Source organism: Pseudoxanthomonas composti, assembly GCF_004122095.1.
GTDB classification, from domain to species: domain Bacteria; phylum Pseudomonadota; class Gammaproteobacteria; order Xanthomonadales; family Xanthomonadaceae; genus Pseudoxanthomonas_A; species Pseudoxanthomonas_A composti.
Genome location: NZ_SAWZ01000001.1, coordinates 1 through 115,343 on the forward strand (window position 1 = coordinate 1; position 115,343 = coordinate 115,343).

Annotated in this window: 81 protein-coding genes, 3 tRNA genes and 1 riboswitch (1 of these 85 running past the window's edge); of the genes, 31 read left to right on the forward strand and 53 right to left on the reverse strand. The window is 68.9% G+C overall.

The genetic code is table 11. The features are described from left to right. Nucleotides 1-232: 232 nt before the first annotated feature. Together sdhD and sdhC are read right to left on the reverse strand one after the other, a co-directional pair. The gene (gene sdhD / locus EPA99_RS00005) at nucleotides 233-619 is read right to left on the reverse strand and encodes a succinate dehydrogenase, hydrophobic membrane anchor protein (RefSeq protein ID WP_129469150.1); all 387 of its coding nucleotides are present in this window, start codon (nucleotides 617-619) and stop codon (nucleotides 233-235) included. Then, nucleotides 616-1,002, reverse strand: a complete 387-nt coding sequence (gene sdhC / locus EPA99_RS00010; protein ID WP_129469151.1) for a succinate dehydrogenase, cytochrome b556 subunit — start codon at nucleotides 1,000-1,002, stop codon at nucleotides 616-618. Before sdhC ends, sdhD begins: the two co-directional genes overlap by 4 nt. 257 nt (nucleotides 1,003-1,259) lie before the next feature. Here sdhC and EPA99_RS00015 point away from each other — a divergent pair, with 257 nt between their 5' ends. After that, nucleotides 1,260-1,862, forward strand: a complete 603-nt coding sequence (locus tag EPA99_RS00015; RefSeq protein ID WP_129469152.1) for a DUF4142 domain-containing protein — start codon at nucleotides 1,260-1,262, stop codon at nucleotides 1,860-1,862. Nucleotides 1,863-2,016: 154 nt separating this feature from the next. Here the strand turns inward: EPA99_RS00015 and EPA99_RS00020 are convergent, their stop codons facing one another. The 4 genes from EPA99_RS00020 to EPA99_RS00035 form a co-directional block, all read right to left on the reverse strand. Beyond that, complete coding sequence (locus tag EPA99_RS00020) at nucleotides 2,017-4,395, reverse strand: S9 family peptidase (protein ID WP_164978509.1); 2,379 nt, start codon at nucleotides 4,393-4,395, stop codon at nucleotides 2,017-2,019. Nucleotides 4,396-5,022: 627 nt separating this feature from the next. Further along, nucleotides 5,023-5,946 (reverse strand): alpha/beta hydrolase, encoded by a 924-nt coding sequence (locus EPA99_RS00025; RefSeq protein WP_129469154.1) that lies wholly within the window; start codon nucleotides 5,944-5,946, stop codon nucleotides 5,023-5,025. A gap of 76 nt (nucleotides 5,947-6,022) precedes the next feature. After that, nucleotides 6,023-7,420: an ATP-binding protein gene (locus EPA99_RS00030; RefSeq protein ID WP_129469155.1), complete on the reverse strand. Its 1,398-nt coding sequence runs from the start codon at nucleotides 7,418-7,420 to the stop codon at nucleotides 6,023-6,025. Beyond that, nucleotides 7,420-8,085, reverse strand: coding sequence for a response regulator transcription factor (locus EPA99_RS00035; protein ID WP_129469156.1), 666 nt, complete (start codon nucleotides 8,083-8,085; stop codon nucleotides 7,420-7,422). The genes EPA99_RS00030 and EPA99_RS00035 overlap by 1 nt, the downstream gene beginning before the upstream one ends. A gap of 222 nt (nucleotides 8,086-8,307) precedes the next feature. On the opposite strand from EPA99_RS00035, the gene EPA99_RS00040 reads away from it, so the two are divergent. The 6 genes from EPA99_RS00040 to EPA99_RS00065 all read left to right on the forward strand — a co-directional run bounded on the left by EPA99_RS00040 (nucleotide 8,308) and on the right by EPA99_RS00065 (nucleotide 15,415). Continuing rightward, nucleotides 8,308-9,429, forward strand: a complete 1,122-nt coding sequence (locus EPA99_RS00040; protein ID WP_241688205.1) for an oxidoreductase — start codon at nucleotides 8,308-8,310, stop codon at nucleotides 9,427-9,429. Between the two features lie 80 nt (nucleotides 9,430-9,509). Next, on the forward strand, nucleotides 9,510-10,925 hold the full coding sequence (locus EPA99_RS00045; RefSeq protein ID WP_129469157.1) for an NTP/NDP exchange transporter: 1,416 nt from the start codon (nucleotides 9,510-9,512) through the stop codon (nucleotides 10,923-10,925). Continuing rightward, nucleotides 10,922-11,713, forward strand: a complete 792-nt coding sequence (locus EPA99_RS00050) for a MipA/OmpV family protein (RefSeq protein WP_129469158.1) — start codon at nucleotides 10,922-10,924, stop codon at nucleotides 11,711-11,713. The genes EPA99_RS00045 and EPA99_RS00050 overlap by 4 nt, the downstream gene beginning before the upstream one ends. Nucleotides 11,714-11,868: 155 nt before the next feature. Continuing rightward, on the forward strand, nucleotides 11,869-12,903 hold the full coding sequence (locus tag EPA99_RS00055; protein WP_206733652.1) for an SDR family oxidoreductase: 1,035 nt from the start codon (nucleotides 11,869-11,871) through the stop codon (nucleotides 12,901-12,903). A 36-nt stretch (nucleotides 12,904-12,939) separates the two neighbouring features. Further along, a complete protein-coding gene (locus EPA99_RS00060) occupies nucleotides 12,940-14,520 on the forward strand; it encodes an NTP/NDP exchange transporter (RefSeq protein WP_129469160.1) in 1,581 nt (526 codons plus the stop codon). Further along, nucleotides 14,438-15,415: an SDR family oxidoreductase gene (locus tag EPA99_RS00065; protein WP_129469161.1), complete on the forward strand. Its 978-nt coding sequence runs from the start codon at nucleotides 14,438-14,440 to the stop codon at nucleotides 15,413-15,415. Before EPA99_RS00060 ends, EPA99_RS00065 begins: the two co-directional genes overlap by 83 nt. A gap of 24 nt (nucleotides 15,416-15,439) precedes the next feature. Here EPA99_RS00065 and EPA99_RS00070 read toward each other — a convergent pair whose 3' ends face one another. Further along, complete coding sequence (locus EPA99_RS00070) at nucleotides 15,440-17,416, reverse strand: M61 family metallopeptidase (RefSeq protein ID WP_129469162.1); 1,977 nt, start codon at nucleotides 17,414-17,416, stop codon at nucleotides 15,440-15,442. Between the two features lie 109 nt (nucleotides 17,417-17,525). Between EPA99_RS00070 and EPA99_RS00075 the strand changes: the two genes are divergently transcribed. Both EPA99_RS00075 and EPA99_RS00080 read left to right on the forward strand, forming a co-directional pair. Then, the gene (locus EPA99_RS00075; RefSeq protein ID WP_129469163.1) at nucleotides 17,526-18,152 is read left to right on the forward strand and encodes a helix-turn-helix transcriptional regulator; all 627 of its coding nucleotides are present in this window, start codon (nucleotides 17,526-17,528) and stop codon (nucleotides 18,150-18,152) included. Between the two features lie 570 nt (nucleotides 18,153-18,722). Then, nucleotides 18,723-19,220, forward strand: coding sequence for a lipocalin-like domain-containing protein (locus EPA99_RS00080; protein WP_277751637.1), 498 nt, complete (start codon nucleotides 18,723-18,725; stop codon nucleotides 19,218-19,220). A gap of 169 nt (nucleotides 19,221-19,389) precedes the next feature. Here EPA99_RS00080 and EPA99_RS00085 read toward each other — a convergent pair whose 3' ends face one another. Genes EPA99_RS00085 through EPA99_RS00095 form a run of 3 tightly spaced genes read right to left on the reverse strand, consistent with a single transcriptional unit; the run spans nucleotide 19,390 to nucleotide 25,611 of the window. Then, complete coding sequence (locus EPA99_RS00085) at nucleotides 19,390-20,160, reverse strand: YdcF family protein (protein WP_129469165.1); 771 nt, start codon at nucleotides 20,158-20,160, stop codon at nucleotides 19,390-19,392. Between the two features lie 16 nt (nucleotides 20,161-20,176). Continuing rightward, complete coding sequence (locus tag EPA99_RS00090; protein WP_129469166.1) at nucleotides 20,177-21,658, reverse strand: lipopolysaccharide biosynthesis protein; 1,482 nt, start codon at nucleotides 21,656-21,658, stop codon at nucleotides 20,177-20,179. Beyond that, nucleotides 21,655-25,611, reverse strand: a complete 3,957-nt coding sequence (locus tag EPA99_RS00095; RefSeq protein ID WP_129469167.1) for a non-ribosomal peptide synthetase — start codon at nucleotides 25,609-25,611, stop codon at nucleotides 21,655-21,657. The genes EPA99_RS00090 and EPA99_RS00095 overlap by 4 nt, the downstream gene beginning before the upstream one ends. A 167-nt stretch (nucleotides 25,612-25,778) precedes the next feature. Here EPA99_RS00095 and EPA99_RS00100 point away from each other — a divergent pair, with 167 nt between their 5' ends. Next, nucleotides 25,779-27,251: a hypothetical protein gene (locus tag EPA99_RS00100; RefSeq protein WP_129469168.1), complete on the forward strand. Its 1,473-nt coding sequence runs from the start codon at nucleotides 25,779-25,781 to the stop codon at nucleotides 27,249-27,251. 1,079 nt (nucleotides 27,252-28,330) lie between these two features. Further along, on the forward strand, nucleotides 28,331-29,728 hold the full coding sequence (locus EPA99_RS00105; protein WP_129469169.1) for a hypothetical protein: 1,398 nt from the start codon (nucleotides 28,331-28,333) through the stop codon (nucleotides 29,726-29,728). 88 nt (nucleotides 29,729-29,816) lie between these two features. On the opposite strand, the gene EPA99_RS00110 is transcribed toward EPA99_RS00105, so the two are convergent. Continuing rightward, complete coding sequence (locus EPA99_RS00110) at nucleotides 29,817-37,022, reverse strand: amino acid adenylation domain-containing protein (RefSeq protein WP_164978510.1); 7,206 nt, start codon at nucleotides 37,020-37,022, stop codon at nucleotides 29,817-29,819. Nucleotides 37,023-37,044: 22 nt separating this feature from the next. Next, on the reverse strand, nucleotides 37,045-44,190 hold the full coding sequence (locus EPA99_RS00115) for a polyketide synthase (RefSeq protein WP_164978511.1): 7,146 nt from the start codon (nucleotides 44,188-44,190) through the stop codon (nucleotides 37,045-37,047). 251 nt (nucleotides 44,191-44,441) lie between these two features. Between EPA99_RS00115 and EPA99_RS00120 the strand changes: the two genes are divergently transcribed. Further along, nucleotides 44,442-44,876, forward strand: a complete 435-nt coding sequence (locus tag EPA99_RS00120) for a J domain-containing protein (protein ID WP_129469172.1) — start codon at nucleotides 44,442-44,444, stop codon at nucleotides 44,874-44,876. Nucleotides 44,877-44,908: 32 nt separating this feature from the next. On the opposite strand, the gene EPA99_RS00125 is transcribed toward EPA99_RS00120, so the two are convergent. Continuing rightward, nucleotides 44,909-46,303: a TIGR03013 family XrtA/PEP-CTERM system glycosyltransferase gene (locus EPA99_RS00125; RefSeq protein WP_277751633.1), complete on the reverse strand. Its 1,395-nt coding sequence runs from the start codon at nucleotides 46,301-46,303 to the stop codon at nucleotides 44,909-44,911. A gap of 120 nt (nucleotides 46,304-46,423) precedes the next feature. Then, complete coding sequence (locus EPA99_RS00130; protein ID WP_164978512.1) at nucleotides 46,424-47,182, reverse strand: 4'-phosphopantetheinyl transferase family protein; 759 nt, start codon at nucleotides 47,180-47,182, stop codon at nucleotides 46,424-46,426. A 142-nt stretch (nucleotides 47,183-47,324) separates the two neighbouring features. Between EPA99_RS00130 and EPA99_RS00135 the strand changes: the two genes are divergently transcribed. Further along, nucleotides 47,325-47,401: transfer RNA gene (locus EPA99_RS00135), tRNA-Arg, on the forward strand. Between the two features lie 1,115 nt (nucleotides 47,402-48,516). On the opposite strand, the gene EPA99_RS00140 is transcribed toward EPA99_RS00135, so the two are convergent. From EPA99_RS00140 to EPA99_RS00200, 13 genes are all read right to left on the reverse strand, one after another. After that, nucleotides 48,517-48,609, reverse strand: a tRNA-Ser gene (locus EPA99_RS00140). A gap of 70 nt (nucleotides 48,610-48,679) precedes the next feature. After that, a complete protein-coding gene (gene csrA, locus EPA99_RS00145; RefSeq protein WP_129469174.1) occupies nucleotides 48,680-48,877 on the reverse strand; it encodes a carbon storage regulator CsrA in 198 nt (65 codons plus the stop codon). Nucleotides 48,878-49,020: 143 nt separating this feature from the next. Beyond that, nucleotides 49,021-51,675, reverse strand: coding sequence for an alanine--tRNA ligase (alaS, locus tag EPA99_RS00150; RefSeq protein WP_129469175.1), 2,655 nt, complete (start codon nucleotides 51,673-51,675; stop codon nucleotides 49,021-49,023). 174 nt (nucleotides 51,676-51,849) lie between these two features. Further along, on the reverse strand, nucleotides 51,850-52,377 hold the full coding sequence (locus EPA99_RS00155) for a regulatory protein RecX (protein WP_129469176.1): 528 nt from the start codon (nucleotides 52,375-52,377) through the stop codon (nucleotides 51,850-51,852). A gap of 73 nt (nucleotides 52,378-52,450) precedes the next feature. Further along, nucleotides 52,451-53,482, reverse strand: coding sequence for a recombinase RecA (recA, locus tag EPA99_RS00160; RefSeq protein ID WP_129469177.1), 1,032 nt, complete (start codon nucleotides 53,480-53,482; stop codon nucleotides 52,451-52,453). A gap of 171 nt (nucleotides 53,483-53,653) precedes the next feature. Next, nucleotides 53,654-54,301: a transcriptional repressor LexA gene (lexA, locus tag EPA99_RS00165; protein ID WP_129469178.1), complete on the reverse strand. Its 648-nt coding sequence runs from the start codon at nucleotides 54,299-54,301 to the stop codon at nucleotides 53,654-53,656. Nucleotides 54,302-54,382: 81 nt separating this feature from the next. Next, complete coding sequence (locus EPA99_RS00170; protein WP_129469179.1) at nucleotides 54,383-54,871, reverse strand: CinA family protein; 489 nt, start codon at nucleotides 54,869-54,871, stop codon at nucleotides 54,383-54,385. 140 nt (nucleotides 54,872-55,011) lie between these two features. Further along, nucleotides 55,012-55,848, reverse strand: a complete 837-nt coding sequence (locus EPA99_RS00175) for an aldo/keto reductase (protein ID WP_338325372.1) — start codon at nucleotides 55,846-55,848, stop codon at nucleotides 55,012-55,014. 197 nt (nucleotides 55,849-56,045) lie between these two features. Continuing rightward, nucleotides 56,046-56,843 (reverse strand): hypothetical protein, encoded by a 798-nt coding sequence (locus EPA99_RS00180; protein ID WP_129469181.1) that lies wholly within the window; start codon nucleotides 56,841-56,843, stop codon nucleotides 56,046-56,048. Nucleotides 56,844-56,893: 50 nt separating this feature from the next. After that, nucleotides 56,894-57,865, reverse strand: a complete 972-nt coding sequence (locus EPA99_RS00185; RefSeq protein WP_129469182.1) for a hypothetical protein — start codon at nucleotides 57,863-57,865, stop codon at nucleotides 56,894-56,896. Between the two features lie 84 nt (nucleotides 57,866-57,949). Next, on the reverse strand, nucleotides 57,950-58,528 hold the full coding sequence (locus EPA99_RS00190; protein ID WP_129469183.1) for a hypothetical protein: 579 nt from the start codon (nucleotides 58,526-58,528) through the stop codon (nucleotides 57,950-57,952). Between the two features lie 10 nt (nucleotides 58,529-58,538). After that, nucleotides 58,539-59,000 carry a hypothetical protein gene (locus EPA99_RS00195; protein WP_129469184.1) on the reverse strand — a complete coding sequence of 154 codons (462 nt, stop codon included), beginning with the start codon at nucleotides 58,998-59,000 and terminating at the stop codon, nucleotides 58,539-58,541. Continuing rightward, on the reverse strand, nucleotides 58,997-60,652 hold the full coding sequence (locus tag EPA99_RS00200) for a type II and III secretion system protein (protein WP_241688238.1): 1,656 nt from the start codon (nucleotides 60,650-60,652) through the stop codon (nucleotides 58,997-58,999). The genes EPA99_RS00195 and EPA99_RS00200 overlap by 4 nt, the downstream gene beginning before the upstream one ends. 193 nt (nucleotides 60,653-60,845) lie before the next feature. Between EPA99_RS00200 and EPA99_RS00205 the strand changes: the two genes are divergently transcribed. After that, nucleotides 60,846-63,620, forward strand: a complete 2,775-nt coding sequence (locus EPA99_RS00205; protein WP_129469186.1) for a tetratricopeptide repeat protein — start codon at nucleotides 60,846-60,848, stop codon at nucleotides 63,618-63,620. A gap of 500 nt (nucleotides 63,621-64,120) precedes the next feature. Here EPA99_RS00205 and EPA99_RS00210 read toward each other — a convergent pair whose 3' ends face one another. Together EPA99_RS00210 and EPA99_RS00215 are read right to left on the reverse strand one after the other, a co-directional pair. Next, a complete protein-coding gene (locus tag EPA99_RS00210; RefSeq protein WP_129469187.1) occupies nucleotides 64,121-64,942 on the reverse strand; it encodes a CDP-diacylglycerol diphosphatase in 822 nt (273 codons plus the stop codon). Further along, entirely contained in the window at nucleotides 64,899-67,055 is a 2,157-nt protein-coding gene (locus EPA99_RS00215) for a S46 family peptidase (RefSeq protein WP_129469188.1), read from the reverse strand. Before EPA99_RS00215 ends, EPA99_RS00210 begins: the two co-directional genes overlap by 44 nt. A gap of 379 nt (nucleotides 67,056-67,434) precedes the next feature. Between EPA99_RS00215 and EPA99_RS00220 the strand changes: the two genes are divergently transcribed. The 3 genes from EPA99_RS00220 (at nucleotide 67,435) to mutS (ending at nucleotide 73,425) form a co-directional block, all read left to right on the forward strand. Continuing rightward, nucleotides 67,435-69,822 (forward strand): M1 family metallopeptidase, encoded by a 2,388-nt coding sequence (locus tag EPA99_RS00220; protein WP_206733655.1) that lies wholly within the window; start codon nucleotides 67,435-67,437, stop codon nucleotides 69,820-69,822. Nucleotides 69,823-69,827: 5 nt separating this feature from the next. Beyond that, complete coding sequence (locus EPA99_RS00225) at nucleotides 69,828-70,373, forward strand: DUF6702 family protein (RefSeq protein WP_206733656.1); 546 nt, start codon at nucleotides 69,828-69,830, stop codon at nucleotides 70,371-70,373. Nucleotides 70,374-70,797: 424 nt separating this feature from the next. Beyond that, nucleotides 70,798-73,425, forward strand: coding sequence for a DNA mismatch repair protein MutS (gene mutS / locus EPA99_RS00230; protein WP_129469190.1), 2,628 nt, complete (start codon nucleotides 70,798-70,800; stop codon nucleotides 73,423-73,425). Nucleotides 73,426-73,708: 283 nt separating this feature from the next. Here the strand turns inward: mutS and EPA99_RS00235 are convergent, their stop codons facing one another. Then, the gene (locus EPA99_RS00235; protein ID WP_129469191.1) at nucleotides 73,709-74,356 is read right to left on the reverse strand and encodes a glutathione S-transferase family protein; all 648 of its coding nucleotides are present in this window, start codon (nucleotides 74,354-74,356) and stop codon (nucleotides 73,709-73,711) included. Nucleotides 74,357-74,414: 58 nt separating this feature from the next. Then, nucleotides 74,415-75,110 carry a helix-turn-helix transcriptional regulator gene (locus EPA99_RS00240; RefSeq protein ID WP_129469192.1) on the reverse strand — a complete coding sequence of 232 codons (696 nt, stop codon included), beginning with the start codon at nucleotides 75,108-75,110 and terminating at the stop codon, nucleotides 74,415-74,417. 97 nt (nucleotides 75,111-75,207) lie between these two features. On the opposite strand from EPA99_RS00240, the gene EPA99_RS00245 reads away from it, so the two are divergent. The 6 genes from EPA99_RS00245 (at nucleotide 75,208) to EPA99_RS00270 (ending at nucleotide 84,817) form a co-directional block, all read left to right on the forward strand. Further along, entirely contained in the window at nucleotides 75,208-75,843 is a 636-nt protein-coding gene (locus EPA99_RS00245; protein WP_129469193.1) for a DUF937 domain-containing protein, read from the forward strand. A 597-nt stretch (nucleotides 75,844-76,440) separates the two neighbouring features. Beyond that, a complete protein-coding gene (gene katG, locus EPA99_RS00250) occupies nucleotides 76,441-78,666 on the forward strand; it encodes a catalase/peroxidase HPI (RefSeq protein WP_129469194.1) in 2,226 nt (741 codons plus the stop codon). An 88-nt stretch (nucleotides 78,667-78,754) separates the two neighbouring features. Next, entirely contained in the window at nucleotides 78,755-79,894 is a 1,140-nt protein-coding gene (locus EPA99_RS00255; protein WP_129469195.1) for a phosphotransferase enzyme family protein, read from the forward strand. Between the two features lie 43 nt (nucleotides 79,895-79,937). Beyond that, nucleotides 79,938-80,033, forward strand: a riboswitch (TPP riboswitch). A gap of 72 nt (nucleotides 80,034-80,105) precedes the next feature. Continuing rightward, complete coding sequence (locus EPA99_RS00260; RefSeq protein ID WP_129469196.1) at nucleotides 80,106-82,280, forward strand: TonB-dependent siderophore receptor; 2,175 nt, start codon at nucleotides 80,106-80,108, stop codon at nucleotides 82,278-82,280. Next, nucleotides 82,277-82,855, forward strand: a complete 579-nt coding sequence (gene pnuC, locus EPA99_RS00265) for a nicotinamide riboside transporter PnuC (RefSeq protein WP_129469197.1) — start codon at nucleotides 82,277-82,279, stop codon at nucleotides 82,853-82,855. Before EPA99_RS00260 ends, pnuC begins: the two co-directional genes overlap by 4 nt. 486 nt (nucleotides 82,856-83,341) lie before the next feature. Then, the gene (locus EPA99_RS00270; protein ID WP_129469198.1) at nucleotides 83,342-84,817 is read left to right on the forward strand and encodes an MATE family efflux transporter; all 1,476 of its coding nucleotides are present in this window, start codon (nucleotides 83,342-83,344) and stop codon (nucleotides 84,815-84,817) included. Between the two features lie 16 nt (nucleotides 84,818-84,833). Here EPA99_RS00270 and EPA99_RS00275 read toward each other — a convergent pair whose 3' ends face one another. From EPA99_RS00275 to ffh, 9 genes are all read right to left on the reverse strand, one after another. Continuing rightward, nucleotides 84,834-85,256: an RNA-binding S4 domain-containing protein gene (locus EPA99_RS00275; RefSeq protein ID WP_129469199.1), complete on the reverse strand. Its 423-nt coding sequence runs from the start codon at nucleotides 85,254-85,256 to the stop codon at nucleotides 84,834-84,836. Beyond that, the gene (locus tag EPA99_RS00280; protein WP_129469200.1) at nucleotides 85,228-85,506 is read right to left on the reverse strand and encodes a hypothetical protein; all 279 of its coding nucleotides are present in this window, start codon (nucleotides 85,504-85,506) and stop codon (nucleotides 85,228-85,230) included. The genes EPA99_RS00275 and EPA99_RS00280 overlap by 29 nt, the downstream gene beginning before the upstream one ends. A 133-nt stretch (nucleotides 85,507-85,639) precedes the next feature. Continuing rightward, nucleotides 85,640-86,041: a 50S ribosomal protein L19 gene (rplS, locus tag EPA99_RS00285; RefSeq protein ID WP_129469201.1), complete on the reverse strand. Its 402-nt coding sequence runs from the start codon at nucleotides 86,039-86,041 to the stop codon at nucleotides 85,640-85,642. Nucleotides 86,042-86,177: 136 nt separating this feature from the next. Further along, nucleotides 86,178-86,969, reverse strand: coding sequence for a tRNA (guanosine(37)-N1)-methyltransferase TrmD (gene trmD / locus EPA99_RS00290; RefSeq protein ID WP_129469202.1), 792 nt, complete (start codon nucleotides 86,967-86,969; stop codon nucleotides 86,178-86,180). 116 nt (nucleotides 86,970-87,085) lie between these two features. Continuing rightward, a complete protein-coding gene (gene rimM, locus EPA99_RS00295; protein ID WP_129469203.1) occupies nucleotides 87,086-87,598 on the reverse strand; it encodes a ribosome maturation factor RimM in 513 nt (170 codons plus the stop codon). A 47-nt stretch (nucleotides 87,599-87,645) separates the two neighbouring features. Further along, nucleotides 87,646-87,909, reverse strand: a complete 264-nt coding sequence (rpsP, locus tag EPA99_RS00300; RefSeq protein ID WP_129469204.1) for a 30S ribosomal protein S16 — start codon at nucleotides 87,907-87,909, stop codon at nucleotides 87,646-87,648. 84 nt (nucleotides 87,910-87,993) lie between these two features. Further along, nucleotides 87,994-88,791 carry an aminotransferase class IV gene (locus EPA99_RS00305; RefSeq protein ID WP_129469205.1) on the reverse strand — a complete coding sequence of 266 codons (798 nt, stop codon included), beginning with the start codon at nucleotides 88,789-88,791 and terminating at the stop codon, nucleotides 87,994-87,996. 24 nt (nucleotides 88,792-88,815) lie between these two features. After that, complete coding sequence (locus EPA99_RS00310) at nucleotides 88,816-89,886, reverse strand: NAD(P)H-dependent flavin oxidoreductase (protein WP_129469206.1); 1,071 nt, start codon at nucleotides 89,884-89,886, stop codon at nucleotides 88,816-88,818. A 4-nt stretch (nucleotides 89,887-89,890) separates the two neighbouring features. After that, entirely contained in the window at nucleotides 89,891-91,270 is a 1,380-nt protein-coding gene (ffh, locus tag EPA99_RS00315; protein ID WP_129469207.1) for a signal recognition particle protein, read from the reverse strand. 116 nt (nucleotides 91,271-91,386) lie between these two features. Between ffh and EPA99_RS00320 the strand changes: the two genes are divergently transcribed. The 6 genes from EPA99_RS00320 (at nucleotide 91,387) to EPA99_RS00345 (ending at nucleotide 98,210) form a co-directional block, all read left to right on the forward strand. Beyond that, nucleotides 91,387-92,181: a cytochrome C assembly family protein gene (locus tag EPA99_RS00320; protein WP_129469208.1), complete on the forward strand. Its 795-nt coding sequence runs from the start codon at nucleotides 91,387-91,389 to the stop codon at nucleotides 92,179-92,181. Nucleotides 92,182-92,324: 143 nt separating this feature from the next. Beyond that, a complete protein-coding gene (locus EPA99_RS00325) occupies nucleotides 92,325-92,783 on the forward strand; it encodes a MarR family winged helix-turn-helix transcriptional regulator (protein ID WP_129469209.1) in 459 nt (152 codons plus the stop codon). Between the two features lie 4 nt (nucleotides 92,784-92,787). Continuing rightward, nucleotides 92,788-94,281 carry an efflux transporter outer membrane subunit gene (locus EPA99_RS00330; RefSeq protein WP_129469210.1) on the forward strand — a complete coding sequence of 498 codons (1,494 nt, stop codon included), beginning with the start codon at nucleotides 92,788-92,790 and terminating at the stop codon, nucleotides 94,279-94,281. Then, on the forward strand, nucleotides 94,278-95,465 hold the full coding sequence (locus EPA99_RS00335; protein ID WP_129469211.1) for an HlyD/EmrA/EmrK family protein: 1,188 nt from the start codon (nucleotides 94,278-94,280) through the stop codon (nucleotides 95,463-95,465). Before EPA99_RS00330 ends, EPA99_RS00335 begins: the two co-directional genes overlap by 4 nt. Nucleotides 95,466-95,471: 6 nt before the next feature. After that, nucleotides 95,472-97,058: a DHA2 family efflux MFS transporter permease subunit gene (locus tag EPA99_RS00340; RefSeq protein ID WP_129469212.1), complete on the forward strand. Its 1,587-nt coding sequence runs from the start codon at nucleotides 95,472-95,474 to the stop codon at nucleotides 97,056-97,058. 234 nt (nucleotides 97,059-97,292) lie between these two features. Then, nucleotides 97,293-98,210 carry a carbohydrate kinase family protein gene (locus EPA99_RS00345; protein WP_129469213.1) on the forward strand — a complete coding sequence of 306 codons (918 nt, stop codon included), beginning with the start codon at nucleotides 97,293-97,295 and terminating at the stop codon, nucleotides 98,208-98,210. Nucleotides 98,211-98,862: 652 nt separating this feature from the next. On the opposite strand, the gene radA is transcribed toward EPA99_RS00345, so the two are convergent. The 6 genes from radA to cyoA form a co-directional block, all read right to left on the reverse strand. After that, nucleotides 98,863-100,236 (reverse strand): DNA repair protein RadA, encoded by a 1,374-nt coding sequence (radA, locus tag EPA99_RS00350; RefSeq protein WP_129469214.1) that lies wholly within the window; start codon nucleotides 100,234-100,236, stop codon nucleotides 98,863-98,865. 137 nt (nucleotides 100,237-100,373) lie between these two features. Next, nucleotides 100,374-102,263 (reverse strand): M61 family metallopeptidase, encoded by a 1,890-nt coding sequence (locus tag EPA99_RS00355; protein ID WP_129469734.1) that lies wholly within the window; start codon nucleotides 102,261-102,263, stop codon nucleotides 100,374-100,376. Nucleotides 102,264-102,417: 154 nt separating this feature from the next. Next, entirely contained in the window at nucleotides 102,418-102,753 is a 336-nt protein-coding gene (locus EPA99_RS00360) for a cytochrome o ubiquinol oxidase subunit IV (RefSeq protein WP_129469215.1), read from the reverse strand. Next, on the reverse strand, nucleotides 102,753-103,379 hold the full coding sequence (gene cyoC / locus EPA99_RS00365; RefSeq protein WP_164978515.1) for a cytochrome o ubiquinol oxidase subunit III: 627 nt from the start codon (nucleotides 103,377-103,379) through the stop codon (nucleotides 102,753-102,755). Before cyoC ends, EPA99_RS00360 begins: the two co-directional genes overlap by 1 nt. Then, the gene (cyoB, locus tag EPA99_RS00370; protein ID WP_129469217.1) at nucleotides 103,376-105,385 is read right to left on the reverse strand and encodes a cytochrome o ubiquinol oxidase subunit I; all 2,010 of its coding nucleotides are present in this window, start codon (nucleotides 105,383-105,385) and stop codon (nucleotides 103,376-103,378) included. The genes cyoC and cyoB overlap by 4 nt, the downstream gene beginning before the upstream one ends. Further along, nucleotides 105,385-106,371 carry a ubiquinol oxidase subunit II gene (gene cyoA / locus EPA99_RS00375; protein WP_129469218.1) on the reverse strand — a complete coding sequence of 329 codons (987 nt, stop codon included), beginning with the start codon at nucleotides 106,369-106,371 and terminating at the stop codon, nucleotides 105,385-105,387. Before cyoA ends, cyoB begins: the two co-directional genes overlap by 1 nt. Here cyoA and EPA99_RS00380 point away from each other — a divergent pair. Further along, on the forward strand, nucleotides 106,370-106,564 hold the full coding sequence (locus EPA99_RS00380) for a hypothetical protein (protein ID WP_129469219.1): 195 nt from the start codon (nucleotides 106,370-106,372) through the stop codon (nucleotides 106,562-106,564). The genes cyoA and EPA99_RS00380 overlap by 2 nt on opposite strands. A 131-nt stretch (nucleotides 106,565-106,695) precedes the next feature. Here EPA99_RS00380 and EPA99_RS00385 read toward each other — a convergent pair. Together EPA99_RS00385 and ispH are read right to left on the reverse strand one after the other, a co-directional pair. Next, nucleotides 106,696-106,771 (reverse strand) — tRNA-Thr (locus EPA99_RS00385). 34 nt (nucleotides 106,772-106,805) lie between these two features. Next, complete coding sequence (gene ispH / locus EPA99_RS00390) at nucleotides 106,806-107,756, reverse strand: 4-hydroxy-3-methylbut-2-enyl diphosphate reductase (protein WP_129469220.1); 951 nt, start codon at nucleotides 107,754-107,756, stop codon at nucleotides 106,806-106,808. Between the two features lie 191 nt (nucleotides 107,757-107,947). On the opposite strand from ispH, the gene EPA99_RS00395 reads away from it, so the two are divergent. Next, nucleotides 107,948-108,535 carry a flavin reductase family protein gene (locus tag EPA99_RS00395; protein WP_129469221.1) on the forward strand — a complete coding sequence of 196 codons (588 nt, stop codon included), beginning with the start codon at nucleotides 107,948-107,950 and terminating at the stop codon, nucleotides 108,533-108,535. Here EPA99_RS00395 and EPA99_RS00400 read toward each other — a convergent pair. From EPA99_RS00400 to murJ, 5 genes are all read right to left on the reverse strand, one after another. Continuing rightward, nucleotides 108,532-109,497 carry a bile acid:sodium symporter family protein gene (locus EPA99_RS00400; RefSeq protein ID WP_129469735.1) on the reverse strand — a complete coding sequence of 322 codons (966 nt, stop codon included), beginning with the start codon at nucleotides 109,495-109,497 and terminating at the stop codon, nucleotides 108,532-108,534. The genes EPA99_RS00395 and EPA99_RS00400 overlap by 4 nt on opposite strands. A gap of 46 nt (nucleotides 109,498-109,543) precedes the next feature. Continuing rightward, entirely contained in the window at nucleotides 109,544-110,068 is a 525-nt protein-coding gene (gene lspA / locus EPA99_RS00405) for a signal peptidase II (RefSeq protein ID WP_129469222.1), read from the reverse strand. Then, nucleotides 110,059-112,890: an isoleucine--tRNA ligase gene (gene ileS / locus EPA99_RS00410; protein WP_129469223.1), complete on the reverse strand. Its 2,832-nt coding sequence runs from the start codon at nucleotides 112,888-112,890 to the stop codon at nucleotides 110,059-110,061. The genes lspA and ileS overlap by 10 nt, the downstream gene beginning before the upstream one ends. Before the next feature lie 75 nt (nucleotides 112,891-112,965). Then, a complete protein-coding gene (locus EPA99_RS00415; RefSeq protein ID WP_129469224.1) occupies nucleotides 112,966-113,916 on the reverse strand; it encodes a bifunctional riboflavin kinase/FAD synthetase in 951 nt (316 codons plus the stop codon). Nucleotides 113,917-114,040: 124 nt separating this feature from the next. After that, on the reverse strand, nucleotides 114,041-115,343 hold the 3' portion of the coding sequence (murJ, locus tag EPA99_RS00420; RefSeq protein WP_129469736.1) for a murein biosynthesis integral membrane protein MurJ. Its footprint extends 290 nt past the window's final position; only the last 1,303 of its 1,593 coding nucleotides appear in the window; the start codon falls outside the window, past its right edge — the gene reads right to left on this strand; the stop codon is at nucleotides 114,041-114,043.

Sequence of the window (115,343 nt, forward strand, 5' to 3'; positions counted from 1 at the left end):
GCTCTTCCATCCACCCTACGTAGGGTGGATGGCGCTCTTCCATCCACCATCGCGGCGCATCGAACGAAGCGCGCGCGCCCTCACCTCAGCCGTCGCCAAAGCCCCGGTGGGCAAGCTTCGCGTTGCCCACCCTACGTAGGGTGGATGGCGCTCTTCCATCCACCATCACCACAATCGACCGCCGGAGCACCGATATGCATGGCCCACGTGTCAACCCCACCCAACCGAGCCGCTAAGACGTGGAAAACGCCATGCGAAGCACCGAGACCATGCTCACGGCCGCGCACGCGAAGAAGATCGCCCTGTTGGCGATCTGCAGCAGCAGCGACAGCCACTGCATGTGCACGTAATCCTCCAGGATGACCTGAATGCCGAGCATGCTGTGCCAATAGGTGAGCCCAAGGAACAGCAGCAAAAGGATGGTGTTGACCGGCGCGCCCACCGCCTGGACCACCTCGCCAGGGCTGGCAGCGGCCAGGCCGATGACGAACACCGCGAACCAGATCGTAAGCACGCACAGCCCCAGTGCGGTGAGCCGCTGGATGACCCAGTGGTCCAGCCCGGATTTGGCCGAACCCAGCCCCGAGGCGTTCTTCAGCGGCGTCCTCAACCGTGTCATGCCCCTGCCCTCCCCCACGGAACCAGCATCAACAGGGCGGTCAGGGCGAGGCTGCCGATCACCGTGGTCCAGGCCGTGGCCTTGAACGCGTCGATGGAGCAAAACCAGCCCGCGTCCTGCAGCAGGTGCCGCAGCCCGGCCAGCGAATGGAACACCAGACACCAGGTCCAACCAGCCATGAGGACCAGGCCGTACCAGCTGGACAGATGCTGCTGGATCGCCGTCCAACGCAGCGCGTCGCCCTGCAGCGCGAACAGGACGCCTGCGATGGCCACGGCGCCGACGGCCAATACCGCGCCGGTTGCCCGGTTCAAGATCGAGACGACCATCTGGATCTGCCACCGATAGACCTGCAGATGGGGCGAGATCGGGCGTGGCCGCATGGAAAGTCCCTTCAGGTGAGGCGGCGACGGTGCCGGGCCAGGCGCAAGACGCGGATGAAGATCGACAGCGCCGCGGGCGATCGCCGGAAATAATTGCCGCCGCCAACGCGTAAGGCGGCCGCTTGCAGCCGCGCAGGTGCCGGCACTTCTTGCACGCTCACGCGATACGGCCAGACATCGGCCCGGCGCGCCATCGCATTTGCGCTAACACCTTGCGGCCTAGCGTGCCGCTTCCACCTCAGCCAAGGATCTCCATCGTGCGCACGCTCCTCTTCAGCAGCCTCGCCCTGCTTGCCCTGTCCGCCTGCTCGGACAACGCACCGCCCCAGGACAGCACGGGCCCGGCGATGGACCAGCCCTCCAACAATGCGCCCGACCAAGGCAAACCAGGCCCTGCCGCCGGCATGCGCGAGGCGCCGGAGACCACGCTGGCACCAGCCGATGCCGAGGCGCTGGGGCTGGTCTCGGCGATCAACCAGCACGAGGTCAAGACGGCCCAGCAGGCCCAGGGCCGCCAGCTGCCTGCCAAGGTCAACGACTACGCGGCGATGATGATCAAGGACCACACCGAAAACGACCGCGTCATCCACCGGCTGGGCACGCCCGCCCAGAGCGAAGCGGTGCAGGCGCAGAAGGAGAAGGGCGAGGCGGAGCTGGCCGCGCTGGGAACGCGCCAGGACGACTACGCCAAGGCCTACGTGGAAGCGATGATCAAGGGCCACACCGAGGCGTTGAAGACGCTGGACGAGAAGCTGCTGCCCTCGGCGCAGGCGACGGAGGTCAAGCAGCACCTGCAGATGACGCGGGAAGCGGTGGCCCACCACCTGGAAGAAGCCAAGGCGCTGCCGACATTGCCCTGAGCGCCGGCTGCTCCCAGTGCCGTGCACGACGCGATACGGCGCCGTGAGAGCTTCCCCGACCCGCTTGCCCGCAGGGAACATGCGCGGGCGGTGGACGGCCCCCGTCGCCGGACGCCAGCGCACACAGAATCGCGTCAGCCAGGCCCGCCGGCGCTCACTCCGCTGGCGTCGCTGGCGCCTGCTCCAGTCGCAGGTTGAAGTCGTCGGGCGGTTCCTGCCCAAGCAGATGCTCGACAAAGTAGTCCCACATGCGCTGGGTGTAATACGCATCGGTGCGATAGAAGCCATGCGCGCGATTGGGCAGGTACATCAGGTCGTAGCGCTTGTTGGCCTTGGTCAGCGCGTCGATCAGCTGCAGCGTCACCGCCGGCAGCGCGTTCTCGTCCAGATCGCCGTAGACCAGCATCAGCTTGCCCTTCAGCCGGCCGGCCAGGGGCGACATGTCCAGCGCGGCATAGTTGTCCGGCACCGCCGTTGGATCGGGCGCGCTGCTGCGTCCCTTGCCGTAGTCGGGGATGGGGAACACCGCTTCCACCGGATAAAAGCCCTGGAAGTTCTGCGGACCGGCCGAGGACACGGCCACCTTGAAGAACTCCGGATAGGTCAGGATGGCACGCGCGGAGGTGTAGCCGCCGAAGGAATGGCCATAGATGCCGACCCGCTCCAGATCGAAGCTGCCATAGCGCTGCGCCAGCTGGCGCAGGCCGGCGACGTGGTCGGCCAGCTGCGGCTCGGCGAAGGCCGCGTAGCTGGCCTCGTTGAACGCCTTGGAGCGGCCGGGCGTGCCTCGCCCATCGATCGTCACCACGATGAAGCCCAGCTCGGCCAGGCTGGCGCGCGAGCGCGGGTTCATGGCCAGCACCGCCTCGGGATAGCTGGCCGGTGCGCTGGTCACCTGTGGCCCGCCGTAGATCGCGTCGATCACCGGGTAGCGCTTGCCGGCCTGCATATCCGGCGGAAAGTACACCGTGCCCCAGATGGGGGTGCGGCCATCGGCCGAGAGGAGCTTCACCCGCGTGGGCGCACGCCAGCCGGCGGCGGCCAGCGCGGACACGTCGGCGGTTTCCAGCGTGTGCAGGATGCGGCCGTCGATCGCCGAGCGCAGCACCGTCACTGGCGGTTGCTCCAGCGAGGAGTAGCTGTCGATCAGCACCTGCCCGTCCGGCGACAGGCCTGCGTTCTGCGCCGAGCCGGCCACGGCGTTGCCCATCGGTCGTGCGCGCACCACGTGCACGCCAGGCTCCGGCGTCAGCAGCGTCTCTCTGCCGCCATCGAGCGGGACGCTGTACACACGCACGTGGTAGGCGTCGGCATCTTCATCGGTGCCGCCGGCGGTGAAGAACAGGCGCCGGGCCTGCTCGTCGACGCCAATGACATCGCGCACGGTCCGCTCGCCGCTGGTCAGCTTGCGCTTGAGCGCACCGCTGCGCAGATCGTAGAGGTAGAGCTGGCCCCAGCCATCGCGCTCGGAAAACCAGACCACCTCGTTGCTGCGCTCCAGCACGCGCACGTTCGGCGGGTTGTAGATGAAGGCGTTGAAGCGGCCCAGGATCGGCGTGGCCTCGCGCACCGCCAGCCGGGTACGGCCGCTGGCCAGGTCGATCTCCACCAGCGCACGCTCGCGCTGCCCGCGCGTCACCGCCAGGCCCCAGGCCCGGCGCAGGTCGCCGGACCAGGCGAACACCGTGTCCATGAAGCTCCAGCCCTCGGGCAAGTCCAGCACGGTCTTGCGCTTGCGGGCGATATCGAACAGCGCCACCTCCTGGCGACCGCGCTCGGCATCGCCCAGCAGCGGGATGCGCGGCTGCCACAGCTTCGGACGGAAGCTGCCATCCTGCGGCACCGACTCCAGAAACGGGTACGGACGCACGGCGCGCTCATCCACGCGCTCACTCAGCAAATAGCGGCTGTCCGGCGACCAGTCCAGCCCCACCGGCGGCAGGGGCTGGCGCGCCCGCATGCGCGGAATGGCGAACAACGAGGTGCCTGGTGCTGTGCCGTAGGCGAAATGCGCCACGCCGTCATCGGTCAGCGCCAGCGGTTCGGCATCGCCCTGCTGCAGCCACAGGTTGTGGCCGCGGACGAGAACGCCCTGCTGCCCGTCCGGCGCGCTCAGCACGCCCGGCCGCTCAGGCGTGCCGGCGCTACTGCTGCAGCGGCCATCGGCGCGTTGGCAACGCAGGACGCGGTCGGCCAGGGTGACGGTGACATCCTTGGCACTGATCGCGGTCACCGGCAGCGGCTGCGGCAGCTCGGCCTCGCCCAGGCGCTGCTGCAGCCCCTGCCGCAGCAGGCGCGGGTCGATGGCCGGCTCGCGTTTGCCGGACGCGGTCTCGACGATCACCCATTCGGGGCCATCACGTCCGTCGCGCTGGTACCAGAAGCGCTTTCCCCCTTCGATCCAGTGCGGCACCACGGTCGCGTTCTCGATCGCCCCTGCCAGGTTGGCATCGAGCACCCGCTCGGCCCGTGCGTAGGCCCCGGACATCTGGTCCTGTGCACGGGCCGTGTGCGGCAGCGCTACCGCCAGCAACAGGCCTCCGGCAATACGCGCCCACCGCCAGGATCCGCTTGCAGCCAACATCATCGCGTCTGAGTCCTTCATCGGCACCCGTCATGGGCAGACATTGCAGGCTGCACCATGCTGCGCAGCCATGGCGGGCCGCTGCTGGATCCAGGGGCCTGGAAGGCCCCCTTAGCCCGGGCGCAGCTTGATCGCCTGCATCCAGCCTAGACCGATACCCAGCGAAAGGGAAAGCGCAAGCGCGCGATCTCCACGTCCGCCGCAGCTGCAGGGCGCGGCAGGCGCGGCGTGGATCGCACGGTTTCCTCGCGCCGCGCATGCGCTGCAGGTCCGATTCTCCAACGCCCGCGGCGCCGTGCGCGTGGTTTGCATCGAAGGCTTTCTGTGCATGCCCATTGCTCCTCATGCCGTGGGGTCGATCGCCCGGACCCAAGTGAGCGGCCCGGCGCCGGCACGCACCGCCGATGTGGTGTTGCCGTCGCAGGGACATTGAACCTGCGCCGTTTTAAGCCAGCTTTAAGCGCCGACTGGGTGGCGCGCTTTCATGCCGCCATGGTCTTTCCACGCAGGCCTGGGATCGAAGTCTCCAGGCGACGTGCGTGCTCGGCTGGCGCAGAAACCCAAGGCGCCGCGGCGCTAGGCATCCAGGTGCCGGGAGAAGAACGCGGCCAGGCGAGCGACCGCGGGCTCGACATACTGCGGCACGTGGTACAGGTCGTAGTGTCCGGCACCCTCGACCACATAGAGGTCCTTGTCCGTTGCCGGTGAGCGCTCATACAGGCGCCGACCGGCTTCGTACTGGCCGGTATTGCCGCGCTTGCCGCCGACCACGACCTGCAGCGGCTGGGTCAGCAGGTCCGGCACCAGGTCGAAGGCATTGAAGCTGAGCAGCTGCGCATAGCTGGAGAACAGCAGGCGGTTGGTCGACCCGGGGTGCCGATAAGACGACTCGCGATAGAAGCCCACCGCCTCGAGCAGCTCCGGGTCGCTCACGCCTTCGGCCTGCGCCTGCTGCAGGCTGTCGGGAATCCACGCATTGCGCCTGTGCGCGCCGCCACGAGCCTCGTGGGTGCGCTGCCAGCCCACGGCGCGCAGCGTGTCGGCCATGCCCTTGGCCGCGGACATGTCGCGAAAGGCCTGGCCGATATCGTTGGCCACCACCGTGCCGACCGCCTTGACACGATGCTCGGTGAGCGCGGCCTTGATCGCATAGCCGCCACCGGCGCAGATACCGAGCAGGCCGACCCGCTCCTCGGCCACGAACGGCCGCGTCATCAGGTAGTCCACCGCGCAGCGGATGTCCTCCACGCGCACGGCTGGGTCCTCCAGGTCCCTGGGCTGGCCACCGCTGGCACCCTGGTAGGAAGGATCGAAAGTGAGGGCGATGAAGCCCGCTCGCGCCAGCCGGCTGGCGTAGACCGCGCCGATCTGCTCCTTGACGCTGCTGCCCGGGGTGGCGATGACGAGCGCGGGATAGGATCCGGCGGCATCGAAGCCGGTCGGCAGATGCAGATCCGCGGCGACCGTGATGCCTCTGTTGCTGAAGGACACGTGTTCCATGACCACTCCTCCGCCTGTGTCGGTTGCCTGCAATGACGTCACGCACGTGCGAACCCGCTGACGGTCCTGGCCCGCGTTACCGAGCCCGGCTGGCCTGCGCAGTGCGCTCGCCCGCCGGGAACTGGATCTCCACGCCGAAGCCCCGCCCACCCAGGCCGGAGCCGCAGCGCAACTGGCCCCGGTGCGAGGCCACCACGCGCTCGACCAGCGACAAGCCCATGCCGATGCCGTGCGCACGCCCGGCCGCGCCAGCGCGATAGAAGCGCTCGAACACCCGTTGCCGGTCCGCCTCGGCGATGCCCGGCCCGTCATCGGCCACGATCAGCACCGCCTGGCGCTGGTCCTGTGCTTCCACCAGCTGGGTCTGCAGCTTGACCCGCGTGCCGGGACCGCCGTGGCGCAGCGCGTTGTCCAGCAGGTTGCGCACCAGGATGCCCAGGTCGTCGATGTCGCCCTGCACCGGCACGCTGACCACGTCCACGTCGATGCGCTGGCCCGAGCGCTGCGCCAACAGGTGGAACTCATCGGAGACCATGCTGACCACCAGGCCGAGGTCCACATCCTGCGCGCGCGCCGGTGCGCTGCCGGCCTCCACCCTGGCGCTGTCCAGCAACTGCTGGGCCAGGCGCGAGGTGCGCTCGATCCCGGTGATGAGATGGTCCAAGGCTTCCTTGGACTCCTGCTTGCTGCCCGCATGCTCCAGCACCTGCGCCTGGGCCAGCAGCGCGGCCAGCGGCGTGCGCAGCTCGTGCGCGGCCTCGCTCAGGAACGCGCGCTCGCGCTGCATGGCATGGCCCAGGCGCTGCATCAGTCCGTTGAAGGCGCCCACCAGCGGCGCGAATTCGCTGGGCAGGCCCTGCTGCGGCACCGGCGCAAGATCCAGCTCGGCGCGCCTGGCCAGCTTGCTGCTGAGCCTGCCCACCGGCCGCAGCGACCAGTGGATCACCAGCCAGATGGCGATCCCGATCACCAGCAGCAATGCTACCGCGGTCACCAGGCTCAGGCGCAGCCAGCGTTGCAGCTCGGCCTGCAAGGCCGCCTGCGGCAAGCCGACCTGCACCTGCACGCGCCCGTCGTCGTCGCTGACGGAAAACACCCGCCAGGCCGCGCCTGCGATGGTCGTGTCCGCGTAGCCGTCCTTGAAGTCGCTGGACATCGGGTGCGGCGGCGCCGGCTTGGACGAGAGCAGCCGGCGCCCGGTGCCGCGCTCCCACACCTGAAAGCCCAGCGCGCCGAACTTGCCGCCGGTCGGGGCCATCTGGTCCTGCAGCGAGAACTGCCGCTGCTGGCCGGCGGTGCCGATGTCCGCCGGCATGGACAGCAGGATCTGCTCGGCCACATTGCGCAGCATGCCGTCGATCTCGCCGCATTGCCGCGTGGTCATCTGCACGAACTGGATGACGAACCAGCTGGCCCAGGCGGCCAGCAGCACGCCGGCCAGCGTGATCAGCAGGCGACTGCGCAGCGAGCGCATCACCTCTCGTCCCCGACGCGATAACCGAAGCCCAGCTCGGTGACCACCACATCCTCGCCAAGCTTGCGGCGCAGCTGATGCACATAGACCGCCACGGTGTTGCTGCCGACCTCGGCATCGCCACCGTACAGGCGGTCCTGCAGCTGGTCCCGGCTCAGCACCCGGCCCTTGGCCTCGAACAGGGTCAACAGGATGCGGAATTCGTTGGCGGCCAGGCCCACGCGCGCGCCGCGACGGCTCACCGTGCGCGCGGCCGGGTCGATCTCCAGGTCGCGCCAACGCAGCAGCGGGGTGACATTGCCGGTGCTTCGCCGCAGCACCGCGCGCAGCCGCGCCAGCATCTCATCGCGCTGGAAAGGTTTGACGATGTAGTCGTCGGCGCCGGCATCCAGGCCGCGCACGCGGTCGCTGAGCTGGTCGCGCGCGGTGATGATCATCACCGGCGTGGGGTCGTAACGCTGGCGCATGGTGGACAGCACCTCCAGTCCCGATGCGCCGGGCAAGCCCAGGTCCAGCAGCACCGCGATGAAGGCATGGTCCACCAGTGCGGTCCTGGCGCATTCGGCATCCATGCAATGCACCACGCGCCAGCCCTCCTGGCCAAGCGCGGAGGTCAGCGCGCGACCCAGCATCGGATCGTCTTCGACCAGCAGGATGGATTCCATGGAACGGCTTCCCAGCGACGGACGCCGAGTGTGATCGGCCCGAATTAAGAACCGATTAAGTGCGGCGCAACAAGAAGATCCGCGCGCGTTCCCTTTGCTGGAAATTCTCGATTGGCGCCAGTGCGAGGCCTTAAACCCGACTTAATTCCATCGGCAAAAACTCCGGCTCGAGCACGGGGCAACACCGCGTGCTTTCTCCCATCCACTCGACGAGCCAAGCACATGATCCAGTCCTCGAACATCAACGCAACACCGCACCTACGCAGCGATCGCCGCGCCGCTGGCATGGCCCGGCGCGATGGCGTGGTGGCCATGCTCCAGCGCATCGGTCTGATGGCGTTGAGCGCCGTCGGTCTTGTGGCCTGCTCCACCGGTGGATCGGTCGCCGCCGATCAGCCCAATGCGGACTGGGGCGTCAAGGACATCCCTTCGCAGCAGGGGCGCGTGTTCCTGGTCACCGGCGGCACCAGCGGCATCGGCTACGAAAGCGCCAAGGCGCTGGCGGCGGCCGGCGCGCAGGTGGTGATCGCCGCGCGCGGTGCCGAGCGCGGCGCGCAGGCCATCGCCAACATCCGCCAGGCAACGCCCGACGCCCGGGTGCAGTTCCAGGAGCTGGACCTGGGCGACCTGGATTCGGTGCATGCGCTGGCCGCGCGGCTGAACCAGACGCTTCCGCGCCTGGATGGGCTGATCAACAACGCCGGCCTGATGGAGCCGCCGCAGCGCCTGGTGTCGGCCGATGGCCTGGAGATGCAGTTCGCGGTGAACTATCTCGGCCACTTCGCCCTCACTGCGGACCTGCTGCCGCTGTTGCGCAAGTCGCAGGCGCGGGTGGTCACCTTGTCCAGCATCGCTGCCGCGCACGGCGGGCAGATCCACCTGCAGGACCTGCAGTTCGAGCGCGAGTACGACGCCGCGCAGGCCTACAGCCAGTCCAAGCTGGCCTGCCTGATGTTCGCGCTTGAACTGCAGCGCCGCAGCGATGCGGCCGGCTGGGGCATTCAGAGCATTGCCACGCACCCGGGTGTGTCGCGGACCAACCTGCTGGCCGAACGCGGCGGCATGTCCGGCTTCGTGCGCCGCAACCTGCCCTTCCTGTTCCAGCCCGCGCCCGCCGGGGCCGTGCCCACGCTTTACGCGGCCACCGCGACACAAGCGCGCGGCGGCCAGTACTACGGCCCCACCGGGCTGATGGAAACGCGCGGCCCGCTGGGTCTTGCGCAAGTCCCGGAGGCGGCCAGGGACGCGCGGGTGTCCAACCAGCTGTGGCTGATCAGCGAACGCTTGAGCGGCACCGGCTTTCCGTCCTTGAGCAGCGACGGCGCGCGCGCCGGCATGCACTAAAGCCCGCCCTCTCCCTCGCCGCGACAGCCCCACGTCAATGCCGATGCGCGCACTGGCGTGCCCGCACAGGAACCTGCCACATGTCTTCCATCCAAGCCAATGGTGCCCCCCGCCCGGGGCGCCTGCAGCGCCTGCTCAACCTGCGCGCCGGCGAGACCGGTCCGGTGCTGGTCGCCACCTTGCTGTTCTTCCTGGTGTTGACCGCGCTGATGCTGCTGCGGCCGGCGCGCGATGCGCTGGGCATGGAACGCGGCATCGAGAACATCCGCTGGCTGTTCCTCGGCACGGCCCTGGTCACCCTGGCGGTCAATCCGCTGTTCGGCTGGCTGGCCAGCCGCCTGCGGCGCCTGTCGCTGGTGGCGGCGACCTACGGGTTCTTCGTGGTCAGCCTGGTGGGTTTCTGGGTGCTGTTGATGTTCGCGCCGCAGGCGGTGGGCCAGCGCAGCGGCCAGGTGTTCTACGTCTGGTTCAGCGTGTTCAACCTGTTCGTGACCATGGTGTTCTGGGCGCTGCTGGCCGATCGCTTCAGCCGCGACCAGGCCAAGCGCCTGTTCGCGCTGATTTCGGTGGGCGGCACGCTGGGCGCCATCGCCGGTCCGTGGCTGACCTCGCAGCTGGCCCAACCGCTGGGCACGGCCAGCCTGCTGATCATCGCCGGCGCCCTGCTGGTGCTGGCCGTGGCCGCGGCGTGGTGGCTGTTCCACCTCTCCTCCGACCGCGCATACCAGGACCTGGCCGGCAACGCAGCCGCGCCCTCCACTCGAATCGGTGGCCACGCCTGGGCCGGCCTGCGTCAGGTCTTCCGGTCGCGTTATCTGATGGGAATCGCCGGCTACATCCTGCTGATGACGCTGCTGGCCACGTTGATCTACTTCACGCGCCTGCAGATGGTCGCGGCGGCCGCCGAGGACATGGACGCGCGCGCGGCGATGCTGGGCAACATCGACATGTGGACCCAGGTCGCGGTGCTGGTGCTGCAGCTCACCCTGACCGGCAAGATCATCGGCAGGTTCGGCCTGGGCGTGGCGCTGGCCCTGCTGCCCGCGGCCACGGCCATCGGCTTCATCGGCCTGGCCGTGTACGGCTCCTTCGCCGTGCTGATCCTGCTGGAGGCAAGCAATCGCGCCGTCCAGCGCGGCATCACCCGGCCGGCACGCGAGGCGCTGTTCACCGTGTTGCCGCGGGAAGACAAATACAAGGCCAAGGCCTTCCTGGACACCTTCGTCTATCGCAGCGGCGATGTCATCGGCGCGCAGGCCGAAGGCCTGCTGGGTCGCCTGGGCATGGCCATGGGCAGCCTGATCGGCGTGGTCATTCCGCTGTCCCTGCTCTGGGCCGCGCTCGGCCTGTGGCTGGGTCGCGCGCAAACGCGCACGAGCGCCGCAAGCGAAGCACCCCCGCTCCCATCGCGTCGCACCGCCGCGCCACACGAGCGCCAACCGCTCCACCCCGCATCCCCCCGCCGCCCCACCCCCGTCCCCGGAGAACACCCATGAAGATCACCATCGCCGCCACATTCGCCAGCCTGGCCCTGTCCACCCTGCCGCTGGCGGCCATTGCCCAGCAGGCGCCGCGCAGCCAGGGCCAATGGTCCATCGGCGCCGCTGCCGCGCTCATCGACAGCCCCTACGCCGGCGAAGGCACGCGTGTGCGCCCCTTCCCGCTGGTCAGCTACGAGGGGGAGCGCTTCTTCCTGCGCGGCATCTCCGGAGGCATGCATCTGTACCGCAACGAGGGTTTCCGGCTCGACGCGCTGCTCTCGGCCCGCCTGTACGGCTTCGACATCGACGACCTGGGCCGCCGCGAGCTGGCGGCCAACGGCCTGGATGCCGACCTGCTGAGCGATCGCGACGACGGCATCGATGCCGGCTTTCGCGCGGTCTACGGCGCCACCTGGGGCTCGCTCACCCTGGATGCGCTGCACGACATCTCCGATACCCACCGGGGCTACGAGCTGGCCCTGGACTATCGCTACACCTGGCTGCTGGACCGCACCGCGCTGACCGTCAACGCGGGCAACAGCTGGATGTCGGCGAACCTCTCCGACTACTACTTCGGCACGCTGGACGAGGAAGTGGCGCGCGGCGTCACCGCCTACCGCCCGGGCTCGGTACGGATCCCACGCGTGGGCCTGACGGTCATGCACCCGCTCGGCGCCAAGTGGCAGCTGATGGCCTCGGCCGAGTACCAGTTCCTGCCCAACGACCTGCAGGACAGCCCGCTGCTGGAAGCGGACCGCAACGGCATGGGGCGCCTGGTCCTGGGCCTGAGCCGGAGCTTCTGAGGCGCCCGCCCCCTGGCCGCCACCACCACACCCACGCCCACCCAGCGCGCCCAGGCCAGGCGCTGGATCGGCGTGCACCCCGATCTTCACTCACCAGGAGTCAACCCATGGAGTCCCAGACCACACCCCAGCCTTTACACCGCGGCGGCCTTCGCATGCGCCGTCGTTCCCTGCTCGCGCTGGCGCTGTCCCTCGGCAGCGTGCTCGCGGCCGGCCAGGCCATTGCGCAGTCGGCGCCCTCGCCGCAGTGGAGCGTGCGCGACATGCCCTCGCAGCAGGGACGCACTTTCCTGGTCACCGGCGGCACCAGCGGCATGGGCTACGAAGACGCCAAGGCCCTGGCCGCGGCGGGCGGCACGGTGATCATCGCCGCGCGCAACCCAGAACGCGGCCGCGAGGCGATCGAGCAGATCAGGCAGGACGTTCCCGAAGCCCAGGTCCGCTTCGCCACGCTGGACCTGTCCGACCTGGCCTCGGTGCGCGCCCTGTCCACCCAGTTGAAGGCCTCGCTGCCGCGGCTGGATGGGCTGATCAACAACGCCGCCATCATGGCGCCGCCGCAGCGCGGGGTGAGCGCCGACGGCCTGGAGCTGCAGTTTGCGACCAACTATGCCGGCCATTTCCTGCTGACCGCCGAACTGCTGCCGCTGTTGCGCAAGTCCAGCGCCGCGCGCGTGGTGACCGTGTCCAGCATCGCCGTCCACCAGGGCCGCATCGACTTTGAGGACCTGCAGTCGGGCAAGGCCTATCAGGCCTTTCCCGCCTACGCGCAATCCAAGCTGGCCTGCCTGATGTTCGCGCTGGAACTGCAGCGGCGCAGCCAGGCCGGCCACTGGGGCATCACCAGCCTCGCCGCGCACCCGGGCGTGGCGGTGACCGAACTGGTGGCGCGTGGGCCCGGCCTGGAAAGCGACCAAGGCCGCCAGTGGTCGGCCAACCGCGCGCACTTCCAGAGCGCCGCGCAAGGTGCAGTGCCCACCCTGTACGCCATGACCTCGCCCCAGGCGCAGGGCGGGGCCTACTACGGCCCCACCGGCCCGCGGGAGATCGCCGGGCCGCTGGGCCTGGCCAGTGTGCCCGCCGCGGCGGGCGATACCGCGGCGGCCGCGCGCCTGTGGACGGTCAGCGAGCAACTCACCGGCGCGCGCTTTCCAGACGCGGGCGCTGCCGCCACGCCTGCCGGCCGCTGAGCCAGACACGCCCATGACATGCCTGCAGGTCCACGCATGATCCGATTCGTACGCCAACCCGCCGCGGCACTGCGCAGGCTCATCGGTCTGGAGCGTGGCGAGACCGGCCCGACGCTGACGGCCGCGGGCCTGTTCTTCTGCGTACTGACCGCGCTGATGCTGCTCAGGCCGGTACGCGATGCAATGGGGCTGGAACGCGGCATCGAAAGCGTGCGCTGGCTGTTCCTCGGGACCGCGCTGGTGACCCTGGCGGTCAACCCGGTGTTCGGCTGGCTGGTCAGCCGACTCCGGCGGGCGCACTTCATCGGCGTGACCTACGGCTTCTTCGCCTTGAGCCTGTGCGCCTTCTGGAGCTTGCTGGCCTTCGCGCCAGGCGCGGTGGGCCGCGCCAGCGGCCTGGTGTTCTACGTCTGGTTCAGCGTTTTCAACCTGTTCGCCACCACGGTGGTCTGGTCATTGCTGGCCGAACGTTTCAGCAGCGCGCAGGCCAGGCGCCTGTTCGCGCTTATCGCCATGGGCGGAACGCTCGGCGCCATCACCGGGCCCTGGCTGACCTCGCAGCTGGCCGGACCGCTGGGCATCCCGGGGCTGCTGCTGGTCGCTGCCGGCTTCCTCGGCCTGGCCATGCTCGCTGCGACCCGGCTGATGCGCGGTGGGTCGGGCCTGCACCCGGCGCATGGATCGGACCGCGCCGCCTCGCCGCACGATCCTGCCGCGCGCATCGGCGGCAGCGCCTGGGCCGGCCTGCGCGCCATCTCCGGCTCGCCGTATCTGGCCGGGATCGCCGGCTACGTGCTGCTGGTCGCGGTGATGACCACCTTCGTGTACTTCACGCGTCTGCAGATGGTCGCCGAGGTGGCCGCGGACATGGCCTCGCGTGCGGCGCTGCTGGGCCGCATCGACATGTGGACGCAGATCGTCGTGCTGGGGCTGCAGCTCACCCTGACCGGCAGGATCATGCGCCGCTTTGGCGCCGGCGTGGCGCTGGCGGCACTCCCGCTGGCCACGGTCGCCGGCTTTATCGGCCTTGCCGTCTCCGGCTCGTTCCTGGCCCTGGTGTTGCTGGAAGCGTCCCACCGGGCGGTGGAACGCGGAATCGCAAGGCCAGCACGCGAAAGCCTGTTCACCGTGGTGTCCCGCGAGGACAAGTACAAGGCCAAGGCCCTGATCGACACCTTCATCTACCGCGGCGGCGATGTCCTGGGCGCGCAGAGCGAGGGCCTCATTGCCCGCCTGGGCATGGCCGGCGGCGCGCTCTTGGCGGTGACCGCGCCGCTGGCGCTGCTCTGGGCCGCGCTGGGGCTGTGGCTGGGGCGTGCCCATGCCAGGGCGAGTGCGTCGACGCCACGGCATGCGCCTGCACCGACGTCCAGCGCGACGCACATCGACCCTTCCGATGCCACGACGCATTCGCCCACACCACCGCGCGGCCAATCCGCTGCGCTGATCCCGACCGCAGGCCAGGCCAGTGCCACGCCGACCGGACCTGCGCGTCGAACAGCCTTCCCATTCCAACGACCAACGAGCCATACCCATGAGCAACTGGAACGCCTCCGCCATCCCCTCGCTGCAGGGCAAGACCGCCGTGGTCACCGGTACCGGTGGACTGGGGCTTGAGTGCGCCATCGCGCTGGCACGTGCCGGCGCGCACGTCATCCTGGCCGGGCGCAACGCCGCCAGGGGCGCGGCCGCCAGCAGCCACATCCGCCAGGCCATTCCCGATGCGAAGGTCGGCTTCGAGGCGCTGGACCTGGCCAGCCTGGACTCGGTCGAAGCCTTCGCCGCGCGGCTGCACCTGGGAGTTGCGCTGTCCGCCTCCGGGGGCAAGCTGGACCTGCTGATCAACAACGCTGGGGTGATGACGCCGCCCCAGCGCAGGCAGACAGCCAACGGCTTCGAACTGCAGCTGGGCACCAACTATCTGGGGCATTTCGCCCTGACCGCGCAGCTGCTGCCCTTGCTCAGACGCGCCAGCGAGCCACGCGTGGTGACCGTCTCCAGCGTCGCCGCGCGCGCCGGAGCGCTCAATTTCGAGGACCTGCAGTCCAGGCGTGCGTACAAGCCGATGGTGGCCTACAGCCAGTCCAAGCTGGCCTGCCTGATGTTCGCGCTGGAACTGCAGCGGCGCAGCGATGCTGGCCACTGGGGCGTGCGCAGCATCGCCGCCCATCCGGGCGTGTCCCGCACCGACCTGCTCACCAACGGCGCCGGGCCCTGGAGCGCGGCGGGCCTGGCCCGGCGCCTGCTGTGGTTCCTGTTCCAGCCCACGGCGCAAGGCGCCTTGCCGACCCTGTATGCGGCCACAGCGGCGGCCGCGCGGGGCGGCGGCTACTACGGTCCGGACAGGCTCGGCGAAACGCGGGGTCACCCCACCGAGGCCAGGGTCCCCACGCAGGCCCTGGATCGGGCCCAGGCCGAGCGGCTGTGGCGTACCTCCGAACAACTCACCGACAGCTTCTTTCCCGCCACGCCGGCAGCGCAGGCGGCGGGCGCGGACACGGTGCGCCCCTGAGCGCGCCGTGCACTGTCGCCGGGATCACTTCCGGGCGGCGGAAGCCGGCCCGGTATCGACGCCGGCCAGCAACTGGGAAAGCCGATCGGGCGTTCCAGGCCTCCTTTCCAGCCGCGGATATCGCAGGCCACCGCGATAGCGCAGCGTGGCCGTCGAACGCGTGGCTTCCAGTAAATAGTCCAAGGCCAGGGCGCGCCCGTCGTCCTCTGCGATGCGCGCGTGCAGCCTGGCCAGCGAGAAAGGCGCGCCATCCAGCGACAACAGCCTGGCGCCCGGCGCCAGGCCAGCTTCGAAGGCAGGCGAATCCCACAGCACCGAGCGGACCACGCCCTCGGCCGTGACCACCATGCCCACCGAGTAGGTCAGGTCGCTGGCGGCAAGCTCGCGCTCGTGCTGGCGGAAGACCTCGCTTGGCTGCGGGCCGAACGCGAGCGACCAACCGGCCCTGGCCAGCCCGTCCAGCACCACCGGCGTATGCGCATCCAGGCGGGCATCCAGGTAGGCGGACCAGTCCAGGGGCATCACCGCATCCAAGGTCCGGCAGACCTCATCGAAGCCGTACAGGCGCGGACGCTCCGCGGCCTGGACCGCGAAGAACCGGCGCGCGAAGTCGTCCAGGCCCAGGCGCCCGTTGGAGCGCTCGCGCAGGGTCATGTCGACATCCAGCCACAGCAGCACGCCCTCGGTGTAGTAGTCCTTCCTGCGCTGCCATTCCGGCCAGATGGTGGCGCGGCCGGTGACGTAACGCGGGTCGTGGACGGTATCGCGCAGGCTCTTCCAGGCGCGGCCGTTGGCCACCTGTACTTGCGCCGCATCCAGCGCGAGCCGGTCCAGCGCATCCTGGCGGCCACGCAGGCCGCTCCTGGCCGCCAGCACCCGGCCCCAGAACTCGGTCTGCCCCTCGTAGACCCACAGCAGGTCGTTGCGGATCGGCAGGTTGGGGGTGGGCGTCCATTGCCCATCGGGCACCCGCGCACGCCCGTTCCAGGCATGCACGTGCTCGTGCGCGATCAGATCCAGGTTGTTGAGCTGCGCGGCGTGGTCGCGAAAGAAATCCGCGGGCAGGTAGATCTCGGCCGAGTCGGCGTGTTCGATACCCCCGCTGGCAAACGCGTCGCTCAGCACCACCATCGCATCGAAATGCCGATACGGCGCCGGGCCGAACACCGCATGGGTTTGCCCGACCAGGCCACGCAGGCGCGCGATGTCCTGCGGCGTGGTCTCCACCGCTTGCCTGCTCTCGGCCAGCAGCTGAAGGCGCAGCGGCGGCTGCCCCGCCTGGCCCAGCTCCAGGGAGCGCAGGTGCCGCGCCGCGATCAGCGGCGCATCCAGCAGCGTCTCCAGCGAGGTGGCAGCCACATCGAGCCGGTCCTCGCCGGCCACCTTGGTCTGCAGTGAGGTCACCGGCTTCAACCCGGGCGGCAGGCTTAGTTGCGCGTGCACCGCGATGTTGCGGGCGAACCAGCCGGCCGGATAGACCAGCAGCCGCTGCCACTGCACGACCACCAGATCCGCACGCAGCAAGGCATCGCCGGCCCGGGTCACGTACTGGAATTCGACCTCCAGGGTATCCACGCCCGCGGGCACCTGGACGTGGAAGGCGTGCATGTCCAGCACGTCGCGTCGCCACTCGAGGCGTTGCGGCCCGGCACGCACCACCAGCCCGGCCAGCTGGGCCACCGACACGCTGGGGCCATGGCTGGAGGGCTCCCATTCCGGATAGAGCAGGGTCAGCGGCCCGGGGCCCTGCACCGGCAGGGTCTGCCGGACGCGGAACAGTCGATGCCGGATATCGCGGGCATCGACTTCCAGTTCGATCGTGCCCGCGAAGGGGCGGTCTGCGGGTGCGGCGATCGGCGACGCGTCGGCTGCCGCGTGCGCTGGCACCGGCAGCGTTGCGCTCGCCAGGGCCAGCATCGACACCAGCCCCAGCAGAAGCCGGTGCCACGCCATGTCGTCCCTGCCCTGCTTCATCGCCGCCTCGAAGATCGCGCCGATCATCCGGCGAAGCAAAGGCTAACGAGCGCATTTACATTCTGTCAATTGGATACACTTTGTAAAATCCGAACGCCAGCGCTACGCTGTAGCGGCCTTCACCACGGCCCGCCCGATGCCTGCAACGCGCAAGCCCGACCCTCCCCTGGCCGCTTATTTCGCGGTCGCCGATGCCATCGCCCTGCTGTTCAAGCCGCATGTGGAGGTCGTGGTGCACGACCTGCGCAGCATGACCATCGCCCATATCGCCAATCCCTTCGGCAAGCGCAAGGCCGGCGACAGTTCCCGCGACGAGCGCTTCCCGGACAAGACCCTGGAGCAGCCCGTCATCGGCCCTTACCGGGCGCGCGGCGCCGACGGACGCAACATGCGCTCGGTGACCGCGGCGCTGCGCCAGGGGCGCTCCCCTGCGCACGGCATGCTGTGCATCAACTTCGACGTCGCGCTGCTGGAGCGCGTGCAGGACAGCCTGGCCGCGCTCGCGTTCCTGCCCGCGCCGCCGGAGCCGCAGACCTTCTTCCACGACAGCTGGCGCCAGGCCCTGGAGCAGATCGTCGCTCGCCACGAGGCGGCCACGGGCATGTCGGCGATGGCGCTGGACGCCGCCGGCCGCCGGGCGCTGATCGTGCAGATCCACCAGGCCAGGATCCTGGACGTGCGCAACGCCGCCCCGGCCGTGGCCGGCCGCCTGGGTATCTCGCGCGCCTCGCTCTACAAGTACCTCAGGGAGCTGCGCGACTGATCTGAATGTCCAGCAAGCCCAAGGGATTCTGTGGGAGCGGCTTCAGCCGCGAAGGGGCTTTCCCGGAGAGCCCTTCCGCGGCTTTTGGACCCAGGCCCCAGAGTGGCGCCCACCCCGCAACAGGTAATCGCTCGCTTGTCTCGGAAGTAGCAAGCCCATGGCGTTCGCGTAGACCTGATGCCGGGCATCAGCTCCCGTGCCCGGGTGTCGGAGATGGCCCGCAATGGATTGCCATCGCAGCCTCCGTGAAATCCCGCACCGCCTTATCTCGGTGAAACGTGCAGGCGCTCGGCGACCCGTCGCGCATTGGTGATGAATCTTCACTGCCCCATGCGGCTCCCGGGCGCTTCTGGCGACAGCCTTCGATGCCTAGAGTGGATCGCAGCCGGACACATGGCCACACCGGAAGGTGTTGTCCACCCTACGTAGGGTGGATGGCGCTCTTCCATCCACCATCGCCGCGGAACAGAAGGCGCAGGCATGGTCCCACCGCCTCGCTGCAGGTCTCACGGCAGATCCGCCTCGCACAGGAGCATCCGCAGCATGCGCTTTCGTTCCGTTTTTCTCGCAATGGCGTTTGCCGTATCGACCGCGCTCAGCGCGCAGCCGCCCGCACACAACCAGCTCGTCGGCACCTGGAGGATGCTGTCTGCCACCCTCGAGGCCGACGGCCAAACGCGCCCCGCCTACGGGCAGTCACCCCAGGGCCTGCTGGTGTTCACCCCCGACCTGCACTTCGTGGAAGTGCTGACCGATGGCGACCTGCCCCGCTTCGCCTCCGATGCGCGCGGCCAGGGAACCGATGCTGAAAACCGCAGGGCCATGGCCGGCAGCATCGGTTTCTTCGGCAGCTACACGGTCGATGCGCGTGGCGCCTTCAGCGGCAACCGGGTGGAAGGGGCCACCTTTCCGAACTGGGTGGGCAGCGTGCGCACCGTCAAGGAGCTGAGCCTGACGGTGGTGGGCGACCGCATGACCGAACGCTTCCGGCGACCGGAAGGCACCGAGATCCGGATCGAGTGGCAGCGCGTGAGCATCGGCGAGCAGCGCACCGGCGGGACACGCTGAGCGCCCGCCGCGTGCACCCTGGTCGGGGCACGCACTGGTCCAACTCCGCGGCGTTGGAAGGCAGAAAAGAGCGCAGAGGAACGAGGAACGAGGAACGAGTGGCGACCTGCGCATTGCCGCGATTCACTCGTTCCTCGTTCCTCTGCACTCGTTCCTCGCTTCAAACCCCTCAATCCGCAGCGCGCGCCGGCATCGGCTCCCACCAGGTCAGGAACCAGTACCAGACGATGCCGATCAGCTCGTGCAGGGCCGCCTCGGTCCCGGCCACGCCGGTCCTGGACGGGATGAACATGGTGGGAAAGCGCAGCGGCACGCGCATGCTGTCCGAGGGCAGCATGCAGCTGGCAAAGCCCGCCTGCGTCATGGCGTAGCGCGCGCGCGGCACGTGCACGGCCGAGGTGATCACCACCACCTGGCGCGGCACGGCCGGCTTCATCTGCAGCATGTTCAACGCGTTGTCCCAGGTGTTCTGCGACTCGGTCTCGGTGCGGATCGCCTCGGCCGGCACGCCCAGCCGCCCCAGGTAGACCTTCATCAGCGCGCTTTCCGAAGGCGCTTGCGGGGTCCAGCCGCCGCCGGCCACGACCAGGGTGCGCCCTGCCCAGGCGTGCCACCACTCGGCGGCGCGCTCGGCACGCTGGCGGCCGCTCATGCTGATCACCGAGATGTCCTGGGCATCGCGCGGTTCGCGGTCCAGCCCGCCGGAGAGCACCACCGCGGTCGGCCGATCGGTGCAGGCCGGCACCTGCAGCGGGGCTTCGATCAGCGCCAGCAGTGCATCGGCCGTGACCGGCATCATCGCCACGGTGGAGATGCCGATGCCGGCCACGGCCAGGCGCCCCAGCCAGCGGCGCGCGCGCTTCCACAGCAGAGCCACCGCGCCCACCAGCACGCTGGCCAGCAACCAGGCCAGCGGCGACAACCAGAACCACCACCACATGCGATGACCTCCCGTCTCAGCCGCGATGACGCAGCTGCACGACCCAGCGGCGCATGCGCGGATCGCTCAACACGCTGCCGCCATACAGCAGCGCCCACAGCCCACCGGCGGCGAACAGCCGCAGCCACACGTTGTCCCAACCGCTGATACCACTGGTCCGCAGCGCCACCCAGAACAGGCCCGCACCCAGCACGGCGGTGACCACCGCGCGCAGGTCCGGCCAGGCGCGCAGCTCGCGCGGGCACAGCCACCAGCCCGACAGGCCAAGGAAGGCGTAACAGACCGTGGTGGCGTAGACCGCGCCCATCAGTCCCAGGCTCGGCACCCACCACAGGTTCAACAGGATGTTGCCGATGGCGGCGATCAAGGTCAGCGCCAGCACCGTCATCGAGCGCTTGTGCAGCAGCAAGCCGTAGCCGGCGATATCGAACAGCGGATACAGCGCGTACTGCGCGCCGATCCAGGCGAACACCGGACCAGACATGGCCTTGTCCGGCCCGCTGACCGCCACGATGGCATCGGTGGCCACGCAGGCGATGGCCACCGCCACGCCGATGGCCGCATAGGTCATCGGGAACAGCACCTGGCGCTTGAGCGCGCGCACCGCCGCCGGGCCTTGGGTCTCGAAGCGACGGTTGGCCACCGGTACGAAGGATTCGGACAGCGTGGCATGCATCAGCATGCTGACCTGCAGCGCCAGCGAGTAGCCGATGGTGTAGATGCCCACGGCCGCGTAGTCGCCGGTCAGCGACTTGAGCATGACCCGGTCGATGGAGATCAGCAGCACGGTGGCGATCTCGTTGATCACCAGCGGCATGCCATAGCGCACCGACTGGGCGAAGGCGCGCATGTCCAGCTCGCTGCGAGCGAACTGCAGATGACGCAGCACCCAGCGCAGGTAGAAAGCCACCACCAGCCCGGCGGCCAGCAGCTTGCCGCCATAGGCGGCCAGGGCCGAGCGTTCCAGCAGCAGCACCGCGCCGACCATGCCGGCCAGCTCCATCCAGCGCCAGATCACGCGCGTGCCGCTGAGCAGGTCCGAGCGTTCCCCGGCGCGCAGCACCATCTGCACCAGGCTGATGAACACGTTCAGCGGGATGGCCAGCAGCGCGCACCACAGGATCGGCGAAAGCGTCAGCGCGCGCGCCCAGGCCACCCCGCCGACCACGGCGATGCCGACCGCCCACACCCCACCGGACACCAGCAGCGGCAGCAGGAACAGGTTGGTGGAGAAGCGGCGCATCGCCTGCGCATCGCCGCCGTAGGGATAGAAGCGCACGATGGCGTGCTGGGCGCCCAGCTTGGCCACGGCGATGGCGATCATCACCCAGGTCTCGTAGTAACCCAGGATGCCGTACTGGGTGTTGTCCAGCAGCCGCGTGAGCAGCGGGAAGGACACCAGCCCGGCCAGCATGACCAGCAACCCGCTGCTGGCATAGCGCAGGAAATGGGTACCGACGCCGACGCGGGCCGGCGCGCGCTGGGCGGCCATGGTCATGCGCGCGTGGAGGACCGCAGTGCCGCGTCCAGGCAGGCGCGCAGGCTGCGCGCCGCCTCCGGTTGCTCGATGAAGTCCTCGTGCGTGCCGGGCAGGCGGTGGACCAGGACTTCGCCATCGACCCAGCCCTGCCAGCCCAGCGTCGCGTCCCACGATGCCCCCTCGCCGCTGCGCAGCAGGGTCACCCCACCGGCATAGCGACGCGGCCTGTAGTCGCGCAAGGCCCGGCGGTGGGCCTGTTCCACGCGGCGCAGGCGCAGCTCGGTTTCCGGCGCGGTGCTGGCAGAGCGCCAGCGCCGCAGGGCCTGCCAGGCCGCGCGCAGGCGGAAGCGCAGGCGCAGCGCCAGGCGATCGGGATGCCGCAGGGCCGAGGCCAGCGCATGCCAGTGCAGCGAAGCGGGCAGCACCCCCGGAGCGCGCGTGTCGAGCATCACCAGCAGGCCCACTTCATTGCCCGCCGCGCGCAGCCTGCGGGCGATTTCCAGGGCGATGATCCCACCCATGGAACCACCGCCGAGCAGGTACGGGCCCTGCGGCTGCAGCAGGCGGATATCGCGCATGTAGAGATCGGCCATGTCATCGATGGAAGACAACGGCAGCTCCGGCCCCTGCAGGCCACGCGCCTGCAGGCCGTACACCGGCTGGTCAGGCGGCAGACCGTTCAGCAGCGGCAGATAGTTGAGGACATTGCCGCCCACCGCATGCACCAGGAACAGCGCCGGACGGCGCATGCCGGCGCGCAGCGGCACCGCCAGCCGTGGCGGCTGACCGGGCGCGGCGGACGTGGCGGCCTGCTGCAGCGCCTGGGCCAGGCCGGCGATGGTCGGGTGCGCGATCAGCGCCGCCAGCGGAAGCTCCACGCCGTAGTCGCGCGCCAGGTCGGCGAACAGCCGCACCGCCAGCAGGGAGTGCCCGCCCAGCGTGAAGAAATCCTCGTCGCGACCGGGCAGCGCACCGCCGAGCAGCCGCGACCAGCGCTGCTGCAGGTCCGCTTCCAGCGCCGAGCGCGGCGCCTGGTCGGCAGCGGCTGCCGCGGGCGGTGGCGCCGGCAGCGCGCCGGGTGCCGGCAGCGCGCGGCGGTCGATCTTGCCGTTGGGGGTCTTGGGCAGCGCCTCCAGGACCCGCACGTGGTGCGGGCGCATGTAGGCCGGCAGGGCCACGCCCAGCGCCTTGCGCAGGGTGTCGGCCAGCGTTGCCTCGGCGCCCTGGCGCGCGGCGGCGTACAGCACCAGCACCTCGTCATCGCCGGGATCGCGACGCACCACCGCCACGCATTCGCGCACCCCGGCCACCTGCAGCGCCGCTGCCTCGATCTCGCCCGGCTCGATGCGATAGCCACGCAGCTTGATCTGGTCGTCGGCCCGCCCCTGGAACAGCAGCGCATCGCCCACCCGCCGCCCCAGGTCGCCGGTGCGGTACATGCGCGCCTGGCCACCGGCGAAGGGATCGGGCAGGAAGCGCTCGGCAGTGAGTTCGGGCGCATCCAGGTAGCCATCGGCCACGCCGGCCCCGCCGATCCAGATCTCGCCGATGGCGCCGGGCAGCAGCGGCTGGCGCAGCGCGTCCAGCAGGTACAGCCGGGTCTGCGCGATCGGCCGCCCCAGCGGCACCTGCGCCTGGCCCGGCCGTACCGGGTGCAGGCTGGACCACACCGTGGTCTCGGTGGGCCCGTAGAGATTCCACAGGTCGCAGCCCAGCGCGCACACGCGCTGGGCCAGCGCCGCCGGCAGGGCCTCGCCACCCACCAGCATGCGCAGGCCCTCGAACACCTCCAGCTGCCCCACGTCGGCCATCAGCGCCAGCATCGAGGGCGTGGTCTGGAACACCGTGCATTGGTGGCGCGTGATCAGCCGGCACAGCGCGGCCGGGTCGCGATGCTCGGCATCGTCGGCGATCACCAGCTGCCCGCCGCTGATCAGCGGCAGGTACAGCTCCAGCGCGGCAATGTCGAAGGACAGCGTGGTGGCCGCGCACAGCACGTCCGCCGCCGCGAACCCGGGCTGGTCGCGCATGCTGCACAGGAAATTGGCCAGGTTGCCATGGGTGATGCGCACGCCCTTGGGGCGCCCGGTGGAGCCGGAGGTGTACAGGACATAAGCCAGCGCCTCGGGCGAGGGGTGCGGCAAGGCGCCCGCCGGCTCCGGCCCGTCCAGCAACGCGGCCACGTCCAGCAGGGTGCGGCCCTGGGCCAGCGCCGCCGGCAGCGGCGCCTGGGTGTCCATGAGGATGCGGCTGAGCCCGGCGTGGTCGGCCATGTACACCAGCCGGCTCTCGGGAAAGGCCGGGTCCAGCGGCACGTAGGCCGCCCCGGCGCGCAGGATGCCCAGCACCGCCAGCAGCATGTCCACCCCGCGCGGCAGGCTGACGCCGATGCGCTCGCCGCGGCGCACCCCGGCCCGCAGCAGGGCGCCGGCCAGCTGCCGGCTGCGCAGCTCCAGCGCGCGGTAGTCCAGCGCCCCCGCGCCGCTGCGCACGGCGATGGACCCGGCATGGCGCTGGCAGGCCGCTTCCAGCATCTGCGTCAGCGTCCACCCTGGCTGCTCGTCGGCCAGGCAGGGCGGCGGCGCATCGTTGACCCAGGCGAAGTCCGCCAGCGCGCGCGGGCCCACCAGTTGGACGCTGGCCGGCGTGGCCTGTGCGTCATCGACCAGTGCGTCCAGGATGCGCAGGTAGGCCTGCCCCCAGCGCTGCACCGTGGCCTGGCTGTACAGCGGGACGGCGTGGTGGATGTTGAGCGTGACCCCATCCGGGCCCGGGTTCCACAGGAACACCAGCTCCCAGGCGCTGTGCTGGCGCGGCGGGGCTTCCAGTCTTGCCTGCACCGGCCCGAACGCCAGGCGCCGCATCGCCGGGGCCAGGTTGACCAGGTTCTCCACCAGCAGCATGCGGCCGGGCTCGCGGCGCAGCGGCAGGTGCTGGACGATGCGTCCCAGCGAAATATGCTGGTGCGCGGCGGCTTCCTGCATGGCCTGGTGCACCTGGGCCACCAGCGCCTGCAAGGGCTGGCCCGGCTGCAGGCGGATGCGCAGGGGCAAGGTGTTGTCGGTATCGCCGACCACGCGAGCATGGCCGCCCGCGGCCGCGGCGCCGGCGAACGGCACGCCGCAGACCAGGTCGGTCTGGCCGCTGAGCCGTTGCATCAGCACGCAATAGGCACTGAGCAGCAGGCTGAAGCGGGTGGTGCCGGCGCGCCGGGCGGCGCCACGCAGGGCGTCCCAGCGCTCGGCGGCAAGTTCCAGCTGCACATGCCCGCTGCGAAAGTCCAGCTCGGCGCCGCGCGGTGCATCCACCGGCAAGCGCAGCGGCTCGGGGAGCTCGGCGTACACGGACTGCCAATAAGCCAGGCAACGGCGACCCTCCTCGCCATCGCGGATGCCGCGCTCGCGGGCGACATAATCGGCCCACGGCATGGCCGGCAGCGGCGCGCGGGCGTCCTGCCCGATCCGCAGCGCGTACTCGGCCGACAGCTCCTGCAGGGTCAGCCGCAGCGACCAGCCATCCAGGATCAGGTGATGGGCCACCAGCAGCAGCCGCGCATGCTGCGGCGAAAATACGAACAAGGTCGCCCGCAGCAGCGGCGGCTCGGCGGGATCGAAAGGGGCCAGCATGCGCAGCGTGCGCTGCTGCAGCCAGTCCGGCTCCGGGTCCGGGGAATCGGAGAGGTCCAGGCATTCCAAGCGGGCCTGGCAGGGCGGCTGGTAACGCTGGTGCAGCCCGTCCTCGGTGAAGGCCATGGCCAGCACCTGGTGTCGCGCCACGACGGTGTCGAAGGCCTGCGCCAGCGCCTGCGCCTGCAGGGGCCCGTCCAGGACCAGCTCGACCGACTCGCCGAAGGCCTGCCCCGCCTGCACGGCATAGCGCGTGCCCAGCCATTTTTCCGCCTGCGCATCGGTCAACGGAATGCAGTCCCCCGCATTCAGCTGGCTGCCGCCCGGCTGTGTCCCCTGATCCAACCGCCATCCCCTGTTGCTGTTCGCCTGGTGACTCCCAGTCACCCTTCACAGGCCCTTATCGGCGCCAGGCGCTTACGGTCCTGTTCGACGACATTTCCCCGTTCAAGCCACAATGAACGCAAGTCGTGGTCGTCACCGGACGCCACAGACACTTCCCGGGAGGCTCCATGCAATCGTTGCAACATTCCACGTACCGCAGGGCGGTGCGTTTCCTGTCCCCGTTGTCGCTGACCCTGTTCGCAGCCGCCTGTTCGGGCTCGGGGTCCAACGCCTCCGTCGCCCCGGCCCAGCCGACCCAGCCGGCCCCGCCCAGCCAACCCACCCCGACGCCCACGCCAACCCCCACGCCGGCCGCAGCGGTGTGCGATGGCTTCTACCAGAGCGGCTTCGTCCTCGCCGAGGGCAAGACCACCGTGGCCATGAAGGCGCTGGCCAAGCCGGCCAAGGGCGTGCGCTTTGCCGAGCCGAACTTCGGCACCTGCGAGGTCCGCGCCACCGCCCACGACAACGAGCCGCCGCGCGGCTTCGCCCGCAACGATTACTCGCGCCGGCAGGCCTTCAACGCCGACAACACCTATTTCATCGTCAATGCCTCCGATGGCTGGTGGCACCTGTACGACGCGCGCACGCTCAAGTACATCTCGGCGCTCTCGCCCAAGGTCGCCAACCCGAGCGTGGCCGCCGAGTTCCACCTGGCCGGCGATGCCGAACCGCAGTGGGACGCGCGCGACCCCAACATCCTGTACTACGTGACCACCAATGGCGGCACCAAGCTGCTGAAGCTGGACGTGCGCACCAATAGCTACTCGGTGGCCGCCGACTTCCGCGGCAAGCTGCCGGCGTGGGGCGCCAACGTGGCGCACATCTGGACCAAATCCGAAGGCTCGCCTTCTGCCGATTCGCGCTACTGGGGTTTCCAGGCCGAAAACGCCAGCTTCGGCCTGCTGGGCTACTTCGTGTGGGACCTGCAGGCCAACAGGCTGGTCGGCAGCTACGCCAGCACCGATCGCCCCGACCACGTCAGCATGTCCGCCTCGGGGCGCTGGTTCGTCACCTCTTCCGACACGGCCGGCACCTGGGCCTGGGCGCCGGACTTCAAGACCAAGAAGCTGCTGCATCGCAAGAGCGAGCACTCGGACCTCGCACTGGGCGAGGACAAGCACGACCTGTATGTGTCCATCGACTACCAGAGCAACGACGGCGACGTGTTCTACGTGGATGTGGACAACTGCCCGGCCGTGGACGCCAGCGCCACCCTGGCCAGCGCCACGCTGTGCCCGCGCACGGTGCTGTTCCCCACCTATCTCAACGGTGCGGCCGCGGCGATGCACTTCTCCGGCAAGGCCTTTTCGCGCCCGGGCTGGGTGGTGCTGAGCACCTATGCCACCACCGCCTCGCGCGACGGCGCCCTGCCCTGGTACACCGACAAGGTGCAGGTGGTGGAACTGAAGGCCAATCCCCGCATCTACCCGGTGGCCTTCACCCACCGCAACGAGTCGCTCAGCGGCTACTGGTCCGAACCGCAGGCCTCGGTCAGCCGCGACCTGACCCGCATCGCCTTCAACAGCAACTGGGGCGGCAGCAGCAACGAAGACATCGACACCTACATCGTCTCGCTGCCGACCACGGCGGTGCCGTAAGTTTCCTGGGCTGCGAACCACAACGGGGCGCCAAGCGCCCCGATCGCCGTCCGGCCGTTGCGCAGCGCGCCTGATCGAACGGCAAGGCAGCTCCGCCCAGCAAGCACGGAAGGCACATGGCGTGCCCGCCGACGACGCCGATGCAGGCCTGGGCTATCCGCCAGGCGGCGTCGGCCCAGCCAGGCGGCGTCGTAGCGCACGCACGTCGTCGGTGAACCTTCGGCGCGGCAGGCAGTCCAGGCCAAAAGCGGCCGGCTTTCCAAGACGCACCACCGTTTCGGTTCGGCCTCACGACCGGGCGCATGCCGGCCGCGCCAAGGCCCGCCACCACGCGTCTAACGCGCGACGCGCCATCCACTCGCTCAGCAGCGTGCCGGACACGTCCGCCCACTGCGGGCGCCATGGCAGACAAGCGCGCATGTGCTCGGTTTACCAAGCAGGCCCACGCAGGCCGGAAGCGCGGCTTCCAGCATGGCGGCGCGGACCGTCTCCATTCTGCCGAGACCGACGCGTCGTGCCCGCGCCCGGCCCAGAAGCAAGCCAGGCACTCCGCCGCACGCGCTCACGCGCGTGGTCGAACCCGCTGCGATCGGCGCGCCTGCCTTGCAGACAGTCGCGTCAGCCGCATGCTCCCCGCCCCTCGGATGCAGGCCAACCCCAGGCCTGCGGAGCAGAACGGCAACAGCGCCGGCGCCTGTCCTCGCACCTGCGACCAGCGGTCCATCAGATGCGGATTACGCACAGTTGGACGGCGCTCGAATCCAGCGCAAGTCACTGAATTCATTGAATTCCTAAGCATCTCTGTACTAAAACTGAATGTCATATGAAGCATTCAGCTATCGTCCTCCAGACTATGGCCGGTTTTCCAGCCGTCCGCGTTACCCCCGTTCCTCCCGTTCCACACATCCCCCCTGCTCACGCCACGCAACGACACACGGTCATCCGCCAAGGACATCGTGCGCGTCGAGCGTCCCCCTGGTGTGTCCAGACCATAGATCCACCTGACCGATTCAACATTCAGCGACTCATTCCAAGCTTTGACCGCGGCGTCAGGCGCTGCGGGCACTACCGGAGGTTTCATGCAACCACTGCAACACCGTAAGCCGCGCAAGGCGCTGCGTACCTTGTCCCTGTCCTCGCTGGTCCTGCTGGGCCTGGGCGCGGCGTATTCAGCGCAGGCCGCTACCCCGCTTGGGGTCTGCGACGGCTTCTACAAGGACGGTTACCTGGTCAAGGAAGGCAAGAACACGGCCGCCATGAAGGCGCTGGCCAAGCCGGCCAAGGGCAAGCGCTTTTCCGAGCCGAACTTCGGCACCTGCGAGGTCCGCGCCACGGTGCACGACGGCGAACCGCCCAGCCGCTTCGCGCGCAACGATTACTCGCGCCGGCAGGCCTTCAATGCCGACAACACCTATTTCATCGTCAATGCCGCCGATGGCTGGTGGCACCTGTACAACGCCCGCACCCTCAAGTACGTGTCGGCGCTCTCGCCCAAGGTCGCCAACCCCAGCGTGCCGGCCGAGTTCCACCTGGCCGGCGACGCCGAGCCGCACTGGGACCCGAGCAATCCCAACATCCTCTACTACGTGACCACCAACGGCGGCACCAAGCTGCTGAAGCTGGACGTGCGCACCAACAGCTACTCGGTGGCCGCCGACTTCCGCGGCAAGCTGCCGTCCTGGGGCGCCAGCGCCGCGCACATCTGGACCAAGTCCGAAGGCTCGCCCTCGGCCGATGGCCGCTACTGGGGTTTCCAGGCCGAGAACGGCAGCTTCGGCCTGCTGGGCTACTTCGTGTGGGATCTGAAGTCCAACAAGCTGGTCGGCAGCTACCAGAGCAAGGACCGGCCCGACCACGTCAGCATGTCCGCTTCCGGGCGCTGGTTCGTGACCTCCTCCGACACGGCCGGCACCTGGGCCTGGGCGCCGGACTTCAAGACCAAGAAGCTGCTGCACCACAAGAGCGAGCACTCGGACATGGCCCTGGGCAAGGACAAGCACGACCTGTACGTGTCCGTGGACTACCAGAGCAGCGCCGGCGATGTGTTCTACGTGGACGTGGACAAGTGCCCGGCCGTGGCCGCCAGCGCCACGCTGAAGAACACCAAGCCCTGCCCGCGCACGGTGCTGTTCCCCACCTACGTCAACGGCGCGGCCGCGGCGATGCATTTCTCGGGCAAGTCCTTCTCCAAGCCGGGCTGGGTGGTGATGAGCACCTACGCCACCTCGGCCTCGCGTGACGGCAAGCTGCCCTGGTACGCCAACAAGGTGCAGGTGGTGGAACTGAAGGCCAACCCGCGCGTGTACCAGGTCGCCTACACCCACCGCAACGAATCCATCAGCGGCTACTGGTCCGAGCCGCAGGCCTCGGTCAGCCGCGATCTGACCCGCATCGCCTACAACAGCAACTGGGGCGGCAAGAGCGCCGAGGACATCGACACCTACCTGGTGACGCTGCCGCCGACTGCCATCCCGTAAGCTCGCATGATTGGCATGGAAACGGGGCGCCTGGCGCCCCGTTTTCGTGTCCGCCCGGCATGCGCCCCCCGGCCACCGCCTGCGTGCGCTAAAGGAAGGACGAGCCTGCCAACGGCCACAGGTAGCAGAGCAGGCGCATGGCGCGTCCACCGATGGCGCCGGCACGGGCACCGAAGCCTGCGCCATCGGCCGCGGCATCGCGCTGGGACGGCTCGGCCGCGGCCGTCATCGCCGGGCGCGAGGCACTTCCCGACAACGCCCGCGCCAGCGCCGCTGGCAGCTCGGGCGATTCCATCAACGTGGCGTGTCGGCCGCGGATGGACACCACCTCCACCCGCGGCGACATGGCATCCCAGCCCAGCGATGGCCGTGGATCGCCCTGCTCGCTGGCACGGAACAGCACGATCGGCACATCCATCGGCTGCGGCCGATAGCGCAGGTACGCCTCGTAATGCGCCGCCTCCACGTAGGCGTAGCGCAGGCTGTGCGGTAGGGCGATCTGCAGGTGCCGGCACACCGATGCGTAGGCGCGGACGCTGCGGCTGCGCAGCCCCTCGCCCAGCCAACGCCACAGGCCACCGGCGCGCTGGCGGCGGCTGGGCGCCTGGGCAGGCTGTCCGGGGCCTTCCGGACCAGTTGGATCGTGCGCGGTGTCCGGCTCCAGCGAGGCCAGGGTGTCGAACAGTCCCAGGAACGCGACCTGCTCGCCCGCCTGTTGCAGCTGGCAGGCGATCTCGTAGGCAATGGCGCCGCCCATCGAGCCGCCGGCCAGCAGATACGGGCCGGCCGGCTGGACCCGGCGGATCTCCAGCAGATAGCGCCGGGCCATGGACTCGATCCGGCGCAGCGGCGGGGTCTTGCCATCCAGGCCCACGGCCTGCAGGCCGTAGATCGCCCGCCCCGGCGGCAGCACTTCGGCCAGGGGCTTGTAGTTCAGGACATTGCCGCCGACAGCGTGGACGAAGAACAGCGCCGGCTGCCCCGGCGTGCCGGCCCGCATCGGCACCAGCGGCGCCCACGGATCGTCCTGCGGCACCGGGTCGGCCTCATCCACCGCGCCCGCGTCGCGATAGGCCTGGGCCAGGCCTTGCACCGTCGGCGCGCTCAACAGCGTGGCCAGCGGCAGGTTCACCCCGGTGCGCTGGTTGATCTGGTGGAACAGCTTGACCGCCGGCAGCGAGTGCCCGCCAAGCCCGAAGAAGTCCTCGTGCCGCCCCACGCTGGGGGTGTCCTCCAGCACGTGCGACATGGTCCGCGCGATGAAGCGCTCCAGCTGCGTGGCCGGCGCTTCGGCCGGCGTCGGCGCATACAAGGCGTCCGCCGCCTGCGAGGCCAGGGCCGGCATCGCCCCAACGCCCACCAGTTCGGCCGTCAGCGCATCGGGAAGATCCGGCGACTGCAGCAGGGCGGCGTGGCTGCCGCTGAGGTCGACCACCTTCAGCCGCGGCGACATCGCCTCCCAGCCCAGGCCCGGGCGCGCATCGCGCTGCTTGCTGGCGCGGAACAGCACCAGCGGCAGGTCCGTCGGCTCCGGGGTATGGCGCAGATACGCCTGGTAGTGCGCGCCTTCCACCAGGGTGTAACGCAAGGCATGGGGAAGCTCGCGCCCCAGCACCCGGTACAGCGCCGCACGGGTGTGGCGCTGGCGGCGGTGCACGCCATCGCGCAACCAGCTCCAGGCCCCGTCCAGCCACGAGGCGCGCGAGTCCATGCGCAGGCGCAGGCGCGACCAGACCCGGCCCACGCCCGGCTGCATGGCCTGCTCCACCCCGCGCATGTCCGCCTGCAGGGTCGCCAGCGAATCCACCAGGCCCACGAACGCCACCTGCTCGCCGTCGCGGTGCAGCTGGCGGCCGATCTCGTAAGCGATCACCCCGCCCATCGACCAGCCCGCCAGGTGATACGGGCCCCTGGGCTGCACGCGGCGGATCTCCTGCGCATACAACCGCGCCATCTCGCGCACGCTGCGCAGCGGGGCGGTCTTGCCATCCAGGCCGAGTGCCTGCAGCCCGTACACCGGCAGGGCGGCCGGCAAGGCGTCGACCAGTCCCTTGTAGCTCAGCACGTTGCCGCCGACGGCGTGTACCAGGAACAGCGGGCTGGCCGCTGGCGAGCCCGGCTGCATGCTCACCAGCGGCGCCCAGGGCCCGGCCACGGCGACCACCGCACCGGGCTGGGAGACCTCGTCCACCGCCCCCGCCGCGCGATAGGCCTGGGCCAGGCCGCGCACGCTCGGCGCATTGAACAACGTGGCCAGCGGCAGGTTCACCCCGGTCTGCCGGGTGATGCGGTGGAACAGCTTCACCGCCAGCAGCGAGTAGCCGCCCAGCTCGAAGAAGTCCTCGTCCAGGCCGACCGCCGGCAGGCCCAGCACCTCGGCCATGATGGTGCCGATGCGCCGCTCCAGTGGCGTGCCCGCCTCGATCTCGGCCGGACGCCGCGGCGCCAGGTCCGTGCGATCGTCCGCTGCGGCCGTCGCCGGATCGGCTTGCAGAATCTGCGCGGTCGGTTCGGGCAGCGCGCCCAGTTGCTCGAGCTGGCCGTTGAGCCGCAGGCGCGCATGCATGCCGGTGGGCACCGCCTGGCCATCGCTGGCATCGCGCGGGACGGCCCAGAGCTGCCCGGCCACACCCACCGGGCATGGCTGCCCGAGCGCATCGCGCACATCGCCGCCCAGTCCGGCGGCGGTCCACTGCGCCAGCCAGGCGCGCTCCTTGTCGCAGCGCAGGTCCACCTCGCCCACCGCCACCGCCGGGTTATCGGCGATGGCCTTGAGCAAGGTCACGAAACGCTGGTTGATCAGCGCCGCATTGGCCTCGGACAGGATGTCGGTGCTGTAGCCCAGGGCGCCGGACAGGCCGTGTTCGTGCTCCAGAAACCACAGCCCGATATCGGTATGCATGCCCTTCTGGAAGGTCAGCAGGTGCTCGTGCTCCAGCGCGCCCCAGCGGGTCTGCCGCGCACGCACGTCCTGGAAGGAGAACAGCGCCTGATAAACCGGCGAGCGCGACAGATCGCGCGGCAGGCGCAAGGCGCGCACCAGCGCCTCGAACGGCACCTCCTGCCAGGCGAAGGCCTCCACCACCGCCTGGCGCACCTGGGCGACGAAGGCGTCGAAGGGCAAGGCCGGATCGACGCGCAGCTTCAGCGGCAGCACGTTGACGAAGAAGCCCATGATGCGCTCCAGCGCCTCCTCGGCGCGGTTGCGCACCGGCAGGCCCACCACCAGCTGCTGCTGGCCGCCCAGGCGGTGCAGCAGCACGAAGTACGCGGCCAGCAAAGTCATGAACAAGGTCGCGCCGGTGGCATTGCCCACACGCCGCAGGGCGTCGGCCGTGCTGCGGTCCACCTGCACCCATTCGGTGGCGCCCTGCCCGCTGGCGTGCTTCGGGCGGATGCGATCCTCCGGCAGGCGCAGCGGCTCCAGGCCGCCGGACAGGTGCCGCGTCCAGTAGGTCAAAGCGGCCTGCGCCTGTGCCGACCCGGCCTGCTGGTGCCACTGGGCGTAGTCGCCGTAGTCCACCTCCAGCGGCGGCAGCGGCGAAGGCTGGCCCTTGCTGAAGGCCTCGTACAAGGCCGCCATCTCGCTGTAGAACACGTCGAAGGACCAGCCATCCCAGATCAGATGGTGGGTCATGAAATACAGCACGTGGTCGTCCTGTCCCAGCCGGAACAGCCGCGCGCGGAACAGCGGCCATTGCCCGTCGAGCACGAAGGGCGTGGCGGTCATCTGCTCCATCTGCGCCTGCAGCGCGGCGTCGCGCTCGCCCTCCGGCAGCTCGGACAGGTCCGTCGGCGGCAGCAGCTGCGAGGGGACGTGGTCGAGCGCGCGCTGGCGGGCGTCCTCGCCGGCCTGCACGATCACCGTGCGCAGGCTGGGCTGGCGCCGCACCATCTCGTCGAAGGCGGCCTGGAAGGCCAGCAGATTCATGGGCCCGCGCAGGCGGTGCGCGGACGGGGTGTTGTAGGCGACCGTGCCCGGCTCGACCTGCTCGTAGATCCACAGCCGCTGCTGCATCGGCGTCAGCGGCGCATGCCGCCGATCCTCACGCGGGGTGATGGGCCTGACCCGGGCCTGCGCCTCGTCCAGGGAAAGCGCGCGCAGCGCGGCCGTCAGCCTGCGCGCGGTCGGCGCTTCGAACACGCAGCGCAGCGGCACGGGCGTGCCCTGCAGGCGCGTCAGCTCGGCGACCAGGCGTGCGGCCAGCAGCGAGTGGCCGCCGACTTCGAAGAAATGCTCGTCCGCCGCCAGCGCCGCGCGGCCCAGTACCCGCGCCATGGTGGCCTGCACCTGGGCCTGCAGGGGGTCATCGCTGTCCGGCGAGGCACTTGCCACCGAGTCGCGCCCGGCCGCCGCCGGACGCGGGGCGGCCAGCTGCGGCGCCGGCAGCGCCTTGCGGTCGATCTTGCCGTTGGGCAGCAGCGGGATGGCGGCCAGCAGCACCAGGTGCTGCGGCACCATGTACTCGGGGAGCACGCCGCGCAGCCGGGCGCGCAGCTCGGCCTCGTCCAGGGCCAGGCCCGCCTCGGGCACCACGTAGGCGACCAGGCGCGGGTCGTCGGCCCGGTCCTCGCGCACCATGCAGACCGCGCGGGCCACGCCGGCACAGGCGGCCAGCTGGCTCTCGATCTCGCCCAGCTCGATGCGATAGCCACGCAACTTGACCTGAAAGTCCAGGCGGCCCAGGTGTTCGAGCTGGCCATCGGCGCGCCAGCGGCCGCGGTCGCCGGTGCGATACAGGCGCGCGCCGCCACCCAGCGTATCGGCGATGAAGCGCTCGGCGGTCAGCTCCGGGCGATGCAGGTAGCCCAGCGTCACGCCCTGCCCGCCGATGCACAGCTCACCAGGCACGCCCAGCGGGCACGGCAGGCCATTGGCGTCCAGCACCCAGACCTGGGTGTTGGCGATGGGGCGACCGATGTGGATGTCCGGCGCGCCGCCATCGGTAGCGGCAACGACGCGCGCGCAGGTCGACCACACCGTGGTCTCGGTCGGGCCGTAGAGGTTCCACAGCGCGCCGCAGCGCGCCAGCAGCGCGGTGGCCAGATCCGAAGGCAGCGGCTCGCCGCCGCAGAGCGCGCGGAAGTCCGGATGGCCGCGCCATTCGACTTCCACCAGCATCCGCCAGGTCGAGGGCGTGGCCTGCATGACCGTGGCGCCGTGCCGGGTCAGTAACGCCGCCAGGGCCATGCCATCCATCGCGGTGGCGCGGTCGGCCAGCACCACGCTGGCACCCACCGACAGCGGCAGCATCAGCTCCAGCACGGCGATGTCGAAGGACAGCGTAGTCACCGCCACCAGCACGTCGTGGGCCTCCAGCCCCGGCTCGCGCGCCATGCTGGCCAGGAAATTGGCCACCGCCCCATGCGGCACGCATACGCCCTTGGGCTGGCCGGTGGAGCCGGAGGTGTAGATCACGTAGGCGACATCGTCCGGCGCGATCGGCGCGGCGGGCACCACCGCACCCGGGTCCATGGCCGCGATGCGCTCGGCCTGTGCTTCCAGCACCAGCAGGCGCGCCGGCGCGTTGGCGAAGCGTTCCAGCAGGGACTGCTGGGTCAACAGCGCGGCAAGCCGGGCGTCCTGGACCATGTAGGCCAGGCGCGAGGATGGAAAGTACGGATCCAGCGGCACGTAGCCGGCGCCGCTCTTGAGGATGCCCAGCAGGGCCGCCAGCATCTGCGGCCCGCGCTCCAGCGCCAGCCCCACCAGATCGCCCTTGCCGATGCCCTCGGCCAGCAGAAAGCGCGCGATGCGATTGGCCTGGGCCTCCAGTTGCGCATAGCTCAGCGCATCCTGGCCGCTGTGCACGGCGATGGCCAGCGGCGTGCGCGCGGCCTGCAGCTCGTAGGCCCCGTGCATGGTGGCGGGCACTTCCAGCGCGGTGGCCTCGGGCTGCAAGGCCTCCAGTTCGGCCTTGTGCGCCGCGCTCATCAGCGGCAGTTTGCCCAGCGCGCACGTCGGCTCGGCCGCCGCGGCCGCCAGCAAGGTGCCGTAGGCCGCCAGCCAGTGGTGCACGGTGGCGGCCTCGAACAGGTCGGTGTTGTATTGGCATTCCAGCCGCAGCCCGCCATCGACCTGCACCGCGTTGACCGACAGCTCGAAGTTCTCGTGCGTGCGCGGATTGGTGGTGAAGCTCCCCTGCAGGCCGGTAAAGCCCAGCTTGGGCAGGTCCAGCGACTGGTCGATGTTGAACATCACGCTGACCAGCGGCAGGCGCGCCGGATCGCGCGGAACCTGCAAGGTCTTGAGCAGGGTGCCGAAGGTGTGGCGGCCGTGCTCCAGCGCATCCAGCAAGGTCGTCTGCGCCGCGTCCAGCGCGTGCGCGAACGGCAGCGCCGGGTCCACGTCGAAGCGCAGCGGCAGCAGGTTGACGCAATGGCCGACCAGGCGCTCGTGTCCATCGAAGGACTGGCCGGCGGCGGGGATGCCGATGACCACATCGCGCTCGCCGCTGATGCGCGAAAGCAACGTCGAAAACCCGGCCAGCAAGGTCGCGAACAGGCTGGCGCCGCGGCGCGCGCCGGCCTTGCGCACGGCGCCCAGCAGGGCCGCGTCCAGCAGCAGGTCCTCGCGCGCGGAGGCGAAGGTGCGGCGCGCAGGCCGTGGGCGATCCAGCGGCAGGTCCAGCACCGGCACCGCGTCGGCGAAGCGCGCGGCCCAGTAGCGAGCATCGGCCTGGGCCTGCGGCCCGTCGGGTTGCGCGGCCAGGGCCAGGGCGTGGTCGGCGTACCCCTCGGCCGGCTCCAGCGGCGCGCCGCTGCGGGTGCTGTGCCAGGCGTAGGCCTGGCCCAGCTCGCGCACCATCACCCACCACGACCAGCCGTCGCAGACGATGTGGTGGGCATGCATCAGCAGCAGGTGCGAGCCGGGCGAGAGCCCCAGCAGCTCGGCGCGGAACAGCTCGCCCTGCTCCAGGACGAACGGCGTCTGCACCCCGGCGCGGCGGCGCTCGTTCACGGCGGCGGCCTGCGCCTGCGGCGACAGCGCCGACAGGTCCAGGCGCTGCAGCACGAAGCTTGAGCGCTCCGGCACCCAGAAGCTCTCGCCATCCGGGCCGATGCCGGCCCGCAGCGCGTCGTGCGCACGGACGACATCGCCCAGCGCGGCCGCCAGCGCGTCCGCGTCCAGCGCGCCGTCGAGCTGCAGGGCGACCGATTCGTTGTAGGCCAGGGTCGCCTCGGCTTCCAGCCGCGTGGCCAGCCACAGCTCGCGCTGCGGCTCGGTGGTGGGCACCACCCGGCTCAGCGCTCCCTGCGCGAACGGGTCGTAGTCCACCCGCCTCGGCGCCATGTCCGGCGACGCCTTCTCCACCTCAGCCGCCCACCTTGAGGTAGCCGCCGGGCTCGGCCTCGTTCGGCACATACCAGCCGGGTCGGCCGTCGGGATCGAGGCCCAGCCTGGCCCCCGGCACCGGCGGGCGCTGCGCATCCATGTCCAGCCCGGGCATCGTCGGCCGGGCCACCACGCGCCGCGGCAGCAGGCCCGCGTCCTGCAGCTCCAGCACCGAAGCCTTCCAGGCATCGGCGATGGCGCGCATGTCCGCCTCGGTATGCGCGCTGGTGAAGAAGCACGGGAAATTGTCGAGGATATGGATGCCGCGGCTGCGCATCATCGCGAACAGCAGGTCCTGCAGCGGATGGTCTTCCTCGAAATACGTGCGCCACAGCGAGGCGAAGTGCCGCACCTGCAGCGGCGCGCCGACATCGCGGGCGAAGGCGTTGAGCTCCTCGGCCATGGTGGTGGTCAGCGCATTGATGCCGGCCTGCAGCTGCGGACCACTGGCGATCATGTGGTCCAGCGAGGCATTGGCCGCGGCCAGGGTCAGCGGATGGCGCACAAAGGTGCCGGCGAAATAGGTCACGCCCACCTCCGGCACCGAGTCGTCGCCGTACTGCCAGCGCCCGCCGTCCAGCGCATCCATGTAGTCGCGCTTGCCGGCGATCACGCCGATCGGGAAGCCGCCACCGACCACCTTGCCGTAGGTCGCCAGGTCCGCCTGGATGCCGAACAGCGCCTGCGCCCCGCCCGGATGCGAGCGGAAGCCAGTGATCACCTCGTCGAAGATCAGCACCGTGCCGCTGGACTGGGTCAGCGTGCGCACCTGCTGCAGGAACTCCACGGGCTGGAAATCCGGCCGGCGGCTCTGCACCGGCTCGACCAGCACCGCGGCCAGCTCGTGCGCATGTTCGCGCAGGGTGCGCAGGGCGTCCTCGGTGCCGTAGTCCAGCACCAGCACCTGCTCGGCGGTATTGCGCAGGATGCCCGGCGCGGCCGGCACCGCCTTGCCCTTGGGCGTGGCGCGCACGATCACTTCGTCGTTGATGCCGTGGTAGGAGCCGGTGAACAGCGCGACCTTGCTGCGTCCGGTCACCGTGCGCGCGATGCGCAGCGCGCCCAGCACCGCCTCCGAGCCGGTATTGCACAGCGCCGCGCGGTCGTGACCGGTGAGCTGGCAGACCTTGCGCGAGACCTCGCCCGCCAGCGGATGCTGCGGGCCGATCTCATAGCCCAGCTCCATTTGCCTGAGCACGGCCTGGGTGACGAACTCGGGCTGCCAACCGAACAGGCTGGCACCGAAGCCGTTGAGCGCATCGACGTACTCGTTGCCATCGATGTCCCACACGCGCGAGCCGCGCGAGCGCTCGATCACGATCTGGTAGACGATCTCCTTGGTCAGCGGACGGAAACCGGTGACCACGCGCGGGTCGGCCATGTGCGGACGATGCTCGCCGGTGTAGCGCTTGGAACCTGGCGTGCGCGCCTGGTAGCGCGCCATGAACGCATCCAGCGCGGCGCGCTGCTGCGTATCCAGCGCGATCCCGCCGGTGCTGTCGATGCGGGCAATGGCACCGAAGGCTTTCTTGACGTCGTAGCGCGCCGGGCCGGCTTCTTCATCGGTCGACGCCGGCGGCACGGGCGTTGCGCTGACCGCTGCCGGCCGCGGGGCCTGCAAAGGCGTCGGCGAGGGTTGCGGGGCAGGCATCGGCGTGCCCGACAGCAAGGCCAGCTGCTGGGACATCAGCTGCATCTGCTGCTGAATCAGCGCGCGCAGATCATCGCCCACCGGCAGCGAGCCGGCCTGCGGCAGCGCTACGGGCGCGGCCTGCACGGGCAGCACCGCCGCGGGCGCCGCCACCGCCGTCGGCGTCGCTTGCGCCACCTCGGCCGGCAGTTGCGCATCCAGCAGCGCGGCCAGCTTGGTGATGCTCGACTGCTCGGCCATCAGCTGACGGAAACCGATCCGCACGGCGAAGGTCTTCTGCAGCTGCAGGGCCACCTGGGTCAGCGTCAGGCTATCCAGCCCCAGCTCCATGAAATGGGTGTCGCCCTCCTCCACGCCGATCTCGAAACCGGCCACGTCCTCGAACAGCTCGCGCAACTGGGCAGACAGCGCGGGAATGCGCGAGGCGGGGGACACGGCGGCGGGGGCAGAGGACATGAACGACTCCTGGGGGGGCGCGGCGGGCACCGGGGCTTCCATGGGCCCGGCGGCAGGGGCTGCCTGGACGGCAGCGGGTGCTTCCACCCAATAACGTCGACGCTGGAAAGAATAGGTCGGCAGGCGCAGGCGAAGGCGCCGGGCGCGTCGGTCCAGGCGCGCCGGGTGCAGCGCGACCCCGGCGCACCACAGTTGGCCGAAGGCGCCGAGCACGGCGGTGCGTTCGTGGTCGGCCGCATCGCTCAGGGAGGCGATCGCGCTGGCGCCGCTGGCGCGCACCGCCGGGTGCTGGCGCGCCAGCGCGCACAGCGTGCCGCGCGGGCCGATCTCCAGCAGCAGCGCCTGCGGGGACTCGGCCAGGGTGGACAGGGCCGAGGCGAAGCGGACAGGCTCGCGCAGGTGCCGTGCCCAGTAATCGGCGGACACCGCGGTCTGGGCATCCAGCCACTGGCCGGTGGCGCTGGAGACGATGGGCAACGTGGGCGCCTGGCGGGCGACGGCCTCCAGGGCGACGCGGAACGGCGCCACGACCGGGTCCATCATCGCCGAATGGAACGCGTGCGAGGTCCGCAGCGGACGGCACGCCACGCCCTGCTCGGTCAGCTGCGCCTGCAGGGCATCCACCTGCGGCTGCGGCCCGGCCACCACGCAGGCTCCCGGCGCGTTCTCCGCAGCCAGGCACAGGTCTTGGCTGAGCAAAGGCAACAGCCGCTCGGCGTCCATGCGCACCGACAACATGCTGCCGGCTGGCTGCGCCTGCATCAGGCGCCCCCGCAAGGCCACCAGTCGCATCGCGTCTTCCAGGGCGAACACCCCGGCCAGGGTGGCCGCGACGAACTCGCCCACACTGTGTCCCACCATTGCCGTGGGCTGCAGGCCCTGCGCCATCCACCAGCGCGCCAGCGCGTACTCCAGCGCGAAGATCGCCGGCTGCATCACCGCCGTGGGAACCAGCGCCTGGGCGTCCTCGCCGAAGGCCAGCGTGCGCAGATCGGCCCCCAGTTCGGCTTCCGCCGCCCGGGCGCAGGCATCGAAGGCCTCGCGGAACGCCGGCTCGGCCGCATACAGCGCCCGGCCCATGCCGGCGTACTGCGCCCCCTGGCCCGGGAACATGAACACCAGCGGCCGGCGCGCCGCATCGTCGGCAGTGCCGGCGGCCTTGCTGACGCGCAGGGCCTGGACCGCGCCCGCCGCGTCCTGCGCCGCCACCGCCAGCCGATACGGAAAGGCACGACGGCCATCGGCCAGCGTCCACGCCACGTCGGCCAGGTTGAGACCCGGCTGGCGCTCCAGGGCATCGGCCAGCGCCGCAGCCATCTGCTCCAGGGCCGCCGGCGCGCGCGCGGACAGCACCAGCAGCTGCGGCCCATCGGCCGGGTCCGAAGCGACCTGCTCGGGGGCCTGTTCGATCACCACGTGCGCGTTGGTGCCGCCGACGCCGAAGGAGCTGACACCGGCCCGGCGCGGCGCGCCATCGGCCTGCGGCCAGGCCTCGGTGCCGGCGCTGACGGTGAACGGCGTGCGCGCAAAATCGATGGCCGCACTCGGCGCGCGGTAATGCGCCGTACCCGGGAGGCGGCCTTCGGCCACCGACAGGGTGGCCTTGATCAACCCGGCCGCGCCCGCGGCCATCAGGGTATGGCCGATGTTGCTCTTGACCGAGCCGACCCGGCAGAAGCCCAGATCGGAGGTGCTGGCGGCAAAGGCGCGGGCCAGGCCCTCGATCTCGATGGGATCGCCCATCGGCGTGGCCGTGCCATGCGCTTCGACATAGCCGATCTCGCGCGCCTGCACCTGGGCATCGGCGTGCGCCATGGCGATCACCGCCGCCTGGCCCTCGCTGCTGGGCGCGGTAAAGCTGGCCTTGCCGGCGCCATCGTTGTTCAAGCCGGTGCCACGGATCACCGCCTGGATCGGGTCGCCATCGGCCAGCGCATCGGCCAGCCGCTTGAGCACCAGCACCGCGGCGCCATCGCTGAACACCGTGCCGCCGGCCGAGGCATCGAAGCTGCGCGTATGGCCATCGGGCGAGAGCATCGCGTCGGGCTGGTAGAGGTGGCCGCTGTTGACCGGACAGGTGATGGCCACGCCACCGGCCAAGGCCATGTCGCAGCGCCCTGCGCGCAGGCTGTCCACCGCCTGGCACACGGCCACCAGCGAGGTCGAGCACGCGGTCTGCACCGTGATCGCCGGGCCGGTGAGGTCCAGGCGATGGGCCACGCGCACGGCCAGGTAATCCTTTTCGTTGCCCAGCATCACCTGGAAGGCGCCCGCGCGCTCGACCTTGTCCGGGTGCGCCAGCACGTTGTGCTGGTAGTAGCTGGCGTTGTACATGCCGGCGAACACGCCTACCGGCCCCAGCTCGGGCCCTGGCGCATGGCCGGCGCGCTCGATCGCCTCCCAGCACAGTTCCAGGAAGATCCGCTGCTGCGGGTCCATCAGTTCCGCTTCGCGCGGCGAGATGCCGAAGAAGCCGGCATCGAACAGGTCATGGCCCTCCAGCACGCCCCGCGCCGGAACGTAGGCCGGGTCATCGCGCAGTGCCGGGGCGATGCTGGGATCGAGCTGGCCAGGCGTGAAGCGCGTAATCGAATCCACGCCCTCGCACAGGTTCCGCCAGAACGTCTCCACGTCCTGCGCGCCCGGCACGCGCGCGGCCATGCCCACGATGGCGATCGGCTCGCGCAGGTTGCGCGCCTGCGTCCTGGGCAGGCGGCGGCCGGGGATGGCCGTGGCCGACCCGTCCAGCTCGACAGCCAAGCCTGCCGGCGTGGGCGAACGGAAGATTGCCGTGGGCGGCAGCGGCCCCAGCCCGGCGGCCTGGATCCGCTGCAGCAGGCGCATGGCCAGCAGCGAACTGCCGCCCAGCTCGAAGAAGCCATCGTCGCGGCCCAGCCCGTCCAGGCCGAGGACCTCGCCGAACAGCGCGCACAGCGTGGCTTCCCGCGCATCGCGCGGCGCCGCGTACGGCCCGGCCCAGTCGGGACGGTCACGCGCCGGCGCCGGCAGCGCACTGCGCTCCAGCTTGCCGTTGGGCGATGTCGGCAGCGCCTGCAGGCGCACGAACGCCGACGGCAGCATGTAGTCCGGCAGCTGCTGGGCCAGCGCGCCGCGCAGTGCATCGACCACGCCCTGGGCGCCATCGGCCACCACGTAGGCCACCAGGCGTCGCAGCCCCGGTACGTCCTCGCGCGCGACCACTGCGGCCTGGCGCACGCCCGGCAGGCCCAGCAGGCAGGCTTCCACCTCGCCCGGCTCGACCCGGTGTCCACGGATCTTGACCTGGAAGTCGGCACGGCCCAGGCACTCCAGCGTGCCATCGGCCTGCCAGCGCCCCAGGTCGCCGCTGCGATACATGCGCGCACCGGGAGCGTTGGAGAACGGATCGGGCACGAAGCGCTCGCCGGTCAGGTCATCGCGGCCCAGATAACCATCGGCCAGCACCGGACCGGCCAGGAACAGCTCGCCGGCCACGCCGTTGGGCACGTGCCGGCCCTGCCGATCCAGCACGTAGACGCGGGCGCGCTGGATCGGCGTGCCGATCGCCGGCAGCATCGGCCACAGCGCCGCATCCGGCGCCAGCGTCAGCGCGGTGATGACGTGGGTCTCGGTGGGCCCGTAGTGGTTGTGCAGTCGCGCGCCGGTGGCCTGGAACAAGCGCCGGATGCGCGGCTCGATCCGAAGCGCCTCGCCCGCGGTGATCACCTGCTTCAGGGCCAGCGCGGGGAGCGTGTCCACTGCCGCGGCCTCGTAACCTTCGGCCAGCATCTGCAACGCGAAGTACGGCAGGAAGATGCGCTCGATGCGATGGTCAGCCAGGAACGCCAGCAACCGCGCACCGCTCAGCCGCGCGTCCTCATCCGGCAGATGCAGCTCACCGCCGCCGCACAGCGTGGTGAAGATCTCCTGGAAGGCCACGTCGAACCCCAGGGCCGCGAACTGCAGGGTCCGCTGCGACACGTCCAGCCCCGGCTGCCGTTGCTGCCAGTGGATCAGGTTGATCAGCGGGCCATGCGGCATGGCCACGCCCTTCGGGCGCCCGGTGGAGCCGGAGGTGTAGAGCACGTAGGCCAGCGAGGCCGGCGACGGCTGCGGCAACGCGACTTCGGCCGCCTCCGCCTGCATCAGGCGGTCCAGTGTGAGCACCGTGCTCTGCACGCCCGCACGCTCAAGCAGCGGTGCGATGTCCTGGAGGCGATCGGCCAGCACCACGCGCGGCGCGCTGTCGATCAGCGCGGTCATCCGCCGCTCCTGCGGATAGTCCGGATCCTGCGGCACATAGGCCGCGCCAGCCTTCAGCACCGCCAGCACGGCCACCACCATCTCGATGCTGCGGCCGGCATGGATGACCACGCGATCGCCGGGCTGCACGCCCTGCGCCACCAGCATCGACGCGGCGGCCTGCGCATGGCGCTGAAGGCCGGCGTAGTGCAGCTGGCGCGCGCCATGCACCAGCGCCACGGCCTGCGGCGTCCGCCGCGCCTGGGCCTCGAACAGCGCCGGAACGCTGTCCGCTTCCAGCGCCGGCACCGGGCCCGCACGGTGCATGGCTTCGATCAACGCACGCTGCTCGTCCTCGTCCAGCAGACCGACCTCGTCCCAGGGCTGCCCAGGCTGCGCGAGCGAGGACGCCAGCTGGAGTTCCCACCACCGCAGCAGACGCTCGGCTGTGGCGGCTTCGTAGTACGCCGCGTCGTACCACAGCGTCGCACCGATGCCGCCTGCGCCGGCGTCCTGCACGCACAACGCAAGCTCACAGCCGGGTAATACGTCCTCTCGCCTTGTCCACGTGAACCCGGCGCCCGCCGGCGCCAACGCGCTGCCATCGTCGAACAGCGCAAGCTCGGCGCCCAGCGCCTGGTGCGACACGCCCTCGGGCAGTGCCTGCCGCAGCTGCGCGCCCTGCGACATGCCCCACAGGGCGACCGACATCGAGGCCTGATGGCCCAAGCGTCCGAGCAGGGCCGCCCAGGCTGTCGCCCCGGACATGGCCAGATCCATGCCCGGGCTCGCCGGCATCGCAGACACCTGCCGGCTGACGCTTCTACGCTCGCCGCGATCCCCCTCCGGACCGGCAACCGCTGCGCGGTCTCTTGGTAGGTGACGGAACGATGGGCCCATGCCCAATCGCCCCGCATCTCCTGTCATCATCTCGGACGCTCCGAATGTCCTATGTTGCGTCTTGCCCCCGTCCAAGGGAACGCACGACACATCACCAGACGGACACGCATCGCAAAATAGCAGGTGCGCCGTGAACGGGCCCAAGTCTGATGGGGAATGTTTTGAAGCTGGATTTCTCGCAGTTGTACGCACAACTCGATATCGAGCCAGGCTGCAGCCTGGACGAGTTCCGCCGCGCCTACCGGCGCCGGATCGGCACGCTGCATCCTGATCGCAGCACGTTGCCGGAAGAAGCCGATCTGGCTTCGGAGCTGAACATGCTCTACGAGCATGCCATCGACTTCCACAAGCGCTTCGGCCGCCTGCCGGGGGCGGCGCCTTCGCCCGCGCCCGCTGTGGCCGATGGCCCGGCCTTGCCGTTGCAGCGCGTGGCGCCCATGGAGTCCGTGCGCGCCGCGCCGGTGCCCGCGCTGCCCGAGCCGCAGCCGCCCTCGCGCTACCGCCGGACGCTGTGGCTGCTGATCGTCCTGGCCATCATCGGCAGCATCCTGTGGGACAGCTTCGCCTGGCGCCTGGGCTTGTGAAGCACCCTAGCGCGTTTGCGCAGCCGCGGCGCTCAACGCGCGCCACGGCCGAACATCACCACTTCCACCGTCTGCAGCAGGATCATCAGGTCGAACACCAGACCGTGGTTCTTGACGTAGAACAGGTCGAACTTCAGCTTCTCCTCGGCGTCCTTGACCGAGGCGCCGTACGGGTAGCGTAGCTGCGCCCACCCGGTCAGGCCGGGCTTCACGCAGTGGCGCACACCGTAGTAGCGGATCTCGTGGTTGAGCATGTCCACGAACTGCGGACGCTCCGGGCGCGGCCCGACGAAGCTCATGTGACCGCGCAGCACCGCGAACAGCTGCGGCAGCTCGTCCAGGCGGGTCAGGCGGATGAACTTGCCGACCCGGGTCACCCGGTCGTCGCCGCGGCTGGCCCAGCGCGCCTTGCCATCGCCTTCGGCATCCACCCGCATGCTGCGGAACTTGGTGAGCTTGAAATGGCGGCCGCCCTCGCCCACGCGCTCCTGGCTGTAGAGCACCGGGCCACCGGACTCGAGCCAGACCGCCGCGGCGACCAGCAACATGAAGGGCCAGGCGACCAGCAGCAGCAGGAACGCGGCGGCCAGGTCGAAACAGCGCTTGCTCAGGCGACGCGGCGTGGAGTAGTCGAAGCCGCCGGAAAAGACCAGCCACGACGGGTCGGCGACGTTGAGCTGCACCATCCCCGCCTCGCGCTCGAAGAAGGTGGACAGGTCGATGATGGAGATCCCGCGCTGCACGCACTCCAGCATCTGCTCCATCGGCAGGCCGCCGCGGCGCTCGTCCGGCGCGATCAGGATCTCGTCGATCTGCAGCCGGGTGGCCAGCTCGCCCAACGGCAGCTTGCCCTCCACCAGCAGCGAGCGGTCGACTTCCACCACCTGCCCCTCCACCGGCACGAAGCCGACGATGACGAAGGTGGCGCGGTCGCTGCGCCGACGCAGGCGGGTATTGAGCAGGTTGGCGTTGGTTCCGGCGCCCACCACCAGAATGCGCTGGCGCAAGGACTCGACCCGGATCACGTGCAGGACCAGCAGGCGCAGCAGGGTGATGCCGATGAAGGCCAGCACCAGCGCCATCACCATCACGCCGCGTCCGATATAGACCACCGGGATCAGGTAATAGGCCACGGCCAGCGCCACACCGCCGAAGCCGAAGGACAGCGTCAGCCGCAGCAGCAGGTCGTTGATGCTGTGGCGCACATGCGACTGGTACAGCCCCAGCGCCGCCATCGCACCGGTCACGGCCAGCGACAGCATCAGCGCACGCAGGGGCGCCAGTTCGAAGAAGGCGCGATGCGTCTGCTCATCGTCGTGGAAACGGACCCAGGCCGCGACGATCACCGACGTGGTCAGCACAAGCATTTCCGCCAGCCACAGCACGCGCATGGCGCGCGTCTTGCGGCTGTATTGCATCATGTTCATTCAGCCTTCCCACCAGTCTGGATGCTGCCAAAGGACCTCGGCAGCCCGCGCATGGAGCGCGATGTGCAGGTCAGAACGCGGACCTGCCAGCGGACCGGCCACGCGCTGCGCGCAACCGGCTCAGGGGCGAAGCCAGTGGGCGGCCGGCGCCATCCCCGGCGCATGCGCCAGCGCCAGGCAGACAGGCGCTTCCAGGGCCAGTTCGGAGACCTGGACCCAATCGCCCAGGCCCGGCAGGCGGAAGGGCGTATCGCTTGGCGCCACGAAGGTTTTCGGCTCCAGCGACAAGCCCAGCCCTGCCCGCTTCAGCGCTGCTTCCTTGCGCGTCCACAGACGCAAGAGGCCCATGTGATCGGCCTGGCCGTGCACGACCAGGCTGTCGCGCTCGTGCGGGTGGCACACGTAGTCCTCCAGGCCTTCCATGCCGGCGGCGCGCTCGCGGCTTTCCAGGTCCACCCCGACCCGGCCCTGCGTGGCCCAGGCGAAGGCGAAGGCGAACCACGGGCCTGCATGACTCAGGCTGATGTCGCCCAGCCCGCTGGCCAACAGCGGGCGACCATCCGCATCGCGCGCCACCTCCACCTGCGCGGACGGCAACCCGATCGTGCGGGACAGCCACAGCCGCAGCAGCGCGTAACCCATGCAGCGCCACTGCTGCTCGTCGGCGCGGCGCAGGCGCGCCAGCTGCCGCCGATCGCGCTCGGAAAGGTAATGCGATGCCTGCCGTTGCCAGCATGACCACTGCCTGACGTCCACGACCACCACCGCCGCCTGCGTCGGCACGATGGTCGAGGCGCCCTCGCGCGCGATGGCGACCCGCAGGGCATCGTCGAGCGCACAGCTTGTCGCATTCAAAGGCATGCGCGAGGTGGCGCTCATTGCGGTAACAGGGGAAGAATCCATCGCATCCTCAACGCGTTCGGGAAGCCAGGCAGGCCAGCTTCGAGCCGAAGATGAAAAAATTGATGCCCAAGTGTTGACGAAAGCCTTCCGACCCCCAATAATCTCGCTCCTCGCAAGGGCGCCCGTAGCTCAGCTGGATAGAGTACCTGGCTACGAACCAGGCGGTCGGGAGTTCGAATCTCTCCGGGCGCACCACTGCGATGACACGAAAGAGCCAGCATTGCATGCTGGCTTTTTTGTTGCCTGTCGTTTGGGAGCCGCATGCTGTTTCTCGATGCGCGCGTGGCGCCGAAGGAGACCGCCAGCGTTAGGTAGATGGCCGGAAAGCCACAGATGCACGCCGCACGCTGCATTTCATCCATCCGGCCGACTGCAGATGATCGAGTCAGTTGAACCCTGCGCCAGGCATGGAACTGGCGGAACGGCTCTATCGCCACAGTCCCGCCAGACGCGCTCGTCGATATCGCCACGCAGGACGATGCGATCAAGCCATGACCGTCACTCAGAACATCCGACGCAGGCGCCCTGACTTTGGCCTCCACGTGCACAGCCACGGCAGCGCTGATGGCTCATGACGTGGTCCACGCGCCGCAAGGACGAGTGTCTTCTCGCCTCGGCGACGAATGATGGAAGCGCGCTCCATGAAGGAAGCGCTCTTCGACAAAGCGTGGCCTTTGGACCTCTCAAGCCCGCATCTGCGCTCCTGGTGGATCGGAGTTCGCCCACCAGCCCGGCCCCGACCAGGCGCGACTCCTCGGCCAGGTTAGCCATCCATGCCTCACGCGCCGCCGCAGCCATCCTGGTCCGCTTTCAGCTGCACCCGGCCGGAGCCAGGCGAGCCGATGGATTGCGACTTCTTTCCACTGGACTGGCAGCCATGACGCGAGCCAATGGCACGACAGGTACCCATCGATCGTGCGACAGATGACGCCCACTCGCGACCAGGCCGCGCGTTTCCCACTACGCGCGGGACAGGATCATCACAGGCGTGACTCATGCCAGTGCATGACACCGGCGAAAGCGGCAAACACCCTCAACGCCGCGCTCGGCCAGGGCAGCTCAGTCCCCGATGGACCGCAATAGCGCCAACCCGCTCCCTACTGCGGTGATGCGCATCAAGACAACGACAGGTAGCCGCCAACAACGACAGAAGCCGCATGCTTGCATTCAAACAGCGAGGCGGTCGCAGGAAAGATGGCCACGGTCCGAGCGAAATGCGATCCATCGAAGAGCGAGAGACGCACCGCCGCGCATCGACCGAAACGATGACAAAGAAAAGCCCGCCGGTTTCGCGGCGGGCTTTTCACGTCTGGCGGAGTGAGAGGGATTCGAACCCTCGATAGAGCTTTTGACCCTATACTCCCTTAGCAGGGGAGCCCCTTCGGCCACTCGGGCATCACTCCAAATCTGTTCACACCGTGGTGCGGCAGCCCTCAAGGATAACGGCTGACGAACGCGGCGGCAAACAAAATCTCAGTTGGAGTTGCCTTCGTAGGACTGCGGCTCTTCCCCGCGCTGGATGCGCTGGTAGATTTCTTCGCGATGCACGGCAACGTCCTTCGGTGCGGTGATACCGATACGCACCTGGTTGCCCTTCACGCCGAGGACGGTGACTGAGACCGAATCGCCGATCATCAGGGTTTCGCCGACTCGGCGGGTCAAAATCAACATTTTCAATCTCCGTAATCCGACAAGCGTAGCCTGTCGGAGGCGCACCTGACACCGGGGGGTGCAAACACGCTTCTCAAAAATTTAGGAACGTGAAACATGGTAGCGGGCGGCGCGTTCCGCCCGCAAGAGACCAATGCAAACAATCAGCCGCCCAGGCGTGCCTGGACCCAGGCTTGAACCCCTTCCAGCGCCAGTACAAGGGCGGGCCCGTCCTCGCCACCACCCTGGGCGAGATCCGGGCGACCGCCGCCCTTGCCACCGATCTGACTGGCGACATGGGCCAACAGTTCCCCGGCCTTGACCCGTCCGGTTGGGCTGCCGTTCACGCCGGCGACCAGGGCTGCCTTGCCGCCGTCGGTGCCCGCCAGAACGATCACCGAGTCCCCGAGCTGCTGCTTCAGCCGGTCGATGGCCTCGCGCAGCGCCTTGGCATCGAAGCCCTCCAGCCGCGCGGCCAGCACCTTGATGCCTGCCACGTCGTTGGCGGCGCTGGCCAGTGAGGAAGTCGCGCCGCTGGCGGCCTTGGCCTTGAAGCTCTCCAGCTCGCGCTCGAGTTTCTTCTGTCGCTCGATCACCTGGCGGATCTTGTCCACCACCTCCTGCGCGCTGCCACCCAGCAGGCGCGATGCCTCGCCCAGGGCCTGTTCCTCATGCGCAATGTGGTCGAGCGCACCCTGCCCGGTCACCGCCTCGATACGACGCACGCCGGCCGAGACGCCGCTTTCGCTGGTGATCTTGAACACCCCGATATCGCCGGTGCGCTGGACATGCGTGCCGCCGCAGAGCTCGGTGGAGTAGCCACCCATTTTCAGCACCCGCACACGCTCGCCGTACTTCTCGCCGAACAGGGCCATCGCGCCGAAATCCAGCGCCTCCTGCATGCCCATGCTGTGCACCTCGGCGGCATGGTTGGCGCGGATCTCGGCATTGACCCGGCGCTCGATCTCGGCCAATTCCTCGGCCGTGACCGGCTGGAAGTGCGAGAAGTCGAAGCGCAGGCGATCGGGCGCCACCAGCGAACCCTTCTGCTGCACGTGGGTGCCCAGCAACTCGCGCAAGGCCGCGTGCAGCAGGTGGGTCGCCGAGTGGTTGAGAATGGTCGCACCCCGGCGTGCGGTGTCGATGCCACCCTCCAGCTGCATGCCGCGCCGCAGGGCGCCGCTGACCAGACGCCCGCTGTGGCCATGGAACTGGCCGGCCAGCTTCAGGGTGTCATCCACCTCGAAGCGCACCTGACCTGCGGACAGCACGCCGGTATCGCCGACCTGCCCGCCCGATTCGCCGTAGAACGGGGTCTTGTCGAGCAGGACGATGGCCTCCTCGCCCGCCTCGATGGCCTCCACCGGACGGCCATCCTTGAGCAGGGCCACCACGGTCAGGCCGGCGGCCTCGTGCTGCTCGTAACCGAGGAACTCGGTGGGCTTGAGCTGGGCGACCAGATCGGCCGGCAGCGCGGTGCCGCCGGCGAACTTGCCGGCCGCACGCGCGGTCTTGCGCTGGGCTTCCATGGCGGCCTCGAAGCCGGCCATATCCACCTCGAAACCGCGCTCGCGCGCGATGTCGGCGGTCAGGTCCACGGGAAAACCATAGGTGTCGTACAGCCGGAACGCGTCGACGCCGGCAATCTGGCCGCTGGAGCGGGCCACGATCTCCTCGAAGATGCGCATGCCGCTGTCCAGCGTTTCGGCAAAGCGCTCTTCCTCGGCCTTGAGCGCGCGCTCGACCAGATCGCGTGCGGCCGGCAGCTCCGGATAGGCCCCGCCCATCAGCTCGACCAGCAGCGGCACCAGCTTGTGGAAGAACGGTTCGCGCACGCCGAGCATCCAGCCATGGCGCAGGGCGCGGCGGATGATCCGGCGCAACACGTAGCCCCGGCCTTCATTGGAGGGCAGCACGCCGTCGACGATCAGGAAGGAACAGGCGCGGATGTGATCGGCGATCACGCGCAGCGACTTGTTCTCAAGGTCCGCGGTGTCGGTCAGGCGCGCGACGTCCTTGATCAGGGCGGCGAACAGATCGATCTCGTAATTGCTGTGCACGTGCTGTAGCACGGCCACCAGCCGCTCCAGGCCCATGCCGGTATCCACGCAGGGCGCCGGCAGCGGGATCAGCGTGCCGTCGGGCTGGCGGTCGAACTGCATGAACACCAGGTTCCAGATCTCGATGAAACGGTCGCCGTCCTCGTCCGGCGAGCCCGGCGGGCCACCGGCGATGTGGGCGCCATGGTCGTAGAAGATCTCGGTGCAGGGACCGCAGGGACCGGTGTCGGCCATCTGCCAGAAATTGTCCGAGGCGAACGGCGCGCCCTTGTTGTCGCCGATGCGCACGATGCGCTCGGCCGGCACGCCGATCATGTCGTGCCAGAGCGCGTAGGCCTCGTCGTCGGTGTGATACACCGTGACCAGCAGGCGCTCGGGCGGCAGCTTCCAGACCTGGGTCAGCAGTTCCCAGGCCCAGGCGATGGCGTCCTTCTTGAAATAGTCGCCGAAGGACCAGTTGCCCAGCATTTCGAAGAAGGTGTGGTGGCGGGCGGTATAGCCCACCGCATCCAGATCGTTGTGCTTGCCACCGGCGCGCAGGCAGCGCTGGACGTCGGCCGCGCGTACGTAGCTGCGCTTCTCCGCGCCCAGGAACACGTCCTTGAACTGGACCATGCCCGAGTTGGTGAACAACAGGGTGGGATCGTTGCCCGGCACCAGCGGTGCGGAAGGCACGATGGTGTGGCCCTTGTCACGGAAGAAATCGAGGAAGTCCTGGCGGACCTGCTGGCTACTGGGGAGCTTGGCTGCGTTGTTCATCTGGACCGATGTGGGTTCGGGCACGTCGTGGGTGCCGCGATACCGTGCAGATGCGGACGCGCGCGCTTTCAGACAACCCTGGGCCGCCAAGGGTAGCAAACACGGCCACCCTAGACCCAGGGGCCAGGTGGCCGGGGAAGATGCGACGCATCCCATCCTGCTCGACCGCCGGGCTCAGACCTCGTCCGGGTCGAACTCGGTCGCCGCGCGGATGCAGTCCCGGTCGAACCCCCGCCGTGCCAGCAGTTCGGCCGCCTTGCGGTGACTGGCAGGATCCTGCGGCCCCTGCTCGCCGAAGCGGCGCCGGACCAGGTCGCGGGCGATCTGCCTCCAGTCGTCCGGGAAAGCCTCGAAATGCTGGGCGATCAATTCCGCGTCGATCCCCTGCAGCTTGAGCTCGGCCCGGATATGCAGCGGCCCGTAGCCCTGCCCCGCGCGACTGTGCAGCAGCATGTCCACGTAGCGGGCATCGTCCTGCCACCCATGCTCACGCATGTACTCCACCGCCTGGCCAGCGTCCTCGCGGGACACACCCTTGGCCACCAGCTTGCGGGTCAGCTCCTTGCGCGAGTGCTCGCGACGCACCAGCAGGCCCAAGGCACGCTGCTTGGGCGTGGCCTCGGGCCGCCTACGCTTGGCCGGAGCCGGGTCGTCGAACAACCCGCCCCCGACGACCTGCTCGTTGTCGTCGAACTCGGACATCCATCCTTCCAGCAAAAGACACCCATCGGCCGGCAACCACTGACAGCGGCCGGCCGACGGGCCTCAACCAGAATCAATCGTCGTCGCCTTCGCCCTCGGCCGGGGTGACCTCGGTGGGCTGGAACTTCTCGCGCAGCTCTGATTCCAGCTTGGCGGCCACGGCCGGGTTCTCGCGCAGGTAGGTGCGGGAGTTGTCCTTGCCCTGGCCGATGCGCTCGGAACCATAGCTGTACCAGGCGCCGGCCTTGTCCACCAGCTTGGCGTCCACGCCCATGTCGATCAGCTCGCCCTCGCGGCTGATGCCCTCGCCGTAGAGGATCTCGGTGACCACCTGCTTGAACGGAGGCGCCAGCTTGTTCTTGACCACTTTGATCTTGGTCTGATTGCCGATGATCTCGTCGCCCTTCTTGATCGCACCGATGCGGCGGATGTCCAGGCGCACCGAGGCATAGAACTTCAGCGCGTTGCCGCCGGTGGTGGTTTCTGGGCTCTGGCCCGGCATCATCACGCCGATCTTCATGCGCAGCTGGTTGATGAAGATCACCAGGGTGTTGGAGCGCTTGATGTTGCCGGTCAGCTTGCGCAGGGCCTGGCTCATCAGGCGTGCCTGCAGGCCCGGGAGCTGGTCGCCCATCTCGCCTTCGATTTCGGCCTTGGGCGTCAGCGCCGCCACCGAGTCGATGACCACGATGTCGATGGAGCCCGAGCGCACCAGCATGTCGGCGATTTCCAGCGCCTGCTCACCGGTGTCCGGCTGGGACAGCAGCAGGTCGTCCACGTTCACGCCCAGCTTGGCGGCGTAGACCGGATCCAGGGCGTGCTCGGCGTCGATGAAGGCCGCGGTGCCGCCCTGCTTCTGGCATTCGGCGATGGCCTGCAGGGTCAGGGTAGTCTTGCCCGAGGACTCCGGCCCGTAGATCTCGACCACGCGGCCCTTGGGCAGGCCGCCGATGCCCAGGGCGATGTCCAGCATCAGCGAGCCGGTCGGGATCACCTCGGTGGCCTCGATCACGCGATCGCCCATGCGCATCACCGAGCCCTTGCCGAACTGGCGCTCGATCTGGGTCAGGGCCGCCGACAGCGCGCGCTTCTTGTTCTCGTCCATTGCAGGTGTCCTCAAGGTGATGTGATGTCGTTGGAAGAAAGCTTAGGGGGCGCAGATCGCACAGGCTGAGACGTCGCGCTCCGGGATCAGGATATTTTCGTCATCGCGGCGCCTGGATCGGCGCAGGCGCCACCGGCCGGTCGGAAAACGCCCTGCCCCGGACCGGAAAGCTCATCGGCTGGGCCGCACCAGCCCGCAGTAGAGGCCTTCGATGGCAAAGTCCTGGTCCGGCTTGACGTCGATGGGGAGGTAGTCGGGATTGCGCGGCAGCAGGCGGATGCGGTCCTTGCCGATCTTCAGCAGCTTGACGGTGATCTCATCGTCTACCCGCGCCACCACGATCTGGCCACTGCGGGCGTCGGAGGTGCGGTGCACGCCGATCAGGTCGCCATCGAAGATGCCCTCGTCCTGCATCGAATCGCCCTTGACCTTGAGCAGGTAATCCGGCGACGGCGAAAAAAACACCCGGTCCAGCACCACGTAATCGTGGTGTCCGGCATCGGCCCCGATGGGCGCACCAGCCGCGACCCGTCCCAGCACCGGCAGGCGCAGGGCATCGTCGTTGGCGGACGCAACGCCAGGTTTCGACTGGGCCTGCGGAGAACCGACCGGATGCAGCAGGCGGATGCCGCGGGCGCGCCCGGGGATGCGTTCGATCGCTCCGGCCGCTTCCAGCGCTTCCAGGTGGTATTGCGCGGCGCGCACGCCCTTGAACCCGAGCGCGCGGGCGATTTCCGTCTGCGAGGGCGGCATGCCGTCGGCTTCGAGCCGTTCGGCGATCATGGCCAGGATGGTCTGCTGGGTCGGGGTCAGGTCCATGGTTAGTAGTATTACTACTAACGCGGCGGCGTGCAATCCCCGCGAAGGTCGCGCGGTAGAGCGGCCGGTGGGCGGCGCACCCTAGCGCGGGAGCAGCCCCTTGAGCGCGGCGTCCACGGTCTGCCGGCGGATGGCATCGCGATCGCCGTCGAACTGGAAGACCTCGGCCCGGGCGTAGCCGCCGCGCTGCTTCCAGCCGATCCACACCGTGCCCACCGGCTTGTCGGGACTGCCGCCGCCCGGGCCGGCGATGCCAGTGACCGCCACGGCCACGCTGGCGCCGGAATTGACCAGGGCGCCGGACACCATCTCGATCACGGTCTCGCGGCTGACCGCCCCGAAGGTCTCCAGCGTCTGCGGGCGCACGCCCAGCAGCGCCTGCTTGGCCTCGTAGCTGTAGGCGGCCATGCCGCAATCGAACCAGGCCGAGGAACCGGCGATATCGGTCATGGCCTTGGCGATCCAGCCACCGGTGCAGCTCTCGGCGGTGACCAGCCGCTCGCGGTGGGCGTGCAGGTGCCGGCCCACCGTGGCGGCCAGCTGGGTCAAATCGGCATCGGAAAGCGGCACGGAAGATCCTGGATCGAAGGGCACCCGGTCAGTATCCCAGATCGACCGACCCGGACGCGGAGGCGAAGCCCCGGATCAGTCCGCACTGCTGCCGCAGCCTGGCCGGCACCGCGCCCGGACCTGGTTCGGCCGTCGAATCGTCAAAGCATCTCCAGCGCGCGCTTGCCGCCAGGCGGCGGGAAGGCACGATCCAGCTCGGCCAGATCATCTCCGGTCAGTGTGAGCGACAGCGCAGCTGCGTTTTCCTCGACATGCCTGCGGCTGCCCGCCTTGGGGATGGCGATGACGCCCTCGCGGCGGAGCACCCAGGCCAGCGCCACCTGGAGATCGCTGGCGCCGTGGCGCTGGGCGATGCTGGCCAGGGTCTTGTGGCCCTTCAGCCGCCCCTGCTCCACCGGGCTGTAGGCCATCGCCGCGATGTCGCGCTGCTCCAGCCACGGCAGCAGGTCGTGCTCGGGCCCGCGCCGGGTCAGGTTGTAGAGGATCTGGTCGGTCGCGCAGTGCGTACCGCCTGCGTCGAGCAGTTCCTCCATGTCCTCCACGTCCAGATTGCTCACGCCCCAGTGACGGATCTTGCCGGCCTGGCGCAGGGCCTGCATCGCCTCGACGGTCTCGGCCAATGGCACCGCACCGCGCCAGTGCAGCAGGTAGAGATCGATGCAATCGATGCCCAGGTTGCGCAGGCTGCGCTCGCAGGCCTGCGGCAGGCGGCCGCGCGAAGCGTTTTGCGGATAAGCCTTGCTGACGATGAACGCCGCCTCGCGCCGTCCCTTGATCGCCTCGCCGACCAGACGCTCGGAAGCGCCCTCGCCGTACATCTCGGCCGTATCGATCAGGCTCAGGCCCAGGTCGATGCCGCTTTGCAGGGCTTCGATCTCGGCCTTGCGACGCGCAGGGTCGTCGCCCATGTTCCAGGTGCCTTGGCCGAGAACCGCGACGTCTTGGCCGCCGAGGCGTGTGGTGGGCGTGGGCACGATGGAATCCCTTTGGCTGCGCGAAGCGGAGGGCCGCGCGCACCAACGTAGACCTCAAGTGCTCAGCGATGCGTGAGCGACTGGCCGATCGCGAATGCGCGGCGTTGCCGCGGCGCTCAGGCGCCGCGAAGCGGGCGCTGAAAGGCCGCAACCGCGCCTCACCCAAGCGTTGCAGCTGTGGACACTCACCGTGATCCCGCTCAGGGGCGGACCTCGATCACAGGCCAGCCCAGGTCGCGGTTGACCGGCGACTCGCCCGCGCCGATGAACTCGAACACCCGATCCAGCGCCAGGGGCCCAGCCTGGCGCGGGAGCAAGCGGATACGCACCTGGGTCTGGTCGGGGCTCAGCCAGCGCACATCGGTGCCCGGCGGATCCTGGCCACCCACCAGCGCCGCGGCGTCGGCGCGCAGGCGCAAGCCACCGAGCCCATGGCCGGCGAAGGTAAACACCCGATCCTCTCCCAGGCGTGCGCGCTCGCTGGCCTCGGCCTGACGCGGGTTGAGGAATCCATGGCTGGCGAGGATGCGCAAGGGCAGGACCGCATCGGCCCGGGGCAGGCCGAAGACCGCCGAGCGGTGGAGCACCAGGGTGTAGTCGCCGGGCTGGTCGATCGCCGGCAGGTGAACGGCCACATAAGGCAATGGTGCGTCCGGCACACAGTGCGTGGCCGGCGCGGGACCACCGCTCCCGCTGGACAGCAGCCGCGCGCCGATCACCATCCGCTGCCCACGCGCCACGGCGCTGGCGGCGACGACGCCCTCCAGCGCATCGCCACGCAAACCGACCACGCAGGGCACCCCGGCATAGCAGATAGAAGGAAGCAAGTGCCCGGGACGCGGCTCGATCTGCGGACACAGCCGGTGTGCCTCGATGCCCGCCGCGGCCATCGCCACCGGCGCAGCGCAGACCAGGACTAGCGCGCAGGGTGATACGGACAGCAGGACCGCCGTCGCGGCGCCGTGCCGCGCACGGATCAACAAGGTGTTTAGCGGCATGCACGGTCCTCCTGGCCTCCGGCTCGAGCGGCGGCGGTGGATGGCGAGGATCAGCGGCCCTGTGGACCGCGCAGCTTTTCGATGGACAGCCGAACGATTTCCCGGAGGTCCCCCTCGGACACGTAGCCGGCGCCAAGGCGGGATTCGGTGTACAGGCCGCGCGCGCCGGTGGGATCGGTGCGCCCGGTGTCTACCGGGCCGCCGTTCCCGCTTTCATCCCCGGTCGGCTGGCGATGCTGGTTTATCAGTGCGCCAACGCGCTTCACATCGGCAGCGGTGAAACCACCGGAGCCCTGCTCGCTGTCAGGCGCCGGCTCCTTGGCGTTTCCACTCTCGTCGACCAAGCGCTGGTCGCTGTTGACGTACTCGATACGACCCGAACTCATCCTGATGATGCTGGCGCTGCCGTCCTTGTAGATCTTGATGACGTCACGGTTGCCGGCATCGATGCGCCGCGGCTGATCGGACGCTGAGTTCGAGTTGTCTTTCGCCATCCCAGCGCCGTTGCGCTGCGTGTTCCCCATGAAAGACGCGTCTTCCGGACAGGCTTGGCAAGTCGACAGCTGTCCTCGCGTGTCGCGCATCCCGGGCCGCATCGCGCGCTCGACGCCGCGCTGCGAGGCGGACGTGCCACCGCCCGCGCTGCCACCGACGCGACCGGTCAGTTCCCCGGCGCGGTCGCGCACGGAACCGCTGGCGCCCTCCACCAGCCGGCCTGCGCCGGTGGCTGCGGTACCCCCAAAGCCGGCCAGCGCCTCCAGCTCGGACATGTCCAGCTGCGAGAGGTTGGCCACGATACGCTCGACGTTGGGCGCGGCAATGTTGCGGCTCTTGAGCGCACGCGCCACTTCGGCCAACAGGGCCGCACGGCTGGCGGTCGCCGGCTGCGTCGCTGGTTTTTCCTGCGCTGGCGCAGCAGGCGGCAACATGCCCGCGGCAAGGGCGGTTGCAAGCACCGCCGCCAGATGCGCGCGGTGCCGCGGATGGCGGGGCTGTGAAAGGATCATGGGTCGGGTGGTCATGAGCGTGAATCTCCTAAGGGTCAGTGATTGCCGGCACGGCGCGCGGCGCGGCGCGGCATGGCTGTGATGAGCGATGGAAGGCGGTCAGAGACACACGTTGAGATTCGGTCGGCCCACGCGCTCCCACCACTTGGCAGGCCGCGCGCTGCCACTGCAGCAGAACGCTTCGTCGTTCTTATGCACCCCCCTGCCTGGGCGCGCGCAGTAAAGCGGGCGTTCGACCACGCCGCTGTCGTTCACGCGGGTGACATCAAGCACGCGTTTCCAGTTGTAGCCCCACAACGTGCGGCTCACCGCGCGGTTCCACTCGACCTTGCACGCATTGCGCCCGCTGCTGCCGTTACCGCCGCACATTTCTCCGTTGGGGCTGGCCGCGCAGCAGGGGTCGTGGGCCATGCTGCCGCCGTTGATCAGGCAGACGCCCTGGTGGGTGCCGATGCCGTTGGTGTGCACGCAGAAGGCCATCGAGGGCATTGCGCTGTTGTTGGTCCAGGCGCCGCAGGCCTGGCCAACGGCGCCGAAGCAGCGCTCGCCCGCCTGTGCCAAGGTCAGCGCGCCTGGCGCCAACACGCCGCAGAGGCAGGCTAGCGCCAGCAGCATGCAGGTGCGCAGGGCGCGATGGATGGATGCGGTGCCGTGGAAACGGATGTGCTGGGCATGCATGGTCGCGTCCTCACTTGATCCGGGTGGCCACGGAACCGTCGTCCGCGCGCAGGTGGTCCTCGTCGATGCGCACCAGGCGCATCTTGCTCACGGGGTCGGTCTTGTCCTCGGGGTCGCCGGGATCGCGTGCGAGCGTCAGCGTCATGCTACCCTTGTCCACTTCGCCCACGCGGTAGCGCCCCTGCGCGAGCGCGCGCTTGTCCTGGTCCGGGAAAAGCGTGCTGCGCACGGTGGTGACATAGCGGCCATCGGGCAGGAACTCGACCACGGTGGTCTCGACCTCGCCGGTTTCCTTATCGGCCGGCGCGGCATGGCCCCAGCGACCGATCAGCGGCTTGGCTTCGGCCGGGTCGAACTTCTCCTGGGCCGATACCCAAGCCGGCAGCGCGGGCAAGGCGAGCAGCAACACCAGCAGCCTGCGTACGGTTGTGGAACGGCGCGCGCGTGGCGCGTTGGCGGGGATGCGTGTCATGGGGCATGGACTCCAGCGTGGTTGGGCAACGAGGCGCCGGCATCGGCAGCGCCGTTGCTGGCCAGGAACTGCTCGAGCAGCTGCGGATCGCGCAGGTCGCGCGCCTGCACATCTCCGGCCGAGGCGCGCGAGAAGAAAGGACGTTGCTGGATGCGTGTCGCCAGTGCGCCCAGGCCGTGCTCGGGCTGGGCCAGCGTGTCCCACAGGCGCATCAGCGCGCGCACCGAGCCGCCGGTGGTGTCTCCGGTCTGCAGTCCCACCGGCGCGGAGGGCGTGACCAGGATGATCACCGAGCGCTGGCGACGCAGATCGGTCTTGCGATTGAACAGCAGGTTCAATCCCGGCACGTCGCCCACGATCGGAACCCCGGATTCATTGCCATCGCTGACCGATTCGGAAAGCCCGCTCAGCACCAGGGTCTCGCCGAAGCGCACGTCGGCGGTGGCGGCCACGTTCTGCCGGAAAGTCGCCAATTGCTGGGAGAAACTGCCCACGCCCTGGTCGCTGAAGAAGCTGCGGTCGGCCTCGACGCGGAAGCGCGCGCCATCGGCGCGGATCTCGGCCGGGGTGATCTTCAGCCCCACGCCGACATCGATGCGTTCGAGCTGGGCGAAGTTGACGCCGGTGACGGCCACGTTGAGCTGCTCGCCAACGAAGAAGGTGGACTGCTCTCCGAGGAATGCGCTCAGGCTGGGCCGGGCGATCACTTCGTAGTGGCGGTTGCCGCGATTGAGCACGTTGAGGTTGTAGGTGACATCCGGGATGCGGATCAGCCGGGTGATGGAGCTGGTGAGCGAATCGCTGCTGTCGCTGGTCACGCGCTCGCGGCTGTAGGTCTTGCCGAACTGCAGTTGCAGCGACTCCAGCAGGTTCACGCCGTAGCCGCGGGAGCGTCGCAAATCGCCCAGGATCAGGGTCACGTCGACGCTGAGCTGGTTGGGCGCGACCGGCGCGAGGGTAGACGGCCCCGCTTCAGCAGCAAGATCGACCGGCGCCTGGTCCGCGTCGATCGCCGCCGTACGCAGCAGCGCATTGGCACGGGTGGCGACCCAGCTGCGGTCATTCGCTGAGACCCGGTCCGGCGCGGCCGCCAGCAGCCGGCGGGTCGCGTCGGGATCGTTGCGGCCTGCCGCGCCGAGCACCGCAGTGCGCCAGGCACCGGGCGACTGTGGATCCAGCCCGCGCGCTCGCGTGGCCGCCGCCTCGGCCAGGCCGAGGTCGCCCGTCAGGTAGGCGGCCGCGGCCATGCCCTCATAGGCCCAGGCCGCCGACGGCTCGGCCATCACCGCGCGGGCGAAGGCATCGGCCGCGGCGTGATAACGCTGCTGACGCATCAGGGCGACGCCGGCCAGGTAGTGCGGCCACGGGCCGGCGTCGCCGAAGCGGGTCGCCGAGGCGAAACCCGACACGGCCAGGTCGGCCACGGCCGGATCGTCCCGCAGCTGGTGCGCGGCGCCCAGCAACAGGTGCGAGCGTGGCGCGCGCAGATTGCGCATCAGCAATAGCTCGGCGGCGCGGCGCGCGGCGTCGGCATCACCGGCACGCAGGGCACGCGCGGCCTGTGCCTGGAGCACGATCGGGTCGGCCGGCGCCGGCGTGCGCCGGGCCGCCCCTGGCAGCGTGCCGCAGCCGGCGACCAGCAGCGTGGCCATCGCCACCAGCGCCACCGTGGCCGCTGGTCGTCCCCGCCGACGCCCCGTTTGCGTTCTCCTTGCCTGCATCCTGCCTTCCCCCATGTTGGTGACGGCGCCACACTGGGGCGGGGAGCTGCGGGAGTCCTGACGGATTTCCGACCATTTGCCTACTTGTTTGTCTACGCGCGTTTTTCCTACTGGAATCAGCCACATGCAGACTTCGGATCAGGCAGGGCCGACCGCATCTCCTCGTCGCGAGCTGCGCTTCCGGTTCGGCGACTGCGTCGTGGACGGCCGCAGCCTGGTGCTCAGCGTCGGCGGCGAGGCGGTGAAACTGGAGAAGAAGCCGCTCGAGGTCCTGCTGTACCTGCTCGAGCATGCCGGCGAAGTGGTGACCAAGCAGGAACTGCTGGATGAGGTCTGGTCCGGGCGCATCCTGAGCGAGTCGGTGCTGACCAAGACCATGGCGCGGCTGCGCCAGGCGCTGAGCGACGAGGCGCAGGCGCTGATCCGCACCGTCCACGGCTTCGGGTACCGGCTGGTGGCGCCAGTGCAGGTCGAGGCTGGCCCGGCCACCGCGTTGCCCCGCCTGCCCGAACTGGCAGTGGGGGACGCGCCCCCACTGCGGCCGTTGTGGCGCCTGCAGCGGCGGCTCGGCAGTGGCGCGGTCGGCGAGGCCTGGCTTGGTGTGCACACCAAGACCGGCGAGCCGCGGGTGTTCAAGTTCGGCGTCGACGCCGGAAGCCTGACCTCGCTCAAGCGCGAGATCACCCTCTCGCGGGTGCTGCACGAGGGCCTGGGCCCGCGCCAGGACCTGGTGCGGCTGCTCGACTGGAACCTGGAGGAGGCCCCGTTCTACCTGGAGACCGAGTACGTGGCCGGCCGCGCCCTGCCCGACTGGGCCGAGGCCCGTGGCGGCTTGGCACAGCTTGCGCTGTCCCTGCGGCTGGAACTGCTGGCTCAGGTGGCCGACGCACTTTCGGCAGCGCATTCGGTCGGGGTGCTGCACAAGGACCTGAAGCCTTCGAACGTGCTGGTCGACGATCGCCCGGGCGCCGAGCCTCGGATCCGGCTGGCCGACTTCGGCAGCGGCCGGCTGGTGGACCTGGCTAGGCTGGAGGCGTTGGAGATCACCCGCCTGGGCTTCACCGGCACCCAGATCGACGCCGATTCCGGCGGCACTCCACTCTATCTGGCTCCGGAAATCCTTGGCGGCCGTGCGCCGACGGTGCGCTCGGACATCTATGCGCTGGGCGTGATGCTCTACCAGTGCCTGGTCGGCGACACTCGTCGGCCGCTGGCCCCTGGCTGGGAACGTGATATCGACGATCCCCTGTTGCGCGAGGACATCGCGCTGGCCGCCGCCGGCGATCCAGCCGAGCGACTGGCCGATGCCGCCCTGCTGTCCAACCGTTTGCGCACGCTGGAATCGCGCCGGGCCACGCGTGCGGCCGAAGACGCGGCGCGGGTCGAGGCCGATCGACTGCGCGCCTCGCTTACCCGCACCCGGCTGCGGCGGCGCCAGTTCGCCATCGCCAGCGCTACCCTCGCCGTGGTCCTGTGCGTGGTCGGCGTGGCATTGCTGCAGGTGCGCGAGGCCCAACAACGCGCGCGGCACGAGGCCGACGTGGCCGGCGCCGTCAATCGCTTCCTCACCGAAGACCTGCTCGCCCAGGCCAATCCGCTGGTGTCCGGGCGCAGCGACGTGCAGGTGCGCGACCTGCTGGACTCGGCCGCGGACAGCGTGGGCGAGCGCTTTGCGAACCAGCCGGCGACCGAGGCCTCGGTGCGCATGGCGCTGGGCAACGCGTACCTCAATCTCGGCGAATTCGGCAAGGCGCGCGCCCAGCTCGACGGCGCGCTACGCCTGTCCGAGCGCGAGGGCGGCGAGGAGCGCATCGCCACCAGCGCACGCATGGATCTTGCCAAGCTGCTCACGCGCAGCGGCGATCACGCCGCCTCGCGCGCCATGCTGGCGCCGCTGCTCGGACACGCCAATCCGCAGGTGCAGGCCAGGGCCGGCATGGAAACGGCCTTCGCGCAGATGCACGAAGGCGACCTGGACGGCGCGCTGGCGCGACTGCAGGCATTGGTTCCGCGGGCGAGCACCTTGTTCGGCGAGGGCGCTTCGGAAACGCTGACCGCCACCGTCTACCAGGCCAGCGCGCTACGCGAGCTCGGTCGGTACGACGAGGCCATCGCGCTCTATCGCAAGGCGCTGGCCGGACGCGAGGCGCTGCATGGCAAAGGCCACATCGCCACTCTGGAGGCCATGCGCGGCCTGGGGGGCGCGCTGTTTCTGAAGGAAGCCCACGCGCAGGCGCTGCCGGTCCTGCGCGCCGCCCACACCTTGTCCAGCGACATCTATGGCCCCCGCCACGACCATACGTTGAGCATCGCGTCGGACCTTGCGCTGGTCATGCAGGCACTGAAGGACTACGCAGGCGCCGAGAAGCTCATGTTGGCCACCCTCGAGGCGCGCGGTACCGACTACGGCCAGGCCTCCGGCGAGTACCGCAGCCTGCTCAACAACCTGGGCGTGCTCTATGGGGAAACCGGCGACCTGCAGCGCCAGTACGAGTACCTGCAGCGCAGTTGCCAGGCCGAGCATGCGGCGTCCGGCGCATCGCATCCGAACACGCTGATCTGCGACCACAACCTGGCGCGCGCACTGGTGGACTTGGCCCGCTACCCGGAGGCCGAGGCGCTGGAGCGCCGCACGCTAGAGCGCGCGCTGCCGGTGTTCGGTGCCGAGCATATGCTCATGGGCGTAGCCGGTTACACGTATGCAGGCATCCTGGGCCACCTGGGCCGCAGCACCGAGTCCGAGGCGCGTTTCGCCGAAGCGATCGCCCTGCTCGACCGCGCCCTGGGCCCAGGCAACGAGCGCAGCGCCAAGGCCATCGCCCTGCGCGATGCCCTGCGCGCCGACCGCGCCGTGCCGGTGGTCGCGGCCCAGGGCAGGCTTGGGTCATCACAGCGATAAGGCGAGCGACCACTTCCGCTCCAGCAGGGACCGGGCGCGAAAGCATCCTAACAGCGCACACCTCACGCAGCTCCCATTGACGGTCCTGACGGAGGCGGCGGGGCTTTGGAGCCTGTCGGCCGTGCGGCATCCGGCGCCACGCCGGCGGGCGCGCAGTGTCCATTCCTTCGGCGCCTGAAGCTGGATGCTTATTGCGCTGCGCCACCTTGCGCGAGAGCCCGGGCCGGGGACGGGGGCCTGAGTTCACCGATCCTTGGCAAGTGAGCGCGTTGGGCAGCGACCCCTCGGTGCGCACACCGCGCATGCCTGACAGCAGGCATACCGCCGGCGTCTTCCCGAGCGTCTTCTTTCATCCGGGACCAAGGTCTGGCGCATGTGCGGCCATGTCGCGCCAACGCTGCGATCCGGCCACTATGAGAATCCCGAACGGTCCTGAAAGCATCCCACCCGGAAGTGTGCATTCCGTTAGATCGTGACCAAGCGCGGTCAATCGGTGTTCCCTAATGACGCTCGCGGTCGAGCACGCTGCAGCGGTGGTCCTGGATCTCCTCGCCCTCGCCGCGGTCGCCCCTGGTCTCGTCGGCGCGGCTCGAGAGCAACCAGAAGCCTTCCAGGCCCGGCCTGCCATAGCCCACCACCGCCAGGGAGCGGTGTCCCAGGCCCTTCCCGCCGACGGCCTGGCGAAGTGAGTGGAACGGATCCTGCTCCAGCGCGGCGCCCACCACGAAGTGCGCGCGATAGCGATGACCCTTGAAATGTGGCCGCACCGCTTTCCAGCCCGAGCGGAAGCGCTGCGGGTGCAAGGTGGCCAACCAGCGCTTGGCGTCCGGACTCAGGCAGTCGATGTGGATGTGAAGCTGATCCTGCGAGCGGGCGACGCTCGAGTTGATGGCCAAGCTGATGTGCTCGCGGGCGATGCCTTGCCCGGCTGCACCCTCCACGAAGCCACGCGCCGCCCAGGCCTGCGCGAAATAGTTCGGCAGCACGCCCCGGCCCAGGCGCGGATCCTCCATGCCGGGCACGCGGTCCAGCGGCACCAGCAGGTACTGGAAGTCCCCCTTCTTGTCCTTGAGGACAGCGCTGCGCATGGACTGGCGCGCATCGACGGCAACGCACGGGAAGACCGGCGCGTTCCCACGCGCTTGCCCGCAGGGTCCTTGCACGATGTTCCACAAGGCATCGCGCGCGTGGACCTGGCCGACGACACCGAACGCCAGCAATGCCAGGCCAAGGAACGAGCTCGGCCTTGGCCATCCAGGCCGCGACATCGTGCGGTCCTTACTGCTTGGCCACGCCCATCTCTTCGAGCAAGCGATCGGCATGATCGAGCTTGTCCATCACCCACAGCATGTAGCGCACATCGACCTGGATGGAGCGGTTGAGCTTGGGATTGAACAGCCAATCGCCACTCACCGACTCCCAGTTGCCGTCGAAGGCCAGTCCCACCAGCTCGGCGTTCTTGTCCAGCGCCGGCGAGCCGGAGTTGCCGCCGGTGATGTCAAGGTCCGCCAGGAAATTCACCGGCAGCGTGCGCTGCCTGGGCGAGGCATAGGTCCCGAAGTCGCGCGCGCCGATCGCCTTGAGCTCCGCCACGGGCGCGTTGAACGGCACCTTGCCGGTGGCCTTCTCGGCGATGCCCTCGGCGGTGGTGAACGGCTCGTAGTTCACCGCATCGCGCGGCGCCACGCCCTGCACATTGCCGTAGGTCACGCGCAGCGAGCTGTTGGCGTCCGGATACACCGGCAAGTGCTGGGAAGCCTTGAACGCCATCACCGCTTCCATATAGCGCGGCCGAAGCACGGCCAGCGCGCCTTCGCGCGCCTTCTCGGCCTGCTCCAGGCGGAGCAGGTCGGGCTGCATGGCCTTGGCCAGGCGCATCATGCTGTCGCCCTGCACCTCACCCTTGCCCTCGAAGTACGCCAGGCGCGTCTTTGCATCGCCCAGTCCGGTGCCGGCGTACAGCGAGGCCACCTTGTCGGCAATGGCTGCCGGCGTGCTGGCGCCCGCCAGCCAGGTGTCCAACGCCGCCAGCCGCTGCGCTTGCGGAAGCTTCACGTAGCGCGAGAGCGCGTAGGCCAGGAAGCGCTGGTCCACGCCCGGGTCGAAGCGTCGATCGAGCTGCATCAGGGCATCCTTGATGCGTCCTTCGTCGCGGGACTGGAAGCCGCTCTCGCGCTCGGCGTCCTGCTTGGTCCGCTCCAGGGCCAGGCGGTTCAGGCGAATGGCGCTGGAGAGCAGCGATGCGCGCTGCAGCAGGCTCATCGCCAGGTCGCGCTCACGGGTGGCCTGGGTGTCGGCAAGCTGCGCCTGCAGTGCTTGCAGGCTGCCGTCCAGGCGCTTGGCCTGGCCCGCCTTGCCGGACTTCAACCAGGCGGCAAGGGCTTGCTCCTGCCCGGTCTTGACCGCGACTGCATTTGCGCGGCGCAGTCCTTCGATCTGGCCCTGGAAATTCTTCAGGTAGTTGTTGAGGCTGGCGACCAGGTTGGCGTACTTGACCCCGACCTCAGGATTGGCCTTGGCCGCCTCGTCGATGATGGCCAGGTAGTCCTCATAGACCTGGATCTGCGTGGGGTACTGCCAGTCCACTGCGTTTTCCACTTCCTGCGCCAGGCGGTAGCGATTGGTGCGCCCGGGATAGCCGGTGACCATCACGAAGTCGCCTTCCTCCAGCCCCTTGGGATTGACCTTCAGCACCTGCTTGGGCCGGTAGGGCACATTGGCCTTGTCGAAGCTCGCCGACTTGCCATCGGGCGAAACGTAGGCGCGCAGATAGCTGAAGTCGCCGGTGTGGCGCGGCCACATCCAGTTGTCGATGTCGCCGCCGAACTTGCCGATGGCCTCCGAGGGCGCGTACACCAGGCGCACGTCCTTGATTTCGAGCTGCTTGATCAGCTGGTAACTGAATCCACCGTGGAAGGTGTAGACATCGCAGCGGTAGCCCGGCGTCTCGCACGCCGCCACCAGCGCCTTCTTCGCTGACTCGATGGCCTGCTGACGCGCTAGAGGCTCCATGCCATCGCTGAGCTTGTCGTTGACGAGCCCGGTGACATCGCGGATCTCCTCGGTCACGAACACGCGCATGTCCGGCGAGCCCGGCAGTTCGTCCGCAAGGCTGGGCGCCAGGAAGCCCTGCTCGATCAGGTTCTTCCCGGCCGTCGAGTTGTACTGGAGCGCGCCATACGCGCAATGGTGGTTGGTCACCACCAGGCCCTGGGGACTGACGAACGATGCGGTGCAGCCGCCCAGGCTGACGATGGCGCCCATCGGGTGCTCGGTCAGCTGCGAGAGCTTGGCCGGATGCAGCGCCAACCCATGCTGCTTCAGGTCCTTGGCGATGGTCGGCAGCTGCGCCGGCTGCCACATGCCCTCGACCGCCGTGGCCGAAAAGGCCCACCCCCCCACCACCAGCGCACAACTCCAAGCCAGCACACGCATAAGAGACCCGCACGAATTGTTATGATGTAACGATACCATGTCGTCAGCGCCCGCGCGTAGCTCCAGGGTCATGCTTGACCGGGGGACTGGCCGAGCGGGTGCCCGCCACAACGGCCGAGGAATGCCGGCAATCCTAGAGCTGCATCGGCGCATCTTTCGCGTCCGTCGGTGCGCCGAGCGCTGCACCTCTCGCGATACGCATCGGCGACTGTGCGGCGGGCGATTGACCCGTGTTATAACATCTCGAATGGGGATGCTTTGCTGGACGCCAGCCGCGCGCGACTTTGCGCGTGCGTGGCGATGGTCGGCCTGCCGCTGCTGCATGCCAGTCCCCAGACTCCCCCCAACGCTCCTCCACCTGAGATCTGAAGGCCTTCCTTTGAGCAGGTTTCTCACGCCCAGCGCACTGCTTGCATTCGCACTGCTGAGCTTCGGCGCCCACGCCGACGCCATCCGCCAGACCAAGGCGCCCTTCGAGGACAAGTTTCGGCAGCTGGAGGGCGAGGACTGGCCAACGCCGACCGACTACCGCAATGCGTCGGGTGCGCCCGGCTATCGCTACTGGCAACAGAAGGTCGACTACGACATCCAGGTCAGGCTCGACGAGCCCACCAGGCAAGTCAGCGGCACGGAACGGATCGTCTACCACAACAATTCGCCCGACAGCCTGCCCTATCTCTGGCTGCTCCTGGACCAGAACCGCTTCAAGCGCGATTCGCTGGACAACCTCAGCCGGACGGTCTCGGGCAGTTCGATCAGCCTGAATCAGGTGCGCAGGGCCAAGCGCTATCAGGAATGGGAAGGCGGCTTCACCATCGCCTCGGTCAAGGACGGCACGGGCAAGGCGCTGGCGTTTCATGTCGTGGACAGCCTGCTGCGGGTGGATCTGGCGCAGGCGGTGCCTGGCAACGGCGGGCGGACCGAGATCGAGATCGCCTGGTCTTTCCCGATGATCGAGAACAAGGTCATCGGCGGGCGCAGCGGCTATGAGTGCTTCACCCAGCAAGGGCAGGACGGCAACTGCATCTTCGAAGGCGCGCAATGGTTCCCGCGCCTGGCTGTCTACTCGGACTACGAGGGCTGGCACAACAAGGCCTTCCTGGGCTCGGGCGAGTTCACGCTGGAGTTCGGCGACTACAAGGTCGCGCTGACGGTGCCGGCAGATCACGTGGTGGCCTCGACCGGTGAACTGGCCAATGCCGAGCAGGTGCTTAGCGCGGCCCAGCGCGCGCGACTGTCGCAAGCCCGCAGCGCCAAGGAGCCGGTCTACGTGGTCACGCCAGCCGAGGCCGAAGCGGCCGAGCGCACGCGCGCGTCTGCGGAGAAGACCTGGGTCTTCCATGCGCGCAACGTGCGCGACTTCGCCTGGGCCTCCTCGCGCAAGTTCGCGTGGGATGCCCTCGGTGTTGCGCAGAACAGTGCGGAACAGCCGCTCGTCATGGCGATGTCGTTCTATCCCAAGGAGGCACGCCCGCTTTGGGATGCCTACTCGACCAAGTCCATCGCGCACACGCTACGGGTGTATTCGGACTTCACCTTTCCCTATCCCTACCCGACCGCGCAGTCGGTCAACGGGCCCGTCGGTGGCATGGAGTACCCCATGATCACCTTCAATGGGCCACGCCCGGTCAAGGACAAGAAGACCGGCAACCTGACCTACTCCGACCGCACCAAGTACGGGCTGATCGGCGTGGTCATCCATGAGGTCGGCCATCAGTACTTCCCGATGATCGTCAACTCCGACGAGCGTCAGTGGACCTGGATGGACGAGGGGCTCAACACCTTCCTGCAGTTCCAGGCCGAGAAGCGCTGGGACAGGGACTTCCCGTCCCGGCGCGGCGAACCCAAGGACATCGTCGAGTACATGGTCAGCCGCGACCAGGTGCCGCTGATGACCCAGTCCGACTCGCTCCTGCAGTTCGGGCCTAACGGCTACGCCAAGCCGGCCACCGCCCTGACCATCCTGCGCGAGACCGTCATGGGGCGCGAGCTGTTCGATCGCGCGTTTCGCGAGTACGCCAGGCGTTGGTACATGAAGCATCCCACGCCCTACGACTTCTTCCGCACGATGGAGGAATCCTCCGGCGTGGACCTGGACTGGTTCTGGCGCGGATGGTTCTACAGCACCGATCATGTGGACATCGCGCTCGATGGCGTGCTGCGCTACCGCCTGGATGGCGGGGACGCAGAGGCGGAAGCCCGCTGGAACCGCGCCGAACGCGAGCGCGAGCCGGCCTCGCTGACGGCCACGCGCAACATCGGCAAGACCGTGGTCGAAACCGACCCTTCCACGCGCGACTACTACAACACCCACGACGAGTTCGGGCCCACCGCCGCGCAGAGGCGCAAGGCCAAGGCCGATGCCCAGGCGCTCGAGCCGGAGGAGCGCCTGGCGCGTGCCGCGAAGGACAGCTTCTACCGCTTCGACTTCCGCAACATCGGCGGTCTGGTCATGCCGGTGATCCTGAAGCTCGATTTCAGCGATGGGAGTACCGAGACCATCCGGATTCCTGCCGAGGTGTGGCGCAAGAACGCGCGCCAGGTGACCTGGGAGTACGTGACCAGCAAGTCCATCCAACGCGCGGAGATCGATCCGTTATGGGAAACGGCGGACGCGGACCGTGCCAACAATGTCTTCGCCGGCGACATCCAGACGCGCACGCTCAAGATCTCGGCACCGCCCGCTGATAGCGACCGCATGCGCGATGACGATCTGAAGGTCACGCCCGATTCGCTGCAGACCTACCCTGCTCCTCACAAGGACTGAATGCCATGAAGCGACTGCGCCTGGCGCTTTTGTCCGCGGCCTGTCTCATGAGCGGGAGCGCGCTGGCCCACCGGGGCCACGACACACTCAGCGTCGTGGAGATCGATGCGCGCAGGGGCGAAGTGGTGGTCACCCATTACCTCGCCGCCCATGACGTCGAACCAGGCGTCCTGCGCCATGTGGCACCTGACGCGCAACCCAGCCTGGACGACGCCCAGGCGCTGGCGGCACTGACCGGCTATGTGGGAGAGAACTTCTCACTGCGTGACGACGGTGCCGAGATCGCCCTGAAGCCGGACGGCAACACGCTTGCCGGCGACAATATCGAGCTTCGCTATCGCGGGCACCTGCCCCATCCCCAGCAGTCCCTGCAAGTGCGCGCCAGCGTGTTCGCCGACATCTACCCGGAGATCAACAACCAGGTCAATGTGCGCCAGGACGGGGTGACCCGCACGCTGGTCTTTGGCGACGGCCCGGAATGGCAACGCGTGCCCACCGATGACGTGCAGGCGGCAACGCACCATCGCCACACCGGCCACATGCATCGCTGATCCCTCACCTGCTGCGGCCGCTGCCTTGCGCGGCAAGGTGGCGCGAACGATGGGGCCGCACCGGTGCACGCCGCCGACTGCCCGCCTTGGCGAGCGTTCGGCCAGGGCCCGTCACGAGTCTGCGCACAGGTTGAACCGCCTCGCACACCGGCGATCAGCGTCCGGGGCGGAATCGACAGTCCTGCACTCGGCGACGATCCTCCGGACATGGCGGTAAGGAAACAGCGCGACGACCGTCGTGGCGGCCAGGGCCACGGCTTAAACTGGCAGGCCTTCGATCGCCCCGCTCCCGACCTGCGCTTGCGGCGCAGGCATGAGCGCAATGCGCATCCTCTCGGTGCCGGGCCTGCGCGCGACATGGCGTGCAGGCGCCCGGGCCCGGCCCGATGCGCCCACACGGAAATTCTGTAAGTTTTTGAAATCCATGGATAAAGACCAGACCGCGCGAGCCGGCAAGCCGAGCGTCGAGCACACCCCGCTCATGAAGCAGTTCTTCGCGGCCAAGTCCGAGTACCCGGACCTGCTGCTGTTCTTCCGCATGGGCGATTTCTACGAGCTGTTCTACGACGACGCGCGCAAGGCCGCGCGGCTGCTGGACATCACCCTGACCCAGCGCGGCAGCTCGGGCGGTGCGCCGATTCCGATGGCCGGTGTGCCGGTGCATGCCTACGAGGGCTATCTGGCGCGGCTGGTGGCGCTGGGCGAGTCGGTGGCCATTTGCGAGCAGATCGGCGACCCGGCCCTGGCCAAGGGGCTGGTTGAACGCAAGGTCGTGCGCATCGTCACCCCCGGCACGGTCACCGACGAGGCGCTGCTCAACGAGCGCCGCGACACCTTGCTGATGGCGCTCTCGCGCGGCAAGCGTGGCTACGGGCTGGCCTGGGCCGACCTGGCCGGTGGGCGTTTCCTGGTCAACGAGGTCGAGACCGAGGATGCGCTGGAAGCCGAACTGGCGCGCCTGGAGCCGGCCGAGCTGCTGGTGCCCGACGAGGAAGGCTGGCCGGGTTTCCTGGCCACGCGTACCGGTGCACGCCGCCGCGCGCCCTGGTTGTTCGACGCGGACAGCGGCCAGCGCCAGCTGCTGCAGTTCTTCAAGCTGCACGACCTCAGCGGCTTCGGCCTGGAAGACAAGCCCCAGGCCGTGGCCGCCGCAGGCGCGCTGCTGGGCTATGTGGAAGAAACCCAGAAGTCGCAGCTGCCGCACCTGACGGCGATCGCCTTCGAGTCCTCGGGCGAGGCGATTGCGATGAACGCGGCCACCCGACGCCACCTGGAACTAGACACCCGCGTGGATGGCGATACCCGCCATACGCTGCTGGGCGTGCTGGACAGCACCATCACGCCCATGGGCGGGCGCCTGCTGCGGCGCTGGCTGCATCGGCCGCTGCGCGAGCGCAAGGTGCTGAACCAGCGCCACCATGCGGTGCAGACCCTGATCGAGCGCGGCACCGACACCGACCTGCGGGATGCCTTCCGCGCCTTCGGCGATGTCGAACGCATCCTCACCCGCGTGGCGCTGCGCTCGGCGCGCCCGCGCGACATGTCCACGCTGCGCAACAGCCTGGCGCTGCTGCCGCGCCTGCGCGAGCTGCTGGCCCCGTTGGATTCGCCGCGCCTGCAGGCGCTTGCCGCATCCATGGGCGAGCACGACGCCACCGCCCACCTGCTGCTCACCGCCGTGGCCGAGCAGCCGCCGCTCAAGCTCACCGACGGCGGCGTGCTGGCCAGCGGCTTTGATGCCGAGTTGGACGAGCTGCGCCAGCTGTCCACCAACGCCGACCAGTTCCTGATCGACCTGGAAACCCGTGAGCGCGCGGCCAGCGGCATCGCCACGCTGAAGGTCGGCTACAACCGCGTCCACGGCTACTACATCGAGATCAGCAAGGGCCAGTCGGACAAGGCGCCGGTGCACTACACCCGCCGCCAGACCCTGACCAACGCCGAGCGCTACATCACCGAGGAGCTCAAGGCCTTCGAGGACAAGGTGCTGTCCGCGCGCGAGCGCGCCCTGTCGCGCGAGCGCGTGCTGTACGAGCAGCTGCTGGATGCGCTGAACGAGGTGATCGAGCCGCTCAAGCGCTGCGCGCTGGCGCTGAGCGAGCTGGACGTGCTGTGCGCCTTCGCCGAGCGCGCGCAGGCGCTGGACTGGACGCGGCCGGACCTGTCCGACGCGCCGTGCCTGGTGATCGAGCGTGGCCGCCATCCGGTGGTGGAGGCCGTGCGCAAGGAACCGTTCGAACCCAACGACCTGTGCCTGGACGGCAGCGACACCGCCCAGGCGCGCCGCATGCTGGTGATCACCGGCCCCAACATGGGCGGCAAGAGCACGTACATGCGGCAGAACGCGCTGATCGTGCTGCTGGCGCATATCGGCAGCTTCGTACCCGCCAGCCGCGCGCAGATCGGCCCCATCGACCGCATCCTCACCCGCATCGGCGCCGGCGACGACCTGGCGCGCGGCCAGTCGACCTTCATGGTGGAAATGGCCGAGACCAGCTACATCCTGCATCACGCCACCGCGCAGTCGCTGGTGCTGATGGACGAGATCGGCCGCGGCACCTCGACCTACGACGGCCTGGCGCTGGCCGACGCGGTCGCGCGCCACCTGGCCGCGGTCAACCGCTGCTACACCTTGTTCGCCACGCATTACTTCGAGCTCACCGCACTGGCCAGCGAGACCTTCGAGGGCGGGCCCAGCGGCATCGCCAACGTGCACCTGGACGCGGTGGAGCACGGCGATTCGCTGGTGTTCATGCATGCGGTGAAGGAAGGGGCGGCAGATCGCAGCTTCGGGCTGCAGGTAGCAGCGCTAGCCGGCCTGCCGCGCACCACCCTGGCACAGGCGCGCCGGCGCCTGGCCGAGCTGGAACAGCGCGGCGGCCAGACCCAGGCCTCCAAGATGGCGCCGGCGGCCCTGGATGCGCCGCAGCAGTTCGGCCTGTTCGCGGCCGCGCCCTCGGCGGCGCAGGAGGCGCTGGCCGCGCTGGACCCGGATGATCTGACGCCCAAGCAGGCCCTGGAGGCGCTGTACCGGCTCAAGGCGCTGCTGTGAAGGTTGCCGGGCGCCGGCCGCTCGCGCGCTGATTCGCTAGGCGGCTGTCGTGGGTGGGGTGATCGCCGCGGAGAAGGATTCATCGGGCAAGCCCCTTCGCCGATGAATCGGCTCCCACAAAAAAGCACTGGCTTTCGAGCCAGCCAGTGCCCCGCTCGAATCAAGCTTTCTTTCTACCAGTGGGAGCGGCTTCCTGTGGAAGCGGAATGCGCGGGAGCGGCTCTAGCCGCGAAGGGGCTTTACCTGGAAAGCCCCTTCGCCGAAACACCGGCTCCGCAAGTCTCTAGGCGGCGACAGGTGCGGGCATGTTCGGGTTCGGATGCTGCGGGATCAGCGCGTTGTCCAACTCCATCGCACGCACGGCGGCGGGGCGCGACAGGTGGGTCTGGGCGAAGGCGACGAAGGCCGGGCGCGACTCCAGCAAGCCGATGCGCAGGTAGTAGCCCAGGTAGGCGGCCACCAGCAGGTCCACGGCGGTGAACCGATCCCCCGCCAGATGCGTGCGGTCCTGGACCGCCTGCTCCATCGTCCGCAGCAGCGCCTCTTCGGTGCCATAGCCGGCGGTGACCGGATCGGCGAGCCCAGACGATTCCTTGGCGGTCAGGAACGCCTCGAACGGACCGGCCATGAAGAACAACCAGCGGAAATAGGCCGCACGCTCGGGCGAGTCCTCAGGGGGCGCCAGCCGGCGCTCGGGCACCAGCTCGGCCAGGTACGCGCAGATCGCCGCGGTCTCGGTCACCACCGCCTCACCGTGGCGCAACGCCGGCACCTTGCCCATCGGATTGATCGCCAAAAAGTCCGCCGACTTCATGTCGCTGCCGTAGTCCAGGATCCTGACCTCGTAGGGCAAGCCGGTCTCTTCGAGCATCCAGCGGGTGGTGCGGCCGCGCGACATCGGGTGGGTGTAGAGGATCAGGGTCTCGCTCATGGCAACGCTCCGTCGTAGGTGAGGCGCCAGTGTCCGGCGGCCCTGCTGACAGGTTCTGTCAGGAGTCCAGGCCATATCCGGTGGCCGCGCGCCAGCGCTTGATCAATACATGCCGGCGCGAGGGATAACGCTCGCCGGTGTCGGCCAGGGCGATGACGCGGTCGGCGCGGAAGTGGCGGAAATCGCGGCGCAGCTCGCACCAGGCGGCCAACATGCCCAGCCCTTCCATGAAGGCCATGGCGAAGGGCCAGATCAGACGCTGCGTGGCCTGCCCCTGGCCATCGGCATAGTGCATGCGCAGCACGTGCTCCAGACGGATGCCAAGGCGCAGGGTTGGCAGCCATGGCGCGTCGGGGGGCGTCTGTGAGGGTGTGGGCACCAACAGGCCGCTGGTCTCGATCGACAGACGCGTGGACGCCGGCAGGGTTGCGCCGATGCGGGTCATCGCGCGTTCGGCCGCCTGCGCCAGCGCCCGGTCCGGTTGTCGCGTCACCCAGCGCGCGCCCAGGGCCAGCGCCTCCAGTTCGTCCTCGCTGAAGTTCAGTGGCGGCAACAGAAAGCCCGGGCGCAGCAGATAGCCCACGCCGGGGTCGCCCAGGATGTCCGCGCCCTGCTCTCGCAGCGTGGCGATGTCGCGGTAGAGCGTGCGCAGGCTGACGCCCAGGTCTTCGGCCAGTCGCGCGCCGGCCACCGGGCGGCGTCGGCCCCCGAGCGCTTCCAGCAGGTGCAGCAGGCGTGTGGCGCGTTGACTCATCCGGCCAGCATAGCCAGACCATCGCGGCGACTGAACCTTGTGCAATGCGGTTTCCGGTAAGTTCCCCGATTCCCCCGCAAACCATTGGAGCTTGCCCATGAATGAGCCTCTCTCCGGCCTGGCCGCCACGCTGTTCCAGCAACTGCAGGGCGCGCCGGTCCAGCGCATGGCGGCGCAACTGGGGACCGACCCACAGCAGACCCAGTCGGCCCTCGGCGCGGCCCTGCCGCTACTGCTCGGCGCCTTGGGCAGGAACACCCAGCAGCCACAGGGCGCCGAAGCGCTGCTCGGCGCATTGCGGCGCGATCATGCCGGCGCGGGCGCAGGCCCCGACCTGAGTGGCCTGCTGGGCGCGGTGCTGGGCAGCGGTGCGCAGGCGGCCACGCCACAGACCGATGGCGCAGGCATCCTCGGGCATATCTTCGGCAACAGCACGCCAGCGGCGGCCAGCGGGTTGGGCCAGGCCACCGGCCTGGGCAGCGACAAGGCCGGCCAGCTGCTGCGACTGCTGGCGCCCATCGTCCTGTCCTTCCTCGCCCAGCGCTTCCTGGGCGGCGGCCAAGGCAGCGCCGAGCAGTTGGGCCAGGCCTTGGGGCAGGAGCGCGCCCAGGCGCAGCAATCCGGCGGGCTGGCCGGCGGCCTGCTGGGCAAGGTGCTGGACCAGGATGGCGATGGGCAGGTCGATGTCGGCGACCTGATGAAGCTGGGAGGCAGCCTGTTCGGCAAGCGCTGAGGTCTGGGCGCTTTGCGCGTGCTGGTATCAGGGTTTTCATCGGAATGTGAGGCCCGTCGGAGCAGCCGCTGGCCCTGGGCGTCTGCCGCGATGAGCATTTGCGGTAGAGCCTCTTCGCCGATGAATCGGCTCCCGCAAAGAGCGCTGCTTTAAGGAAATTCCGCGCGGCCTTGTTAGGACGCGCCTTGTTTAGGTGCGAGCGCGGCTTTCCCGGGAAAGCTTCTTCGCCGATGACTCGGCTCCCACACAGAGCCGCTTCCTGGTCGGAGGGCCTGCGTCCGGCCCTGGCTGACCGTCCTTGGGGTGTCGGCGTTTCCAACCTTGAAGCGCTTCTTCCGCACCCAGCACGATCGATAGCTGTTCGCTATCGAATATTGCACAACTGTCAATTTTCTTTTGCCATACGGCTTGCTTAAGGTGTGCGCACACCACCGGACAGCACGGGGCCTATGCGCCAGCACACCTGCCAGATCACCTGAGTTGCGCCGTCCGCGGCACGCCCGGCTCGCCTCGTGCCGCCAGTGCCCCCGCATGCCCATCCGGCGCGCACCGCGTCATCAGCCACCCACCGCATCCCTACAAAGAGGTAGCGAGCCCATGAATATCGAAGCCAAGTGCCCCTTCCACCACACCGCCGGGGGCGGCACCACCAATGCGGACTGGTGGCCCAAGCGGCTGCGCGTGGACCTGCTGGCGCAGCATTCGCCCAAGTCAGATCCGCTGGGCTCGGCTTTCGACTATGCCGAGGCCTTTAAAGGGCTGGACTACGATGGCCTCAAGCGCGACCTGCACGCGCTGATGACCGACTCGCAGGACTGGTGGCCGGCGGACTTCGGCCACTACGGCCCGCTCTTCGTGCGCATGGCCTGGCACAGCGCCGGCACCTACCGCACCGCCGACGGTCGGGGCGGCGGCGGCCGCGGGCAGCAGCGCTTCGCGCCGCTCAACAGCTGGCCGGACAACGTCAGCCTGGACAAGGCGCGCCGCCTGCTGTGGCCGATCAAGCAGAAGTACGGCCAGGCCATCTCCTGGGCCGACCTGATGATCCTCACCGGCAACGTCGCGCTGGAATCGATGGGCTTCAAGACCTTCGGTTTCGCCGGCGGCCGCGCCGACACCTGGGAGCCCGACCAGGATGTGTACTGGGGTGCGGAGACCACCTGGCTGGGGGGCGATGAGCGCTACGCGCATGGCTCCACAGGCGTGCGCAAGCCCGGCGATGAAGCGGTGCTGGTGTCCGACGACGACGCCGATGGCGATACGCATTCGCGCAAACTGGAAAACCCGCTGGCGGCGGTGCAGATGGGCCTGATCTACGTCAATCCGGAAGGCCCGGACGGCAATCCGGACCCGCTCAAGGCCGCCTACGACATCCGCGACACCTTCGGCCGCATGGCGATGAACGATGAGGAGACCGTGGCGCTGATCGCCGGCGGCCACAGCTTCGGCAAGACCCACGGCGCAGGCCCGGCGGACAACGTGGGCCACGAGCCCGAAGCCGGCGAGCTGGAGCAGCAGGGCCTGGGCTGGCACAACCGCTTCGGCACCGGCAAGGGCGCCGACACCATCACCAGCGGCCTGGAGGTGACCTGGACCAAGACCCCGGCACAGTGGAGCAACGACTTCTTCGAGCACCTGTTCGGCTTCGAGTGGGAGCTGTCCAAGAGCCCGGCCGGTGCGCACCAGTGGGTGGCCAAGAACGCCGAGGCGGTCATTCCGCATGCGCACGACGCATCGAAGAAGCTCCTGCCGACGATGCTGACCACCGACCTGGCGCTGCGCTTCGATCCGGCCTACGAGAAGATCTCGCGCCGCTTCCTGGACAACCCCGACCAGTTCGCCGATGCCTTTGCCCGCGCCTGGTTCAAGCTGACCCACCGCGACATGGGGCCGAAGGTGCGTTACCTGGGGCCGGAAGTGCCGGCCGAGGAGTTGATCTGGCAGGACCCGATTCCGGCCTCCGAAACCCGGCTTGAAGCGGCGGACATCGACGCGCTGAAAGAGGCGATCGTCGCCTCCGGCCTGAGCGTGTCGCAACTGGTCTCCACCGCCTGGGCCTCGGCCTCGACCTTCCGCGGCTCGGACAAGCGCGGCGGCGCCAACGGCGCACGCATCGCACTGGCGCCGATGAAGGACTGGAAGGTCAACCAGCCCGAGCAACTGGCCCAGGTCCTGGCCCGGCTGCAGGACATCCGCAGGGGCTTCGGCAAGCCGGTGTCGCTGGCCGACCTGATCGTGCTGGCTGGCGGCGTGGGTGTCGAACAGGCCGCCAAGGCCGCTGGCCACGCCATCAGCGTGCCGTTCACCCCGGGCCGCGCCGATGCCACGCAGGAACGGACCGACGTCGAATCGGTGAACATGCTGGAACCTGTCGCCGATGGCTTCCGCAACTATCTCAAGGGCCACTTCAGCGTGCCCGGCGAGGCCTTGCTGATCGACAGGGCGCAGCTGCTGACCCTGACCGCGCCGGAGATGACGGTGCTGCTGGGTGGGCTGCGCGTGCTCGGGGCGAACGTGGACGGCGTGGCGCACGGGGTGTTGACCGACAGGCCCGGCACGCTGAGCAACGACTTCTTCGTCAACCTGCTGGACATGGGCACCGAGTGGACGCCGACCTCGCGCAACACCTATGAGGGCCGGGCGCGCAACGGCGGCGCGGTGAAGTGGACGGCCACGCGCGTGGACCTGGTGTTCGGCTCCAACGCCATCCTGCGCGCGCTGGCCGAGGTCTATGCCGGCGACGATGCGAAGGAGAAGTTCGTCAAGGACTTCGTTGCGGCCTGGACCAAGGTGATGGAGCTGGACCGCTTCGACCTGAAGTAAGCCACACACGCTGCATCGAACGGACAACGGCGCCTTCGGGCGCCGTTGTCGCACAATACGCCGGTGCAACGCGAGAACCGCTTCCGCCATGACTGATGCTGACCACCGCGTGCATGGCGTTGGCCAGGAGGACGTGGCGCCGGATTGGCCGCCGCTGCAGTCAGCCGAGATCGAAGCCGTGCTTGCCGGCTATCCGCAGCTCGCGCACGGCACGCAGCGCATCGTCTGGCACAGCCCGCGCCCGCTGTCGGCCGCCGCGCTGGTGGAGACCGTGCAGGGCCGCCTCTTCGTCAAGCGCCATCACCTCAGCGTGCGCACGGCGGCCTGCCTGGAAGAAGAGCACCGCCTGATCGCCCATCTGCGCCAGGCGGGCATTCCCGTGGTGGAGGTGTTGGCCGATGCGCAAGGCCGCACCGCGGTGACCCACCGGACGTGGACATACGAAGTCCATCGCGCCGGCCGGGGCGAGGATGTGTACCGCCAGACCGCCTCGTGGACGCCGCTCACCGACACCTCGCGTGCGCGCGCGGCCGGCGCGATGCTGGCACGCCTGCACCGGGCCGCGGATGGCTATCGCGCGCCTCAGCGCAGCACGCATCTGCTGGTGGCGCGCGATGACCTGATCCGCGCCGAGGACCCCATCGCCGCGCTGCAGGCCCAGCTGCACGAGCGCCCCGCGCTGGCGGCCTGGCTGCGGGCGCGCGACTGGCAGGCCGACTTCCAGCGCCACCTGCTGCCCTGGCATCGCGGCCTGGCCGAGCGCCTGCGTGAGGTGCCGCGCCTGTGGGCGCACAACGACTGGCATGTGTCCAACCTGTTGTGGCAATGCGCTGACGATGCGACGCACATCGCCAGCGTGCTCGACTTCGGACTGGCATCGCCCACCAGCGCGATGTTCGACCTGGCCACCGCCATCGAACGCAACGCCATCGCCTGGCTGGCGCTGGAGCGCGGGGCCGGGGCGGTCCACATCGACACTGCGTTGGCGCTGATCGACGGCTATCGCCAGTTGCTGCCGCTCCACGCTGGCGCGCTGCGGCTACTCGCCGATCTATTGCCGCTGGTCCACCTCGATTTCGCCCTGTCGGAGGTGGAGTACTTCCACGGCATCACCCGCTCGCTGGCCAATGCGGACGTGGCCTACGAGGTGTTCCTGCTCGGCCATGCGCAATGGTTCTCCACCGCGCCCGGCCAGGCCCTGTTGCAGGCGCTGCGCGCGGCGGCCTGAACACGCAGGGTGTGCAAAACCCGGCGAAATGGTGTCCAATGCCTGCCTGAAGCGGGGGTGCCCGGCGTTGCCGGGCTGAGAGAGTCCCTTGGAACCTGATCCGGTTTGCACCGGCGTAGGGAGCTTTGAGCAGCACAGCAAGCACCGCCTGGAGAAGGCGTGCCCTCGTGCGCCGTCGCTTCGTCCTTGCCCATTGCCTGGTGACGAACCGATGCCCCGCTCCCGCCCCACGCTGCTGCTCTCCTCCCTGCTGTGCACCGCCCTGCCGCTGCATGCGCAGCAGGCCGATGATGCCTCCGACGCCACCCGCGCCACCGAGCTGGCCGCGGTGCGCGTGGAAGGCCAGACCACCCAGGCCACGCCACGCCCGCAATCCAACAGCTTCGGACCTGGCAGCTGGAAGGACACGCCGGCCTCGCTCAACGTGCTGACCCGCGCGCTGATCGACGCGCGCCAGCCGCGCACGCTGAGCGAACTGGCCGTCAGCGACGCCTCCATGGGCGACAGCTACGCGGCGGTCGGCTACTACCAGAACACCGCCATCCGTGGCTTCGCGCTGGACCTGGCCACCGGCTATCGCTTCAACGACCTGAGCATCGCCGGCGAGCAGCGCATCGCGCTGGAGCACCTGCAGCAGGTGGAGATCCTCAAGGGCGAGGCCGGGCTGACCGCCGGCATCATGGCCCCGGGCGGCATCGTCAACTACGTGGCCAAGCGCCCGGCGCGCGTGCAGGATCTGACCGTCGGCACTGATTCCTACGGCTCGCGCTATGTCGCCGTGGACGTGGGCCGCTGGCTCACCCCGAGCTTCGGCCTGCGCTTGAATGCGGCCTTCGACGATACCCAGTCCTACATCGAGCACACCGACGGACGCCGCAACTTCTACGCGCTGGCGGCCGATTGGCTGATCGGCGAGAAGGGCAAGCTGGAACTGGATGGCAACTACCAGAGCAGTTCCCAGCGCTCGGCTTCGGGCTACCAGTTGCTGGGCGCGCGCGCCCTGCCCGGCCGCGTCGACCGCGAGACCTTGCTGGGCTACCAGCCGTGGGCGCAGCCGGTGGCCATGCACACGGCCAACCTCACCGCGCGCTACACCTACCAGTTCGCCCCCGACTGGCAGGGGAGCCTGGCCTTCGGCAACAGCCGCAGCGTGATCGACGACAACGTCGCCTTCGCCTTCGGCTGCTACTACGCCAGCGAATGCGCCGATGGCAGCGTGCCGGGCAACTTCTTCGCGCCCAACGGCGACTACGACATCTACGACTACCGCAGCCCGGACGACACCCGCCACAACCAACAGCTGCGCGCGCAGCTGCAGGGTAGCTTCCAGACCGGCCGCTGGCGTCACCAGCTGAGCTTCGGGCTGGACGGCTTTCGCCGCACCGTGGACCGGCGCAAGAGCGTCAACGAGTACGTCGGCACCGCCAACATCGATGATGCGCAGGTCCCCGTGTTCGCCCCCTCGCCGCTGCAGCCGGGCCAGTCGGCGCGGCGCCTGGACGACCGCCAGCGCGCGGTGTTCGCGCTGGACCGCATCGATTTCGACAACGGCTGGCAGTGGCTGGGTGGGGGGCGCTTCGTGCGCCTGGACGAGTACGCCAACGACAGCAGCAATGTGCGCGAACGCCACACGCGCCTGTCCAGGTTCCTGCCGCAGACCGCGCTGATCTGGCGCGCCACCGAGCAGCTCAACGCCTACGTCAGTTATAGCGAGGGCCTGTCGCTGGGTCAGGAAGCCCCGTACTGGACCTCCAACGCCGACAGTTTCCTGCCGCCGATGCGTTCGCGGCAGACCGAGCTCGGCGCCAAGTTCTCGGTAAGCGACACGCTGGACCTGGGCGCGGCGCTGTTCCGCATCGCCCAGCCCCTCCAGTACGCCCAGCCCGATGCCAGCGAGACCGGCTACACCTTCGTGCAGCAGGGCGATCAGGTGCACACCGGGCTGGAGCTGACCGCCAACGGTCGCCTGACCGATCGCCTGCGCATCGATGCCAGCACCAGCCTGCTGCGCGCGCGTGCGGAGGATGCCGGCAGTGCGGTGATCGAAGGCCACCAGCTGGTCAACATTCCCAAGGCCCGCGCCAGCGTCTACCTGGACTACCAGCTGCCGATGGCGCCGGCCTGGAACGTGTCCGGCGGCTGGCGCTACGCCGCGCGCAACGTCGCCACGCCCGATGGCCAGGTGCGCGTGCCGGCCTATCATGTCTTCGATGCCGGCGTGCGCTTCCGCGGCGAGGTCAACGGCCACGCGCTGACCTGGCGGCTGTCGGTGGACAACGTGTTCGACAAGTTCTACTGGCGCGATACCGGCAGCAGCGGCGGGGATTACTACCTGTTTCCGGGTGCGCCGCGCCTGGCGCGCCTAACCGTCACCTACGCGCTGTGAGCATCGAGACGCTGGAGTGGATCGCCGCGGCCGTCAGCATCGCCGCGGTCTGGCTGACCGCGCGCCGGCACCTGCTGGGCTGGCCGGTCGGGCTGGTCTCGGTGGCGCTGTACGCCGGTGTCTTCATCGATGCGCGGCTGTACTCGGACGCGCTGCTGCAGGGCGCCTTCGCCGGTTTCATCGTCTATGGCTGGTGGCGCTGGAAGGCCAACCTGGGCAATGACGGCCGCGTGCGCATCGCACCGCTGCGCGCAGCGGTGATGTGTCGGGATCTGGGTGTCGGCGCGGTCGGTGCGTTGGCCCTGGGCGCGGCCATGCACACCTGGACCGATGCCGCCCTGCCGTGGCTGGATGCAGCCCTTACCGCCTTCAGCCTGGTCGCGCAGTGGTGGCAGGGTCGTCGTCATGTGGCGGCCTGGTGGCTGTGGATCGTGGTGGATGTGATCTACATCGGCCTGTACCTGTACAAGTCGCTCAACGTGACCGCCGCGCTGTACCTGGGCCTGGTCGGCCTGGCGATCATGGGCTTGCAGCAGTGGCGCCGCGCGAACGCACAGCCGGCTGCTGTCGCCTAGCGTCCGCGCTGCAGCAGGGTGGCGGATCGCGGGGGGGCGTGGGGCAGAAGCGCTGGCGGGCCTGGGCCGTCAGCTGCGTGCGGCTGTCCCGGGCAAGCCCCTCGCCGATGAATCGGCTCCCACAAAAGCGCTCGCTCGCATCGGCAATCCGCGCGCACGACTCTAGCGAGCACTTGTGGGAGCGGCTCTGTGTCGCCTAGGGCCATCAGCCGCGAAGAGGCTTTCCCGAGCAAGCCGCTTCGCCGATGAATCGGCTTCCACAAGAGCGCTCACTCTCATCGGCAATCCCTGCTCTCGCCCACTAGCGAGAAGCTTGTGCGAGCTGTGTGGGCCTAGAGCCAGCTGCCGCGAAGAGGTCTTTCCGGGCAAGCCCCTTTGCCGATAAGTCGGCTCCCACAAAAGCGCTGTTGCGGTAGGAGTTGTTGCCCCTGCCCTGCTGCGACCACGCGGGTGCTAGGGTGCAGCACCCTCGCCATGACGCGTCCAATGTCCGCACGCCCCGCCCGCTCGCTGACCGAGGGCCCCATCGGCCGCAACCTGCTTCTGTTCTCGCTGCCCATCCTCGGCGGCAACGTGGCGCAATCGCTCAACGGCTCGATCAATGCGATCTGGATCGGCAGGTTCCTGGGCGAATCGGCGCTGACCGCCACGGCCAACGCCAACAGCATCCTGTTCTTCCTGATCGGGTCGGTATTCGGCATCGGCATGGCCTCGACCATCCTGATCGGCCAGGCCATGGGCGCCGGGGACATCGCCCGCGCCCGCCAGGTGATGGGCACCAGCGCCAGTTTCTTCATCGCCATCTCCGTGCTAATCGCCTGCAGCGGCGCGTGGTTCGCCCGACACCTGCTCGCGGCCATGGGCACGCCGCCCGATTCGCTGGCGCCGGCCGAAGCCTATCTGCGGGTGATCTTCCTGGCGGTCCCGCTGATCTATGCCTTCTCCTTCCTGTCGGCGGCCTTGCGCGGCGCGGGCGACGCCAGGACGCCGTTTCGCTACCTGCTGCTGGCCGTGGTGCTGGACTGCGCATTGGACCCGGTGCTGATGCTGGGCCTGGGCCCGTTTCCCAAGCTGGGCATCGCCGGCGCGGCCTGGTCCACGTTGATCACCCAGGCCCTGGCGCTGGCGGCGATGCTGTTGGCGCTGCGGCGCAGGCGCCACGTGCTGTGGCTGGGCCGCAAGGACCTGCACCTGTTCCTGATCGATGCTCGCATCCTCAAGACGCTGGTCGCCAAGGGCGTGCCGATGGGCTTGCAGATGGTGCTGGTGTCCCTGGCAATGATCGCGATGATGAGCCTGGTCAACCGCTTCGGCACGCAGACCGCGGCCGCCTACGGTGCGGCGCTGCAGCTGTGGACCTATGTGCAGATGCCGGCGATGGCCATCGCCGCGGCGGCCTCGACCATGGCCGCGCAGAACGTCGGCGCCGGCCACTGGGATCGGGTATCGGCCACCGCGCGCACCGGCGTGCTGTTCAATTTCCTGATGACCGGGGCGCTGATCGCACCCTTGATCCTGCTGGACCGGTGGAGCTTTGCGCTGTTCCTGCAGCCGGGCAGCCCTGCTTTCGAGGCGGCACGCCACCTCAATCACATCGCGATCTGGTCCTTCCTGTTCTTCGGGGTGATGTTCGTACTGTCCGGCGTGGTGCGCGCGACCGGCGCGGTGATCGTGCCCCTGATCATTCTGGTGGTCTCGCTGTGGGGCATCCGCGTGCCCTTCGCCAACCTCCTGCAGCCCACGCTGGGGGCCGACGCGGTGTGGTGGAGCTTTCCGGTCAGTTCGCTGTGCTCGATGCTGCTGTCGATGGCCTATTACCGCTGGGGCGGCTGGCGCAAGGCGCGCATGGGCGCGGCCGATCCCCGCACGATGGCCGTGCCTTCGGAGGTGCCGGCCACCACGCCCTCACCGGTGGCCGATCGCGCCGACCCGGTGCCCGACCAACCGCTGCTCAAATCCTGACCCCAACGGCGTCGCCTTATAGCGCGTCGATATCGCCCAGGGCCTGGATCAGGCGGCGTGCCCGCTTGTCCGGCTTGGTCTCCGGCGCGCGGTAGCCGGTGCGCTCGGCCGCGCGCAGGGCACGCTGCTCCTCGCGGCGCTGCCGCGACTGCGCGCTTTCCTCGTACAACGCCTGCGCCACCGGCGCCGGTCCACGCTGATCGGCCAGGCCACGCACCTGCACCTGGAACTGCTCATCGCCCCGGTGCACCAGCAGCTGGTCGTTGGCATGCACCGCCCGCGAGGGCTTGGCGCGCTGGCCGTTGACTTCGATCCGGCCGGCGGCGATGGCCGCCTTGGCCAGCGAGCGGGTCTTGAAGAAGCGCGCGGCCCACAGCCAGATATCCAGGCGGACGCCGGCAGCGGAAGTTTCAGCGGGGCTGGTCGTGCTTGAGGTCATCGAGCTTGAAGGTGGAGTCCGAACGGGTGTCGCTGCCAATGGAAAAACGCAGGCTGTCATCGGGCGCGCAACGCATGCGCGGATCGTTCGCACCGGCCTCACGGTCCTGATTGGCCGGCGGGCGCGAGGACGCCAGCGCGCATTCGGGCAGATCGGTCGGCCGCACGCTGGCATCCATCAGGCGCGCATCACTGGCACATGCGGCCAGCGCGAGAGAACACAACACCGGCAGCAGCACGGGCTTGGACATCGGACATTCCCTGGTCATGGTCGTGGCCTCGATCCTAGCGCCGCCAGCGAGTGCAGGCCTGTGCCGGAAGTCCATAAAGCAAAACCCCGGCCGGAGCCGGGGTTTTGCCAAAGCTGCAACAGGCGCGCGAGGATTACTCGGCAGCGGCCTGACGGGCAGCCTTGGCGGCGGCGGCGGCGGCCAGGTCTTCCTTGATGCGCGCCGCCTTGCCCTGCAGACCGCGCAGGTAGTACAGCTTGCCGGCGCGGACCTTGCCGCGGCGCTTGACTTCGACCGAGTCGATGGTGGCGCTGTGGGTCTGGAACACGCGCTCCACGCCGTAGCCGTGGGAGATCTTGCGCACGGTGAAAGCCGAGTTCAGGCCGGCGTTCTTCTTGCCGATGACCACGCCTTCATAGGCCTGGACGCGCTCGCGGTTGCCTTCCTTCACCTTGACGTTGACGACGACGGTGTCGCCCTGGCTGAACTGCGGCAGCTCGCGGGTGATCTGGGCGGACTCGAATTCCGCGATGATGGACTTGTTCAACTTGCTCATGGGTGCACCGATGTCGTTGTTCGGGTGAGGGTGTCGTTCGACAGCCTGGACTGATGCGATCGCCGGATTGCGTCGCACGTTCGTTGTTATGGGGTCCCTGGAAGCCGAGCCGGCCACAGGAATCGCGCATTCTAGCCTAAGTCGTTCCGTCTTCGCCAGGGGTGGGCAGCGGGTCGCCAACGCCTGCGGCCAGGTCCTCGCGGAAGGCCGCCAGCAGCTTGCGATCGGCCTTGGACAAGGCGTCCTCGTCCAGCAGCTCCGGCCGCCGCAGCCAGGTCCGCCCCAGCGATTGCTGGCGGCGCCAGCGCGCGATGGCGGCGTGGTTGCCCGAGCGCAGCACCGCCGGCACCTCGCCCCAGTCGTGCTGCACCGGGTGGCTGTAGTGCGGGCAATCCAGCAACCCGCCCTCACCTTCGAAGCTGTCCTGCGCCGCCGATTCGGCATCGCCCAGCGCCCCGTCCTGCAGGCGGGTGATGGCATCCACCAGCACCGCCGCGCCCAGCTCGCCGCCGGAGAGCACGTAGTCGCCGATGGAGATTTCCTCGTCGACCTCGGCCTGGATGAAGCGCTCGTCCACGCCCTCGTAGCGCCCGCACAGCAGCATCAGCCGCGGCAACGCCGCCAGCTCGCGCACCTTGGCCTGGGTCAGCGGACGCCCCTGCGGGGTCAGATACACCAGCGGCGCCGGCCCTGCCCCGGCCGCACGCGCCGCGGCCAGGCAGGCACGCAGCGGCTCGATCAGCATCACCATGCCCGGGCCACCGCCGAAAGGCCGGTCATCCACACGCCGGTAGTTGCCCTGGGCGTAGTCGCGCGGGTTCCAGCCATGCAGCTGCAACAACCCCCGCTCGCGCGCCCGCCCGACCACGCCGAAGCTCGCGCTCTGGTCGATGAAATCGGGGAACAGGGTGAGGACGTCGATGCGCATGGGGCGAGGAGTGAGTGGAGAGGAGCAAGGAACGAGAAACGAGAAACGAGAAACGAGTGGAAGCATAGGACAGCGTCGGCCGCGCCCACTCGTTCCTCGTTCCTCTCCACTCGTTCCTAGAAGTCAGGATCCCAGTCCACCCCGATTTCCCCGGCCTCGAAATCCACGCGGGTCACGAACTCGGGTTGGACGAACGGGATCAGGCGTTCCTTGTCCCCGCGCGCCACCAGTACGTCGTTGGCGCCGGTGGAGAACAGGTGCGAGACCGTGCCGAAGGAGCGGCCGTCGGCGTTGATCACGCGCAGGCCTTCCAGATCCACCCAGTAGAACTCGTCGGGCCTGGGCGGCGGCAGCGCCGCGCGCGGCACGAAGATCTCCGTGCCCACCATCGCCTCGATGATGTTGCGATCGTCCACGCCGGGGAAGGTCGCCACCAGGTGCTTGCCCTGTGGCTTGCCGCGCACGCCGGAGAGCTCGCGCTCGTTGCCGGCGGCATCGCGCAGGGTCCAGGGCTGGTAGCGGAAGATCGCTTCGCGCGGCTCGGTCCAGGACTCGATTTTCGCCTCGCCACGAACGCCGAACGCGCCGATCACCCTACCTAGGAGGATGCGGCGCGTCGGGTCGTTCATGCGAGTGCCACTTCAGAGGCTGCGCGCAATGCGCAGCCGCCGGAGTATCAGGCCGCAGCCTGGGCAGAAGCCTTGGTGGCTTCCTTGTAGAGGTTGCGGACCTTGTCGGTCAGCTGGGCGCCGTTGGACACCCAATGGTCCACGCGGGCCAGGTCCAGCACGACGCGCTGCTCGGCGCCCTGGGCGACCGGGTTGTAATAACCCACGCGCTCGATGTTGCGGCCGTCGCGCGCGCTGCGCACGTCGGTGACGATGATGTGGTAGAACGGACGCTTCTTGGCGCCGCCGCGGGTAAGACGGATCTTGACCATGGTGGTTTTCTCGGTGTTGCCCAGTCGCCAGGATGGCGCGGTAAGCCGGCGATTATAGCGGGCTTGGGCGGCTTGTCCAAGCGGTCAGATCGGGGCCCAGGGCTGGGTGTCCAGCGCGCGCGCCACCAAGGCCTGTAGCTCGCCCCCGTCAGGCAGGGCAGCGCCCTCGATCGCGGACACCGGCTGCACCCCCGTCGCATTCAGGGTGATGGCCGGCACGCGCTGCGCCTGCTCCAGCGAGAGGACCTGCTCGCACTGGGCCACGCCCAACTGCGCCAGGCCCCGCCGCACCAGCGCCTCGCAGGTGCCACGCAGGGCCTGGGCCTGTGGCCACAGCACCTGCTGGCCATCCCAGAAGGCCACGTTCCACACGCTGCCTTCGATCACCCGTCCGTCCTCCGGCGCCAGGAACAGGGCATCGTCGTAGCCGGCCAACCGCGCCTGCCGACGGTAGTGGAACAACGGCAGGGTCGCCACGTGCTTGAGCTGGGGCAGCGGCCGCTGGAAGGCCACGGCCTGCAGGGTCACCGCGCCCTGCCCGGGCGGCGCCGGCGGCGTGAGGGAGATCAGAAGGTCCGGTTGGCAGGGCCGCTGCGGCTGGCGATGATCGAAGCCACGCGAGAACACCGTGACCCGCAGGGAGGCATCGGGCATCTGCGCAAGCGCCAGACGCATCCATGCCCGCAGTTGGGCGGCATCGAGTGGCGCGTCGAACAGCGCGCGATTGCCTTCGGCCAGGCGCTGCAGGTGCAGGTCCAGCCCCTGCACCGCACCGCCGCGCACCTGCATCGAGGTGAAGTGGCCGTAGTTGACCAGCGCCAGTGCCTGCAGCGCCGCGGCATCGGCCGGCACGCCGTTGCACCACACCTGCGATGCGCTCAAGACCGCGACCTCGCCGCACCGCACTCAGCGCAGGGCACAGGCATCGGACCACCAGCGCTGCAGCAGGGCGCCGGCTGGTTCGGGCCTGGCCATCCAGGCTGACTGGCCGGCCCAGGCCTGCATCGCGGACAGATCGTCCTGCTTGGCCGCCTGCGCACGCATGGCCGCGGTCAAGGCGCGCTGGATGGGGTATGGCGCCATCGGCGGCGCATCGGCAGCGGCGGTGGCGCGCACGTAATCGGTGGCCAGCGCACGGCCCAGGCGCCCGGAAAACGCGCGCGTGGGCCAGGTGTCTTCCGGTTCGGCCGCCTGCAAGGCTGCCGCCCATGCCGGCGCGATCCGCGCCTCGGGGCTGGCCAGCAGGGCGGTCCCGATGAAGACGGCCGATGCGCCCAGCGTCAGCGCCGCGGCGATGCCGCGACCGTCGCCGATGCCGCCGGCCGCGATGACCGGCACCTCCAGCGCATCGGCCAGGCGCGGGACCAGCGCAAGCAGCCCCGTCATCTGGCGTTCGGCCGCAGCCGCGTCGAAGGTGCCGCGGTGGCCGCCGGCTTCGAAGCCCTGGGCGATCACCGCATCGGCGCCGGCGGCCTGGGCCTGGCGCGCCTCGGCCAGCGTGGTAGCGGTGGCGAACCAGGCGATGCCGGCTGCCTTCAGCTCGCGGACCTGCGCCGGATCGAGCACACCCATGATGGTGGACAGCACGTGAGGGCGCGCCTGCAGCACGGCCTGGAACTGCGCCTCGAACGGTGCCGGACGCGCATCGCCGGCCTCGGCCGGCACGGGCGGGCCCCATTGGCCGAGGAACTGCCGCATGGCCGCCTCGGCGGTGGCATCGCGCATCGGTTCCGGGTCGGGCACCCACAGGTTGACCTGCACGGGGCCATCGCACTGGGCGCGGAACTGGCCGACCCAGGCGGTGATGTCATCGGGCTGGGACAGCACTGCGCCCATGGCGCCCATGCTGCCGGCCCGCGCGGCGGCCACGGACAGCGACACCGGGCAGGCGCCGGCCATCGGTGCCAGCAGCACCGGCATGGTCAGGCCGTAGCGCTCGCAGAACGCCTGGACCCGCTGCTGGCGCATGTCGCGCATGAGCTCAGCGGAACGGCAGGCCGCCGCGACCGCCCATGGCGCCCATCATCCCGCGCATGCCCCGCATCATCCCCTTCATGCCGCCGCCGGAGAGCTTGGACATCATCTTTTCCATCTGCTGGAACTGCTTCATCAGCTTGTTGACGTCCGAAGGCTGGGTGCCCGAGCCCTTGGCGATGCGCGCCCGGCGCGAGCCGTTGAGCAGGCCCGGGTTGCGGCGCTCCTTCTTGGTCATCGAATTGATGATGGCGATCATGCGCGGCACTTCCTTGCTGCCGGCCACCTGCGCCTTGAGGTTCTCCGGGATCTGCCCCAGGCCCGGCAGCTTTTCCATCAGGCTGCCGATGCCGCCCATGTTCTGCATCTGCTCGAGCTGGTCGCGCATGTCGTTGAGGTCGAATTTCTTGCCCTTGGCGACCTTCTCGGCCAGCTTATGCGCCTTGTCCTTGTCGACCTGGCTCTCGACTTGCTCCACCAGCGACAGCACATCGCCCATGTCCAGGATGCGGCTGGCCACGCGGTCGGGGTGGAACACGTCCAGGCCGTCGGGCTTCTCGCCCACGCCGATGAACTTGATCGGCTTGCCGGTGATGTAGCGCACGCTCAGCGCCGCGCCGCCACGCGCATCGCCATCGGTCTTGGTCAGCACCACGCCGGTCAGCGGCAGCGCTTCGCTGAAGGCCTTGGCGGTGTTGGCCGCGTCCTGGCCAGTCATGGCGTCGACCACGAACAGGGTCTCCACCGGCTTGACCGCCGTGTGCAGCGCCTTGATCTCGGCCATCATCGCCTCGTCGATGGCCAGGCGACCGGCGGTATCGACCAGCAGCACATCGATGAAGGACTTGCGCGCATCGTCGATGGCGGCGCGCACGATGTCCTCGGGCTTCTGCGAGGCCTGCGAGGGGAAGAAGCTCACCTGCACCTGTTCGGCCAGGGTCTTGAGCTGCTCGATGGCGGCCGGGCGGTAGACGTCGGCCGACACCACCATCACCTTCTTCTTGCGCTTCTCGCGCAGGTGCTTGGCCAGCTTGCCCACGGTGGTGGTCTTGCCGGCGCCCTGCAGGCCGGCCATGAGGATGACCGCCGGGGCCGGCACGTTGAGGTTGAGGTCGGTGGCGGCCGAGCCCATGACCGCGGTCAGCTCGTCGCGCACGACCTTGATCAGCGCCTGGCCCGGGGTCAGCGACTTCAGGACTTCCTGGCCGACCGCGCGCACTTTGATGCGCTCGATCAGGGCCTGCACCACCGGCAGGGCGACGTCGGCCTCCAGCAGGGCGATGCGCACCTCGCGGGTGGCTTCGCGGATGTTCTCCTCGGTCAGGCGGCCACGGCCACGCAGCCGTTCGATGGTGCCGGACAGGCGCTGGGTCAGGGATTCGAACATCGGGGGCAACCGCGCTTTGAAGACAGGAAAGGGCGAAGTATAGCGGCCCCTCCGGCAGCCACCGAAGGGCACGCTGGCGCGTGCTGCGGCGCGATGGGGCATGCGACACTGCGCGGATGATGCTCACGCCCGCCGCGATCGCCCTTTACCTGCTTGCGACCGTGCTGCTGGTCCGTGGCGCGGCCAAGGACACCCTGGAATCGACCCACGGCTGGCGCTGGCCAGCCTGGGCTGCGGTGCTGCTGCACGGTGGCTATCACCTGTGGATCGCCAGGATCACCGCCGGCGGCCCGGACATGCACTTCTTCTCGGCCCTGTCGCTGGTCAGCCTGGGCATGGCGGTGCTGACCACGCTGGTCGGCGCGCAGGGCCGCACCGGCACGCTGGGTGTGGTGGTGTTCCCGCTGGCGGCGCTGCTGCTGGGCCTGTACCACGGCTATGGGCACAAACCCAGCCCGGGCCTGGACTGGCGCCTGCAGCTGCATGCGTGGATGGCGCTGCTGGCCTATGCCAGCCTGGCCGTGGCCGCGCTGCTGGCCTTGATGCTGTGGGTGCAGGAGCGGGCATTGCGCCGCCGCGACTTCCAGCCGTGGCTGCGGGCGCTGCCGCCGCTGACCGAGCTGGAAACCCTGTTGTTCAAGACCATCGCGGTGGGTTTCGCGCTGCTGACGGCCACGCTGCTCAGCGGCGTGCTGTTCGTCCACGACCTGCTCGGCCAGCACCTGATCCACAAGACCGTGCTCAGCGTGCTGTCCTGGCTGGTGTTCGGCGCGCTGTTGCTGGGCCGCTGGCGACGGGGCTGGCGCGGCGCCAAGGCCGTGCACTGGACCCTGGCGGCGATGGCGCTGCTGCTGCTGGCCTTCTTCGGCAGCAAGTTCGTGCTCGAACTGGTGCTCAAGCGGGTGGCCTGAGCGCTGCCGCCGCCGTCGGGGAATCCCGACGGCGGCGCTGCACGGCAAGATGAAAAAAAAGACAGCTGAAGGTCATATAACAGACTTGCCGTCACAATAATTGCCTTGACAATTATTGCTCGGGCGCGGAGCATGCGCTCCCCATGAACCCTTGCCCTCTCCCCCCCGCCAGCGGCTCCGCGCTCGGGCTGATGATCCGCCAGGTCCGCGACGGGCTCTGGGCCCAGCTCGAGCACGAGCTGACCAAGCTCGGCCATGACCTGACCTTCAGCCAGTACATCGTCATCAAGAAGCTGGCCGCCGAGGTCACGCCCAGCGCCAGCGATCTGGCCAAGGCCGCCGAGATGAACCCCGGCGCCATGACCCGCCTGCTGGACAAGCTGGAGGCGCGCGGCCTGATCACCCGCGCGGCCGACCCTGCCGACCGCCGCGCGCTGCATATCAAGCTCACGCCTGCCGGCGAGCAGATCTGGAGCGAAATCGGCACCGCCGGGCAAGGCGTGCTCAAGCGCGCGCTGACCGGCATGACCGACGAAGAAAGCGGACAGCTCATGGCCTTGCTGACCCGCGTGCGCGACAACCTTTCCACTCCCACCCCCTGACGCCATGTCCACGAACCTCTCTTTCCCGACCGCACGCCGGACGGGCCGCACCCTGTCGGTGCTGGCGAGCGCGCTGTTGCTCGCCAGCTGCGCGACCAGCGGTGGGCTGGAACCGTCCGCCGTCCTGCGCTCGCCGGACGATGTCTCCGCCACCCGCAGCCTCGCCGGCCACCTCAGCCAGGCCGAGTTCCCGCGCCAGGATTGGTGGACGCGCCTGGGCGACCCGCAACTGGACGCCCTGATCGGCGAGGCCCTGGCAGGCACGCCCTCGCTGCAGGTCGCCGACGCGCGCCTGCGCCAGGCCCGCGCCCAGGCTGGCCTGAGTGATGCCGAACGCCGCCCCAGCCTGAGCGGCAGCGCCCAGTACACCGGCGTGCAGTTGCCCGAAACCCTGCTGGGCGACGAGTTCGGCGGCAAGCTGATGCACAGCACGGTGCTGATGCTCAACTTCAGCTGGAAGCCGGACCTGTGGGGCGGCCAGCGCGCCGCCTACGAGGCCGCCGTTGGCCAGGCACGTGCGGCCGAAGTCGACGCCCAGGCCGCGCGCCTGGCGCTGTCGGCCAACATCGCCCGCGCCTACATCAATCTGGCCCAGGCCTACGAGGCACAGCAGGTGGCGCGCCAGGAGGAACGGCGCGCCTCGCAGCTGTTCGAGCTTGGCGACAAGCGGGTCAAGGCCGGCCTGGACAACCAGCTGCCGCTGCGCCAGTCCGAGAGCGCCATCGCCAGCGCGCGCCAGCAGGCCGAGGCCGCGCAGCAGCAGATCGATGCGCTGCGCAATGCGCTGGCCGCGCTGCTGGGCAAGGGCCCGGACCGCGGCCTGGACATCGCCCCACCCAGTCTGCTGGATGCGCCCTCCCCGGCCGTGCCGAACGTGCTGCCCAGCGAACTGCTCGGTCATCGCGCCGACGTGGTGGCCGCGCGTTGGCGCGTGGAAGCGGCCAGTCGCGGCATCGATGCGGCCAAGGCCGCGTTCAAGCCCAGCATCAACCTCAGCGCCATTGTCGGGCTGGCCGATTCGGGCCTGTCCGATCTGTTCAGCAATGAGGCGCTGCTGGGCTTCGGTGGCCCCGCGCTGAGCCTGCCGATCTTCGACGGCGGCCGCCTGCGTGGACAGCTGGACGCGCGCGATGCGCAGTACGACCTGGCCGTGGCCGAGTACAACCAGTCGCTGGTGGGCGCCATGCACGAGGTCGCCGACGCCGTGCAGGCGGCGCGCTCGCTGGATGCGCAGACGGCGCAGGCCACCCAGGCCCGCGACGCCGCGCGCGCCGCGCTGGAGCTGGCCACCTCGCGCTACAGCGCCGGCATCGGCAACCAGCTGGAAGTCCTGACCACCCAGCGACCGCTGCTGCAGTTGGAACAACAGCTGGCCTCGCTGCGCGCACAGCGCTATGCGGCCGCCATCGATCTCGACCAGGCCCTCGGTGGCGGCTTGCCGCTGAGCGCGCCACAGCTTTCTTCTTCTGATTCGGATACTTCCAAGGTCACCCCATGAGCGCCCAGACCTCCCAACCCAACGCTTCCGCACCCGCGCCGAAGAACAAGCGTCGCCGCGCGTTGTTGATCCTGCTGATCGCCGTGCTGGTCCTCGGCGCGGCCTGGCTGGCCTGGTGGCTGCTCCACGGCCGCTGGCACCAGGACACCGACGATGCCTACGTGGCCGGCAACATCGTCAGCATCGTGCCGCAGACCACCGGCACGGTGGTCAGCATCGACGCCGATGACGGCATGCGGGTGGAAGCCGGACAACCGCTGGTGCACCTGGATCCGAACGATGCGCAGGTCGCCTACGACCAGTCGGTGGCCAACCTGGCAGGCACCGTGCGCCAGGTGCGCGGACTTTTCAGCAATGTCGAGTCCGGCGAGTCGGACCTGCGCGCGCGTCAGATCTCGGTGGAGCAGGCACGTGCCGACGTGAAGCGTCGCCAGGGCCTGGTCGACTCCGGCGCTGTCTCGCGCGAGGAGCTGGCGCACGCCCGGGACGTACTGGCCGCGGCCGAGGCCGCCCTGGGCAGCGCGCGCGGCAACCTGCAGCGCACCCGCGCGCTGGTGGATGCCACCACGATCGGCAAGACCCCGCAGGTGCAGGCGGCCGCCTCGCAGCTGCGCCAGGCCTATCTGAACCTGCAGCGCTCGGCCATCCTGGCCCCGGTCTCCGGCTACGTCGCCCGTCGCCAGGTGCAGCTGGGCCAGCGCGTGCAGCCGGGCACCTCGCTGATGACCATCGTGCCGCTGGAGGAGGTCTGGGTGGATGCCAACTTCAAGGAAACCCAGCTGGGCCACATGCGCATCGGCCAGCCGGTGGAAGTGCATGCCGATCTCTACGGCGATGACGTGGTCTACAACGGCAAGGTCGCCAGCCTGGGCCTGGGCACGGGCAGCGCGTTCTCGCTGCTGCCGGCGCAGAACGCCAGCGGCAACTGGATCAAGATCGTGCAGCGCGTGCCGGTGCGGATCGAGCTGGACCGCGAACAGCTGGTCAAGCACCCGCTGCGCATCGGTCTGAGCATGCAGGTGGATGTCACGGTGAAGGACCAGGACGGCCCGGTGCTGGCGCCGGCGCGCAAGCGCGACAAGCCGCTGCTGGCCACGGCCGCCTATGAGAAGCAGCTGGCCGATGCCAATGCGCTGATCACTTCGATCATCGAAGACAACCTGCCGGCCTCGGCGAAGAACTGAAGTCCCATGTCCACGACCCCTCCCACCGCCACGGGCGGCGCGCCGGCTGCGCCGCAGCCGGCCGCAGCGCCGTTCCGTCCGCCGAACATGGCGCTGACGACGATTGGCCTGGCGCTGGCCTCGTTCATGCAGGTGCTGGACACCACCATCGCCAACGTGTCCCTGCCGACCATCTCCGGCAACCTGGGCGCCAGTGCCAACCAGGCGACCTGGGTCATCACCTCCTTCGCGGTCAGCAACGCCATCGCGCTACCGCTGACCGGCTTCATGGTGCGCAAGTACGGCGAAGTGCGGGTGTTCACCTGGGCCACGCTGGCCTTCGTGATCGCATCCTTCCTGTGCGGCATCGCCAATTCGATGGGTTTGCTGGTGGTGGCGCGCGCACTGCAGGGTTTCGTGTGCGGCCCGATGTATCCGGTGACGCAGGCGCTGCTGATCTCCATCTATCCACCCAACAAACGCGGGCAGGCCATCGCGCTGCTGGCGATGGTGACGGTGGTGGCGCCGATCGCCGGGCCGATCCTGGGCGGCTGGATCACCGACAACTACAGCTGGGAATGGATCTTCTTCATCAACATCCCCATCGGCATCTTCTCCAGCCTGGTGGTCGGCCGGCAGATGAAGGACCGCCCGGTCACGCTGCAGAACCCGAAGATGGACTACATCGGCCTGGCTACCCTGGTTCTGGGCGTGGGCGCGCTGCAGATCATGCTGGACCTGGGCAATGACGAGGACTGGTTCAACTCCACCAAGATCGTGTGGCTGACCATCGTGGCGGTGATCGCGCTGGTGGTGTTCGTGATCTGGGAGCTCACCGAGAAGGACCCGATCGTCAACCTGCGCCTGTTCCGCCACCGCAACTTCACCAGCGGCACGCTGGCGATGGTGTTCGGCTATGCGGCGTTCTTCGCCATCGGCCTGCTGGTGCCGCTGTGGCTGCAACGGAACATGGGCTACACGGCGATCTGGGCCGGTTTTGCCACCGCGCCCATCGGCATCCTGCCGGTGATCCTGACGCCGTTCGTGGGCAAGTACGCCTCGCGTTTCGACCTGCGCATCCTGGCCAGCTTCGCGTTCTTCGTCATGGCCGGCACCAGCTTCCTGCGTTCGGGCTTCAACCTGGACGTGAACTTCGAGCGCGTGGCTGAGATCCAGCTGGTGCAGGGCCTGGGCGTGGCGCTGTTCTTCATGCCGGTGCTGACCATCCTGCTGTCGGACCTGGAACCGCATGAAATCGCCGCAGGCTCGGGCCTGGCCACCTTCGTGCGTACGCTGGGCGGCAGCTTCGCCGCCTCGCTGACCACTTGGGCCTGGAACCAGCGCACGACCATCCACCACGCCCAGCTGACCGAGCACATCGACGCCTACGACCCGGCCATGCAGCAGGTGGTGTCCCAGCTGGGCCAAGGCAACACGCAACGTGGCGCGGTGGCGCTGAACCAGATGATCGGCCAGCAGGCCGCGCAGATCGGCTTCAACGAGATCTTCCATCTGCTCGGCATCATCTTCCTGGCGGTGATCGTCTTCGTGTGGTTCGCCCGTCCGCCGTTCGCGGCCAAGTCGGGGGGCGCGGCGGCGGCAGGCGGTCACTGATCGGTTCGCCCGCGCAAGCCTTCAACGCAGTCCCGAAACGGCCGCCCCCATGCGGCCGTTTCGCTGTGCGCCGCCCGTGCAATCCCGCTTGCGCGCACCTAAAAACTTTAGATCGCAGGCAAGCCTGCGCGCGACGCCGGACCGCGACGGCTTTGCCCCCTTTTGCCAGTTGCGCGATGCGCCAGCGCCCGTATCCTGCCTGCTTCCAAACGCAAAGCATGGGACGAGCCCCTGATGTATCTGGTCTGCGGAGAAGCGCTGTTCGACGTGTTCACCGATGGTGAGCGAGGTGACGACGTGCCCATGCTGGCGCGACCGGGCGGCTCGCCGTTCAACGTGGCCATCGGACTGACCCGGCTTGGGCATCGCGCCGGCCTGTACACGGGCCTGTCCACTGACGTGCTGGGCCGCCGCCTGTACCGCCAGCTCGAACGCGAGGACGTGTGCCTGGACTACATCGTCGACAAGCCCAACCGCACCACGGTCGTGCTGGTGGCGCTGGACGATGCGGGCGTGGCCAAGTATTCCTTCTACGGCGATCACTGCGCCGACCGTGAGCTGACCCTCGCCGAACTGCCGGCGCTGGACGGGAAGATCGCCGGCCTGCACTTCGGTTCCTACACCCTGGTGGCCGAACCCACCGCTTCGACCTTCCTCGCCCTGGCCCAGCGCGAGCGCGGCCAGCGCCTGATCTCGCTGGACCCCAATGTGCGCCCCACGGTGGAGCCGGACATGCAGGTGTGGCGCGAGCGCCTGGCGCAGTGGCGCAGCATGGCCGATGTCATCAAGGTCAGCGATGAGGACCTGGAATTGCTCTACCCCGGCGTTGGCATCGACGAGGTCGCCAGCCAGTGGCTGCAGGCGCCGACCCAGGTCCTGGTGGTCACGCGTGGCGCCGAAGGCGCGGTGGGCTACAGCGCGCAGGGACGCGTGGAGATTCCCGGCGTCAAGGTCACCGTGGCCGACACCGTGGGCGCTGGCGACAGCTTCCAGGCGACCTTGCTCTCGCAGCTGCCGGACCGCGCCGCGCTTGAAGCCGCTGCCTCGTCCAGCGAGCGGCTGCAGCAGATCCTGACGCGCTCGGCGCAGGCCGCGGCCATCACCTGCAGCCGTGCGGGCGCCAACCCGCCGTACGCGCGCGAGCTGCCGTAGCGGTCATCAGCGCAGCGCTGCCGGCAAGGTGGTGGAACTTGCCAGCTTGTCGGTTTGGCCTCGCGTGGAGCTGATCAACGCGTAGCGCTGGGCAACTCTTAGTGCTGGTCAACTTGTGGGAGCGGCTTCAGCCGCGAAGGGGCTTTCCCGGTAAAGCCTCTTCGCGGCTGAAGCCGCTCCCACAGTTGTTGGCCCCACAGTTCTCGGCCCTCAGTGCTCGCTCCCCCTGATGTCGCTCACCTGATGATGTTCGGGAGATGCCTTCGCTTCCGCGCACATGGACACTCCGCCGCGCCGATGCATGCACGCCTGCAGACGGCCCATGACGCAACGCGTATCATCGCCCGCCCTCTCACGCGGCAACATCCATGCACCTCCGTGATGCCCGCCTCGTCCATCCGATGTGGACGCGCCATTGAGAAGCAGCAATCAACCGGACCTGTGGTCGGCCGACCACGATCCGCAGACATCCGCATCGCGTCCACGCCGGCGCCCGTCGCGGGCGCCGCAGCGCGAGGCGGTCCAGCTCTGTCTCGACCTGCAGCTGCCGCGAATGTCGCGCAATCCAAGCGGACGCAGGTTCCCGCGGGTGACCATGGATTCGGCAACGGCGCAGATGGCGCTGTTCCGCTGACCGTGCCATGCACACGCGTCAGGCGTGCTCGATCGCCTGCGACAGTCGCTCCACCGCGATCACTTCCAATCCCTTGAAACTGCCGGCCTTGGGCGCATTGGCCTTGGGCACGATGGCGCGTTTGAAGCCGTGGGTGGCCGCCTCCTTCAAACGCTCCTCGCCATTGGGCACGGGGCGAATCTCACCGGACAGCCCCACCTCGCCGAAGGCGATCGTCTTCTCAGGCAGCGGCCGGTCGCGCAGGCTAGAGAGCACCGCCAGCAGCACCGGCAGATCCACCGCGGTTTCCTGCACGCGGATGCCACCGACCACGTTGACGAACACGTCCTGGTCGCCGACCACAATGCCGCCATGGCGGTGCAACACCGCCAGCAGCATCGCCATGCGGTTCTGTTCCATGCCCACGGCAACGCGGCGCGGGTTGGACAGCGGCGAGGTATCCACCAGGGCCTGCACCTCCACCAGCAGTGGGCGGGTGCCCTCACGGGTCACCATCACGCAGCTGCCGGGCTGGTGGCCGCTACCGGAGAGGAAGATCGCCGACGGGTTGGGAACCTCTTTCAGCCCCTTGTCGCCCATGGCGAACACGCCCAGCTCGTTGACCGCACCGAAGCGGTTCTTGATCGCGCGCAGCACGCGGAAGCGGCTGCCGCTCTCGCCCTCGAAGTACAGCACCGCATCGACCATGTGCTCCAGCACGCGCGGGCCGGCGATGCCGCCTTCCTTGGTGACATGCCCGACCAGGAACACGGCCGTGCCGGTCTCCTTGGCATAGCGCACCAGCCGCGCGGCGCTCTCGCGCACCTGGCTGACCGAGCCCGGCGCGGCGGTCAGCGATTCGGTCCACAGGGTCTGCACTGAATCGGCCACGATCAGCTTCGGGCCCGCCGAGGAGGCGTGCTGCAGGATGGTCTCGATGCCGGTTTCGGCCAGCGCGTTCAGGCCTTCCAGCGGCAGGTCCAGACGCACGGCGCGGCCGGCGACCTGGGCCAGGGACTCCTCACCGGTGACGTAGAGCACCGGCAGGCTCGCGGCCATCTTCGCCACCGCCTGCAGCAGCAAGGTGGACTTGCCGATGCCCGGGTCGCCGCCCACCAGCACCACCGCGCCTTCCACCAGCCCCCCGCCGAGCACGCGATCGAACTCACCGATGCCGGTGCTCACACGCGCTTCCTCGCTATGACGCACGTCCTTGAGCGCGGTGATCTTCGGCGCCTCGGCGCGGCCAGCCCAGCCGCTGCGGCGCGCGGCCGGCGACTTGGCCGTGGCCGCGCTCTCCAGCACGATTTCGCTCAGTGAATTCCAGGCGCCGCATTCGCTGCACTGGCCCTGCCACTTGGTGAATTCGGCACCGCATTCGCCGCACACATACGCGGTCTTGGCCTTGGCCATGACGTCCTGCCACTGGTTCGATGATCACAGGATATCCGAGGCCATTCGCAGCCAGCGAGACGCACGCGCATGCGCGAACGACGCAGGGCGCCGATCGCTCGGCGCCCTGCTGGCGTGCCCTCAGGCTGCGATGCGACCTACTTGGCCTTCAACAGCAGCGACAACGTGTCCGGCTTGCCTTCGATGCGCTGTAGCGAGGGATACTTCAGGCCTTCGTGGTAGTCGATGCGGAAGGTGTCGTAGCGGTTCCAGCGCTTGACCAGCAGTTCGATCGGGGTGGTCGTGCCCTTGGCCGCGGTCACCGCATCCTTGAGCGCGTCGCTGGAGTACTCCATGCCGTTGACCGCCACGATCTTCATCCCCGGCGCGACGCCGGCCTTGAAGGCCGGGCCGTCCCACAGCACGTCGCCCACCTCGCCGTCGCCGCCGGCCATCAGACCCAGCGAGTACGTGAGCATGGCGCTCTTGCCGCGCGTCTCGGCCGCCTTGACCGCATCGTTGGGCTTGTCGTTGTAGACCAGCTTCCAGCCGCTGGCCTCAAGGCCGCCGGTGAGCGGGTCATGGCCATCGACGCGGCTGCGCAGGAAGGTCGACCAGTCGTAGGCGGCAATGCCGTTGAGCGTGGCGACCACTTCCTCGAAGTCGTAGGGCTTGACCGTCCAGCGGCCGTTGTCCATGCCGAAGAACGCCTTGGCGAAATCGTCCAGCGAGCGCTTGCCCTCGCTCAGCTCGCGCAGCTTGGCATCGGCCTCCAGCCACACCATCAGGCCACCGGAGTAGTAATCCTCGCTCAGCTGCCAGTTGCGATACGGCTGCGGCTTGCGCTGGTTGATGGTCGGGTCGTTGGTGGTGTCCTGCAAGGCGCGCCAGGACAGGCCCGGACGCCCCTTGTCGTAGGTCGCGGCGGTCAATGCCAGCGAGGTCAGGGCCTGCTCCTTGGTCCACAGGCCCGAGCGTGCGGCCAGCACGTTGCCGTAGAACTGGGTCTGGCCCTCGTACAGCCACAGCAGGCTGTCGCCCATGGGCACGTTGAAGTTGGGCGTGGCCAGGTCCTTGCCGCGCCGGAACTTGCCGTTCCAGGAGTGGTTGTACTCGTGCGCCAGCAGATCGCGGCCGGACCAGGTCTTGTCCCAGTCGGTGAAGTAGCCGGTCGCGCCGCTGTTCTCGCTGGAGCGGTGGTGCTCCAGGCCGATGCCGCCCAGCTGGCTGGTCAGGGCAAGCAGGAACTCGTAGTGATCGTAGTGACGCGCGCCGTAGAGCTTGTCGGCCTGCTCCACCAGCGCGGCATGCGCCTTGATCTGCTCGGGCTTGGCCTCCAGCGACTTGGCCTCGTCGGCGAACAGGTTCAGGTGGATGGGCTGCTTGGCGCCCGGGTCCAGGTCCACGCGCTTGTAGTAGCGCCCGGCGAACATCGGCGAATCCTGCAGGTGCTCGAAGTTCAGCGTGCGGAAGTTCACCGTATCGCCCTGCTTGCTGTCGGTCTCCAGGGCGGTGGCATAGGACCAGCCCGCCGGCAGCTTGACCGTGGCCTGCACCGGGATGCGGCTGGCGTAGTAGCCGGCCGGGTACAGCGTGGTGAGGTTCCACTGCAGGTTGAGCATGGACGGCGTCATCACCACCCGGCCCTGCGCCGGCGCCAGCGGCGAGAGGTACTGGAACTCGGCCACCAGCTCGGTCACGCCCTGCGGCACCTCGACCTTGAAGGCATAGACGTCGTACTGGTCGCGCGTCCACTCCAGGCGCTTGCCATTGGCGGTGATGACCAGCCCGGCCAGCTTCTCGATCTGGCCGCTGGGACGGTGGTTGCCGGGGATCCACTCCGGGTACAGCAGCGTCACCGGGCCGGGCTGCACCGGGATGGTCTCGCGCACGCGGAACACGCGGCGCAACGTGTCGGTGGCGTCCACTTCCAGCTTCACCGTGCCTGGGTAGTCCACGTCCTTGGGCGCCGGCGTCTGCGAGGTCTGCGCGCTCGCCTGGGTCGTCGTCCACAACAGCACCGCGGCTGCCAACACTCGCATCTTCATCATCTGGCCTTTGAGGTCCGGCTGGAAACAGCCCCCGACTATACGACCGCAATGCGCGCCCGGAGGGTGCCTTTGGTTGGGGCGCCCGGCTTCATGCATGTCAACAAAAAGGCCGCCCGGAGGCGGCCTTCTTGCAGAGCTCCGACCTGATCGGTCAGTGCATCATGTTGGCGTTCATGTTGTGCAGCACCCACAGCGAGCCAACCACCACGATGGCGATGATCAGCATCGAGAAGGCGAACACCATGACGTTCCAGCGCTGGGCCGAGGAGCGGTCCATGTGCAGGAAGTACACCAGGTGCACCAGCACCTGCACAGCGGCCAGGACGAACATGGTGATGATGGTGACACCGCGCGGGAAGGCCCCGCTCATCACCATGGCGAACGGCACCACGGTCAGGATGACGGCGTAAACGAAGCCCAGGACGTAGGACTTCAGGCTGCCGTGGGAGGCGCCGGAGGCGTCGTGCGAATGATTGTCGGCGGCCATTACAGGGCTCCCATCAGGTAGACGACGGTGAACACACCGATCCAGATGATGTCCAGGAAGTGCCAGAACAGGCTCAGGCACATCAGACGCGTGTTGTTGGTCGGGGTCAGGCCCTTGCGCGCAATCTGGATCACCAGCACCAGCATCCACAGCAGGCCCGAGGTCACGTGCAGGCCGTGCGTGCCGACCAGGCCGAAGAAGGCCGACCAGTACGCGCTGCGACCTGGACCTGCGCCTTCATGGATCAGGTGGTTGAACTCGTACACCTCCATCGCCAGGAAGCCCAGGCCGAACAACGCGGTCACCGCCAGCCAGCCGAACAGCGCCGGACGGCTGTTGCGGTTGGCCGCCATCACCGCCAGGCCGAAGGTCAGGCTGGACAGCAGCAGCAGGAAGGTCTCGACCAGCACGAACTTCAGGTCGAAGAACTCCTTGCCGGTGGGGCCATCGACGGTGGCCCCGGACAGCACGGCGTAGGTCGCGAACAGGCCTGCGAAGATCAGGCAGTCGCTCATCAGGTACACCCAGAAACCGAAAACCGTATTGGCGCCGGCGTCGTGGTGCTCATGATGCCCGTGGGCATCGGCGTGGTGGTGCGTATCGACAGTGGTCGTGGTCATGGTCATACCGCCTTCTGCGAGGGCGAGGCGATCGCCACGCGCTGCTGTTCAAGCCTTGCGAAGTGCTCGTTCTCGATGCGCTCCACCTCCGCCGCCGGCACGTAGTAGTCCACGTCGTCGTCGAAGCTGCGGGCGATGAACGCGCCGACCATGCCCACCAGACCCACGATCGCCAGCCACCAGATGTGCCAGGTCAGGGCAAAGCCCAGGACCACGCTGAAGGCGCCCATGATCAGGCCGATGCTGGTGTTGCGCGGCATGTGGATGTCTTCGTAGTGGGTCGGACGCACGTAGCCGCGACCGGCCTGCTTGTCGGCCCAGAACTGGTCGATCTGCCTGAAGTCCGGCAGGTGGGCGAAGTTGTAGAACGGCGGCGGCGAGGAGGTGGCCCACTCGTGCGTGCGCGCGTCCCACGGGTCGCCGGTCAGGTCCAGGTTGTCCTTGCGCTTCCAGATGCTGTAGATGATCTGCCACAGGTTCAAGCCGATACCGCAGGCGATCACGCAGGCGCCGAAGGCGGCCACGTACAGCCAAGGCACCCACTCGGGGTTGGTGTAGCTGTTGAGGCGACGGGTCATGCCCATGAAGCCCAGCACGTACAGCGGCATGAAGGCCAGGAAGAAGCCGATGATCCAGCACCAGAACGAGGCCTTGCCGATCTTCTCGTTGAGCTTGAAGCCGAAGGCCTTGGGGAACCAGTAGGTCAGGCCCGCCAGGTAGCCGAACACCACGCCGCCGATGATGGCGTTGTGGAAGTGGGCGATCAGGAACAGGCTGTTGTGCAGCACGAAGGACACGGCCGGGATCGCCATCATCACGCCGGTCATGCCGCCGATGCTGAAGGTGATGATGAAGCCGATGGTCCAGTGGATCGGCACGGTGAAGTGCACGCGGCCGCGGTACATGGTGAACAGCCAGTTGAAGATCTTCACGCCCGTGGGGATGGAGATGATCATCGTCATGATGCCGAAGAAGGCGTTGACGTTGGCACCCGAGCCCATGGTGAAGAAGTGGTGCAGCCAGACCAGGAAGGACAGCACGCCGATGGCCGAGGTCGCATAGACCATCGACTTGTAGCCGAACAGCGGCTTGCGGCTGAAGGTGGCGACCACTTCCGAGTACACGCCGAAGGCCGGCAGCACCAGGATGTAGACCTCCGGGTGGCCCCAGATCCAGATCAGGTTGACGTACATCATGGCGTTGCCGCCACCGTCATTGGTGAAGAAGTGGGTGCCCAGGTAGCGGTCGCAGCCCAGCAGCGCCAGGGTCACGGTCAGGATCGGGAACGCGGCGATGATCAGGATGTTGGTGATCAGCGCGGTCCAGGTGAAGATCGGCATGCGCATCAGGGTCATGCCCGGGGCGCGCATCTTCATGATGGTCACGAAGAAGTTGATGCCGGTCAGCAATGTGCCCAGGCCCGATATCTGTAGCGCCCACATGTAGTAGTCGACACCGACACCCGGACTGTATTGCAGCCCGGACAGCGGCGGATAGGCTAGCCAGCCGGTCTGGGCGAACTCGCCCACGAACAGCGAGAGCATGATCAGCACCGCGCCGGCCACGAACAGCCAGAAGCTCAGCGAGTTCACGAACGGGAAGGCCACGTCGCGCGCGCCGATCTGCAGCGGCACCACCAGGTTGACCAGGCCGGTCATGAACGGCATGGCCATGAAGAAGATCATGATCACGCCGTGGGCGGTAAAGATCTGATCGTAGTGGTGCGGCGGCAGGATGCCCTCGCTGCCGCCATGGGCCAGCACCTGCTGGGTGCGCATCATCAGTGCGTCGGCGAAGCCGCGCAGCAGCATGATCAGCGCCACGAAGATGTACATCACGCCGATCTTCTTGTGGTCGACCGAGGTCAACCAGTCGCGCCACAGCCAGCCCCAGACCTTGTACTTGGTCAGCAGGGCCAGGACCACGATACCGCCGATGACCACGCCCGCAAGCGTCGCCATGACGATGGGTTCGTGGTACGGAACCGCCTCGATTGTCAGTTTGCCAAGCATTACTTCTTCTCCGAACTCGTGTCCTGGGCGGCACCCATGTCATGGCCCTCGTGCCCCGCATGCGCGCCCTCGGCTGCTGCATCGTGGGCACCGGCGGCCGCCGGCATCTCGTGGTTCATGTGCGCGCCGTGCTTGGCGCCGCCCATCATGTATTTGTCGATGATCGACTGGTACAGGGTCGGGTCGACCGAGGCGTAGTAGCGCACCGGCTCCTTCTCGCTGGGCTTGGCCAGCTCGGCGTACTCCACCGCCTGCAGCGAGTCCTGCGAGGCCTTGACCTGGGCGACCCAGGCGTCGAAGGCGGCCGGGTCGGTAGCCTTGGCGGTGAACTTCATGCCGGAGAAGCCATGGCCGCTGTAGTTGGCCGAGATGCCCGGGTAGTCGCCGATGTGGTTGGCCACCAGGTGCAGCTTGGTCTCCATGCCCGCCATCGAGTAGATCTGCGTGCCCAGCGCCGGGATGAAGAACGAGTTCATCACCGAATCGGAGGTGATCTTGAAGTTCACCGGCGTATCGACCGGGAAGGCGATCTCATTGACCGTGGCGATGCCCTGCTCCGGGTAGATGAACAGCCACTTCCAGTCCAGCGAGACCGCCTCGATGGTCACCGGCTTCACATCCGACTGCAGCGGTTTGTACGGGTCGAGCGCGTGCGAGGAGCGCCAGGTCAGCACGCCCAGCACCAGGATGATCAGGCAGGGGATGGTCCACACCACGATTTCGATCGCGGTGGAGTGCGACCAGTTCGGCTCGTAACGGGCCTTCTTGTTCGAGGCGCGGTAGCGCCAGGCGAACAAGAGGGTCATCACGATGACCGGGATCACGACCAGCAGCATCAGCACGGTCGCGGTGACCAGCAGGTTGCGCTCGTCGATGCCGACCTGGCCTTTGGGATCGAGGATGGCCGACTTACAGCCGGAGAGAAGGGCGAGGCTGGGCAGCAGGACCCAGGAACGCAGACGTCCCAGGAGGTTCGACGCAGGCATGGTTCAATCCAATCGCGAAGGGAAAACCGGTTTGGCGCGCGCAATCCCCGCCAGTGGCGGGCATTACGCGGCCTGGTCGCGCGATTTGCCGGCTAATGCTCCGCAGATCATTGGGCGGACGGTTGGCGCGACGACCCCCTATTTTATGGTGCCGCGCACCATTACGGAATACCTGAAACAGCCGAAGTGCTGAAGGATTCACGTCAATCGAGCCTTGCAACTGTGTCACGTTGCGCGCGCGCGTGTGGCGACTTCGCTCCCAGATCGCGCAGCGCAACGAACAAGGCCCCGATCGCCGGGCGATCGGGGCCTTGGAAAGACGGCTGGTGCCGGAAATAGGAATCGAACCTACGACCTACGCATTACGAATGCGCCGCTCTACCAACTGAGCTATTCCGGCGAACCGCGAATTCTAAGTACTCGTTACGGACAGGTCAATTGACCAGCTGCAGGCGCAGCTCCTTGGGCAGGGCGAAGACCATGCTCTCCGGCTCGCCCTGCAGCTCGCTGACGCTGGCCGCGCCTAGCTCGCGCAGGCGCTGGATCACCCCTTCGATCAGCACGTCCGGGGCCGAGGCGCCGGCGGTGACGCCGATCCGCTGCTTGCCGGCGATCCAGGCCGGGTCGATTTCGTGCGCGCCGTCGATCAGGTGCGACTCCACGCCATCGCGCTGAGCCAGTTCGCTGAGGCGGTTGGAATTGGAGCTGTTGGGCGAGCCGACCACCAACACCAGGTCGCATTCGCGCGCCAGCTCGCGCACCGCGTCCTGGCGGTTCTGCGTGGCGTAGCAGATGTCGTCGTTCTTCGGCCCCTGCAGCGCCGGGAACCTGGCCCGCAGCGCTTCGATGATGCCGATGGTGTCGTCCACCGACAGCGTGGTCTGGGTGGTGTAGGCCAGGTTGTCCGGCTGGTTCACCTGCAGGGTATGGGCCTGCTCGATGTCCTCGACCAGGTAGATCGTCCCCACCCCGCCCTCGCGGGTCCACTGGCCCATGGTGCCCTCGACCTCCGGATGCCCGGCATGGCCGATCAGCACCACGTCGCGGCCGGCGCGGCAGTGGCGGGCCACCTCGAAATGCACCTTGGTCACCAGCGGGCAGGTGGCGTCGAAGACCTTCAGCCCGCGGCGCTCGGCCTCGTTGCGCACAGCCTTGGACACCCCGTGGGCGCTGAAGATCACCGTCGAGCGGTCCGGCACTTCGTCCAGTTCTTCCACGAAGATGGCCCCACGCTGCTTGAGGTCGTCGACCACGAAGCGGTTGTGCACGACCTCGTGACGGACGTAGATGGGCGCGCCCAGCGTCTCGATGGCGCGCTTGACGATTTCGATGGCCCGATCGACACCGGCGCAGAAACCACGGGGATTGGCGAGCAGGACATCCATCGTGCGGGGACAGGCCATCGTGAGGGAGGCCGGGCATTATCCTCCTTTCCCGCCGCGGCTGCCGGGCGGCGATGGCCAGGCTTCAGCCGCGGGCTTGCCCTGCCCGCGCACGGCCCCATCTGCAATGAAAGGCTAGAATCACCCGCGCGCCGCCCACGGCGACGCCACCATCCGGATTTTTCAGAGACTTCATGACGCAGGACGGCCGCGACCGCTCGCCCCCAGCCCCGCTCGCGACGGGCGAAACGCTGATCGAGGCGGCCCAGCACACGGCCTCGGGCGCCTCGACCGTGCCGCAGACGCTCGACGCCCTGCGCCTGCGCTCGGCCTTTGGTCTGTTTCCGACCGGCGTGGCCGTGGTGACTGCCCGTGGCAGCGACGGCGCGCGCCTGGGCATGACCATCAACAGCCTGTCCTCGCTATCGCTGGATCCGGCGCTGCTGACCTGGAACATCGCCCGCCGCTCACGCAACCACGAGGTCTTCACCCGCGCCCGTCACTTTGCGATCCACGTGCTGGGGCAGGACCAGGCGGCGCTGTGCAAGGCGTTCGTGATGACCGACCAGGACCGTTTCGGCCAGATCGCCACCACCGACAGCGTCGAGGGCGTCCCGTTGATTCCGGGCTGCCTGGCGCGCTTCGAGTGCCGCACCCACCAACTGGTGGAAGGCGGCGACCACACCCTGGTGGTCGGCCAGGTGCTGCGCATCGCCGAGCAGCCGGGACAGCCGCTGGTGTTCTTCCGCGGCCAGCTTGGACAACTCGCCCCGCGGGATTAGGCCTGTTCGATTCCCTGGGCCTGCCGCGCATAGCGGTTGGCCAGCCAGGCGCAGGCCATCAGCTGCACCTGGTGGAACAGCATCAGCGGCAGCACGATCATGCCCAGCGCCGGGCTGCCGCCGAACAGGATGTTGGCCATCGGCACGCCGGTGGCCAGGCTCTTTTTGGAACCGCAGAACAGCAGGGTGATCCGGTCCTCGCGGGCAAAGCCCAGGCGGCGCGCGAGCAGCTGCGTCAGGGCCAGCACCAACATCAGCAAGCCGATGCACACGCCCAGCAGCGCCAGCAACATGCTCGCCGAAAGCTGGCGCCACAGGCCGCCCACCACCGCTTCGCTGAAGGCCGAGTAGACCACCAGCAGGATGGTGCCGCGGTCGAACAGGGTCAGCACCGACTTCCAGCGCGCGATGAAATCGCCGATCCAAGGCCGCAGCAGGTGCCCGGCCAGGAACGGGATCAGCAGCTGCAGCACGATGTTGCCGATGGCACTCAGCGGCGAGCCCATATGGCCCTGCGTGGACAGCAGCAACCCCACCAGCAGCGGGGTGATGAAGATACCCAGCAGGTTGGACGCCGAGGCGCTGCACACCGCCGCCGGGACATTGCCACGGGCGATGGAGGTGAAGGCGATGGAGGACTGCACGGTCGAGGGCAGCGTGCACAGGTAGAGCAGCCCGGTGACCAGCGCCGGGGCCAGGAACAGCCCGACCAGCGGCTTCAGCGCCAGCCCCAACAGCGGGAACAGCAGGAAGGTGCAGCCCAGCACGGTCAGATGCAGGCGCCAGTGCGCCAGTCCCGCGACCACCGCCTCGCGCGACAGGCGCGCCCCGTGCAGGAAGAACAGGATGGCCACGCCGATCACGGTGGCCCAGTCGCAGACCTGCGCCACCGTGCCCTGCGCCGGCAGCAGCGTGGCCAGCAGCACCGCGCCCAGCAGCGACAGGGTGAAACGGTCGAACATCTGCTTCACTCGCGCGCCACCGCTCGATGCAAGGTGGCCTGACCCGTCATCGGGTGGCGCCCGCCTTGCGCTTGCCGTCGAACAGCCCGAACAGCGCGATCCCGACCGCGCCACCAACGATGGCCGAATCGGCGATGTTGAACGAGGGCCAGTAGTGATCGCCAACGTACCACTGGATGAAATCGATCACGTGCCCGTGGATGATGCGGTCGATCACATTGCCCAGGGCGCCCCCGATCACCAGCGCATAGGGCAGCGCCGCGCGCCAGTCGCCGCGCGCGGTGCGCGAGAGCCAGAACGCCAGCAGCCCGCTGATGCCCACCGCCAATGCCGAGAAGAACCAGATCTGCCAGCCGCCGGCATCGCTGAGGAAGCTGAAGGCCGCGCCGGTGTTGTAGGTACGGAACCAGTTCCAGAAGCCGTCGATGACCGGCACGGCGCGGTACTCGGGCAGGCTGGCCAGGACCCAGGCCTTGGACCACTGGTCCAGGCCGATCACCAGCACCGACAGCAGCAGCCAGACCAGGGCGTTGGGGCGCCGAGGTCCGGTCCCGGCTTCATTCAGAACCATTGCCGATCCTCGCCCATGCCTTCGATGTTGCTCACGCAGCGCCCGCACAGCTCGGGGTGGTCGGCGTTGGCGCCGACATCGCCACGTTTTTGCCAGCAGCGCACGCACTTGGCCTTGGTGGTCGGTTCGGCCAACACGGACAGGCCCTGGACCGGCCCCTCCACCACGGTGACATCGCCACTGATCAGCAGGAAGCGCAGCTCCTCGGCCAGCGGCGACAGGCGCGCGGCGGTGGCGGCATCGGCGGTGATGGCGATTTCCGCGTCCAGTGCCGCGCCGATCGCGCCGCTGGCGCGCATCGGCTCCAGCACCTTGGCCACCTGCTCGCGCAGGGCCAGCAGCTGGTCGAAGTCGGCCACCGACAGCGCCGCATCGGCCTCCAGCGGCGCCAGCCCGTCGTACCAGGTGGAGAACAGCACGTGGTCCAGGCGATTGCCCGGCAGATAGCCCCACATTTCCTCGGCGGTGAAGCTCAGGATCGGCGCGACCCAGCGCACGAAAGCTTCGGCGATGCGGTACATCGCGCTCTGCGCGCTGCGACGCCCGCGCGAATCCTCCGGCATCGTGTACAGCCGGTCCTTGGTCACGTCCAGGTACAGCGAGCCCAGGTCCACGCTGCAGAAGTTCAGCAGCGCCTGCACGATGCTGGCGAAGTCGTAGCGCTCGTAGGCGGCCTTGATCTTCTCCTGCAGCTCGAAGGCGCGGTGCACGATCCAGCGGTCCAGCGCCACCATGTCCTCCAGCGGACGCAGGTGCACGGTCGGGTCGAAGCCATCGAGGTTGGCCAGCAGGAAGCGCGCGGTGTTGCGCAGGCGGCGATAGGCATCGGCGTTGCGCTTGAGGATCTCCTGCGACAGCGACATCTCGTTGCTGTAGTCGGCCGAGGCGATCCACAGGCGCAGGATGTCCGCGCCCAGAGTCTTCATGATGTCCTGCGGCTCGATGCCGTTGCCCAGGGATTTGGACATCTTGCGGCCGTGCTCGTCCACGGTGAACCCGTGGGTAAGGCACTGCTTGTAGGGCGCGACCTTGTCGATGGCCACGCCGGTCAGCAGCGAGGACTGGAACCAGCCGCGGTGCTGGTCCGAGCCTTCCAGGTACAGATCGGCCGGCTTGCCGAAGCCGCGCTCCAGCAGTACGCCCTCATGGGTTACGCCCGAATCGAACCAGACATCGAGGATGTCGGTGACCTTCTCGTAGTGCGCGGCTTCATCGCCCAACAGCTCCGCCGGGTCCAGGTCGTACCAGGCGTCCACGCCGCCCTGCTCCACCTTGCGCGCCACCTGCTCCATCAGCGCCACGCTGTCGGCATGCGGCTCGTGGGTCTCGCGATGGACGAACAGGGCGATCGGCACGCCCCAGGTGCGCTGGCGGCTGATGCACCAGTCCGGGCGCCCTTCGACCATGCTGGCGATGCGCGCCTGGCCCCAGGCGGGAAACCAGCCGACATCCTTGATCGCGGCCAGCGCATCGCCACGCAGGTTGGCCTGCTCCATGGAGATGAACCACTGCGGCGTGGCGCGGAAGATCACCGGCGTCTTGTGGCGCCAGCAATGCGGATAGCTGTGGGTCAGTGGGTGGAACGCCAGCAGCGTGCCATTGCCGCGCAGCAGCTCGACGATGAGCTCGTTGGCCTTCCACACATGCTGGCCGGCCAGGGTCACGCCATCGGCCGCGGGCACGGACGGCAGGTAGACGCCGCGCCCGTCAACCGGCGTGATCTGCGCGGCGGTGTACTTCTCGATCAGGCCGTACTTCAGGCAGACCGCGTAGTCCTCCTGGCCGTGGCCGGGCGCGGTGTGCACCGCACCGGTACCGTCCTCGTCGGAGACGTGCTCGCCCAGCAGCAGCGGCAGGTCGCGCTCGGGGTAGAACGGGTGGGCCAGCAGCAGGTTTTCCAGAGCAGCGCCCTTGGCGTGGCCCTTCACCACCACCTCGGTCACGCCGTAACGGGCCAGCGCGCGCTCGGCCAGCGCCTGCGCCAGCACCAGCCAGCGCGGCGCGCCGTCGCGGGCCGGGCCCTCGACCAGCACGTAGTCCAGCTCCGCGCCCACACTCACCGCCAGCGAGGCCGGCAGCGTCCACGGCGTGGTGGTCCAGATCGGCACGGCGACCTCGACACCGGCCGGCAGTTCGACGCCGAAGGCGGCGGCCAGGGCCTGGGGGTCGCGCGCGGCATAGCCGACGTCGATCGCCGGGGACTGCTTGTCCTGGTACTCGATCTCCGCCTCGGCCAGCGCCGAGCCACAGTCGAAGCACCAGTGCACCGGCTTGGCGCCGCGCACCAGATGGCCGTTGGCCACGATCTTGGCCAGCGCGCGGATCTCGTCGGCCTCGAACTTGAAGTTCAGCGTCTTGTACGGGTTGTCCCAGTCGCCCAGCACGCCCAGGCGCTTGAAGTCGCGACGCTGGATGTCGATCTGCTCCTCGGCGTACTCGCGGCACTTCTGGCGGAACTGGCGGGCGTCCAGCTTGGTGCCGACCTTGCCCCACTTCTTCTCCACCGCGATCTCGATCGGCAGGCCGTGGCAGTCCCAGCCCGGCACGTAGGGCGCATCGAAGCCGGCGACGTAGCGCGACTTGACGATGATGTCCTTGAGGATCTTGTTGACCGCATGGCCCAGGTGGATCTGGCCGTTGGCGTAGGGCGGGCCGTCGTGCAGCACGAACAGCGGGCGGCCCTTGGCGTTGGCGCGCAGCTGGCCGTAGAGATCATGGTCGTACCAGGCCTGGACCATGCCCGGCTCGCGCTTGGGCAGGTCGCCGCGCATCGGGAACTCCGTGGCCGGCAGGTGCAGGGTCGCTTTGTAGTCAGTGCTCACGGATCGCGGTTCTCAAGCAGTTGTCTTGGTGGCGCCCGCCGTGACCTGCGGGCGCGTATTCGGTTGCCGATGCGCTCAGGCCGTGGCCCGCGCGCGCTCGGTGGAAAGCAGTTGCCGCGCCAGCGCCGCGTCGCGGTGCATGGCCGCGGTCAACGATTCCAGCCCGTCGAACTTCTCCTCGTCGCGCAGCTTGGCCACGAATTCCACGCGCAGGTGGCGCCCGTACAGGTCGCCCTCGAAGTCGAACAGGTGCGCCTCCAGCAGCGGCTCCACGCCATCCACCGTCGGCCGGGTGCCGAAGCTGGACACCGACGGCCACGGCCGTTCGGTCAGGCCATGGACCCAGGTGGCATAGATGCCCGACAGTGCCGGCGTCTTGTGAAAGCGCAGGTTGGCCGTGGGATAGCCCAGGGTGCGGCCCAGCTGCCTTCCGCGCACCACGCGCCCACCGATCTCGTAGGGACGCCCCAGCAGGCGCTGGGCATGGGCGAAATCGCCCGCGCGCAAGGCGGCGCGGATGCGGGTGCTGGACACGCGCTCACCGTCGTCGCAATGCACCGGCTCGATCTGCCCGGCGGTGAAGCCCAGCTCGGCGCCCATGGCCTGCAGCAACGGCAGGTCGCCGCCACGCCTGTGGCCGAAGCGAAACTCCGGCCCGATCCAGACCTCGCGCGCCTGCAGCCGCTGCACCAGCAGGCGGCGCACGAAGTCCTCGGCCGGCATGGCGGTCATGCGCGCGTTGAAGCGCAGCAGGCCGATCAGGTCGGCCCCCTCTTCCTGCAGCGCCTGGATCCGCGCCCGCGGCAGCGACAGGCGCGGCGGCGGCGCATCGGGCAGGAAGAATTCGCGCGGCAGCGGCTCGAAGGTCAGCGCCACCAGCGGCAGCCCCAGCGCCCGGGCACGCGCATGCGCGTGCCGCATCAACGCGCGATGGCCCAGGTGCAGACCGTCGAAGGCGCCGATGCAGACCACGCTACCGTGCGGGGTCAGCACCCCGCCATCGACGTCACGGAACAGCCTGCTCATGTGCTTATTGGCCGCCAGACCTGGCGGCCCTGGCGGAACTGATGCCTGATCATGGGGAAACCCATGAAGTATAGCCGCCGCGCGCCCAGGCAAGCCCCTGTGACCTGCTAGCGCGCATCGGCGCTCAATGTTCGCGCAGGTCCCGCGGGCGAAAGCCCAGCGCCAGCTGCGCCAGCGCATAGGTCAGGCCGCCGGCCGCCACCAGCCCCAGCAGGCTGCCGATGCGCGGCCACTTGGGCAGCGCCGTGAAATCGCCCACCCACTGCAGCCCGCCCCAGACCACCGCCGCCATCGCCAGGCAAGCCAGCGCCAGGCGCAGCAGGAACCTGCTCCAGCCCGGCTTGCGCTGGTAGACGCCCGAGCGGCGCAGCCACATCCACAGCAGCCCCAGGTTGATGTAGCTGGCCAGCGCACTGGCCAGGCCCAGCGCCAGGTGCAGGCCCGGGGTCCTGGCCAGGGCCTCGAACAGCCCGAGCGCGCGCACCGGCGGCGGCACCATCAGCTGGTACAGCACCGCCAGGAACAACAGGTTCAAGGCCATGTTCGCCACCAGGGCCACGATGCCCGCGCGCACCGGCGTACGCGTGTCCTGGCGCGCATAGAACGCCGGCAGCACCACCTTGAGCAGGGCGAAGGCCGGCAGGCCGAAACTCAGCCCGAACACAGACATGGCCGCCATCCTCGAGTCGAAGGCGGTGAACTTGCCGTACTGGAACAGCGTGGCCACCAGCGGCAGGCTCAGCAGCATCAGGCCGATCATGGCCGGCAGGGCGATCATCAAGGTCATGCGCAGGCCCCAGTCCAGCGCCGCGGAAAACCCGGCCGTGTCGGTCTTGACGTGGTGGCGCGACAGCGCCGGCAGGATCACCGTGCCCAGGGCCACGCCGAAGACGCCCAGGGGCAGCTCCAGGAAGCGATCCGCCTGCGAGAGCCAGCTCTGCGAGCCGGCGAACAGGAACGAGGCGATCACTGTATCCAGCAGCAGGTTGATCTGCGCCACCGACGAGCCGAACAGCGTCGGCACCATCAGCCGCAGCACCTTGCGCACATCCGGATGCGACCAGCCCCAGCGCGGCAGGGTCAGCAGGTCGATCCCGCGCAGCGCCGGCAGCTGGAACAGCAACTGCAGTGCGCCGGCGGCCAGCACCGCCCAGCCCAGCGCGAGGATCGACATCCCCATCAGCGGCGCCAGCCACAGCGCGCCGGCGATCATGCACAGGTTGAGGATTACCGGGGTGACCGCGGGGATCGCGAATCGATGGAAACTATTGAGCGCCCCGCCCGCCAGCGCGGTCAGGGAGACGAACAGCAGGAAGGGGAAGGTCAGCCGCAGCAGCTGGACGATGGTGCCGAACTTGGCCGGGTCATCAGCCGAGCCGGGGTTGAACAGCAGCGCCACCTGCGGGGTGAAGATCAGCCCCAGCGCC

Excerpts from the sequence above, each read along its gene's own strand:
- sdhD (WP_129469150.1), bottom strand. The coding sequence starts at position 619 with ATGACACGGTTGAGGACGCCGCTGAAGAACGCCTCGGGGCTGGGTTCG.
- sdhC (WP_129469151.1), bottom strand. The coding sequence starts at position 1,002 with ATGCGGCCACGCCCGATCTCGCCCCATCTGCAGGTCTATCGGTGGCAG.
- EPA99_RS00025 (WP_129469154.1), bottom strand. The coding sequence starts at position 5,946 with ATGGAACACGTGTCCTTCAGCAACAGAGGCATCACGGTCGCCGCGGAT.
- EPA99_RS00030 (WP_129469155.1), bottom strand. The coding sequence starts at position 7,420 with ATGCGCTCGCTGCGCAGTCGCCTGCTGATCACGCTGGCCGGCGTGCTG.
- EPA99_RS00035 (WP_129469156.1), bottom strand. The coding sequence starts at position 8,085 with ATGGAATCCATCCTGCTGGTCGAAGACGATCCGATGCTGGGTCGCGCG.
- EPA99_RS00040 (WP_241688205.1), top strand. The coding sequence starts at position 8,308 with ATGATCCAGTCCTCGAACATCAACGCAACACCGCACCTACGCAGCGAT.
- EPA99_RS00045 (WP_129469157.1), top strand. The coding sequence starts at position 9,510 with ATGTCTTCCATCCAAGCCAATGGTGCCCCCCGCCCGGGGCGCCTGCAG.
- EPA99_RS00050 (WP_129469158.1), top strand. The coding sequence starts at position 10,922 with ATGAAGATCACCATCGCCGCCACATTCGCCAGCCTGGCCCTGTCCACC.
- EPA99_RS00055 (WP_206733652.1), top strand. The coding sequence starts at position 11,869 with ATGCGCCGTCGTTCCCTGCTCGCGCTGGCGCTGTCCCTCGGCAGCGTG.
- EPA99_RS00060 (WP_129469160.1), top strand. The coding sequence starts at position 12,940 with ATGATCCGATTCGTACGCCAACCCGCCGCGGCACTGCGCAGGCTCATC.
- EPA99_RS00065 (WP_129469161.1), top strand. The coding sequence starts at position 14,438 with ATGAGCAACTGGAACGCCTCCGCCATCCCCTCGCTGCAGGGCAAGACC.
- EPA99_RS00070 (WP_129469162.1), bottom strand. The coding sequence starts at position 17,416 with ATGATCGGCGCGATCTTCGAGGCGGCGATGAAGCAGGGCAGGGACGAC.
- EPA99_RS00075 (WP_129469163.1), top strand. The coding sequence starts at position 17,526 with ATGCCTGCAACGCGCAAGCCCGACCCTCCCCTGGCCGCTTATTTCGCG.
- EPA99_RS00080 (WP_277751637.1), top strand. The coding sequence starts at position 18,723 with ATGGCGTTTGCCGTATCGACCGCGCTCAGCGCGCAGCCGCCCGCACAC.
- EPA99_RS00085 (WP_129469165.1), bottom strand. The coding sequence starts at position 20,160 with ATGTGGTGGTGGTTCTGGTTGTCGCCGCTGGCCTGGTTGCTGGCCAGC.
- EPA99_RS00090 (WP_129469166.1), bottom strand. The coding sequence starts at position 21,658 with ATGACCATGGCCGCCCAGCGCGCGCCGGCCCGCGTCGGCGTCGGTACC.
- EPA99_RS00100 (WP_129469168.1), top strand. The coding sequence starts at position 25,779 with ATGCAATCGTTGCAACATTCCACGTACCGCAGGGCGGTGCGTTTCCTG.
- EPA99_RS00105 (WP_129469169.1), top strand. The coding sequence starts at position 28,331 with ATGCAACCACTGCAACACCGTAAGCCGCGCAAGGCGCTGCGTACCTTG.
- EPA99_RS00110 (WP_164978510.1), bottom strand. The coding sequence starts at position 37,022 with ATGGCGCCGAGGCGGGTGGACTACGACCCGTTCGCGCAGGGAGCGCTG.
- EPA99_RS00115 (WP_164978511.1), bottom strand. The coding sequence starts at position 44,190 with ATGCCGGCGAGCCCGGGCATGGATCTGGCCATGTCCGGGGCGACAGCC.
- EPA99_RS00120 (WP_129469172.1), top strand. The coding sequence starts at position 44,442 with ATGGGGAATGTTTTGAAGCTGGATTTCTCGCAGTTGTACGCACAACTC.
- EPA99_RS00125 (WP_277751633.1), bottom strand. The coding sequence starts at position 46,303 with ATGAACATGATGCAATACAGCCGCAAGACGCGCGCCATGCGCGTGCTG.
- EPA99_RS00130 (WP_164978512.1), bottom strand. The coding sequence starts at position 47,182 with ATGAGCGCCACCTCGCGCATGCCTTTGAATGCGACAAGCTGTGCGCTC.
- csrA (WP_129469174.1), bottom strand. The coding sequence starts at position 48,877 with ATGTTGATTTTGACCCGCCGAGTCGGCGAAACCCTGATGATCGGCGAT.
- alaS (WP_129469175.1), bottom strand. The coding sequence starts at position 51,675 with ATGAACAACGCAGCCAAGCTCCCCAGTAGCCAGCAGGTCCGCCAGGAC.
- EPA99_RS00155 (WP_129469176.1), bottom strand. The coding sequence starts at position 52,377 with ATGTCCGAGTTCGACGACAACGAGCAGGTCGTCGGGGGCGGGTTGTTC.
- recA (WP_129469177.1), bottom strand. The coding sequence starts at position 53,482 with ATGGACGAGAACAAGAAGCGCGCGCTGTCGGCGGCCCTGACCCAGATC.
- lexA (WP_129469178.1), bottom strand. The coding sequence starts at position 54,301 with ATGGACCTGACCCCGACCCAGCAGACCATCCTGGCCATGATCGCCGAA.
- EPA99_RS00180 (WP_129469181.1), bottom strand. The coding sequence starts at position 56,843 with ATGCCGCTAAACACCTTGTTGATCCGTGCGCGGCACGGCGCCGCGACG.
- EPA99_RS00185 (WP_129469182.1), bottom strand. The coding sequence starts at position 57,865 with ATGACCACCCGACCCATGATCCTTTCACAGCCCCGCCATCCGCGGCAC.
- EPA99_RS00190 (WP_129469183.1), bottom strand. The coding sequence starts at position 58,528 with ATGCATGCCCAGCACATCCGTTTCCACGGCACCGCATCCATCCATCGC.
- EPA99_RS00195 (WP_129469184.1), bottom strand. The coding sequence starts at position 59,000 with ATGACACGCATCCCCGCCAACGCGCCACGCGCGCGCCGTTCCACAACC.
- EPA99_RS00200 (WP_241688238.1), bottom strand. The coding sequence starts at position 60,652 with ATGGCCACGCTGCTGGTCGCCGGCTGCGGCACGCTGCCAGGGGCGGCC.
- EPA99_RS00205 (WP_129469186.1), top strand. The coding sequence starts at position 60,846 with ATGCAGACTTCGGATCAGGCAGGGCCGACCGCATCTCCTCGTCGCGAG.
- EPA99_RS00210 (WP_129469187.1), bottom strand. The coding sequence starts at position 64,942 with ATGCCGATCGCTTGCTCGAAGAGATGGGCGTGGCCAAGCAGTAAGGAC.
- EPA99_RS00215 (WP_129469188.1), bottom strand. The coding sequence starts at position 67,055 with ATGCGTGTGCTGGCTTGGAGTTGTGCGCTGGTGGTGGGGGGGTGGGCC.
- EPA99_RS00225 (WP_206733656.1), top strand. The coding sequence starts at position 69,828 with ATGAAGCGACTGCGCCTGGCGCTTTTGTCCGCGGCCTGTCTCATGAGC.
- mutS (WP_129469190.1), top strand. The coding sequence starts at position 70,798 with ATGGATAAAGACCAGACCGCGCGAGCCGGCAAGCCGAGCGTCGAGCAC.
- EPA99_RS00235 (WP_129469191.1), bottom strand. The coding sequence starts at position 74,356 with ATGAGCGAGACCCTGATCCTCTACACCCACCCGATGTCGCGCGGCCGC.
- EPA99_RS00240 (WP_129469192.1), bottom strand. The coding sequence starts at position 75,110 with ATGAGTCAACGCGCCACACGCCTGCTGCACCTGCTGGAAGCGCTCGGG.
- EPA99_RS00245 (WP_129469193.1), top strand. The coding sequence starts at position 75,208 with ATGAATGAGCCTCTCTCCGGCCTGGCCGCCACGCTGTTCCAGCAACTG.
- katG (WP_129469194.1), top strand. The coding sequence starts at position 76,441 with ATGAATATCGAAGCCAAGTGCCCCTTCCACCACACCGCCGGGGGCGGC.
- EPA99_RS00255 (WP_129469195.1), top strand. The coding sequence starts at position 78,755 with ATGACTGATGCTGACCACCGCGTGCATGGCGTTGGCCAGGAGGACGTG.
- EPA99_RS00260 (WP_129469196.1), top strand. The coding sequence starts at position 80,106 with ATGCCCCGCTCCCGCCCCACGCTGCTGCTCTCCTCCCTGCTGTGCACC.
- EPA99_RS00270 (WP_129469198.1), top strand. The coding sequence starts at position 83,342 with ATGTCCGCACGCCCCGCCCGCTCGCTGACCGAGGGCCCCATCGGCCGC.
- EPA99_RS00275 (WP_129469199.1), bottom strand. The coding sequence starts at position 85,256 with ATGACCTCAAGCACGACCAGCCCCGCTGAAACTTCCGCTGCCGGCGTC.
- EPA99_RS00280 (WP_129469200.1), bottom strand. The coding sequence starts at position 85,506 with ATGTCCAAGCCCGTGCTGCTGCCGGTGTTGTGTTCTCTCGCGCTGGCC.
- rplS (WP_129469201.1), bottom strand. The coding sequence starts at position 86,041 with ATGAGCAAGTTGAACAAGTCCATCATCGCGGAATTCGAGTCCGCCCAG.
- trmD (WP_129469202.1), bottom strand. The coding sequence starts at position 86,969 with ATGCGCATCGACGTCCTCACCCTGTTCCCCGATTTCATCGACCAGAGC.
- rimM (WP_129469203.1), bottom strand. The coding sequence starts at position 87,598 with ATGAACGACCCGACGCGCCGCATCCTCCTAGGTAGGGTGATCGGCGCG.
- rpsP (WP_129469204.1), bottom strand. The coding sequence starts at position 87,909 with ATGGTCAAGATCCGTCTTACCCGCGGCGGCGCCAAGAAGCGTCCGTTC.
- EPA99_RS00310 (WP_129469206.1), bottom strand. The coding sequence starts at position 89,886 with ATGCGCGACATGCGCCAGCAGCGGGTCCAGGCGTTCTGCGAGCGCTAC.
- ffh (WP_129469207.1), bottom strand. The coding sequence starts at position 91,270 with ATGTTCGAATCCCTGACCCAGCGCCTGTCCGGCACCATCGAACGGCTG.
- EPA99_RS00320 (WP_129469208.1), top strand. The coding sequence starts at position 91,387 with ATGATGCTCACGCCCGCCGCGATCGCCCTTTACCTGCTTGCGACCGTG.
- EPA99_RS00325 (WP_129469209.1), top strand. The coding sequence starts at position 92,325 with ATGAACCCTTGCCCTCTCCCCCCCGCCAGCGGCTCCGCGCTCGGGCTG.
- EPA99_RS00330 (WP_129469210.1), top strand. The coding sequence starts at position 92,788 with ATGTCCACGAACCTCTCTTTCCCGACCGCACGCCGGACGGGCCGCACC.
- EPA99_RS00335 (WP_129469211.1), top strand. The coding sequence starts at position 94,278 with ATGAGCGCCCAGACCTCCCAACCCAACGCTTCCGCACCCGCGCCGAAG.
- EPA99_RS00340 (WP_129469212.1), top strand. The coding sequence starts at position 95,472 with ATGTCCACGACCCCTCCCACCGCCACGGGCGGCGCGCCGGCTGCGCCG.
- EPA99_RS00345 (WP_129469213.1), top strand. The coding sequence starts at position 97,293 with ATGTATCTGGTCTGCGGAGAAGCGCTGTTCGACGTGTTCACCGATGGT.
- radA (WP_129469214.1), bottom strand. The coding sequence starts at position 100,236 with ATGGCCAAGGCCAAGACCGCGTATGTGTGCGGCGAATGCGGTGCCGAA.
- EPA99_RS00355 (WP_129469734.1), bottom strand. The coding sequence starts at position 102,263 with ATGAAGATGCGAGTGTTGGCAGCCGCGGTGCTGTTGTGGACGACGACC.
- EPA99_RS00360 (WP_129469215.1), bottom strand. The coding sequence starts at position 102,753 with ATGGCCGCCGACAATCATTCGCACGACGCCTCCGGCGCCTCCCACGGC.
- cyoC (WP_164978515.1), bottom strand. The coding sequence starts at position 103,379 with ATGACCATGACCACGACCACTGTCGATACGCACCACCACGCCGATGCC.
- cyoB (WP_129469217.1), bottom strand. The coding sequence starts at position 105,385 with ATGCTTGGCAAACTGACAATCGAGGCGGTTCCGTACCACGAACCCATC.
- EPA99_RS00380 (WP_129469219.1), top strand. The coding sequence starts at position 106,370 with ATGGTTCAATCCAATCGCGAAGGGAAAACCGGTTTGGCGCGCGCAATC.
- cyoA (WP_129469218.1), bottom strand. The coding sequence starts at position 106,371 with ATGCCTGCGTCGAACCTCCTGGGACGTCTGCGTTCCTGGGTCCTGCTG.
- ispH (WP_129469220.1), bottom strand. The coding sequence starts at position 107,756 with ATGGATGTCCTGCTCGCCAATCCCCGTGGTTTCTGCGCCGGTGTCGAT.
- EPA99_RS00395 (WP_129469221.1), top strand. The coding sequence starts at position 107,948 with ATGACGCAGGACGGCCGCGACCGCTCGCCCCCAGCCCCGCTCGCGACG.
- EPA99_RS00400 (WP_129469735.1), bottom strand. The coding sequence starts at position 109,497 with ATGTTCGACCGTTTCACCCTGTCGCTGCTGGGCGCGGTGCTGCTGGCC.
- lspA (WP_129469222.1), bottom strand. The coding sequence starts at position 110,068 with ATGGTTCTGAATGAAGCCGGGACCGGACCTCGGCGCCCCAACGCCCTG.
- EPA99_RS00415 (WP_129469224.1), bottom strand. The coding sequence starts at position 113,916 with ATGAGCAGGCTGTTCCGTGACGTCGATGGCGGGGTGCTGACCCCGCAC.